This is a genomic window from Mycobacterium sp. ITM-2016-00316, assembly GCF_002968335.2.
In the GTDB taxonomy this organism is placed as follows: Bacteria; Actinomycetota; Actinomycetes; order Mycobacteriales; family Mycobacteriaceae; genus Mycobacterium.
In genome coordinates this window covers 5,469,983-5,581,116 of the sequence record NZ_CP134398.1, presented here as the reverse complement: position 1 = coordinate 5,581,116, position 111,134 = coordinate 5,469,983, and the positions used below count along the sequence as shown (strand labels likewise).

Sequence of the window (111,134 nt, the reverse complement as noted above, 5' to 3'; positions counted from 1 at the left end):
GCTTCCTTGGCGCCGGTGGCCTTCCAGTGCTCCAGCGTGGTGGTGGTGCGCACCTGGCCGGGGCGGATCACCAGCACCTTGACCCCGAACTCCCGCAGCGCCTCGCCGAGGCCGAGGTAGAAGCCGTCCAGGCCGGCCTTGGTCGAGCCGTACACGAAGTTGGAGCGGCGCACCCGCTCACCGGCCACCGAGGACATCGCGATGATCTGTCCGAAGCCCTGCGCCCGCAGCAACTCGGCGATCAGTACGCCGACCGATACCGCAGCGACGTAGTTGATCTGCGCGGTCAGTACCGCCTTGGCCTGGTTCTGCCACAGCTCCTCGGCGTCACCCAGAACCCCGAAGGCCACCACGGCGACGTCGACATCGCCGTTTGCCCAGGCCTTTTCGATGACGGCGGGATGGGATGCGGTGTCCAGGGCATCGAAGTCCAGGTACTCGACCGACTTGGCGCCGGCGGCCTGCAGCTGCGCGATCGCGGCGTCCTTCTTGGGGGCACCGGGCAGGTCGGCCAGGATGATCCGGGCTTTCGCATTGCGCAGGTACCGCTCGGCGATGGCCAAGGCGATCTCGGACGTTCCGCCCAGCAGCAGGATGGTCTGCGGGTTACCGGTGGCGTCGATCATGTGCAGGTATGGCCTTTCTGGAGCAATTCGAGGCTAGAGCAGTTCAAGACGACGGGCCATGTCCGAGGCGAAGACGCCTTGTGGATCCGCCTTGCGGCGCACAGCGATCCATTCGTCCACTCGGGGGTACATCTTGTGGAAGTTCTCCGCGCTGACCCGGGAATCCTTGGCGGTGTAGACACGTCCACCGAATTCCATGACGCGGCTGTCCAGTTCGTTGAGGAACTCGTTGACACCCGGCTTGTTCGGGAAGTCCATGGCCACGTTCCAGCCTGCCATCGGAAAGCTCAACGGTGCCTTGTTGCCCGGGCCGAACAGTTTGAACACATTCAGCGCCGAGTAATGGCCCTGAGTCTGGATCCACCGGATGATGGCCTTGAAGTCCTCCAGCGCGTTCGGCGGCACGAGGAACTGGTGCTGCGCGAAACCTGCTGGGCCGTAGGCTTTTTGCCAACCGGTGGTGATGTCGAGCATGTGGTAGAACTGGGTCAGATTGACGATCTTGTTCTGGTAGTTGCCGCTGACCCGGTAGAACGCCTCTCCGACCAGTCCCAGCGACAGCTTGTTCATCACACCGACGGGGAAAAGGTTGGGCACCGCAGGCAGTTTCGGTGCGGTGAACTGCAACGGGTTCGCGGCCAGCTTCGGCGGCAGCTGATCCAGCTTGGCCAGGCTGCCCCGGCTGACGGCCGCGCGGCCCAGCTTCGGCGGCGGGTTGATCAGGTCGAACCAGGCGCTGGAGTACGTGTAGTTGTCCTCGCTGCCATCCTGGTGCACCGCCACGGTTTCGTCGAGATCGGCGGTGGCGATACCGTCGGCGATGAAGTACGCGGTCTCGGTGCGGGTCATGGCGATCCGGGCGCGGATCACGATTCCGGTCAAGCCGTTTCCGCCGATCGTGGCCCAGAACAGCTGGTTGTCCGGGCCGTCCGGGGTGAGCGTGCGGACCTCGCCGTCGGCCATCAACAGGTCCAGCGACAGCACATGGTTGCCGAAGCTCCCGGCGCTGTGGTGGTTCTTGCCGTGGATGTCCGAGCCGATTGCGCCGCCGACGGTCACCTGCCGGGTGCCCGGGAGCACCGGGACCCAGAGACCGAACGGCAGCGCGGTCTTCATCAGCTGGTCGAGGCTGACCCCGGCGTCCACATCGGCGATCGCGGTCTCCGAGGACAGCGAGTGGATGCGGTTGAGCCGGGTCATGTCGACGACGATGCCGCCGCCGTTGCAGGCGTGGTCACCGTAGGACCGGCCCAGGCCGCGGGCCACGATGCCGCGCCGCAGGTAGGACGGACTGGCCGGTGAGGCATCGGCCACCTGCCGGACGGCGGCAGCGATCACCTCGACATCGGGGGTGGACAGCACCTGCGCCACGCTGGGCGCAGTCTGGCCGAACCCGGTGAGGGATCGGGGAGTCAGGGGAAGGTCGGTAGACATATCAGTGGCAGACGATACCGGTCGGGATACCGGAGCAGATTCACCTCAGCCGGAATATCACGGCCCTCTGCACCACGAAGTTGATCACCGTCGCGGTGCCCTGCGCGATGACGAATGCGGCCGGGACCTGCCACGACTGCCCGGCGAACTGCAGGTAGAACAGGTAATTGATGCCGACCTGAACGGCGTAGGTCAGCGCGTAGAGCGCCATCACCGCGAGGAACCGGGCCCGGCTGGGTGCGGCCTGGAAGGTCCAGCGCCGGTTGATCAGGTACGCGGTGGTGGTACCGGCGATGAAACTGAGCGTCTTGGCCACGTTGACGTGCAGACCGAGCTTCAGCAGCAGGATGTAGAGCCCGAAGTCGACGACCGCCGACAGACCACCGGTGACGATGAAACGGACCGCCTGGGTTTTGAGGCTCAGGGGAGCGTTATCCGGGGTGTCGGTCACGCGGGCAGCATACGGGGCGAGAATGGGCGGGTGACCGATCTGCTCGACGAGTGGCGTGCACTCCTCGCGCGCCACAGCGCGTCGCCGGATATCGCCGCCGTGGGCGCTGCGCTGCTGGCCCGCTGGTCCGAACCGCACCGCCGCTACCACGATGTGGCCCACCTGTTGGGTGTCCTGGCCGCCGTCGATGACCTGGCCGGATTCGCCGAGGATCCGGATGCGGTGCGGCTGGCGGCCTGGTATCACGACGCGGTCTATGCGGGCGCCCCCGATGACGAGGAGAACAGCGCGCGACTGGCCGAGACCGATCTGGGCAGCCTGGGGCTGCCTGCCGGACTGGTGGCCGAGGTGGCCCGGTTGGTGCGACTGACCGTCGAGCACGATCCGGGGCCCGCGGACCGCAACGGGCAGGTGCTCTCGGATGCGGACCTGGCGGTGCTGGCGCTGGCGCCCGAGGACTACCGCAGCAACACCGCCAAGGTGCGCGCCGAGTACAGCCACGTCTCCGATGACGACTTCCGGGCCGGGCGTGCCCGCGTCATCGAGGCGCTGCTGGCGGCTCCGGCGCTGTACCGCACAGCGGACGCGCGGCGGCTGTGGGAGGACGCGGCCCGGCGGAATCTGTCCTCGGAACTGCGCACCCTCAGCGACTGAGACCGTCCAGCACCCGGCACAACGCGTCGACCGCCGCGCCGAAGGCGTGGTCGGCCGGGGTGCCGAAGCTGACCACCACGCCGTCGGCGCCGGGGATATCGGGGCCGGCGTCGGGATGTCGCAGCAGCCGTAGCCCGGACAGGGCGATACCCGCTTCACCGGCGCGCCGCATCACCTCGGCCTCGGTGCCCTCGGGCAGCGTCAACTGCAGATGCAGACCCGCCGACAGTCCGCGGACGCCGACATCGTAGGGCTGCAGCGCTCGGGCAAGCAGATCGCGGCGGCGCCGATAGGTCGCGCGCATTCGGCGGATGTGCTTGTCGTAGGCGCCGTTTGCGATGAAGTCGGCCATGGTGAGCTGCGCCAGGGCGTTGACGTAGAACTGTTGGCCGCCCAGCGCCGCAACCACCTTGTCGACCAGTTCCGCGGGCAGCACCATCCAGCCCAGCCGCAGTACCGGGGACAGGCTCTTGCTGGCCGAACCCAGGTACACCACCCGATCCGGGTCGAGACCCTGCACGGAGCCGATGGGCTGGCGGTCGTAGCGGAACTCGCCGTCGTAATCGTCCTCGAGCAGGTACCCGTCGGTGCGATGTGCCCAGTCCAGCACTGCCTTTCGTCGGCCTGGGTGCAACGGGACGCCGTGCGGGAAATGATGCGCCGGGGTGAGCAGGGCGGCGGCGGCTTCGGTGCCCTCCAGGCCGGTGATCACCGCACCGTCGTCATCGACGTTGACGGGCAAGGTGCGCACGCCCTGGGCGGCCAGCGCCTCCCGGAACAGGTGCAGCCCGTAGGCCTCGACGGCGATGGGTTTGTCGGGGCCGCCCAGCACTCGGGCCAGGATCTCGACGGCGTGCCGGGTGCCCGCGCAGATGACGATGTCGTCCGGGCTGGTGCGTACACCGCGGACCCGTCCCAGGTACTCGGTGAGCGCAACCCGTAATTCGATGCGGCCCAACGGGTCACCCATTCGTAGTGCCTCGTTGGGTGCGGTGGTCAGCGCGCGTTTGGTCGACGCCAGCCAGGCGTTGCGGGGGAACTGGGAGACATCGGGGGAGCCCGGCATCAGATTGTGGGTCGGGATACCGGTGACACCGCGTGGCCGCGGTGGCAGTGGGTTGCCCCGCGAGTTGACCACCCAGGTACCCGCGCCCTGCCGCGACGCCAGCCAGCCCTCGGCGACCAGCTCGGCGTAGGCCTCGGCGACGGTGTTGCGGGCCAATCCGAGGTCGGTGGCCAGGCTGCGCGACGGCGGCAGCATCGCCGCGGGAGCCAGGCGGCCGGATCGGATGGTGGCCCGCAGGGCCTCGACCAGTGCGTCCCGTGCGCCGCGCGCACCGGGAACGATGGCCTGCCGCAGTTCCAGGTGCAGATCCCGGGCACCAGAATTGGCCCATGAAGTCACCGCAAAATTGAACCATGTAAGCGGGTCTTTGGCCGGATAGCGTTGGCGTCATGACACAGACATTGGAGAACCCCACCGCCCTGGACAGGCTCAACATCTACAAGGTGTCCCCGGAGCTCTACGACGCCATGATGAAGCTGTCCACCGCGTCGGCCAAGGATATCGACCCGGCCATCGGTGAGCTCATCAAGATCCGCGCCTCGCAGATCAACCACTGCGCGTTCTGCCTGGACATGCACGTCGCCGACGCGCGCAAGCAGGGCGAGACCGAGCAGCGGCTGGCGCTCATCGCGGCGTGGGAGGAGGCCGGCAACCTGTTCACCGAGCAGGAGCGGGCCGCCCTGGAACTCACCGAGGCCATCACCGAGCTGCACCACGGCCACGTCTCCGACGAGGTCTACGCCAAGGCCGCCGCGGTATTCAGTGAGAAAGAACTGGCGCAGGTGATCGCGATGGCCGTCACCATCAATGCATGGAACCGGTTCAACGTCGCCACCCGGATGCCGGCGCCCCGTCGCTAGTCGCCAAACTCCACCCACCGGATACCGACCCGCAGGCGCTGCGTGAACGCCTGCGGGTCGCTGTGCGGTGCCCGGAGCTGTTGTCCCCGGTCAGCACGGAACCCGAAGCGGTGGGCGATCGGTGGTTGACCCGTTGGCCGAGAATCGAGATGGTCGCGCAGGACCCGGTGGGGCTGCCATGGGCGCAGGCCGGCGCGTTGCTCGCCCGGCTGCATCGGGAACCGTTGGGTGACTTCGCAGTTCCACACGGTGCGCCCGCGCGGTTGGCTCGGGCGCTGGCCAGGCTGGACGCGGACCCGGTTGCCGATGTCATCCGCCGCGCGGCGGACCGCCTCGAGTTCCCCACCGGGCCGGTGCGCCTGGCCCACGGTGACTTTCATCTGGGGCAGCTCGGCCGCCACGGAGGGCGGTGGGTGCTCATCGATCTCGATGATCTGGGCGCCGGAGACGCGCGCTGGGATCTATCGCGGCCGGCGGGATTTTGGGCCGCGGGCATGGTGCCGGACGCCGACTGGCATGCCTTTCTGGACGGGTACCGCCGCGCCGGCGGACCGGCGCTGCCCGACGGCGATCCGTGGCCGGCGCTGGATCCCTTCGCCCGCGCCGCCGTGATCACCGCGGCGGCCAATCATCCCGATGATGAGCTGCTGGTTGCGGCCTGTGCGCGGATGAGCTGACCGGCACCGGAACAGAATTGTTCGATAGTTCGAACTTTCACTATGGGTAAGTGAAAACTATTGATACGTAACAGCTTTCACTGACGTGGGTTTGCGATACCGGCCGCGGTGTGTCAAGCTTGGAGCGCGAAGGGGAGTAGCCCCCAAATCGGTTGATCGACACACTGGCCCAGCGGTACCCGCGAAGCCCGGTCACCGAACCGGCATCTACGCCGGTGGGCGAGACCTTCGGCCGTAGTAGACCGTATTGGTTTCTGGCCGGAGGCATCTTTTTGATCCCCCTCGGAAGCCACTGATCGAGGGGTTGTCCGTGATCTCCGCGCTCCTGTTGAGCTTCGCAGTCATCTTCATCGCCGAGTTGGGTGACAAGACTCAGCTCGTGGCGATGACATTCGCGCTGCGCTACCGCTGGTGGGTCGTGCTTGGTGCGATCACCGCCGCGACGACGCTGGTGCACGTGCTCTCCGTTGCCATGGGTCACTACCTGGGTGCCGCCCTGCCCGGGCATCTGCTCGGCATCATCGCCGGCGCCATGTTCGTCTTCTTCGGACTGTGGACGCTGCGCGGGGACAGCCTCAGCGATGAGGAGAAGAGCCGGGTGCAGCGCGCGTCCGGTATCGCGTTCTTCGTGGTCACCTCGGCATTCTTCCTGGCCGAACTCGGTGACAAGACCATGCTCGCCACCATCACGCTGGCCGCCGACAACGACTGGCTGGGCGTCTGGATCGGATCGACGCTGGGCATGGTGGTCGCCGACGGCCTGGCGATCATCGTGGGCGCGGTGGCGGGTAAGCATCTTCCGGAGCGCGTCATCCAGCTCGGCGCGGCCGCGTTGTTCCTGTTGTTCGGCGTGTTCATGCTGCTGGAGAACGTGTTCGCGAGCATGCCGTTCTGGGCGGTCGCCATGGGCACCGCCGCCGTCCTGGCACTCTTCGCGCTGGGCCTGCGCGCCTTGCCGCAGCGGTACCGTCCCGCGGTGTTGAAGACGGCTCCGGCCGACGCCGAGCCGGCGGTCGCGCAGCCTTAGCTGGAGAAGAACAGCCGGCCGAAGCCCTGCTTGCGGTAGTGCTTGTTACCGCGATGGCCCCAGCCGGGTCCGAAGCCGGGGTCCGGGCCGTAACCCGATCCGTAGCCGTGTTGCGGCGGTGGCGGTGGAGCCGACTGTACGAACCGGTTCTCCATCTGGGTCAGCGACTCGAGCTCGCCGAAGTCCAGGAAGATCCCGCGGCAGGAGTCGCACTGCTCCAGATGGATGCCGTTGCGCTCATAGGTCTTCATCACCCCCGCACACTTCGGGCACAGCAGGGTGTTGCCCACACCGCCGGGAAAGGGGTTGGCGGGCTTCGGCGGCTCATATGGCGGAATGCTCATATGTGCACAACGCATGAACCGCCGCTGAAGTGCCGCGAGCTAGAAGGGCGGTGGGTTGGCCTCGATATCGGCGCGGTTCAGCGCCCGCTCATGCGCTATCCGGTAGGCGAGGTTCTGTGCGCGGGTGCGGGTGCGTTGGGGGGCGGCGAGTTCGCGATGCGGGCTCGGCGGCGGCATCGTGATCGGCCCCAGTTCAGCCGTGCGCACCGCGAACTGGGGGAAGAACAGGGCGCCGTCGGGTTTGGTGGTGTACACCCGGCCGTTGGGTGCGGTGATCGTGATGGTCCCGTCGGGATGCTGCTGATCGCGCCAACCCTGCGGGCCGCAGTGAAAAGTCTTGATCAAGTGATGGATCCGGCAATACAGCTTCGTGTTGGACGGATGGGTCGGCCCGTAGGGCCACGGCGTGGTGTGGTCGATATCGCAGCGCGCAACCGGGACGTTGCAGCCGGGCCAGCGACACGTCAGATCACGGCAGGCGATGAACTCGGCGAGCGTGCGTGATGGCTGGTAGCCGCGTTCGGTGCCCAGATCGGCCGCCGCCGGCACCGGCCGAACCTCGGCCCGCGGGGCCATCCTGCGGACCTGCTCGGCCGGAATCGGCCCATACCCGGGCAGCAGGGCCGGACGATCCGAGCGGCCCTCGACAGTGTCACGGTCACCATGCAGGTGAAGAACGATATGGCCGGTGGGTGCCTCGGTACAGGCGGCCGCGCAGGTGTCGTTGCCGCACTCACACGGCAACGCGGTCGCACCCAGGGCCGGTAGGTCGATGGCATCGGCACGGCGCTCATCGAAGGTGCGGGGGTCATCGGGGCAGGTGGTACGGGCCAGTTCATCGAGGCGCTGATCGAAGACCGCGCCCTTGGCGGCATCGACGCGGCCGTGGATCTCGACCATCCCGTCCCCGACGGGTTCGACCGTAATGGCGCGCGCACGCCGCGATGCGCGGGCGCGGCGCACGGCCTCGGGATCGATGTCGAGGACCATCCAGTCCACCAGTTCGGTGATGCGCTCATCCGAGCGCGCGTTCCATGCCGGTGCCGCCTGGGCCAGCTGCGTGTCGAGGACCGACAGGACGTCGGGATCGGTGATCAGGGCGGTGCGGTGCAGGATGACGCGCAGGACGCGAAGGTCCACGGTGCCGGTGGCCAAGATGTCGGCCAATCTTGGCAGCCGGGTGAGCAGGTCGCGGCCCTGGGTGATCAGGGTGCAGGCCCGGCCGCGGCTGATCCCGAGTTCGGCACCCAGTTCGGCGGCGGCCAGTTCCCAGTCATCGACGATGAGGTCCTCGAACGCGTGCCCCAGCTCGGCCATCCTGGCCAGCGCGAACCGGCCGGCCTCGATCACCTTGCAGGCCACGGCCATCCGCTCGGCGCGCAGCTGATCGCGCGCAGCATCGAGGTGAGCAGTAGCACCCCGATCTTCGAACATGTGTGCGATTCTACGTCGACCCACCGACACGTGAATCGAAGAACGTCTGCAGCGCTGCCGCCACCAGATCAGGCACGGTCGCGGTGGCGAAGTGGGACTGGTCGGGCCACGTCACTCGCTCGGCATGCGGCAACGCGGCGGCCAGCAGGTCCATGCCCTCAGGGAGTGGAGACCAGCTCTGTCCGCCCTGCATCAGCAGAACCGGCACACCGATGTCTGCCCACCGCGCGGTGTCGGTGCCATCGTCGGCCATCGCCTCCAGATCGGCGAGTGCGGCCATCGCCGCCACCGGATCGTCGGGAATCGGAGGCCCGTCCGCAAGCACCTCGGCCGGTATCCGGGCGGCCTCACGCAGGAACAGTTCTAGCGCGTCGGCGTATCGCACCGTGGTGAAAAGCCTTTGGTACTGCTCGATCACCGGCATCAGGTGTGCACCCGAGAGCAGTATCGGTGGCTCGAACAACGCCAGCGACGCGATCCGATCCGTGTTGGCCCGTGCGGCGTGCAGCGCCACCGTCGCGCCGTAGGATCCGCCCACCACATGGGCCGGGCCGACGGAGCCGAGCACCGTCTGCAGGTCGTCGGCCTCGACCGTGAAGCTGTTCGGCGCAGGGCCGACCCCGCTGGGTTGATGATTGCGCCGCGCGTAGCGCACCACCTGATAGCCCGTGAGCCGTGCGCCGATATCGGCCCACGACTCCAGGCCGCCGTTGGAACCGTGCACGAATACGACCGGAGGGCCCGAGCCCGTCACCTCGGCGACGAGTTCGGTGCCGTCCGGGGAAGTCAGTTCGATGCCCACGAGGGGCACGTTAAGCGATGGCGTCCCGGATCGATTGCCGGGCCACCGAAATGCGGGCCTCGACCGTGTCGCGCAGTTCGACGGCGGTGGCATTGAATTCGCTCCATTCGCGATCGATGGCGTCGCGGACGTCGCCACGGTGGCTGGCGGTGGTGGCCACCGCGAACGCCCCGTCCACGGCGCAGGACGCCAGTTCGCCCTGAGCGCGCACCAGCGCACCGGCCACTTCGGCCGCTCCGACGATCACGGCGTTCGGCAGTACCGCTTGGCGGCCGACGTACTCGCCGACGGCGGTGCGGATCCGGCTGCCCGCCGCGGCAACGGAATCCCCGACGGTGTCGCCGGTCTCACCGAAGGCGGCGGGCAGGGTGGCGCCACCGCGGACCGCGGCGATCACTCTGGCCGGGGACTCCACAACCGCGACGCCCGCATCGGTGGCGGCGCCCAAGAGCTCCTCGCTCAGGCCCTGGCCGGCGCCGAGTTGCCGTTCCAGTGCTTCGCGGATGGCGAGGGCGCGTCGGCGGATGTCGGCCTCCACCTCGGCGGCGTCGTCGACCACCGGGACGATCTCGGCATCGATGAAGCTGTCCGGGGCGGGGGCAGCGGTGTTCGCGGTGTTCTCAGGGGTGACGGTGTCGGTCATGAAAGGCCATTGAACGCGCTACATCCGACTCCCCGGTGGCATCCAGATGACCACCGGGTGACACCCGCGAATCCCTCAGACGGTATGCCGGCCCCGCGGGCTGGTATCGGCATAGGCCAGCGCCCAGTCCAGTGCATGGTCGGCGACCGCTTCCCACCCAGGGGCCGCGCAGGTCCAGTGGTCCCGGCCGGCGAACTCGTAATACTCGGTGACTGCAGGCGACTTGGCGTAATGCTTGGCATTGGACTTGTTGACCGAGGGCGGCATGATGTGGTCCTTTTCGCCGCCGATGAACAGCAGCGGTGCCCGGTCGGCCTGGTAATCGACCCAGGTCTCCTGGTGCCCGGGCTGGAAGTTCGCGATCAGCCCGTAGTGCCACACCCAACTGCCCGGCGCGGCAATGGCATAACGCTCCCAAGCCGCATCCGAGTCCTCCCGGGACAGCGTGTTGGTGAACGCGTAGTGGAACTCCTCCTGGGTGAATCCGACGGCCTTGTGAATGTTGGCCGGGTTCTTCAGCGCCGGGAACAACGACTTCACCTGGGAGAGCGGATTGACCCGGACCCCTTCCGTGGGTGCGGAGTCGACGACGACGGCAGCCGCGCCCAGCCCGCGGGCCAGCAACAGCTGGGTGAGGGTGCCGCCGAACGAATGCCCCATGATGATCGGCGGCACCTCGACGGATTCGATGACGCTCGCCAGGTGGTCGACGGTTTCGGGCACAGTCAGCTTGGCGATCACATCGGGGTTCTCGCGCAGTGCCTCGACCTCGATCTCGAAACCCGGGTACGCCGGTGTCAGCACCCGGTAACCCTTGGCTTCGTAGTGTGCTTTCCAGCCCTCCCAGCTTCGCGGTGTCATCCACAGTCCGTGGACGAGCACGATGGTGTCGCAGGGGGTGGCGTTCTCGCTCATGATGTTTCCCTTTCGGAGTTCAGCTGTCGATGAATTCGAGGAGATCGTGGTGTAGGCGGTCGCGGTCGGTATCGGGCAGGCCGTGCGGGCGGCCGTCGTACACCTTCAGTTCGGCGCCGTCGATCAGCCCGGCCGTGCGGCGCCCCCCGACATGCAGCGGCACGATCTGATCGTCACTGCCGTGGATGACGAGGGTCGGCACGTCTACCGCGGCCAGGTCGGCGCGGAAGTCGGTGGCGGAGAAGGCGGCGATGCATTCGTACGCACCGCGGTGCCCGCAGGACATGCTCTGCGCCCAGAACGCATCTCGAACACCCTGGGACACCGGGTGATCGCGGTTGTGCCCAAAGAACGGTCCGTCGGCCAGATCGCGGTAGAGCTGGGACCGGTCGCCTGCCTCGCCGGCCCGGATGTCGTCGAACACGGTGACCGGCAGTCCGTCGGGGTTGTCGGGTCCCTGCAGCATCAGCGGTGGGACCGCCCCGACCAGCACCAGTTTCGCCACCCGGGTTGTCCCGTGCCTGCCGATGTAGCGGACGACCTCCCCGCCCCCGGTGGAATGCCCGACCAGCGTCAGGTCCCGCAGGTCGAGCGCATCGATGAGGACAGCCAGATCGTCGGCGTAGGTGTCCATCTCGTTGCCGTGCCAGGTCTGTGTGGAGCGGCCGTGCCCACGTCGGTCATGGGCGATCGCCCGGTGGCCGTTGCCGGCCAGGAACAGCGCCGCGGCCTCCCAGGCGTCGGCGTTCAGCGGCCAGCCGTGGCTGAGCAGCACCGGGCTGCCCTCGACACCCCAATCCTTGTAGAAGATCTGGGCGCCGTCTTCGGTCGTGACGAACGGCATGGACTCACAGTGACGGGGGTGGCCCGCTGCCGGACCACGCGCCGCGCGTAGTCAGGACTGGCCGAAGTGCTCGCCGAGTTGGCGACGTGAGGAGATGGCGAGCTTTCCGAACACCTTCCGCAGGTGATAGTCGACGGTGTTGGCGCTGATGAACAGTGCGGTGCCGATCTCTGCGTTGGTCTTGCCCGTGGCCGCCATCTGGGCGACGGCCGCCTCCTGGGAGGACAGCTCGACACCGCCGACCACGTGGCGGGTGCGGACCTTGACCCCGGTCGCGGACAGCTCGGCGCGGGCCCGCTCACCGAACGAGGGGGCCTCGATGCGGTCGAAGATGTCGATGGCGTGTTGCAGTTGCTCGCGGGCGTCCCGGCGGCGCCTCAACCGGCGCAGCCATTCGCCGTAGAGCAGGTGTGCGCGGCCCAGGTCCGCGGGAACGTCTGCCGCGCAGAGTAATTCGATGGCCCGCAGGTAGTGCTCCTCGGCCTCGGTGTCCGCGGCGACCAGTGCCCGGCAGCGCTGATCGAGGCCACCCAACCAGGCGGTGCCACTCGCCGCCGCCATCGTCGTCAGCCGCGCGGTGGTCTCCACCGCTTCGGCCCGCCTGTCGCTGCGCACCGCGGCCTCGACGAAGTCGGGGAGTTGCAGATAGCTCGGCTGCAGAAACGGCGTCGCGAGCATGTCCCGCAGTTGTCCGTAGGCCTCGGCGTACCGCCCGTCGGCGATGTCCCGGGTCGCCAGCGCCGCCTTCGCGGCATGCTCGACGCCGCCGAATCCCATCGCACGGGTGGCCGCGGCGATCATCTCGGCATCGGCACGCGGCAGGCCGGTCCAGATGAGATGGGAGACGTTGATGACGTTCTCCGAGTCGTAGCCGATCGCACGACGGATCTCGCGGACCTGCTCGATGTGCGCACCGGATGCCGCCGGGTCACCTCGGCCGATCTCGAACAGGGTGCGGACCCACAGCACCGCGTCGAGGTCGCGGAGCGCACCGGATTCCGACGCGATGCGCGCGAGCCGGCTCAGGTACTCGACGCCCGCAGCACTGTCGAAAAGCGCGACGGCAAGCGCGATTCCGGAGAACCCGTACTGCGGTAGGTCGGTGTCGTCCAATGCGAAGAGTCCGTCGAGCGCTGCCCGCATCAGCGGGACGGCGTCCGGGTACGGGTCCAGGATGTGCGCGCTGAGCGCCGACAGCAGGGTGCGGGACAGTCCGTCGGCGGTCGCGGCGCCGTCGGCCAGGCGCTGACCGATCTCGACCAGCGTGGTTCCCTGCATCAGGAGTTCGGTCGCCAGCGACAAGTCGAACGCACGCAGCAGCGCGCGTTGTTCACGGTCCGGTGCCGACGTGTGGAACTCTTCGGCGGCGCGCAGCAGATCGCGGGGTGCGTGCACGGTGCCGACCGGGTCGGCGGTGAACATCGCCAGTGCACTGCGGAGCATGATGATGCGGCCGCGTTGCACGTCGTCCAGGTACATCTCGTCGAGGCGTTCCAGCAGCTGGCCCGACAGCTGCGCGGCACCGACGTCGGAGGCGATCTCGGCGGCCGACACCAGCCTGGCGTTGCGTAGCCTTCCGCGCGGTGTCAGGTCGGCCGCTCGGGCCAGCAGGTTGGCCTGCGATGCGAGTCCGCCGCGGCGGCGGGCGGTGTCGGCCACGGCCTCCAGGCGGTCGGCGACTGCGGTGTCCGTGGACAGGGTCGCCTCGGCCGCGTGCCACGCGGCGAGTTCGGTGAGCTGCAGTCGTTCGGCTTGACGTGCCAGCGCGCTCTCGACCCGTCGGCGTGGTTCCCCGGCCGCAGCACCGTGGACGGCGGACCGGACCAGCGGGTGCCGGAACACGATCGTGGTGTCGTTGCGCACCAGGCGTGCGCGTTCTGCCGCGGCGCCGCAGCCGTCGGGAAGTCCGAGGTCGGCCGCGGCCGCGGCGATCAACTCGGCGTGCCCGGTGGGCTCGGCGGCGGCCAGCAGCAGCCAGGTCTGCACGTCGGCGGGCATGTCGCGGACGCGCCGCAGGTAGTGCTCCTCCAGCTGCCTGCTGATCGGCACCGGAGCCGCCGACACGGAGAACTCACTGAGCCGTCGGGTACTCAACTCCCGCGCGAGATCGAGCAGCGCCAGCGGATTTCCGCCCGTCGCGTTGGCGATCTGTGCCGCCGCATGTGGGTCGACCACGTCGGGTGAAGTGGTGGTCAATAGCTGTACCGCTGAAGGCGCGTCCAGCCCCTCAAGCTGCAGCACGGGAATTCCGGCCAGCTGGGCGTCGGCATCGGAATTGTCTCGGGATGCGAACAGCAGCACCGTCGACTCCGCCTGCAGTCGCCGCGCGACGAATGCCAGCACATCGCGGGACTCCGAATCCAGCCACTGCGCATCGTCGATCACGCACACCAGCGGCCGCACCGAGGCCGCCGCGGCGAAGAGCCCGAGGATTCCCAGCCCGACCAGGTACCGGTCGGGTGCGGGACCGTCGGCGCCCCAGGCCACCGCCAGCGCCTGCTGCTGGCGTTCCGGCAGAGCGGACAGGTGCTCCAGCAGCGGCCGGCCGACCCGGTGCAGGGCCGCGTAGGGCATCGTCAGCTCCGCCTCGAAACCGTCACAGCGGATGACGTCGATATCGGTGAGCTGGGCGGTGACACTGTTCAGTAGTGCGGTCTTGCCGATCCCGGGGTCCCCGCGCAGCACGATGGACTCGCTGAGACCGTTACGGGCCCGGGTCAGTAGGGCGCGCAGTGCGCGCGACTCGTCGGTGCGGCCGACGAGATCAGCGTGGGACACACCTGTTGTGCTTACACCCAGTACGGCACGCGCGCTCGGTACTGACGCATCGCGAACGCGGCGGCGATCCAGCCGAGCGCCGTGCAGACCAGCACGACAATCCAGTGCCGCAGTTCCTGATCGGCGCCCAGCAGCGGCGCCCGGACGATGTCGACATAGTGCAGCAGCGGGTTGAACTCGATGATCTTCGCCCAGCCGCCGGCGCCCTGATCGCGCAGCGTCTGGTCGTTCCAGATGATCGGCGTCATGTAGAACAGCAGCTGCACCAGGCTGAACAGCAGCGGGCTGATATCCCGGTACCGGGTGGCCAGGATGCCGAAAACCAGGGCCACCCAGACACAGTTGAGCACGATCAGGAACAGCGCCGGGATGAACGCCAGGTCGGTCCACTTCCACGGTTGCGGGAAGATGATCGCGATCACCACGAAGATGATGATGTTGTGCGCGAACAGGATCACCTGCCGCCACACCAGCCGGTAGACGTGCACGCTCAACGGTGTCGGAAGTTGTTTGATCAGGCCCTCGTTGGCGACGAACACGTCGGCGCCCTCGATGATGGCGGCATTGATCAGGTTCCAGATGATCAGGCCCAGGGTGACGTAGGGCAGGTGCTCGGAAAGTTCGAGTTTGAACAGCTTGGAGTACAGACCGCCCAGCGCGACGGCCATGGTGCCGGTGGCGATGGTGATCCAGAACGGGCCGAGCACCGATCGGCGGTAGCGCTGCTTGATGTCCTGCCAGCCCAGGTGCAGCCACAGTTCGCGCTTGCCGAACCCGGACGCCATATCGCCCCAGGCGCGGGCGAACGTCTTGGAGTTGGCTGCTGCGTCGACGAAAGTCATGGGGTGCTGCTCCTCTGAAACCTTTCGAACTTCTCCTGCCTGCCCAACCGCCGCAGCCGCAACCACTCCCGCAGCCCGGCCGGATCGCGGCGTGTCACCAGGAAGAACCAGCCGAAGCGCACCCATTCCTGCGGGACCAGCCGCCGCAGACCGCGCTGCGCCTGCAGGTATCCGCGATTGCGATAGGTGAAGAAGCGCTTGGCAGCGTCATCGGGGTACTGGGTGTGCATGCGCCCGCCGAGGATCGGCTTGAACTCGTCGGCGCCGTGCGGGTGCAGGTAGGCCGCATCCAGGCAGGTGCCGAACGGCAGCCCGGACTGCACCAGGCGGCGGTGCACATCGGTCTCGTCACCACGGATGAACAGTCGCAGGTCCGGTACGCCGACGGATTCCAGCGCCGCCGCGGTGAACAGCGCACCGTTGAACAGCGACGCGATCCCGGGCAGCAGGTCGTCGGAGCCGTCGACCTTCAGTTCCGCGACGTGCCGCCGCCACGCGATGCCGCGCCGCAGCGGGAACGCCAGGCGCGTCGGGTCATCGAGATCGCACACCATCGGCGACACCTCGGCCAGCGAGTGCTTTGCCGCGCAAGCCAAGAGAGTCTGCAACACCGAAGAATCAGCGGGTCTGCCGTCATCGTCGGCCAGCCACACCCAGTCCGCGCCGAGGGCGAGAGCATGCAGCATGCCGAGCGCGAAACCTCCTGCGCCACCGAGGTTTCGGCGTGACCCGAGATAGGTCGACGGCACCGGTTGGGAGTCCACCAGCTCGCGCACCCGCGGATCGTCGTCGTTGTCGACCACGATGAGATGGTCGGGCGGGCGGGTCTGGCCGCTCACCGCCTGCAAGGAGACTGCGAGGGCCTCGACACGGCGGTGGGTCACGATGACCGCGATCACGGAATCAGGCGTCATCACGCGCATTCTCGGCCAGCACCTCGCGCACATGCCGGGCCGCGTCGGGACCCTCGTAGGCGCCGACGACCTCTTCGATTCCGCCGGTCATTTTGATGGTGCCGTGATCGACCCACATGGCGGTCTTGCACAGCTGGGCCAGGAACTCGTTGGAATGGCTGGCGAACACCAGGATTCCGGAGCGGGCGACCAGGCTCTGCAGCCGGGTGCGGGCCTTCTTCATGAACTCCGCGTCGACCGCACCGATCCCCTCGTCGAGCAGCAGGATCTCCGGGTCGATGCTGGTGACCACGCCCATGGCCAACCGCACCCGCATACCGGTGGAGTAGGTGCGTAGCGGCATGGACAGGTAGTCGCCCAGTTCGGTGAAGTCGGCGATCTCGTCGACCTTGGCCAGCATCTGCTTTCGGGTCTGCCCGAGGAACAGCCCGCGGATGATGATGTTCTCGAAACCGGAGATCTCCGGGTCCATGCCGACGCCGAGGTCGAACACCGGCGCCACCCGACCCCGTACCGTGGCCGATCCGCGGGTGGGTTCGTAGATGCCCGACAGCAACCGCAGCAGTGTCGACTTACCCGCACCGTTGTGCCCGACGAGCCCGACCCGGTCACCCATCTGCAGGGACATGGTGATGTCGCGCAGCGCCTCGATGACGACGACGTTGGATTCGTTGCGGCCGATGGTGCCGCCGGCCTTACCGAGGAACGCCTTTTTCAGCGACCGCGACTTGGCATCGAAGATCGGGAACTCCACCCAGGCGTTCTCGGTGGAGATGAACGGACTGTTCGACACGGGCGGCTACAGGTACTGCCCGGTGCCCGGATGTCCCGGACCGCGGTGGCCCGGTGCTGCTCCCGGCGGTAGCTGGCGCATCTGCTCCAACTGCGCGCGGGCGGCCATCTGCTGGGCGAACAGCGCGGTCTGGATGCCGTGGAACAGACCTTCGAGCCAGCCGACCAGCTGGGCCTGCGCGATGCGCAGCTCACCGTCGGTGGGCACGGCGTCGTCACTGAACGGCAGGGTCAGCCGCTCCAGCTCCTCGCGCAGTTCCGGGGCCAGACCGTCCTCGAGCTCGCGGATGCTGCTGCGGTGGATGGTGGCCAGCTTGCTGCGGCTCGCCTCGTCCAGCGGTGCCGCGCGCACCTCTTCCAGCAGCTGCTTGATCATCGTGCCGATCCGCATCACCTTGGCGGGCTGCTCGACCAGACCGGTCAGACCGCCTTCGTCGCCGGCACCGGTCTCGGCCGGATCACCGGTGAGAATCTCGACGTTGTCGTCATCGTCAGGGGGGATCGTCATTGCTTTCCTGTCGTCTTATCTGCGGGACGCACCGTTGTCGTGGATTCTCGTCCACGACCGTGAGCTGTCTAGCGACACTAGTCCGTCGTGCATGACGGACCGGCGGGGCTCATCCAACAGCAACAGGGCTATTAGCACCCCGCACGTCGAGCCCACTGCATTAGTATGGCTGCCGATGTGATCAAGGCCCCTACCGTGCGGTGCGGCCGGATCCTTTACCCAATGTGTGTTCGTCTGTGCGTTTCACGGACGTTCTAAGGTGGCTGACATGGCGTACGACGTTGCCCGGGTGCGGGGGCTGCACCCGTCGCTGGGCGACGGCTGGGTGCACCTCGACGCGCAGAACGGGATGCTGCTGCCGGACTCGGTGGCCACCACCGTGTCGACCGCGTTCCGAGGCTCCAAGCCGATCGCGACGGGCCCGCACCCGTCGGCCCGCCGCAGCGCCACGGTGCTGGCCGCGGCCCGGCAGGCGATCGCCGATTTCGTGGGCGCCGATCCCCAGGGCGTGGTGCTCGGCGCCGACCGGGCGGTGCTGCTGACCTCGCTGGCCGACGCCGCATCGGTGCGGGTGGGCCTGGGCTACGAGATCGTGCTGTCCCGGCTGGACGACGAGGCGAACATCGCGCCGTGGCTGCGGGCCGCGAACCGGTACGGCGCCAAGGTCAAATGGGCCGAGGTCGACATCGAGACCGGTGAACTGCCGCCCTGGCAGTGGGAGGGCTTGATCACCGCACCCACCCGCCTGGTGGCGATCACCTCGGCCTCGGCGACGCTGGGCACCGTCACCGATCTGACTCCGGTGACCAAACTCGTGCACGAGAACAGCGGCCTGGTGATCGTGGATCATTCCGCCGCGGCGCCCTACCGGATGATCGACATCGACGACATCGATGCCGATGTGGTGGCCCTGAATGCGGTGGCCTGGGGTGGCCCGCCGATCGGCGCGCTGGTGTTCCGCGACCCGGCGGTCATCGATCAGTTCAGTTCGGTCTCCCTGGATCCGTACGCGACCGGTCCGGCACGGTTGGAGACCGGTATCCACCAGTACGGTTTGCTGGGCGGCGTGGTGGCCAGCATCGAGTACCTCGCCAATCTGGACGAGTCGGCCTCCGGATCACGCCGCGAGCGGTTGTCGGTTTCCATGGAGTCTGCTGCGCTGTACCTGGATCGGCTGTTCAACTACCTGCTGTCCTCGCTGCGCTCGCTGCCGCTGGTGATGGTGCTGGGCAGCCCAGGCGAACGCATCCCGGTGCTGAGCCTGGCCGTCGACGGTGTGCCGGCCGAACGGGTGATCCAGCGACTGGCCGACAACGGGGTCCTGGTCGGTAGCAGCGAACATTCGCGTGTGCTGGATGCCCTGGGCGTCAACGACATCGGTGGTGCGGTGACGATCGGACTGTCGCACTACACCACCGCGGCAGAGGTCGATCAGTTGGTGCGGGTGCTGGCCTCGCTGGGCTGATCAGCCGACCCGCAGCAGCACCTTGCCGGTCACCTCACCGGCGTGCAACAGCCGGTGCGCTTCGGCCGCGTCCTGCACGGGCAGTTCCGCTCCGATGATCGGGCGCACCTTGCCCGCCGCGACCAGCGGCCACACGTTGGCGGTCACCTGTTCGACGATCGCGCCCTTGCCGTCCGGACCGTCGACCGGTCGTGACCGCAGCGCGGTGGCGATGACCCCGGCGCGCTTGCCGAGCAACGTGGCGATGTTCAGTTCCGCCTTGATCCCGCCCTGCATACCGATGATCACCAGGCGTCCGCCGTCGGCGAGTGCGTCGATGTTCCGACTCAGGTATTTGGCCCCCATGATGTCGAAGATGACATCGGCGCCGCCTGCCTCACGGATCCGTTCGGCGAAGTCCTCGTCGCGGTAGTTGATGAGGATCTGCGCACCGAGCTCGGCGCAGACAGCCAGCTTCTCGGCCGATCCCGCGGTCACGGCGACCCGGGTGCCGAGCTCGCGGGCCACTTGGATGGCGTGGGTGCCGATTCCGCTGGCGCCGCCGTGGACGAGAAGCAGACCGCCGGGCCGCAGCCGGGCGGTCATCATCATGTTGGACCAGACCGTGCATGCCACCTCGGGCAGCGCCGCCGCCGCCGCGAGTTCGACGCCGTCGGGCACCGGTAGCAACTGTGCGGCGGGCACCGCGACGTACTCGGCGTACCCGCCGCCCGCCAGCAAAGCGCACACCGTTTGGCCCACCGACCAGCCAGTGACACCGGGTCCGATCTCGGCGATGGTCCCCGAGACCTCGAGCCCGAGGATGTCGCTGGCACCCGGCGGAGGCGGATAGCTACCTCCGGCTTGGAGCAGATCGGCGCGATTCACGCCCGCCGCGGCGACCTTGATCACTACTTCACCCGCGTGAGCTGCGACGTCAGGAACTTCTTGCCATGTCATACGTTCGGTTGAAACCGCAACTATGGCCCACATTGGCCCTACGCTACTACTCGTTTCAGCCGTACGATTACGCGATGGAAGCGATCATCGGAGGGCGCACGGCAAGCACCATGCCGGGGCTGGATATCGCTGAGCAGAAATCGTGGCAAAACTTTCTGGACTCGGCGTTGCGCATCTATGCCACATTGAACAGGTCACTGGTGGATGCCCACGGGCTGGCGCTGAACGACGTACGGTTGCTCGACATCCTGGACAGCTCGGACAGCGGTTCGGCACGCATGGGCGACCTCGCCGAGGGGCTGATGTCACTACCCAGCCGGGTGACCCGGCAGATCCACCGGCTGGAGAAGCTGAACCTGGTGACCCGGGTCGCCAGCCCGGAGGACCGCCGCGGCGTGCTGGCCACCATCACCGATGACGGCCGCGCCCTGCTGGCCGAGGCGATGCAGACCTACAGTGCCGGCGTGCGCAACCACTACCTGGGCCGGCTGTCGCGCTCGCAGATCACCGCGACGGGCGAGAACTGCCGCCGGATCAGTGTTGGCCTACAGGCCGACGGGCGGCCCGCGAAACTCGGACGGGTATAGACCGCTTAGGCTTGTCCACGGTGGCGTGGCAGAGCGGCCTAATGCACTCGCCTTGAAAGCGAGAGTCGGCTAACACCGACCGGGGGTTCAAATCCCTCCGCCACCGCCAAGTTGCGTTTGCTCGAACTCGGCGAAAGCCGGGTGCGATCTCGGTCTGGCCGGATCTGAGTCTGCCCGCGGCGTTTCGCGTCGGTACTCCCTGTCCGCGACGCCACCGATCCTCCGGCCACGGCGCGGCCGACCGCAATCGGTGTCCCGGGGGTCCACCAGCAAACTCTGGCGTGGCCGCGCGTGATCTGTCGCCGAGCATGATTCGGTCCGGAATCCGTGAATGGGACCACACCGTGTGCGGCCGAAGTCGCATGGCGCGGAATCTCCTGCGCGCGTGGGGAATCCAGACCTCACCTGTGGCCTGCCGGTGTGGCTTCGCATTGTTGCGCTCGGCGGTGTGCTGCCGGCACGTGGGGGCGTTTGCTCGAAGGCATGGGGTTCGTAGAGACGCGCCGAGCGCGCGCTGCAGAGCAACCTTGGTTCACGACAAATCCGATTGGCAGTAGGACAATTCACGTCACGCAGCAAACGTCCATGTGGTTATATGGGCTTCTCATCCAACCGAAGGGGGAGCGGTGGACGCTCAAGGTTATGTGCGGGTACGGACGGCGCCGATGGTGGCGTTCACCGGTGCGGTGGTGATCGCGACTGCGACCGCAGTGAGCGCTCCACCGGTGCAACATGCAGCGGAGAACCTCGTGCCGGCTGTCGTGCACGAGGTGAAGTCACTGCCGGTGCAGTTGACGGCCTATAACCCGTTCGTTCCCTACGCGCAGCCAGTGGGCTTGATCGGGTACGCGTTGACTACGGCATTTGCGACCCAGACCGCGCTGTTGCTACCGGTCTTCGACGGGGCGACACAGACTCTCACCGAGGCAGGCCTTGACCCGCGGTGGGCCCAGCAGCCTCAGTTGATCGCCCGTAGCCTCGTGCTGCCGCTGGCCGTGGCTGCTCAGACCGCCCTTGTCGGTGGGCTGGAGGGAACCTATGTCTACGGCAAGTTCACCCCGGCGGAGGCACTGAGCTTCTTCGTCGATGCGGTGAAGACCGCCCTCGAGGGGTTCGTCGCCGCCGAGAAAGCACTGTTCGGCCAGTCGACGTTGGCCCCCGAGGTATCTGGAGCGACGGCCGCGACGCCGGAGGTGTCATCGACCGAACTCCCGGACGCGGCATCGACGGTGACGTTGTCGACCGGGCAGACGGACTCTGCGCCGGCAACAGGACTTACGCACGCGACCGCTGACACGGCAACGAACGACGACGATCAGGCCAAGGCCGGTGGGGCGGAGATCACCGGAGAGGCCGCTGTCCTCGACGCCCCGGAAATCACCGACGTCGTGACGTCCGTACCGAAGAAGCCCACCTTCAAGTTCCCCACCCTCAAGCTGCCGAAGCTGAAACTGCCGACGCTGAAGTTCCCGACGTCCAAGAAGACAACCCGACCGGCCACGACTACGTCGGGTGCCCCTGCGGCGAACGTGCAGGCGGACAACGACAGTGCCTCTTCGTCACCCAAGTCGGGAGAGTCGGATCCCTCCGATCGCAGCGGGGACTCGGACAGCACCGCCGGCTAGCTTTTGTTGCCGTCTCCGGTGGCGGCATCGGTGTCGGTCAGGCGGCTGTGGAGTTCGGCATTGATCGCCTGTGCTTCGGCGAGTTGGTCTTCGAGGATGATGATTCGGCACGCCGCCTCCAGGGCGGTCCCCTGGTCGACCAGCTCGCGGGCACGCGCAGCGATGCGAAGTTGGTAGCGGGAGTACCTTCGGTGCCCGCCCTCGGAGCGTTGCGGGGTCAGCAACTTCGCCTCGTCGAGGCTGCGCAGAAACCCCGGCGTGGTCCCCAACATCTGAGCGGCGCTACCCATGCTGTAGGCGGGGTAGTCCTCGTCATCGAACCTGTCGTCGGGGCTCGTGCCGGATGTGTTCTTCGGGGGTGCCACAGCGCCTTTCAAGGCCTTACCGGAGGAACTCGTCGAGGCTTGGAATTTACCGCAGGAAATAGAAGGGCCGGCAACCCGGCCATGAGACGCGCCGGGCCGCCGGCCCTGAGGAGATGGTTACCATCTTTCGACACTGCTTCGTAGCTGCGGTATCGGCCCCGTACTCGTGCGGGCGATCCGACGGTAGCTCCTCCTTTCTTGCCGCCGAGTGTATCGACCTGCTCGGCACTTCTCTCTGGGTACTGCAGCGACCCGGACCGATGTGGAGCATCCGGTCGATACTGCTGGGCCGCTTTCGATCTCCTGCTTCGCGGGTAGTTCGTCATCTCCCGCGCCCACATTCCCTCTTTGTACTCAACGAGAACGAATGTAGCGCACCCAAACGCAGATGTCTACCCCAGCCACGATAGATTTTGATTGACAACGAATGCAGGAAATCTTCTACGATGTCCGCATGGTCTCTCCTGATCCCGGAGCCGCCGGTGCGGATGCCCTACTGCGGCATATCGATTCCGAGGCCGTCGCGGTGAGTATCGAGGTCACGTTGTATTTGCCCTGGGGGGTGGCGACGGGAATCACGGTCCCCAGTGCCTACTTCGGCCACTACGTCGCGAAGTTCTTCAACATGAACGATGCCGACGATGTCGCGGCACGTGTCGCAACGCTCGGCGCGGAGGTTGACCGGGTGTTCCTGCATCTGCGCAAGGCCCGCTGCTATGTGGCGGGCACTGTGGTCGAGCATGACGCTCTGCGCATCCGCCTCAGGGATGTGTCGGCGTGGACGGTAACCGGCATCGGGGAATCCCCGGCCGGTGCGCAGCAGCCCTGACCTACCCGCGAAGTGCCGACTGACGAGAACGGCCCGACTCGGTCGTTCGTGTCGCGCTGGACGCTGTCCACAGGGGTGTGTTCCGGACCATATTGACGGAATCCAGCTTGCGTGCGAGGGTCCCAAGCAACGATCTTGATATGTGCTCGGCAACTTTCGCTGGGTTTCGATAGACACGAGGTTCCCATTTCGTGTCACTTCGGCAGGACGGTGGGGATGCGGTCAGCAATAGCAGACGGATCGCTGTTGATGATGGCAGCAACTTCGACAGCAGTGATGCTGGTCAGCGCCGCGCTTTCCGGCCAGCGGCGCACTGACCGGGGGTACGGTGTCGACGAATGGCCGCGCACCGACTTCACCTCGGCAGCCCGTAACGCCTGTGAGTGCAGGCTGGGCGATTGCACGGTGTGCCCGGCGCGATGGTCGCTGTGACCCGACGGCTGAGGTCGTGCTACTGAGCGTGCAGAGGTTCCGGCACTGAACCAACGCCCAGCCGTCAGCCCCGGTCAGACATGGCTGACCTGACGGCGAGGCGACGTTCGGGGCCCGCCTGCCGGGTTGAGGGGGATGCCTGGGGATCCGCCGCCGCCCTGCTGCGGGTAAACGGACTGGGTAGCGAAATGGGGCCGAGTCGCAATCTGTCGGTGCGACCGGTGGGTGTCTTCTCGGTCGGCGACGACTGCGACAGGGAGGCGTCCGTGTCCGAATCTCCACTGGTGTCGGCGGTCGGTGTTGTCGATGTCGGTGGCTGCGCGGGGTGTGCCGGCGGGACAGGCCGTTTGGCAACTCTCGGTTTCGTGGTGGCGGTGGCAGCCGTTGCAGGCTCCAAGGCGCTCAGCGCGATGGACCTGTCCGCCGTGGCGGATTCGTAGTCGGGCAGGACGCCGGTCCCGCCGTTCAGCAGATCCTTCTCGGCCGCAATCGTATTGGCGATCGCCATTCGCAGGCTTTTGGCCGACCAGAACACTGCCTGGGGCAGGGTGAACTTCCCGAGTTCGACGGTGCCCCCACCGATCAGACCTGTGAGCGCTGTCTGGATGGTGACGGCGATCGGCACCAGGAGGTAGCGGGACAGCAACTCGGGCTGGTTGGCCAGGCGTGCGTCGATGCCCTTGTCGGTCAGGTCCCGTGTCCAGCTTTGTGCGAGGCTGTCGAGAACGAGGCCGGGGATGGCTATCGGTAAGGTCACCCACCACCCGAGTGACCCCAGCGGCGTTGTCGGCGTCGTGAACGGGTAGTACGGGCTGTAGCCCACAGGTGGGCGAGTTGCCGCCGTTGTTGCATTGGCCGGCAAGGTTTTCAGTGCCGCACCGTGGGTCGCCACGCCATCACCGGCAACTTGCGCTACCGGCGGAGTCAGGGCCTGTTCGAGCGCCTGCTCCACGAAGCTGGCGAGGTGTACTTGGAGGGTCTGCGGGGCCCGTGAAGCCAGCGTGGCCGTATGTGTCGATTCGACGTGCGTTGGCATCGTGGGAGCGGTGACCGATGCGGCCAGGATCGCTGTCACGACAACTGATACCGGCCCCGCGACGCGGCGAGCATGTCCCACGATTTCCCCCAATGTGAAGCAGCCTGCGGCTTCGCAGCTGGAGCATAGCAAAGCTAACTTCCCGCGGGAGCGACTGGGCGGCAACCACTTTCTTGCGCCAGAACCGTAGCGAGACGATCGGTGGATAGGCTGTCCGGCATGTGCACGCGTGTGATCTGGCCGGAGGCCGGTGGGGCCGTCCTGGTGGGCCGAAACATGGACTTCCACAAGGATCTGATGACCAACCTGTGGAAACAGCCCCGCGGTGTCACCCGTGATGACGGCGTCACCGGGAAGCTGCGCTGGACCTCGAAGTACGGCAGCGTGATAGCCGCGGCGTTCGACATCATCTCCGTGGACGGACTCAACGAGGCCGGGCTGGCCGGTCATGTGCTGTGGCTCGCCGAGTCCACCTACGGCACACCGGACGCCGGCCGGACCCAGCTGAGCCAGGCGGTCTGGCTGCAGTACTTCCTGGACAACTTCGCCACGGTGGCAGATGCCGTGGCCTGGATCGCCCGGACCGATGTGCAGGTCGTTCAGATGGACGATCCCACCGGGGGCGGTCCGCCGGCCATCCACCTGGCACTCGACGATGCGTCCGGGGACTCGGCGATCATCGAGTACATCGACGGCAAGGCGAAGGTGTACCACGACCGCGCCTACCGGGTGATGACCAATTCTCCGACCTTCGACCAGCAGCTGGAACTGGTGAAATCGTTCACCGGGCTGGGTGGTTCGGACCCGTTGCCCGGTTCGACGCTGGCCGCCGACCGGTTCGCTCGAGCCAGCTACTACGCCGGGCGACTACCCGAGCCCGCAAGTCAGGTCGAGGCGATCGCCTCGATGTTCTCGGTCATCCGCAATGCGGCCCAGCCGTTCCGCATCCCCGACCCGGGCAAACCCGACGCATCGCAGACCATCTGGCAGGTGGTGCTGGATCTGACGAACAAGCGCTACGTCTACGAGTCGACCACCCGGCCGAACATCGTCTGGGTCGACCTGGCCGACCTCGACTTCGCCGAGGGAAGCCCGCAGCTCAAGCTCGACCTGCAGAGCCAGCTTGCTGTGCACGGCGGTATCGCGGGCAATGTGTCCGGCCAGTTCGAGGACACCGGCCCGATGACGTTCCTGTCGCTGCAACTGCTCACACAGCTGGAGGACGCGGCGAAGTCGACAGCATCGCCGCCGGAATAGGAGTGCGCCTATTCCCCGGTGAACTGCGCGGGCCGCTTCTGGAACATCGCGGTGACGGCCTCGCCCAGGTCCTTCGACGGCAGGAACGCCGAGTTCCACGCCGCCACATAGCGCAGGCTCTCCGACACCCGGCCGATGCGCTGTTGGTCCAGCACGTCCTTGACGCCGTGCACGGTCAGCGGCGGGTTGGCCGCGATCTCGGCGGCGGTGGCGTGCGCGGCGGCGAGGGAGGCCTCGGCGTCGGCGTGGACGTCGTTGACCAGACCGATCTTCTCGGCGCGCGCGGCATCGATGTCCTTGCCGGTGAGCGTGAGCTCGCGCAGATGCCCGTCAGACAGGATCAGCGGTAGCCGGGCCAGCGAGCCCACATCGGCGACGATGGCCAGCTTCACCTCCCGCACCGAGAATTTGGCGTCCGCGCTGGCGTATCGGATGTCCACCGCGCTGATCAGGTCGACGCCGCCGCCGATGCACCAGCCGTGCACCGAGGCGATGGTCGGCGTGCGGCAGTCGGCTACGGCGCTGATGGCGCCCTGCATCTTGATGAGCTTCTGGTGGAAGCCGAGGCGGTCCTTGGCGCCGGCGTCCAGGCCGGGCAAGGTGGCGCCCATGGCGGCCAGATCCAGGCCGTAACTGAAGTTCTTGCCCGAACCGGTCAGCACGATGGCCCGCACCTCGGGATCGGCGTCCAGCGTGCCGAACACCTCGGGCAGCTCGGCCCAGAACGCGGGCCCCATCGCGTTGCCCTTGCCGGGGCCGATCAGGGTCACCCGGGCGATATGGTCGGCGATCTCCACCGTGACGGATTCATATGCCATGGCGTGAAGGCTAACCGGCTACGGAACGGGCCCTCCGAGCAGCACCTCGCTGACGGTGCTGTCGGTCATGAACTGGCACACCGCCTCGGCCAGCGATCGGGCGATGTCCACATTCTCCGGTCCCAGGATCGAATCCTCGCCCTCCAGGATGGCGTTGACGACAGCCTTCCTGTTGGCGGCATCGAGTTCGTTGAACTCCGAGCACTTCATCGTCAGTGCATCCGGCGGCGCCGGGACATCGGGAACGTCGGACTCCTGACCCGGCATGGGGAAGTTGGGGATGGTGATATCCGGGAGCCCGGGGATCTGTGGCAATCCCGGGATGCCGCGGTCACGCGTGGTGGTCGGCTCCGAGCTCAGCGGCGGACCCGGTTCGGTGGTCATGGCGACGGTGCCGTCGGTGCTGCGTCCGCATCCGGTCAGCAGGCCGAGGGCGATCAGGCCCGCGCCGGCGGCCACCACAGTGCGCATCATGGCTGTTCTCCTCTGATCCACTGTTGGGCGAACGCCAGAAACGCATCGTTCTCGTGCGGCGCGGCGACCGTGACACGGACGCCGTCCTGTCCGTAGGGGCGCACCAGCAGCCGGTTGTCGGCCGCGGCGTTGGTGAATGCGTCGCATTGCCCCGGCAGCGGCAGCCAGACGAAGTTGGCCTGCGAGGCGGGCAGGTCGTATCCCGCGGCGGTCAACGCCGCGCTCACCCGGGTGCGTTCGGCGACGACGGCGTCGGTGCGGGCCAGCAGTTCGTCGGCGGCGTCGATGGAAGCGATGGCCGCGGCCTGCGAGATGGTCGTCGCGGTGAACGGCACGTACACCTTGCCCAGCGCGGTGACGATGTCCGGATCGGCCACCGCGTAGCCGATGCGCAGCCCGGCCAGCCCGTAGGCCTTCGAGAAGGTGCGCAGCACAACGACGTTCGGGTATCGGCGGACCAGGCCGAGGCTGTCCGGCAACAGCCCGTCGCGGATGTACTCCACATAGGCCTCGTCGATGACGATCAGGACATCGGAGGGGACCGCCGCGACGAACGCCTCCAGTGCTGCCGGCTCGACGACGGTGGAGGTCGGGTTGTTCGGGTTGCAGACGAAGATCAGCCGGGTGCGGCCGGTGACGGCGGCCAGCATGGCGTCCAGATCGTGGGTGTGGTCCTTGAGCGGCACCGCGACCGGGGTGGCCCCGGCGGTGCGCACCTGCAGCGGGTAGATCTCGAAACTGCGCCAGCCGAACACCACCTCGTCGCCGACGGTGGAGGTGATCTGGATGAGCTGCTGGCACAGGCTCACCGAACCGGAGCCCACCGAGATGTTCTCCGGCGCGAACTCGACGTGCTTGGCGAGGCGCTCGCGCAGATCCAGGTAGCCGTTGTCGGGGTACCGGTTGATGCCGGCAGCAGCGGCGGTGATGGCCTCCATCACGCCGGGCAGCGGACCGTCCACGGTCTCGTTGCTGGCGATCTTGATGGCGCCGGGCACGGTGCGGCCCGGCGTGTAGGCCGGCAGATCGGCCAGCTCGGGTCGCAGACGGGCAGTCACCCAGCCATTCTAGGGGTGCGTGGAAGGCGCGCTTTGCCTTCCGCCGTCCGGCCTGTGTAATCTGTGCGCTCGGCGGTTCCGGGGGTCCGGTACCCTCAGATCGTTCAGGAGGCGTGCCAGAGCGGCCGAATGGGACTCACTGCTAATGAGTTGTCCGCCTTAAAGCGGACCGGAGGTTCAAATCCTCTCGCCTCCGCTGCATAACTGAATAGTTCGACCGGCAAGACCAGGCAAGACCAGCACGACGCTCCACCAGCACGACCAAGCGCCCGTAGCTCAACGGATAGAGCATCTGACTACGGATCAGAAGGTTAGGGGTTCGAATCCCTTCGGGCGCACACAAGCACCATCACGACTCCCGCGGCATCAGCACGACGCCCGGGAGTCGCTGCTTTTTTCGCAACATCATTCCCGGGCGCTGGCGTACTCGTCCAACACCTCGCGCACGTCCGGGCCGTGGGTGTGACGCTGGCCAAATCCGCCCGCGAAGCACAGGCAGCACGCCGATGACCCGGGTGGGGAGCCCCTTGGGCCTCAGACTTCTGCCATATGGCGCTGCGGATTTAGGTACGCACGGGTTCCGGGACTTTCGCGGTGCACACACATTGCCCGGATCGCGCAGCCTGGCTATGGTCCTCATCACCAAGCGCCGTCCGCATCAGCACCATCGGCGCACAAAGAGTCTCAATCGGCAGGTGTTTGAAAAGCCGCCCGGAGTAACTGAATCGTCTTGTACGGTGGCTCGCTCCGTTCCATTTGCCGCATCGCCACCAAGGCCATCGCGACATTCATCAAGCCGACGGCCAGTTCCACGGCGTTGTCCTGCCCAGAACCGGGCCCATCCAGAACAGCAGTCTCTAACTGCTCTCGGGTGCCTGGGCCGAACCCGCCGGGTTCGATCATGTAGCTGTTCAGGATGTCCAGGGCAGTTTGGAAGGCTGTGTACTGCTCAGGTAAGAGAGGCCAATAGGCCGACAGGTCCTCGGTATCGTCGCTCACGTCCGGAGTCTGCCATGGGAGCCGTGGCGCGGGGAGGTACATCTCACCGTGGGTTTGCCCCTGCTTTTTCGGTCGGGCCGGATGCTCTTTGTCCTGGGCCTGTCCAGTGAGGATTTCCACCATTTGGATGGCCCGGCGGACCCGGCGATCGGACGCTTTTGCTGGCAGATTGGCCAGGGAATGCATACGTGCAGGTAGCGGCGCGCCTCGCCAAGCCCGTCGGTGGGTTCAGTTATGTTGCGAACGGGTACCGTCAGTATGTTGGAAGTTGTAAGACAGAGGAGCCGAGTGCCTATTATGGCTGCCATGCCCACGACCGACACCACATCGACTGATCTCCTCCCGCCGTCGGAGCGGGTGCGGTTTGGTTTGCGGTTGGAAGATTCCGATTTTGATCCGCTCGGTCGTGACTTGGACCGCATTCGCGAGGCGGAGCGTTCCGCCGAACTCTCGGCCTCGTCCCTGCGTATCTTCTAGTCAAGATCGCCGCCGGGTCACTTGGGTGTCCGCGTTCAACGACTGGGCCGAGAACCCGCCTGCCTTCGTCACGACCTACGACGTCAAACAGGATCCTGCCGGTTGGCAGAATTTCTTCTCGCGGTACACGGCGGGTCGCGGCAACCCTGCGCTGTTGCAGGTGATCAAAGTTGTGGCGTCGTACAACGTTGAGAGCATCTTGGTCGAAACGCGATATATCGACGCGGATTGGCGAAGCGAGCACTCGCGGTTCTACTCGACGACGTATTCGCGGTATCCGTCGATTGCTCACCGCGCACACTTCTTCACCGCGCCGCTGCCAGCCGACCTTGGCGATCTCTCGGCTATCACCGACCACTACAAGGGGTATACGGTCCTGCGTCCGTTGCCGTCGCAGCCGGTCGGGCGGACAATGATCGAACCACCAGCGGAGCTCGTTGATGGAACTCGCTGTGAGGCAATCGAAAACGTCGACGTTTTGGGTTGGCCCATGACAGTGCGAGGGATGCCGTTCATCAGCCAGGATGCGCAGTACTTGAGGTGCGCGCACTCGGATGTGTGGATGGTGCTGCGACACGCGTACTTGCGCCACCAGCTAGGAAGAAAACTTCCAGCCGAGATTCACGAAGCGACACGCGGTGGCAACGTGGTTGCGCGTCAGGTTCCATCCGAGGGATTGACCCACCAACAGATGATGGCGGGAATGGCGACTCTTGGATTGTCACCTGCCACATTGGCTCTCCCTCAAACTTCGAGCGAGAATCAGGCTGCTGGGTTTCTCGGGCTGTATCCGATTCTCTGCAGGTGCGTGAACAGCAATATCAGTCCGATCGTCTTCTCTGACAATCATGTTTGGCTCGTGGTGGGCTATACGCGGCAGCCGTCCGGCGCTCACCCGAATCTAACGTTGTATCGACATGACGACGCTGCAGGGCCGTATATGAGGGTGAACGATCCATGGAATGAGCCGTCGATATCGCACCAGCCTTGGAGACAGGTGATAATCCCTCTGCCCCCGAAGATCTACATGACTGGCGAGCGGGCAGAAGTGATGGGCCGCTGGTGGTTCGAGCAGTGGTTACAGTCGGCGTCCTCTACTAATCTCCTGCGTCAGGTCCAGGACAGAGGCGATCTGACCTTTCGGACCTACAACGCTGACTCCAGCGACTTCAAGTTTGGCCTCGGAGGCAGAGCCGGCCTCGATCCCGAGGTCGCGCGAAGGTATCGGATGGCACCGTGGCCACGTAACCTGTGGGTTGTCGAGGCGGTAGATCGCACTCTTCGCGGCCAGTCGGGCGGCAGCGTCCTCGGCGAGGTGATCGTCGATCCGACGGCGAATCACTATCCATCGAAGCATGAGCCAGGAATTTTGGCGGCGCATGCACCGGGCTTCTGGTGGATGACCGTGCCAGACGAGGCCACCGATGTGCAGGGCATCTGCACCGAGACATTCTATGAATCCGGGCGGGTTGATCTCAGCAAGTAGGTGAGCCGTCAAGTTGCGATGGTTCTCGCAGAGCCGCTGTTTTCCTAGTACAAACGGGTCCAAATCCCCACGGATTCCCACGCACGGAGACGGACTGATGATGCTCAGTCATGTTGCAGTGCAGTAGGTTAACGGACCTTCACGGATTCCATTTGGCTATATGGACACGCTAGAAGGTTAGGGGTTCGAATCCCCTTCGGGCGCACTCAGGCAGGATGGGTCCATGACCCCGCAGGTGATCCAGCGCTGGATCGACTACATCGACAACCACGACCCGGCCGTCCTCGACGAGCTGCTCGCCGAGGACGCGGTGTTCTATTCACCGGCGGTGTTCACCCCGCAGCGGGGCAAGGCCACCACGGCCAGGTATTTGAACGCCGCCGCGAAACTCTTCGGCGGCACCGACTTCCACTACGTCGAGCAGTGGTACGGCGAGAACTCGGCGATCCTGGAGTTCCAGGCCACCCTCGACGGTGTGGTGGTCGACGGTATCGACATGATCCACTGGGGCGAGGACGGCAAGATCATCTCGTTCAAGGTGATGATCAGGCCGTTCAAGGGCCTGCAGGCGGTCATACCGCGGATGGCGGAGCTGCTCGGCGGGCCGTGACGTCCAGCTGGGCCTGCAGGGCGGTGGTGAACACCGGCTCGGCAAAGTAGTTGCCCTGAGCCACGGTGCAGCCGTACCCGCGCAGCAGTTCGGCGGTCTCGGCATCTTCGACACCTTCGGCGACGCTGGTGATGCCCAGCGTGTGGGTCAGCTTGATCACCGAATGCACGATCGCGGCCGCCCTCGGGTTCGCCAACATGGGCGCCACGAAGTTGCTGTCCAGTTTCAGCTCGTCGATCGGCAGATCCCGCAGATAGCTCATGGTCGCGTACCCGCTGCCGAAATCGTCGATGGAGACCCGGAACCCGGCCCTGCGGAGCCGCTCGATGACATCACGGGCCTGGAGCGCGTTGGCCAGCAGGTAGTGCTCGGTGATCTCGATGGTCACCGCCTCCGGGGGCAGGCCGTGACCGGCCAGCACCGCGCCGATCCGCTCGGGCAGCGTCGCATCGTTGAACGACGGCGCGAACAGGTTGATGGCGACCGGCACCTCGCGGACCCCGGGCCGGTACCAGGCGGCGGCATCGCGGGCCGCCTGTTCCAGCACCAGATCCGTCACGGCGCCCATCAGGCCGTTGCGCCGGATGAGCGGCAGGAACTGATGGGGTGTGAGCACACCGAGGTCGGGATGCGGCCACCGCACCAGCGCCTCGACACCAACGATGTCGCCGGTCGCCAGCGAGATCTGCGGCTGATAGGCCAGCCGGAGATCGCCGCCGTCGACCACCCGGCGCAACTCTCCGAGCAGCCGGATCTCCGAGACCGGCGGAAGACGGATCTGCCCGCTGTCCCCCCACGCCGGCGCGGTGTCCACATCGCCGATCTGCATGCCGGGGACGAACACCTGGATCCCGCCGACGCCGGAACGCTTCGCCACATACATCGCCACGTCGGCCCGCTTGAGCAGTTCCTCGGTGTTGATCGGCGGCTCCGAGTGCCCCGGCGCGGCGACCAAGCCGATGCTGGGGTGGATGTAGACGTCCTCACCGTCGAGCTGGAACGCGTCATCGAAGGCGTGCATGACCCGACCCGCGATCTGCTCGGGGGTTTCCGGACCGGCCTCGAGGATGATCGCGAACTCGTCGCCACCGAGCCGGGCAACGGTGTGGCCCGGAGGAACGCTGCGTACCAGCCGGCCCGCGATCTCGCGCAGCAACTCATCCCCGCAGTGGTGCCCGAGATTGTCGTTGACCAGCTTGAAGTCGTCGAGGTCCAGCGACAGCACAGCCACCTGTCGCCCGTCGCGATGCTGCAGCGCGATGGCGTGATCGAGGCGATCGGTGAACAACAGCCGGTTGGCGAGCCCGGTGAGCGGGTCGCGGAACGCGTGCTCGGCGACTTCCCCGAGCAGTTGTCGATTCTCCAGCAAGACGGTGAGCTGACGGATCAGTGCGGCGATCACCAGGATCGCCACCCCGACCAGCACCGGGCGGGCATTCGTGTCGGGCCACAGGGACGCCACCGCGGCGACGACGGCGAACGGCATCGTCGCGTACGGCAACCACATGATGGTTGTCGGCATCACGCGGCTACCCGAAGTGGCCGAGCCCCGTTTCACGTCGGCCGACATCTTCGCCGCGGCCGCGATCATCAGCAGCCCGGTGACCTTGCTGATGATCGGGAAGCCACCGATCGAGTGGTTGCCCTCCAGTTGCAGGTACAGCGCCGCGACGTCTCCCATCGCGATGGCGATGATGCCCGCGGTGAAGACGCCGAGAATATAGCGACGACCCGCCGGCACGGTGGTCAGCACCAGCACCGACAGGGTGACCATGGTCAGCGCGGCGATCGGGTAGATCGCGGTCAACGCGGCGTCGATGGTGTCGAAACGATGGTCGTGGAACACGCGGTGCAACACCGCCACCCAGACCAACAGGAACAGCGCGGAGGCGATCACCGTGCCATCGAGCAGCTGCCGGAAGACGGAAAGCCTGCTGTTCGCGGCGCGCAACATCCAGACGATGCCGACCGCCGAGGGGAGCGCCAGAAAGCCGATATCGGCCACGGATGGGAACGACGGGTCGATCTGGAGGACCGTCGTGGAATAGAGCCACACCAGGCTGCCGGCGACCCAGCCCAGGCAGCCGAAGGCAATGGCGATCCATCCGATCCGGATCCTGCCCCGGCCGGCGTGGGCGGCCATGGCGGCGCATGCACAGGTCAGTCCACTGAACGCAACGAAGCCGACCGAGCTGACCACGGTCGTCACCTGCGTACCGCCCCAACCGGCAAGCAACCAGCAAACAAACACCAGGTAAACCGCCAAGCCGGCGGCGTAGCTGGGGTTCGACCTGATCATGCGCATTACATGCAGCTTAGAGTGGTCTTCGGGTGCCGAGGATACTAATTGGCCCAGCCGGTCCAGCAACATCATGAGGCTGCGATAGCCTGCCAAGGATGCGTCTTTTGCTGATATCCGACACCCACGTCCCCAACCGGGCACGGGATATACCGGCGGTGGTGTGGGACGCAATCGATGAGGCCGACGCGGTGCTGCATGCGGGTGACTGGATGGCGCCGGATCTGTTGGACCGGCTGCAGGACCGTGCCCGGTTGCTGGTGGCGTGCTGGGGAAACAATGACGGTGACGAGTTGCGGGCGCGGCTGCCCGAGCGGGCCGACGTCACGCTCGGCGGGTTGCGGTTCACCGTCACGCACGAGGCGGGTGTATCGACCGGGCGTGACGAACGGATGGCCCGGCTCTACCCGGACACCGATGTGCTGGTCTTCGGGCACAGCCACATCCCCTGGGACGCGACGGCCTCCACCGGTCTGCGACTGCTCAATCCGGGCTCACCGACCGACCGCCGGCGCCAGCCTTTCTGCACCTATATGACCGCCTCGGTCGACGACGGCGTGCTCACCGACGTCACCCTGCATCGGGTCTAGCGGCACAGATCAGTTCGATGTGCTCTTCGGCCCAGTCACTCAGTGGTGCAAGGGCTTTCAGCAGCGCCTCGCCGGCCGGGGTCATCGAGTACTCCACCCGTGGCGGCACCTCGTGGTAGCTCTCGCGGTGCACCACACCGTGACGCTGTAATTCCTTCAGATGCTGGGTCAGCATCTTCTGTGAGACGCCGGGCAGGCTGCGGTGCAGCGCGTTGAAGCGTTTGGCGCCATCCTGCAGCTCCCACAAGATGAGGGGCTTCCACTTTCCGTCCACCACCGCGAAGCCCGCATCCAAGCCGCAGGTGAACTGGCCCAACTGTCCCATCGACATTCCTTTCCCGCACGTCGCAGCCATTACTTACCAAAAGGTGCGTACCCCACTATTTAGTGGGTACTTGTCGAAAACTCTGTGTCGCACCCACGATGGTGCCATGACGCTGCAACTGCCACCGATCACTTTCATCGGCCTCGGCGAGATGGGTGCGGCGCTGGCCCGCGCCGCCATCGCCGCCGGGCACTCCACCACGGTGTGGAATCGCACCGCTGCGAAGACCGACGGCCTCGGCGCCCGGGTGGCGCGCACCGTCGAGGAGGCGGTGAAATCAGCACCGCTGGTGGTGGTCTGCCTGTTCGACCACCGATCGGTGCACGAGGTCCTCGACCCGGTCGCCGGCCGGCTGGCCGGCGCACAGATCCTGAATCTCACCACCACCTCTCCGGAGAGCGCCCGCGAACTGGCGCGCTGGGCGGACGGGCTGGGCGCCCGGTATCTCGACGGCGGCATCATGGCCACACCGGAGATGATCGCCCGTCCCGGGTCCAGGATCTTCTACAGCGGAAGCCGAGACATTCTCGACGAGCACCGCGCCATCCTCGAACTGTGGGGAACGGCAGAGTATTTCGGTGACGACGCATGGATGGCCTCGCTACATGATCTGGCGTTGCTGTCGGCGATGTACGTGATGTTCGCCGGGTTCTTCCACGGTGCGGCGATGCTGAGCAGGGCTGGGGTGACCGCAGGAGACTTTGCCGCGATGGCGGTGCCCTGGCTGCAGGTGACCGCCGAATCGCTACCGGAGTTCGCCGCCGTCATCGACGGCAACGACTACTCGGTGCCCGGCCAGCAGAGCCTGTTGTTCTCCGACATCACCGACATCATCGAGGCCAGCCGCGATCAGGGGGTCAGCACCGAGGTGGTCGACGTCGTGCAGCGGCTCATTCACCGGCAGATCGACGCGGGCCACGGCACCGAGGGTTTCGCCCGCATCATCGAGGGCATCAGGAGTGCCGCGTGAACGTGACGATTCTGGGCCTCGGGCCGATGGGGCAGGCCCTCGCCGCAGCCCTGCTGGACGCGAAACACCGCACCACGGTGTGGAATCGGACCGCCGCCAAGGCCGGGCCGCTGCTCGCCCGTGGCGCGCTAGCCGCCGCGGACCCGGGCGCCGCCTTGTCCGCGGCGGACCTCGCCCTGATCAACGTCGTGGACCACGCGGCTGTCGACGCGATCCTGACAGCAGCGGGCACCGCCGTCGAGGGCACGGTGATCGTGGGACTGAGTTCAGACACCCCTGAACGGGCGCGCCGGACGGCCGGCCTGGTGGCCGACCTCGGCGGGCACTATCTCGACGGGGCCATCATGACGCCCACGACGACCATCGGGACGCCCGATGCGTCCCTTCTTTTCGCCGGACCACGGGAGCACTACGACGCGGGTGTCGAGGTGTTCAGCGCACTGGGAACGCCGACCTGGCTGGGCGCCGGATACGACCGCGCCGCGGCCTACGATATGGCGCTGCTCGATCTGTTCTGGACGTCGGTCAGCGGATTCCTGCACGCCACCGGCATCGCCAAGGCCCACGGCATCGGTGCCACCGAGTTGTTGCCGCACGCCACCGGCATCGTCGACATCCTCACCCCGATCTTCACCGAGATCACCGAGCGGGTCGAAACCGGAGAGCACGGGCAGGCCGACGCACCGGTGTCCTCGGTGGCGGCTTCGCTGCGTCATCTGATCGCCACCTCACGCGACGTGGGCGCGGATGCCGGTGCACTGGAGGCGTTTGCGCGCATCGTCGAGAGGGCGGTGGCCGACGGGCACGGTGCGCACGAGATCAGCGCCCTGGCTCCGTGATACCGGCGCGCCGGACAGCTCTGCATGGCAGGGTCGTATCCATGGAGCAGAAGCCGCCCACCGCCACCATCGCCGCTGCCAACCTCGCCCAGCGCGACGGCCTGCCGTTCGAGGACACCCGGGATTTCGAGGACGCAGACCGCGGCTTCCTCGGAGCACTGGAGCCGTGCGTGGTGACCGCCGCGGACGGAAGGGTGGTGTGGGACAACGACTCCTATGGGTTCCTGGCCGATGACGCGCCGGACAGCGTGCACCCGAGCCTGTGGCGGCAGTCCCAGCTGTGCGCCAAGCAGGGGCTCTACGAGGTGGTCCCCGGCATTTACCAGGTCCGCGGCCTGGACCTGTCCAATATCAGCTTCATCGAGGGCGACACCGGCATCATCGTCATCGACCCACTGGTGTCCACCGAGACCGCCGCGGCGGCGCTGGCCCTGTACCGGACGCACCGCGGAGACCGCCCCGTCGTCGCGGTGATCTACACCCACAGCCATGTCGACCACTTCGGCGGTGTGCTCGGCGTGACGTCCCAGGCTGATGTCGATGCCGGCAAGGTCGCGGTCATCGCGCCGGAGGGATTCACCGAGCACGCCGTGCAGGAGAACGTCTACGCCGGCACCGCCATGGCCCGCCGTGCCTCCTACATGTACGGCGCGGTGCTGGCCCGCGGCCCGCAAGGACAGGTCGGCTGTGGCCTGGGGCAGACGCCGTCCCTGGGTGAGGTGGCGCTGATCGTGCCCACCGTGGACATCGAGCATACCGGCCAGACCTACACCGTGGACGGCGTCGAGATCGAGTTCCAGATGGCGCCTGGCACCGAGGCCCCCGCCGAGATGCACTTCTATTTCCCGAAGTTCCGGGCGCTCTGCATGGCCGAGAACGCCACCCACAATCTGCACAACCTGCTGACGCTGCGCGGTGCGCTGGTGCGTGACCCACACGGCTGGGCCGGCTATCTCACCGAGGCGATCGACGCCTTCTCCGATCGCACCGATGTGGTGTTCGCCTCGCACCACTGGCCCACCTGGGGGCGGGACAACATCGTCGAATATCTGTCGGTGCAGCGGGATCTGTACGCCTATCTGCACGACCAGACGCTGCGCCAGCTCAACCAGGGGTTCACCGGCATCGAGATCGCCGAGACCTTCCAGATGCCGCCCGCACTCAAGAAGGCCTGGCACACACACGGCTACTACGGGTCGGTCAGCCACAACGTCAAGGCCGTCTACCAGCGCTACATGGGCTGGTTCGACGGCAACCCCGGCCGCCTCTGGCAGCACCCGCCGCAAGCGCTGGGCCCGCGCTATGTGGAGGCGATCGGCGGTATCGATCGGGTGGTCGAGCTCGCCAGGTCCGCCTTCGATGACGGTGACTACCGTTGGGCGGCAACGCTGCTCGACCATGCGATCTTCACCGACGAGAACCATCCGGGTGCCCGCGAATTGTACGGCGACACGCTCGAGCAGCTGGCCTACGGCGCGGAGAACGCGGTGTGGCGCAACTTCTTCCTGTCCGGGGCCACCGAACTGCGGGACGGAAATTTCGGCACTCCCACGCAGACGGCCTCCCCGTCGCTGATGAGTCAGCTGACTCCGGAGCAGATATTCGACATGCTGGCGATCAACATCAACGGGCCGCGTTCGTGGGATCTGGACCTCACGATCGACGTGACGTTCGTCGACCTCGCGACCGCTTACCGGCTGACGTTGCGCAACGGCGTGCTGGTGCATCGCAAGGCTTCAGCCGATCCCTCGACGGCGACGGCGACCGTCACGTTCGCGACCAAGTTGCGACTGCTGGCCTTCGCCGCCGGTGACCGCGACTCGCCCGGGGTGGAGTTCACCGGTGACACCGAGGCGCTGCCCACGCTGCTCGCCGTGCTGGACCGACCGGACCCCGGCTTCAACATCGTCACCCCCTAGTGGGGCGTGCGGAGCGAACTAGGGCATGCCGCCGTCGACGCGCAGGGTCGACCCGCTGGTGTAGCTCGATGCGTCGGAGGCCAGAAACAGTGCGGCTCCGATGATCTCGGGCGGGTTGCCGAGCCGCTTCAGCGCAAAGTGCTGCGCACCGGCCCGGGTCGCTTCGGTATCCCACGCGTCGCTGATGTCGGTCAGGAACGGGCCCGGCATCAGCGTGTTCACCCGTACCGTCGGGCCGAAGGCCAAGGCGAACCCCTCGGTCAGCGCATTGAGCCCGGCCTTGGAGGCGGCGTAGGGCAGAAAGGCGGGATCGGGCCTGCGCGAGCCGCTGGTGCTGACGTTGATGATCGATCCGCCGCCGGCGGCGACCATGCGCTCCCCGACCAGCGCCGAAAGCCGGAACGGGCCCTTGAAGTTCAGGTTCATCACGGAGTCGAAGAGCTTCTCGGACACCGAGGTCAGCGAATCGTAGAGCGGCGACATGCCCGCGTTGTTGATCAGCACGTCGACCTTGCCGAACCGCTCGTAGGACGCCTCGACCAACCCGTCGAGCTGATCCCAGCGCCCGACGTGCACCGCGTAGGGGAATGCGGCCCGGCCGGTCGCGGCGGTGATCTCCTCGGCGGTGGTGACACACGACTCGTACTTGCGGCTGGCGATGATCACGTCGGCGCCGCACCCGGCCATCGCGAAGGCCATCTCGCGGCCCAGTCCGCGACTGCCACCGGTGATCAGCACCACCCGGTCGGTCAGGTCGAACAGGGTGTCGGCATAGCCCATCATCGGCTCCTGGCGGTATCGCGGATGACTTTGTGCACGAATCCCAGCTTGTCCACCACCGGCTGCGGAATGTCGAAGGGATACAACGGGTTCTTGCCCATGGCCGTGTTCACCCGGTTGAAGAACAATGACATCCACTTCCAGTCGAACAACATCCGTTCGATGGGCTCGTCGTCGTAGGACTCCAGCGCCACGATGTCGCGTGGCGCGTTGAACCGCACCCGGTCGGCGTGCAACACCATGCCCGCTTCCCTGGCGGTGTCCATGGTGTCGGCGATGTGCAGGTAGTGCGCGAAACACTCCGCGAAGTCCTCCCACGGATGCATGGTGGCGTACTCGGAGATGTAGGTCGCCTCCCAGCCCCGCGGGGCACCGAGGTTGTAGTGCCGGTCGATCGTCTCGCGGTAGCCGGCCCGCTCGTCACCGAACAGCCGGCGGCACTCGTCGAGATAGATGTCTGCGCCGCAGCCGTTTTCGACGAGCACGTTCTGGTAGTAGTGGCCCACCTCGTGGCGGAAATGGCCGAGCATGGTGCGGTACGGCTCACCGAGGCGCACCCGCAGCGACTCCCGGTAGTCGTCCAGGGATTCGACCAGGTCGATGGTGATCACCCCGTTGGCGTGACCGATGATCACCTTCTCGCCGGTGCTGTGGCTGGACAGCAGATCGAAGGCCAGGCCGCCGTCACGCAGCCAGTACGGCTCGATCGGCAAGCCGATGTCCGCGAGCTGGAACACCAGCCGGCGCAGGGCGAGCGTGGTCGGTATCAGCTTCTCCCGCGCCAGGGTGTCGTCGGCGTCGGGTTCGTGGCGGATCAGCGAACCGGCCAGGCACCGGCCGCGCGGGCCCGCCTCCTGCTCCTCGCGGGCCAGCCAGTTGCAGCTCAGCGTCTGGTACTGAGTGCACCGGATCCACCTGATGCCCTCGTACATCGCCCCGCCGTCAGCCAGGGCCAGCATGGTGCGCGACGGCAGATGCAGGCCCACCGCGGTCCCGCACCGGGCACAGTGATCGGCCTCGAACGCCATGAAGCTGTCGCACACCGGGCAGGCGAAAGCACGCACGAGACCTATGGTGTCACGGTGCAACTTCTTCTGGTCCGACATGCGCTGCCGTTGCGGAGTGAGCCCGGCGAGGGGTCCGATCCGCACCTGTCCGAGGAGGGGCTGGCGCAGGCCGCCCGGCTGCCCGAAGCGTTGTCCCGTTTCCCCATCACCCGGCTGGTGAGCAGCCCGCAGCGCCGGGCGCAGCAGACCGCGCAGCCCGTCGCCGACGCGCTAGGGATGCCCGTCGACGTCGACGAACGGCTCGCCGAGTACGACTACGGTCTGTCGCACTACACACCGATCGAGGAGATCTCCAAGGAAGACCTGCAGCGCCTCATCGATGGGCATCTGCCCGGCGACGTGGATCCCGTCGCCTTCCAGGCCAGGATCTGGGCGGGCATCGACGACATCGTGGCGACGGCCGGCCACGATGACACCGTGGCGGTGTTCAGCCACGGCGGTGTGATCAACGCGGTGGTGCATCGGGTGATGCAGACGGCGCGGCTGCTGTGCGTCCAGGTCGACTACGTGGGCGTCACCCGGGTGTTGTCCTCTCGTGGCGGCCGGCTGTCGGTGGCCTCGGTCAATGGCACCGAACACGTATGGGACCTGCTGCCGCGGAACCAGCAATGGTAGAAAAGCTCGGTGAACTCTCTGGCCGGACTTGATCTCGACGCCCTGGACGCCCACCTGCGTGCCGAAGGTATCGCCCGCACCGGCGAGTTACGCAGCGAGCTGATCTCCGGTGGCCGTTCCAATCTGACCTTCCGGGTGTTCGACGATGCGTCGAAGTGGGTGCTGCGCCGCCCGCCGCTGCACGGTCTGACCCCGTCGGCGCACGATATGGCCCGCGAGTACAAGGTGGTCGCCGCGCTCGCCGACACCCCGGTGCCGGTGGCCCGTGCGGTGACCATGCGCGACGATGACTCCGTGCTCGGCGCGCCGTTCCAGATGGTGGAGAACGTCGAGGGCAACGTGGTGCGCAGTGCCGACGAACTTGCTTCCCTCGGTGACGCCGCCGTCATCGAGGGCTGCGTCGATGCGCTGATCACGGTGCTCGCCGATCTGCACGCCGTCGATCCGGCGGCCGTCGGGCTCGGCGACTTCGGCAAGGCCGAAGGCTACCTGGAACGCCAGGTGCGCCGCTGGGGTTCGCAATGGGATCACGTGCGGCTGCCCGACGATACCCGGGACACCGATGTGAAGAAGCTGCATTCCATTCTGGCGGAACGGATCCCGGCCAGTCCGCGCGCCTCTATCGTGCACGGCGACTACCGCATCGACAACACCATCCTGGACGCACAGGATCCGACGGTGGTGCGCGCGGTACTGGATTGGGAGTTGTCCACCCTCGGTGACCCGCTGTCGGATGCGGCGTTGATGTGCGTCTACCGCAACCCCAACTTCGACGATGTGCTCGGCATGCGGGCGGCCTGGACCTCGGAGCTGTTGCCGCCCGCCGATGACCTGGCCCAGCGCTATGCGGTCGCCAGTGGCCAGGAACTGCAGAACTGGGATTTCTACATGGCCCTGGCCTATTTCAAGCTGGCCATCATCGCCGCGGGGATCGATTTCCGCGGACGCGAGGGCGGCGACGCACCCGCTGCGGTCGGCGCAGCCGTGGCCCCGCTGATCGCCGAGGGGCTCAAGCTCGTCTAGAAGGTCCGGCGGGCCGCCTTCAGGTTCTTCCGGGCTGCCAGACGCAGCTGCACGATGCGGGCCGCGCCGACCATCACCGCGAGCAGTCCGCCGCCCACCGCGGCCAGCAGCAGGGCCACACCCAACGGCAGCGTCCAGTTCCAGCCCAGGAAGTGGAAGGTGCCCGGGTCGGTGTTCTGCGCGATGAAGATCAGCAAGACGATCAGGATCAAAAATCCGGCGATCAGTGAGGTCCAGAGCGCTGCCGCCCTGGTGAATTTGACCGCATCCTCCGGCGGGGGCGGCGGCGGTTCCGCTGCGCCCAAAGGTTCGTAAGGCTGCTCCGGCTCAGCGTGTGCCGCGTGCGGGTCGGTCGTCATGGCATTCATCTTGCCCGTTCACGCACGATTTCAAACCATCTCACGGTGAGTTAAAGCCCGGCATGTCCCGGCCAGGCCCGTTACTGTCGAGAAAATTGCCACGCATCGACGCACCAACGGCCGAGGGGACGGTATGCGCCGCATCCGGAAGTTCATCGTCTTGTGTACCGCTGCGCTCACCCTGTCGGTTGCCGGTTGTGGCAGTTCGAACCCGCTGGGTGGAGGTGAGATCTCCGGCGACCTGAAGGCGATCACCGTCGGCTCCGCGGACTTCACCGAATCGAAGATCATCGCCGAGATCTACGCCCAGGCCTTGGAAGCCAACGACTTCACCATCAAGCGGCAGTTCGGCATCGGCAGCCGGGAGACCTACATCCCTGCCGTACAGGATCATTCCATCGACCTGATCCCCGAATACACCGGCAACCTGCTGCAGTACTTCGATCCAGAGGCAACTGCCACCACATCCGACGCCGTACTGCTGGCACTGCTGAAGGCGCTGCCCGGCGACCTGTCGATCCTGTATCCGTCACCGGCCGAGGACAAGGACACCCTCGCGGTGTCGGAGAACATCGCGCAGGAGTGGAATCTGACCTCCATCGCCGATCTGGCCAAGCGCTCACCTGAGGTGAAAGTCGGTGGGCCATCGGAGTTTCAGACCCGTGTCACCGGGCTGGTGGGCCTCAAGCAGAAGTACGGACTCGATATCGCGCCCGCCAACTTCGTGGCGATCAGCGATGGCGGCGGGCCCGCGACCGTGCAGGCCCTGACCGGCGGCACCGTCACCGCCGCCAACATCTTCAGCACATCGCCGGCCATCGAGAAGAACAACCTGGTGGTGCTCGAAGATCCCGAGAGCGTGTTCCTGGCGGCGAATGTGGTGCCACTGGTCGCCTCGCAGAAGATGTCGAACGATCTCAAATCCGTGCTCGACGCCGTCAGCGCCAAGCTGACCACCGAAGCGCTGATCGAGTTGAACACGTCGGTCGAGGGCAACGAGGGTGTCGACCCTGACGAAGCGGCCGCAAAATGGATCAGGGACAACGGTTTCGACCAACCACTGCCGGGTAAGTGAGTACGCGATGATCACGTTCACCAACGTCACCAAGAGGTACCCCGACGGCACTGTCGCGGTCGACGACCTCACCCTCGATGTCCCCGAGGGCACGCTAGCGGCGTTCGTCGGCCCGTCGGGCTGTGGCAAGACGACCTCGATGCGGATGATCAACCGGATGATCGAGCCAACCTCGGGCACTCTGACGGTCAACGGCGAGGATGTGACCAAGGTCGACCCGGTCAAGTTGCGCCTCGGCATCGGGTACGTGATCCAGAGCGCCGGGCTCATGCCGCATCAGCGGGTCGTCGACAATGTCGCCACGGTGCCGGTGCTCAAGGGCGAGTCGCGCCGCAGCGCCCGCAAGGCCGCGCTGGAGGTTCTGGAGCGCGTCGGCCTGGATCCGAAACTGGCGCAACGCTATCCATCCCAGCTCTCGGGCGGTCAGCAGCAGCGCGTCGGGGTTGCCAGGGCGCTGGCCGCCGATCCCCCCATCCTGCTGATGGACGAACCGTTCAGTGCCGTGGACCCGGTGGTTCGCGAGGAGTTGCAGGCCGAGATCCTGCGGCTGCAAAGCGAATTGCGCAAGACCATCGTGTTCGTCACCCACGATATCGACGAGGCGATCAAGCTCGGCGACAAGGTCGCGGTGTTCGGCAGGGGCGGGGTGCTGCAGCAGTACGCCGAACCGTCGTTCGTGCTGTCCAACCCGGCCAACGAGCTGGTATCCGGTTTCGTCGGTGCCGACCGCGGCTACCGCGGTCTGCAGTTCTTCCAGGCGACCGGACTGCCGCTGCACGATATCCGCCAGGTCGCCGAGGACGATATCGACCAGCTTCAGCTCGCCCCCGGTGAATGGGCGCTGGTGCTGCGCACCGACGGGAAGCCGTTCGCCTGGATCAACGCCGAGGGCGTAGACGTACACCGCAACGGAAGTGCGTTGTACGACAGCACCATCGGCGGTGGGTCATTCTTCCGCCCCGACGGTTCCCTGCGACTGGCCCTGGACGCGGCCCTGTCCTCGCCGTCCGGACTCGGGGTGGCCGTCGACGAGGACGGCCGCCTGCTGGGCGGTGTGCAGGCCGATGATGTGCTGGCCGCGCTGAAGCAGCAGCGCCGGGTCCCGAAGGTCGGGTAGGCGGCCGCGTGAACTATCTGCTGACCCACCTCGACGATGCCTGGACGCTGACGCTGATCCATCTGCGGCTGTCGCTTGTGCCGGTCGTGCTGGGGTTGCTCATCGCGGTCCCGATCGGCGCGCTCATCCAGCGCACCACGCAGGCCCGCAGGATCGTCACCATCATCGCCAGCATCATCTTCACCATCCCGTCGCTCGCGCTGTTCGTGGTGCTGCCGCTCATCATCCCGACCCGCATCCTCGACGAGGCGAACGTCATCATTGCGCTGACGCTCTACACCACCGCGCTGCTGGTGCGGGCCGTCCCCGAAGCTCTGGATGCGGTACCGCCCGAGGTGCTCGATTCGGCCACCGCCGTCGGCTACCGGCCGCTCACCCGGGTGCTCAAAGTCGAACTGCCGCTGGCCATCCCGGTTCTCATCGCCAGCCTGCGCGTGGTTGCAGTGACCAATATCTCGATGGTGTCGGTGGGTTCGGTGATCGGCATCGGCGGCCTGGGCACCTGGTTCACCGAGGGCTACCAGGCCAACAAGAGCGGCCAGATCATCGCGGGCATCATCGCCATCTTCGTGCTGGCAGTGGTGATCGACACGCTGATCCTGTTGGCCGGTAAGGCCATCACACCGTGGACCCGAACCAAGGCGGGTGCGCGATGAACTTCCTGCAGGAGGCGCTGTCCTACATCTTCACCTCGGCGAACTGGTCGGGCCCCGCGGGCATCGGTATCCGCATCGTCGAACACCTGCAATACACCGCGATCGCGGTGGTGTTCTCCGTGCTGGTCGCCATCCCGATCGGGCTGATCATCGGGCACACCGGCCGCGGCACCTTCCTGGTGGTCACCGGTGTCAACGCGCTGCGGGCGCTGCCGACGCTGGGTGTGCTGCTGCTCGGTGTGCTGTTGTGGGGGCTGGGCCTCATCCCGCCGACGGTGGCGCTCATGCTGCTGGGGATCCCGCCGCTGCTGGCCGGCACCTACTCGGGCATCGCCAACGTGGACCGCGCCGTCGTTGACGCGGCCAGGGCCATGGGTATGACGGAACGGCAGGTGCTGCTGCGCGTCGAGGTGCCCAACGCGCTGCCCCTGATCCTCGGCGGTCTGCGCACCGCGACCCTGCAGATCGTCGCCACCGCCACCGTCGCGGCCTACGCCAGCCTCGGTGGGCTGGGTCGCTACCTGATCGACGGCATCAAGGTTCGTGAGTTCTATCTCGCACTGGTCGGCGCGCTTTTGGTGACGTTGCTCGCACTTATCCTCGACGGGGTGCTGGCGCTGGCGGTGTGGCTGTCCCAGCCGGGTAGTGACCGATTCGGAAAACGGGCCGCCGGGTTACCCCAGCCACTCCTGGATGACGAAGTAGCACTCGAATCATCCAACGCGGGTACGAAGCGTGGGGACGTTCGCATACGGTATGAGGGTGACTGAACCAGCCCCACAATCAGGCACGGGCGCCACGGATGAAACTGCAGGCACCTGGCCGGCGATCCTGACTTGGCGTGCGCACGATGTGCCGCGGATGGAGTCGGTGCGTGTGCAGCTGTCCGGCAACCGCATCAAGGCGTACGGCCGCATCGTCTCGGCCGCCACCTCCTCGGACCCCGCGTTCAGCGCCTCCTATGACCTGGTCACCGACGAGACCGGTGCCACCAAGCGGTTGTCGCTGACCATGACGCTGGCCGAACGGGAACGCCAGCTGTCCATCGCCCGCGACGAGGAGGGCATGTGGCTGGTGCGCGACCACCAGAACCAGACCAGCCGCGCCGCCTATGAAGGCGCCATGGATGTCGACGTCGTGTTCAGCCCGTTCTTCAACGCGCTGCCCATCCGCCGCACCGGACTGCACCAGCGGGCGGAGTCGCTGGAGGTTCCCGTCGTGTACGTGCGCCTGCCCGAACTGACGGTGGAGCTGGAGACGATCAGCTACAGCAGCGCCGGCGGGGCGGAGATCGGACTGAAATCGCCGATCGCCGACACCACCATCACCGTCGACGACGACGGTTTCATTCTCGACTACCCCGGACTGGCAACGCGGATCTGATCACCCCGCCGGCGCGACCGGCGGCGGCGAGTTCCTCCCGCCAGCCCGGTGCGCCGACGGTGACCGCCAGGATGTCGGGCCTGCTGAAGCTGTCGTAGCGGACTCGTGCCGCGTGGCCGGCTTCGACCAGATCGGCCACCGAGGCGTGCGCGGCCAGGTGCTCGCGGGCCCGGGTGAGCAGTTCGATGCTGCGGTCCAGGCCGGTGAGCAGCTGCTCGGAGTTCGCCTCGCACATGGCACGCACCAGGTCCGGGGCGGTGGCAGCGACCCGGGTGCCGTCCCGGAACGATCCGGCGGCCAGCGCGAAGGCCAGGGGGACATCGCTCGCGGTGGCGGCCAGCGTCTCGGCCAGCAGGTGGGGCAGATGCGATATCGCCGCGGCCGCGGCATCGTGCTCATCGGAACGGGCCGGCACCACGAACGCCCGGCAGTCCAGCGCCAGCTGCGCCACCATCGCCCAGACTTCGGCGTCGACCCCGTCGTCGACGGCGACCACCCACGGGGTGCCGGCGAACAGGTCCTTGTCGCCCGCGGACCAGCCGGAGTGCGCGGTTCCGGTCATCGGATGACCGCCGACGAACCGTGCCCGCAGCCCCGCAGACTCGACCTGCGCCAGCACCGCACCCTTGACGCTGATGACATCGGTCAGCGCGCAGTCCGGCGCGATCGCACGAACGTGCTCGAGCATGACGCCGAGTGCCGGCATCGGGACGGCCAGCACGATCAGCGCCCCGGTGTCCGCGGCACGCGCCAGCGCATCGTCGAGGGCTGTGGTGGCGTCGAATCCGTCGAGCCGGGCGCCTTGGACACCGTCCAGCGAGCGGTTGTAGCCGAACACCTCACGGCCGACCGCGGCCGCCGCCCGCATGAGCGAGCCGCCGATCAATCCCAGTCCCAGCACGCACACCGGAGTCTCGGTCACGGTTCTAGGTTGGCACACGGTCCGGGCGCCGGGTTGCCGGCCGGTGAATAGGTGGTCAAAGGTCCCGCGCGGGGACTAGCGTTAGCACCCATGGGAGCACAGCGTGCGCCGGCGCAGGAGGCTGCCAACATGCCGGGCGGATTCGGGGTCGCGGTCGTCCGGGAGGACGGCAAATGGCGGTGCGCTCCGTTGCGCAAGGGTGCGCTCAACAGCCTGACCGCGGCCGAGACCGAACTGCGGGAGCTGCGTAGCGCCGGCGCCGTTTTCGGGTTGCTCGACGTCGACGAGGAGTTCTTCGTCATCGTCCGGCCGGCCCCGGCGGGCACGCGGTTGCTGCTCTCGGATGCCACCGCCGCGCTGGACTACGACATCGCCGCCGAGGTGCTCGACAAACTGGACTCCGATATCGACGACGAGGACCTCGAGGACGCGGACCCGTTCGAGGAGGGCGACCTCGGGTTGCTCGCCGATGTCGGACTGCCCGCGGGTGTGCTCGGTGTGATTATCTCCGATGACGATATGGAGATCGACGAGCAGATCACCGCGATCGCCGAGCGGATGGGCTTCGAGAACGAACTGTCCGCGGTGCTCGACAAACTGGGTCGGTGAAACCGGATCAGGAGCTGATCCGGCTCGCCCTCGAGGTGGCCCGCGCCGCGCCCGTCGACGATGTGCCGATCGGGGCGGTGGTCTTCGGGCCCGACGGCACCGAACTTGCCCGCGCCGCCAACGCCCGAGAGGCACTGGGCGACCCGACCGCACATGCCGAGATCCTGGCGATGCGGGCCGCCGCCGCACGACTCGGTGACGGATGGCGGCTGGAGGGTTGCACGCTGGCCGTCACGGTCGAGCCGTGCACCATGTGCGCGGGGGCGCTGGTGATGGCCCGGGTCGGGTTGCTGGTGTTCGGGGCCTGGGAGCCCAAGACCGGGGCCGTCGGCTCGCTGTGGGACGTGGTGCGCGATCGCCGGCTCGTGCACCGGCCGCAGGTGCGCGGCGGGGTGCTCGCGCAGGAGTGTGCGGCCCCGCTGGAGGAGTTCTTCGCCCGGCAACGCTGAGTGCTGCGCCGTTTTCTACACCAGGGTCGTCAGCGCCCGCCGATCGCGACCGTGACGTAGAAATCGGCGCGATTATGGCCAACCGGCTGTCCCCGGTAAGCTGCCACGCGGTGGCGTGTCCGAGCGGCCTAAGGAGCACGCCTCGAAAGCGTGTGACGGGTAACCCCCGTCCGAGGGTTCAAATCCCTCCGCCACCGCCATAGCCCCTCACCTGCTCGCCCAGGTGGGGGGCTATTTTAATGTTTGCTGGCTGGCGTCGTGCCCACCGTGTGCCCACGTTTTGCCCACAGTCCCGACTGAATACGACTTATGCAGGGTGCCGCAACTGCATCCAGATCGGTATCGAAGAGGAGTCGATGGTCGACGCTGATCAACGATGCGCTGCGAACCCAGCACCAGCGATCAGCGATGAGTGGCCACCTAAGGTTCACCACTGAGCTGCCTCGTTGGCGGCAACAGTAGTTCCACGCCCGCTCCCGCCATCGATGCGCTGTCATTGCCGCACCACGTCGAGCACTGGTCTCCAGAGGGGAAAGCAGTCAAGCGGTGGCGTGTCCTGGTTCACGAAGGGCCGAACGACTGGATGCGATGCCAACGGCGCTGCGGGCGCTTGAGAGCGAATTAGGCGGTACCTCGATCCCGCAGAATGGTGCACGAAAGATCTAGTAGGCGTTTCGTCTCTGGTGAGGGGTTCGAAAGCCATCCACTTCCTTCCGTCATATTGGAATTATTTTTCATTATCAGTGGACGACGGGTTCGAACTTTCGGGCCGGTGGTTTCATTTGCCATGATCAAAGCTAGTCGTCCGGGTGCGAATTCCTTTGTCTCGATTGACTTTTCGCATCCGGAGCTTCATTCGCTGTGTACATGCGGGTCGCTATCCGCCGGATGTAGCACGGTGCGTAGTCGACAGTTTGGCAGTCCTTCCGGGTATTCATCGCCTCGTGCTCGTGGCGGTCCTCAATCAGATGGCCTGGGCCGGTGTCTACGGGGTCAGCGCCAGGCCAAGCGATCGGCGTACTGCAGCACTGTCGCCGTCGATTCGGGTGATGTTGGCGAGATCGCCACGCTTCCACATGGCGAGATAGAGCGTCTGGGCGTCGGCGGTGACCGACGCGACCGGGTCGCCGTCGCCGAGCGTCCACTGATCCCCGGTGTCTGCGGCGAGGATCCGGATCGTTTCGGAGACCGGTGTGGTGCGCTGCATGCGCAACTGGCGCGGGTAGAACATGGACACCACTTCGTCGACACCGTCTGCTGCGAAGGCCGCGTCGAAGGTGGGCGTGGTGCCGAAGGCGGCTTCCACGTCGACGCGGTGGATCGCATGTTCATGGGCCTGCCTGCGGATCCACCAGCCCGCCTGTCGCGGTTTGGGGCCAAAGGTCCAGCACGCCTCGTCGGCGGTGATTGCGGCCATGGCGGTGAGGAAGTCGGGGATGCCGTCAATGAAATCGGCGACCGGGGACGGGCCCGCGTCCGGAGTCGGTTGCGGCTCACGGTCGCGCAGGATCGATCGCACCCACGTCTGCACCACCCACAGGTGACTCAGAAGTTCGGTGACCGTCCACCCTGGGCAGCTCGGCACCTGGCGGTCCAGATCTGGACCGCCGGCCAGTGCGATGGCCTGGATGGCGATCACGTCGCCTTGCAGCTGACCTAGTAGCGCATCGTTTTCCACGCGGGCCAGATTACGGCGCACCGCTGAACCAGAGTTACTAGTTGAAAACGTTGTGATCGTGGCTCTCCGTTGGCGAGTACTTTGTTGGCAGCGCAGGCGGTTCTCAGGCCCGCGAGGATCGGATCGGCGACGAGGTCTCCGCATAGGCGACGAGTTCACTGCATGCGTTGTTCGAGCAACTGGCAACCGGGTCCACTGAGCTCGTCGACCGCTGCGCCGCGTCCGGATGCCGCGAGGAGTAGTGCTACCGCCGGACCTTCGACTCGATCACCTTGTCCGACTGCGATGTCAGCGTCAGTCGCGCACAGCTGTAGCCCATGGATCAGGGTCTTTGCCCCGAAGCGATGATCGCGGGATAGGTAACTCAGCGCGTGCGCGATGTGGGTGGTGTCGTAGGCGTGCGCGATCTGCAGTGGCCGTCGAATGTCCTCGCCGTGAACGACAATCTCGATCACCCGCGTGATCGTGGGTTGCGGCGGTGATGCTGTCGCATAGATTGCGGACCTCAGCGCGTTGACGGCGTGTAGCGCTGGGCGCTGGCGGCCTGCGTCGATTTGCTTCTCGGCGATGCGGTTCGGGCGAAATCCGGCAACCACTAGCTCGCCGGCGAACTTCGCGAGTGACAAGGTCGCGGCTCCCGCTAGATGAATGACGACGTCGCGAATATCCCACCCCGCACACAGTGAGGGCGTGGCCCAATCTATGTGCTTGTGATCGGTGAGGTCGTCGACTAGGGCGGCGCGTCCGGCGTGCACGTTCGCCCAAAGCTCAGACTGCATAGGGACAGTCTGGTGTTACTACGCGCGCACTGCCAGCGGGATCCGTCGGTCGGCGTTGCCACGTTTCTACAAGCGAAAGCAATCGCATCGTGTTTGGCTTGATGGGACGACAGCTCCTGTGATGCGCAACCATAGCCTGATGCGTAGGGTTCGGAATGTGGGCGAGCTGACCTGTCGACCGCCGACCGAACACGACTATCTCGATGTCGTTGATGCGCTCGACAAGTGGTGGGAAGATTCGCAACCCGCTGCTCGGAGCCAACGTGCAGCGCTTGTGCCGCGTCTGTTCTTTCAACATTTCACCGATACCAGCTTTGTCATCGTCGATGAGGACCGGCTCGTCGGTTTTCTCATTGGCTTCCTATCCCAGTCGCAAGCGGACGAGGCTTACATCCACTTCGTGGGCATCGACCCCGGCTATCGCGGTCGTGGGCTCGGTGCTGACCTGTACGAGCGATTCTTCGCTATCGCCCGCTGGCATCGCCGTCGCACCGTCCGGGCTATCACCTCTGCTTCCAATACCGGATCGCAGGCTTTTCATCAGCGCATGGGATTCAGCGTCAGCGATCCCATCACGAACTACGACGGACGGGGCAGTACGCATGTGACGTTCGCTCGAGAACTTTGAGAGCAAGTGCCAGTGCCGTGCGAAATTCACGACTATCCCGCGGTCGGCAGCGCGATCAAAGCAGTGATCTAAACGGTATCCCCTCCGTCCCACAGGGTTGGCATACGAAAGATCAAGCGGGCGGTGTGGATTTCGTGTACGTGGTCGGGGACTCTGCGGGTCAGGAGGGCCGATGTTGTTTCGCAGTCGCATGTGGCGATCGATTGTCGCCCTGTTCGCGTTGGCTGCGGCACTGAAACACGGAAGGGGCTATCGCGCATGACTGCAATCCGTTCTTCGGTGAAGCTCGGCAGTACGCACACCAAGTAGATGCAGATCAGACCCCTGGTAGCCGAGTGCTCGGTAGTTGCGCCACATTGCCGCGAGGTTCTGTCCCGCGCGCTTGTGCTCCTAGTGCATGTGAAGTGAGTGCAAGCGCGCGGGACAGGAATTACGTCGATACATCGATAGCTTGTTGCGACCGGTGGTAGTCATGGTTGGGTCCAACAGGCTGGCAAGCAGCGCGGGAGTGCGACGTGAGTAGCGACGATCTAACGAGCATGCAGACTTGGCGCGGCACCTTTTGGCTTCCGGACAAGTCGGACGAGTCTCACGAAGGATTCTTGACCTACGAGCCTGAGTATGGCGTGACCCTTAAGTTCGTGTCGGGCTTTGACGATCGAACTAGGACCGCGATTTCACCGACTGGGTACTCCGTGACTAGGGGATCCGGTCGTTTTCCACTAATACATGGTTCTGTCGAGGGCTCCACCCCCGTTACCTTGGTCGACTGTCGGGCCGTACGCCGCCGTTCGGGATGGGCCACGGAAAGTATTCGAAACCAAGATATCTCGGCGGCGCTGGTGCTAATTGGTGTGCTACTCAATCGCGCGGATGATCCTGAGTTCTGCGGCCTTTCGATCGAGTTGGAAAACCTGACGGAATGGGATCGCCACGATGAGATGACAATCTTCGTTGATCCCTCGGAGGATTCGCCACGCCGGGAGAACTGGCGGGTTCACGTCAACCCAATGCAGCCGCTCAGCGCATCGGTCGGGGACTTAACGATCAAGCTTGTGCGGCAGTATCGGCAGCCGAGGTTCGATGTGCGCCGAGACCGGTTGGAGACCACAGCGACGGCGTTCACATATCTGAAAATCAGCGCGTCGAGACCAAAGTCAATGGATGAATGGTTCGAGGTCGCAAAGGCGTTTCAGGACCTGGTTACCCTCGCTATGGACGCTCCGTGCGCGCTGCTGAGCGAGTCGCTGATTCCGTCCAAAGCGTTGTTGGACAGAGAGTCTGCACGGGCGCGGGAGGCCATCGACGTCTTCGGAGAGCATATTCTCCAGGGTGAACGAGACTTGGACGGGGTGGCGAACCGTGACGCGCTCTTCACGCTCGGGTCTGAGGGGGTTGACTTCGCTGGGATTGTCTCCGAATGGCTGCGTATCCACGCTGATTTTCGAACGACCTGCGACATGATCTTCGGTATGAAGTACGTCAGGGGCGGCTATCTGCAGACAGAGTTGATCACGGCTGTTGCCGCCGCCGAGTCGTTACATTCAGCCTTGAAGCTCCCTCCGCCGGTACCGGACAAAGAATTCGATGAACGGCGAAAACGTTTGATGGAATGCATTCCAAAGGATCAACGCGAGTGGCTGCACCGGAAACTCGGCGCGAACGAGCACACACTTCGGCAGCGGCTCATCGACCTCGCGAAGATCCCGTATCCCGACATCATTGCCGAGATTCTGCCCAATCCCGAGGCGTGGGCGAAAGCGGCCAAGGATGAGCGGAATGCGGTGGCGCATGGTGGCCAGAGAATGACCCGCGACGTTCCGCTGCTCAACGCTATCGTTACCACGACAACTGCCGTGGTATTCCTAAATCTGCTGCAGCAGTTACAGATTCCGGCTAAACGGGTCAAGATTGCTCTCGAACAGAATCGGACATTGAAGTCGGCGAAGTACCTCGCACGAGAGCATTGGCCTGCGCCGAAATCGACCTGAGTGGACCTTCAGCGACTGAGGCCGCAGGAGACACCTTCGTCTGTCCAGCCGTAAAGCGATGCACAATCACTGCACGACGGCTCCGCGCCCGTCATGCGACATTCGGATCCACGGCTTGCTCAGCCGGTTCCCGTTGACGGAATCGACTCGGCGCGATCCCGGACCAGCGTTTGAAAGCAACGCTGAATGCGCTCTCAGACCGGTAGCCGAGCGACGTTGCGAGTTCGTGGATCGATGCCGATCCGTCGGCCAGTGCTCGTTCGGCTTGGCGCATTCGCCATCTGAACAGGTAGGTGACAGGGGGAACGCCGGCGATCTTGGTGAACCGGTCGGCAAAGCTGCTTCGCGACATTGCGCACGCCGCGGCGAGTTCTGAGATATGCCAATCTCTGCCTACATCGGCATGCATGAGTTGCAACGCCGGGCTCAACCGGTCGTCGGCGGCGGCACGGATCCATCCCGAGGGCAGCTCATCCGCTGCCGCCGCCCAAGCCCGGAGAACCTGCACGAATAGCAGCTGCGTCAGCTGAGCTGAGGCAGCGGTGCGCCCAGCACGTGTGTGGTTGAACTCCTCGAAAAGCTCCTCGAGGAGCCAGCGCGCGGTCGTGGCCTCTCGCGCTTCGCCACGTAGGTGCAGGACGGGCGGGATGGCGTCTCGAAGGAAGTCATCGCCGGCCTCGAACAGCTCGACGTGCGCGGCAATGCATATGTGGTCATCGTCTCGATCGATCGGACGGGCCGGATCGGTCTCTCGGAGATGCATCGGTGGTTCGTCGAGATCGCTTCCCAGGTCGAAAGGCGTGCGTCCGTCGACCACCAGTACCTCGCCTGCGGCCACCTGTAGGCCCGCGGGCTCGGTGGCGAGTCGAAACCAAAAGGACCCCCTGACGACTCCCATGATCTTGATCTGGCCCGGGGCCGGGGACCGGGCTGCCCACGCCCCTGATCCGGAGATTCCGCCCGAGAGCACGCATCGCGCGCGCGAAATCTGGAGAAGATCGGAGATGAGGTCCATGCACACCAAGTTAGGACTCTGGCGAATGGATTGCGGGGTCTTGATGATTCACAATCCCGAGATCTGCCGTCAGGCTGGACACGACCGAATACCCGTCGGCCCGAGCTGAGGCGAGAAAGGCCCAAGTGAACCTCGCGGTCATCCTTCCAGCGCATCGAGATCGGAGTTCCTCATGGCCTTTACCGTCCTCCTGCATGCCAAAGCCAAGTCTGGCCGCAGTGACGATGTTGTCGACTTCTACCGCGAGACCCTCGCCGCCACCCGCTCACGGCCCGGCTGCATTGGGGTACGGGTCGTCCGCAGCGCCGACGACGACACTGAATTCGCGCTGATCGAGCAATGGGACGACAAGGCAGACCAGGAGGCTTACGCCGCATGGCGAGCCGAGGCCGGTGCCGATGTCATGGTGCGATTCGGCGAGCTTCTCGCCGGACCGCTCAGGATCGAGTTCTACGAGGAGATCAACGCCTGAGGCGTTTTGTCTCAAGCGAGGGGTTCGAAGCCCTCACTTCCGCCATGGCTCCCCACCGGTACACATCGGTGGGTAGCTTTTTGCTGCGCCGTCAGCTCTCGAGCGCGTCTTCCAGGCGCTGCACCTTCGCGCTGAGCTGGCCGGTGTGCCCGGGGCGGATATCGGCCTTCAGCACCAGGCCGACCCGCGGTGAGACGGCCGCGACGGCGTCCACGGCCTGCTTGACGACGGCCATCACCTCGTCCCATTCACCCTCGATGTTGGTGAACATCGCGTTCGTCTCGTTGGGCAGCCCGGATGCGCGCACGATGCGGACGGCCTCCGCGACCGCGCGGTGCACACCGCCGTCGACATCGGCAGCGGACGGGGTCAAGCTGAAGGCGACGAGCATGGTGTCCAGCCTGGCACAGCGGCCCGGGCAGTGTTTGGGCCCGGCGCTGCCGGGTATTACAAGAGTCGCCCGCTGACTCTCCCAGAACCGGCGATTGCGTTGTGGGGGATCACCACGAGGCAGGGTCCTACCCGGCACATCGCCGGAGCCAAGTGCCCAGGTGTTAGCACCGGTCCAGCATGTGGCCGCTGTGACGACGCAACCAACATCTGACGGTCGGCATCTCGCTGGCTTCACAAGATCGCGATGGCCAACGGCCACAACAAGTAAGGAACGCAGATGAGCGAACACAACAAGGCTGACCAGGCCCGCAAAGGGCTGATCGATTCGGTGAAGGGCAAGGCGAAAGAGGTCTTCGGAGCCGTCACCGGCAACGACTCACTCACTGCTGAAGGGCAACTCGAGCAGACGCAGGCCGCGGAGCGCAAAGAGGCCAACAGCGTCGAGGCCGTTGCCGACGCCGAGGCCGAACAGGCGCGGCGGCAGGCCGCGGAGGTTCAGACGGCCGGGGCTTCCGAGCGTGCCGGTGTGGCCAAGGAAGCCGCCGCGGTCGAGAACGCCGTGCACATCCGGCAGGAGGCAGAAAAGCATGCGGCCGAGAACGCGGAAGGCCAGAAGCTGGCGGCGAAGAACCGCAGTGCCTCGGCGACGGCGCTGAGCCAGGTGCGCCAGGCGAAAACCGAAGCGCGCGAGCAGATCGAAGGCGCGGCCGACGAGGTTGTCGAGGCGATTGATGATCACCGCTCAGAGGCCCAGAAGGCCGACGACACCCGCGAGGCAGCAGAGCGCGCTCGTCAGCGCGCCGAGGCCCTCACCTCAGAAGACCTGTCCTGAACACCGTCACCACCCAGGAGATGACCATGCAGATCACCGCAATACCCTTCGCGCTCTGGCGCGCGCAGTATCAGATCGTCCGCTACCCGTTGCAGTTGATCCAGGATCGAATGGCCGACCGGCTGGACCCCGAGGCTCCGGCGCGGCTGTTCTACGAGCGCACCCTCGGCCAGTTGGATTCCACCGTCGGTCGCGTGCTGCGTGACCCGGATCTGGAAGCCCGCGGGACCGCCTTGACCGAGCGCGGCGACGCACTGGTCAGGGCCTCACGGCTCGACGCGAAGGCGGCCCAGATCGAGGAGCAGGCCGACACCACCCTGCACGCCAGGCGGGAACAGGCGATGGAGGACCAGAAGCAGGCGCGTGCGGACCGGGAGCAGAAGGTCAACGACGCTCAGCGCAACGCCGACGAGCGCAAACAGTCCGCCGCCGAGGAAGCCCGGGCCCATACCGCGGCGGCCAAGAAACAGGCCGACGATGCCGCGGCCCGTAAGTCCGAGGCGGTCCGAACCGCTGAACAACAGGAGCGGAACCGCATCAAAGCGGCCGAGAAGAAGGCCATGGAGACTCCGAAGGCCGCGATGGCCGACGCGACGTCCAAGCGCACCGAGGCCACCGACAAGCGTAGGCAGGCCGACCGCGTCGAACAACTCGCCTCCGCCGAGAAGGCGAAGCGGCAGTCGAGCTGATCCTCAGACCGCGACGGTGACGAACCTGCCTGCCGGCACCGCGGACCCGATCACCGTGCCCTGGGCCGTTCCCTTGGGTGTGCTGATCGGCAACGTCGACCCGGGCACGAGTTCGTCGCCGTTGTCGGTGTCACCGGCGAACCAGTCGTTGAACCAGTCGGCGGACAACTCACCGACGGCCGGCGGGTTCTGCGGCTGCGGGAAACCCGCCAACAACTGGGCGCCGAACTGGATGAGTGCGTTGCCGCCCTGCATCGAGTCCATGTGCACGCCACCGGCGAGCACCACACCGTTGAACCGGCCGGGGCGCGCCGCGTTCAGGTCCGCTTTGAGGGTGCTGATGAAGTTGAAGGCGTTGCGGGGCGCGCCGATCTCGCGGACCGGGATATAGCGGCCGGTCTCGTCCTCATAGGCCTGCAACTTGCGCAGCGCGACCGGCATCGTGTTGCCGCTGGGCACACCGTCCAGGGTGATCACCCCGACCAGATCGTCGGCGGCGCCGTTGTCGACGAGGTACCCGGCGACCGCGGCAACCAGGCCACCGCCGGCCGAATGACCCGCCAGGCCGAACTTCTCGGGCAGCTTCGCGTCCGCCGGGTCCAGCCCGTACCGGGTGGCGAATCCCGCGGCGAGCGCGCTGTCGGTCAGCGCCGTCCGGTCACCGACGAACAGGTCTGCGATGGCCGCGGCCATCCCGTCACCGTTGATCCAGTTGTCGTCACCGGCAAAGGGATTCGACGAGATCGTCGGGGTGACCACAATGGCTCCGGTCGACGCGGCGAGGTTGGCCGCGGTGAAGCTGTACATCGGGCCGAGTGCGAAGAAACCGTGCTGCAACACGATCAGCTTCTCCGGCACCACATCGCCCTCGGGGTAGTACCAATTCGCCTTCACCCGCTGTCCGGTGGACAGCAGGATCGTTGAGTTGCGCACCGTCACGGTGCTGTTCGGGGGCAGCACCGGGGGGCCGGTGATCAGTGCCTCCAGCGCCTGCAGCGAGTTGAACACCAAGGAGCCGATGCCGCTGGTGATCCGGTCCGTCACGCCCTGCAGCCAGCGGATCAGATTCGGGGGTGACGCAGCCGCGGCCTGCACGGGTGCGGCGGCTTCCGGTGCGGCCAGCGCCAGTGACGCACTCGGCTGCGCGGCGATCTTCGCGACGGCGGCCGCGCCGCCGGCACTGATATCGGTGACCGCGGGCGTCGAGACGGTGGGCGTCGACAGGGTCGGCGTGGCCACCACGGTCTCGGCGGGGACCGTCATCGTCCGCTCGGGTGCACTCGCGGTCATCGGCGCCGAGCGCGGCCGGAGAGCCGTCATCGCGTCGGTGCGCGCAGTCAGGTTCTTCTTTTTCTTCGGTGTGTCGCTGAGGGCGTCTTCGCCGGGTATCTCGGGCGCCTCGACCTCGGCCTCGACGTCTGGCGAGGTGTCGGGTGTGGCCTCATCCGAGGGGCTCTCAGGCTGGTTGCCACCCGCCGCGGGGGACGAGTCGGACGCCGACTCCGATCCGGATCCGGTCGTCGAGTCGTCGGCGAGCGCCACGCCCGCGCCGGCGAGAACCGCCGCCGAGACACCGGCCGACAACAGCCCGGCACTCACCCATATCGGCAGCCGTTCCATAAAATCCCCTGACGCTGAAAAAGAAGCAAACACCATCCTGCCTGATTATTGACACGGGCGAAAGCTACGCGGGTGGTTTCATCAGACCGCCATACTCAGATACTGACGAAGGGAAATACTTATGAAGGCTGTCAGTTGTCTGTCCGGCGAACTGTCCGTGGTCGAGATCCCCACCCCGCAGCCGGCCCGCGGGCAGTTGCTGCTCGACGTGCGGCGATGCGGTATTTGCGGGTCCGACCTGCACGCCAAGGACCACGCCGACGAGCTGACCGAGGTGATGGACGCGGTCGGATACCCCGATTTCATGCGCGGGGATACCCCGGTGGTGATGGGCCACGAATTCTGCGGCGAAGTCGCCGAGCGCGGACCCGGTGTCGCCAAAGAATTCAAGGTCGGGACCACGGTGGTGTCCTTTCCGCTACTGCGGGCAAACGGTGGCGTGCATCTGACGGGGCTGTCACCCTTGGCGCCGGGCGGCTATGCCGAGCAGGTACTCGGCGAGGCCGCCATGAGTTTCGTGGTGCCCAACGGTCTGGACGTCGACACCGCCGCGCTGACCGAACCGATGGCCGTGGCGCTGCACGCGGTCCGGCGCAGCGATATCGGGCGCCGGGACACCGCCGTCGTGATCGGCTGCGGACCGGTCGGGCTGGCCGTCATCTGTCACCTCAAGGCCATGGGCGTGGCCACCGTCATCGCCAGCGACTACTCGCCGACCCGCCGCGCCCTTGCCGCGCGCTGTGGCGCCCACGTGGTGGTCGATCCGGCGCGCGACTCGCCGTATGACCGGGCCGCCGAAAAGAAGGGTGTCATCACCGCGGCCCCCGATCTCTACGAACTCGGTATGAGCTCGATGGAGAAGTTGCGCAGGGTTCCGGGCTGGGCCCATCTCTACCGGCTCGCGGACAAGCTGGGTGCGGCCGGACCGAAAAGCCCGGTCATCTTCGAATGCGTCGGGGTGCCCGGCATGATCGACGGCGCCATCGCCGCCGCACCCGTGGCCAGCAAGGTCATCGTGGTCGGGGTCTGCATGGGTGATGACCGGCTGCGGCCGGCGATGGCCAACGGTAAGGAGATCGATCTGCGGTTCGTCTTCGGCTATACACCCTTGGAATTCCGGGACGCGCTGTACCTGCTGGCCGATGGCAAGGTCGATGCGTCGGCTCTGGTCACCGGCAGGGTCGGCCTGGGCGGGGTGGCGGCGGCGTTCCAGGCGCTCGGGGACCCGGAATCACAGGCCAAGATTTTGATCGATCCGCGTAGCCCGGCCGTCGAACCGCGTTCGTCTGTCGCTTGAAAACCGTTCACCGGCAGTTCTTTTCGTCGGTGACATTGGTCAAACACGGGGCGCGTCAACTGCGTTGGCGCGTGACGTGTGCGACAGTTGAGAAACTATGGGTAACAACGTGACATGGCGTGACCCGCTGTCGTTGTCGTTCGAGGTGCACCGCCGGGTGTTGCTGGCGCGGCTACGCCGCCGTCAGCGGCGTCAGGCCGCCTCCGCGCCGGCGTCGCGGGTGTCCTGACCGGACTTCTGCGAGCGGGCCGGTGACTGTGCGGTCTTCGGACCGGTCCGGTTCCCGCCGAACGTGCTCCGCGGTCCGTCGCGCAGGGTGACGACGGGTCTGCCGGGGGTCTTCCTTGCCGACGGCGGCGCCTCCAACTCGTCGTCGTCGGAGGTCGCTTCAGCCTCGGGAGGCGCCTCGCTCTGCACCGCGGACTCGGGCTGCGAGGCCGGTTGCACGGCCGCCGCGGCGGCCGGTGGCGCTACCGCGGGAGCGGCCGGGTTGCGCGTGATGCCCAGCAGATTCTCCAGGCCTTCGCGCACCGCACCGGGGACCGCGTTCAGCGCCTCGACGATCTTGTGCGGCGGGGTGAACAACGAAAAAGGCTTGCGCACTTCGGGGTTCAGGTTCAGTCGATCGGTGTAGCCCATGTCGACGATGATCCGCAGCAACGGCTCGATCGCACCCAGCAGTCGTTCTGCGGCCGCCGACACCCCCAGGTGATAGGCCATGTCACGCAGCGGAGCGAGCAGCGGCAACCGGGACGCCGGCACCAGGATGTAGGTGTCGGTCCCGCCGGCGGAATTGGTCACCACCTTGACGTGATTGGCCTCCGCGGTCGGGTCCACCGCGTCGTACCAGTTGTCGACGTGGGCGTATTCGTGGCCGAGCACGGCGTTCAGGATCGCCACCGGATTGAAGTACGCGGGAAAGTCGCCCCACAGGTCGTACTCGTTGACCACGTAGGTGGTGTCGTACTGCGTCGCCTGCCCCGGCCCCATCGGCGAGACCACATCCGGGATCGCGATGCCGGGGAACCGCGCGAAGATGCCCCCGTTCGGGACGAACGGGGTGGCGATCTGCAGGAAGCTGAGGTCCAGCGGTGACGGCGGCGCATCGGACTCCGCGACGTCCCGTTTGAGCTGCTCGGCCAGCAGGGCGCCCAGCGAGTAGCCCGCGACGAGCACCTTCCCGGAGGTCGTGACCAGCTGCTGGTGCAGCACCGGCATGCCGATGCGCACGCTGCGATCGAGGTTGAGCGACGCCGGATACTCGGTGCCGATGTAGGTGTCTCCGGGCTGCACGATGGTGTTGCTCAGCTTGGCGGGCAGGCGCTCGGACACCGGGTCGCTGCTGCCGCCGATGCCGATGACGGTGTTGACCAGCCCCACCAACGGACCGAAGCCGTTGGCCCCGATCGCCTGGCCGCAGACGAGCGCGATCGATACCACGACGGCGAACAGGCCCGTCGTGAGCGTTCTGAGCCGTGATCCGGCCATGTATGCCCCCTCGACGAAAAGGACCGTACCCCGGTATTGCAGCGAGCAGAGGAGATTTGCCGCGTTCGCACCGGCGGGGGATTAGAGTCAGCCCGCATGAAGGTTTTACGGGGAATTGTCGCGGCGGCCGCGGTCTCGGCGGGCCTCGGCGGACTTGCCACCACGGCGGCCCCCGCGGCCGGCGCCGATGTGGTGGCCTATCTGGTCAACGTGCACGTGCGGCCCGGGTACAACTTCCCCAACGGGGACGTGGCGATCGCGTACGGCCAGACCGTCTGTGACCGGGTGGCCGCCAAGATGCCCTATGCCCAGTTGGTCGACCAGCTCAAGGTCGATTTCCACACCAGCGACTACTACCAGGCCGGATACCTGATCAATCAGGCGGTCAATGAGCTGTGCCCGGCGCAGATCTGGCAGCTGCGCGAATCGGCCGCCGGCTACACCGCCTGAGACGAGAACGGCGGCACCCCCGGACAAGGATGCCGCCGTCGCTCGTCTGACCCCGGTCAGGGGCAGGTGACCTCGATCTCGAAGGGCTTGTTCACCGGTGTCATCGGGTTGGCCATGTCGATGCCCGTGGCGGTCCCGGTGATCTTGTAGGTGTTGCCGTCCTTCTCGGCCTTCGCCTCGCCACCCGCACCGGCGGCGTAGCCGAGGGTCACTCCGTTGACGTTGCCCAGACCCACCGAGGTGACGGTGGGGGCGTCGCCCTCGCTGACGACGGCGGCGATGCCTGTAGTGGCCTCACCGATGGCGATGTTGACGTTGCCGCCCATGGCCGCGCACACGATGCTGCCGTTGACGGACTGCTCTGCGCCGTCGATGACGACCCTGGTGGTACCCGACCCGGTGGCGGCGGTGGGCGATTCGGTTGCGGATGCTGCCGTCTCCTCCGACGTGACGGCTGCACTCGTCTCCGAAGAGGCACTGCTGGATGAGGATTTGTCGTCCGAGGAACAGCCGGACAAGCCGGCGATGAGGAGCGCCGCACTACTCACGGCAACTACGAAGCCACGCTTCACCACTGATCTCCTTAGGTTGTGCGATCAATCAAGATCGCCGGATGAACCTCAGCAGTATGTGCGCCGCCGGACCCGTAGTCATCGAATTGCGCGAAAATGTCGTCTGGCCATGACCGATCAGCACGACACCCGCAGGATGAACGTGCCGTCGGCGGTGAAACTGGCCGCGTCGGTGCGAAAGCCCGTCGCCGTTCCGGAGATGACGAAGGTCGGGCCCGTCATGGTGACCTCGGCGGGCGGTTCGCCCAGACCCGCGTTGTAGCTGCCGGTGAAACCGGCGAGGTCACGAATGCCGACGGACTCGGCGGTGAGCTCGTCGCCGCCGGAGACCAGCGCTGTCGTGCCCGAGGTCCGGTTGCCGGTGGTGATGGCGGTCTGGAAGCCCATCGACGAACACTGCACCTCGTGGGTGGTGCCGCCATCGCGGCCGTCGACGGTGATCTGTGCGGTGCCTGCGGCGAGCACGCCCTCGGGCAGTGGGGCGGCCTTTGGTTCCGACGAACACGCCGCGCACGTTGCCACGGTCCCCGCGATCAGGGCCAACGCTCCGATTCTCATGCAACGAATGTACGGCCGGAGCGGGGCGGGCCACTGTGTCTTTGTTGAATGTCGTCTTGGTTGAATGTCCCGGTGAGTGAGCCGTTCTTCGAGGTACAGGCCGAACTGCCCGGGCGGTCCGGGCGGGTCGGCACCATCCACACGCCCCACGGTGATATCCAGACCCCGGCGTTCATCGCGGTCGGCACCGCGGCCACCGTCAAGGCGGTGCTGCCGGAAACCATGAAAGACCTTGGTGCACAGGCGGTTCTGTCCAATGCCTACCATCTCTATCTGCAGCCGGGGCCCGATGTGGTGGACGAGGCCGGGGGACTGGGCGCTTTCATGAACTGGCCGGGGCCGACGTTCACCGACAGTGGCGGCTTCCAGGTGATGTCACTGGGTGTCGGGTTCAAGAAGGTGCTGTCGATGGACACCACCCGGGTGCAGGCCGACGATGTCATCGCCGAAGGCAAGGAACGCCTCGCCCATGTCGACGAGGACGGGGTGACGTTCCGCTCGCACCGTGACGGATCCTCGCACCGGTTCACCCCCGAGGTGTCCATCGGGATCCAGCATCAGCTGGGGGCGGACATCATCTTCGCCTTCGACGAGCTGACCACGCTGGTCAATACCCGCAGTTATCAGGAACAGTCGGTGCGCCGCACCCATGACTGGGCGGTGCGCTGTGTGGCCGAGCATCGCCGGCTCACCGAGGTGCGCCATGACAAGCCGTATCAGGCGCTGTTCGGGGTGGTGCAGGGTGCGCAGTACGAGGATCTGCGCCGCCAGGCCGCCAGCGGTCTGGCCGATATCGGTTTCGACGGGTTTGGCATCGGTGGCGCACTGGAGAAGCAGAATCTGGCCACCATCGTCGGCTGGGTGACCGATGAGCTGCCCGACGACAAGCCGCGACATTTGCTCGGCATCAGCGAACCCGACGACCTGTTTGCCGCGGTCGCCGCCGGCGCGGACACCTTCGACTGTGTGTCCCCGTCCCGGGTGGCGCGCAATGCGGCCGTCTACTCGGCGACGGGCCGGTTCAACATCACCGGGGCGCGCTACAAGCGCGACTTCACGCCCATCGATGCCGAATGTGACTGTTACACCTGCGCGAACTACACCAAGGCCTACATCCATCACCTTTTCAAGGCCAAGGAGATGCTGTCCTCGACGTTGTGCACGATCCACAACGAGCGGTTCACGGTCCGGCTGGTCGACCGGATCCGGCAGTCGATCCTCGACGGCCGGTTCGACGAGCTGCAGGCCGACGTCCTGGGCCGGTATTACGGCAGCCCGCGGGCCTCTTAGACGTTTGTAGAATAAGGAGATGACAAGTACTGCGGATCCGCAGATGCTGCTGCTCCAGATGCTCGACCCCGTCAACCGGGCCAACCCCTACCCACTGTTCGCGCAGATCCGTGAGCTCGGACCGCTGCTCATGCCGGAATCGAACATGACGGTGTTCTCGTCCTTCGCCGACTGCGATGAGGTGCTGCGGCATCCGGACTCGTGCAGCGACAGCATGAAATCCTCTGTCGTGCAACGACAACTGGCGTCCGGCGCGGTGCCGCCTCGTGGAAACACACCCGGATTCCTCTTCCTGGACCCGCCGGATCACACTCGGCTGCGCAAGCTCGCCCAGCAGGCGTTCGCGCCGAGGGTGGTGCGGGCGCTGGAGCCCGAGATTGCCGCCACGGTCGACGGACTACTTGACGCGATGGCCGACGCCGGCTCGGCCGATCTCATCTCCGGGCTGGCCTACCCGCTGCCGGTGGCCGTGATCTGTCGACTGCTCGGTGTGCCGGTCGAGGACGAATCGCGGTTCAGCAGTGCCGCTGCCCTGGTGGCACAGGCGCTGGACCCGATCATGTCGATCACCGGCGCCCCCGACCCGGAGGCCGATGCCCGCCTCGACGCCGGCGCATGGTTGCGCGAGTACCTGGGTGAGCTGGTCGAGCAGCGGCGTGCGGACCCCCGGGAGGACCTGATCTCGGCGCTGATCGCCGCTGAGGAGGGCGGCGATCAGCTGACCGCGGACGAGATTGTCGCGACCTGCAATCTGCTGCTCATCGCGGGACACGAGACGACGGTCAACCTGATCGCCAATGCGGCGCAGGAGATGTTGCGGACGCCGGAGCACTGGTCGGCGCTGGCCGCCGATGCCGAACTGGCGGGTGCGATCGTCGAGGAGACGTTGCGGTTCGATCCGCCGGTCCAGCTGGTCATGCGGATCGCCGGAGCGGACATGCGCATCGGGGACGTCGATATCGCGGCGGGCGACACCATGCTGTTGCTACTCGCCGCCGCGCAACGCGATCCCGATATGTACGACGAACCCGACCGGTTCCGGCCCGGCCGGGAATCGTTGCGCCACCTGTCCTTCGGGCTAGGCCCGCATTTCTGCCTGGGTGCACCGCTGGCGCGGCTGGAGGGCCGGGTGGCGCTGTCGAAGTTGACCGCGCGATTCCCGCGGGCGCGACTGTCCGCCGAGCCGGTGTACAAGCCGAATGTCACCCTGCGGGGGCTGGCTACGCTTTCGGTTGCCTTGCAATAGCCCTTGCATGGTGCGGGTCGGTGGTGAAGATCTGGTCGTCGGCCCTCACCCGTTTGCGTAACGCGTAGAACGACTTCCGGGAGATGGCGTGCTCGACGCAAGAAAGTTGAGACGGCCCCGCGGGGAGCGCCATCAGGCCACTCCAAGATCGCCAGGCGGATGCTGGGATCGATGGTTCATTGACAGCCGTCACCGGAACCCTGAAGCAGAAGTGTCACCACCAAGAGCCTTCGAACTGTCACCGATGTCCTCAGAATTTCCCTTGCGCGGGGCCTTGATTCGGCGTAGCATCGAACACGAGTTCGAAAGCGACGTTGCTCCCATCACCACTCGGTGAGCACAGACCGCGACTCCGGTCGCCGCGAGGTTCGATGGCCCCTTTCGGGCTGTGCGGACCGTTGTGACTGATCGTGCCCGTTGGGCACCTTCTGTGAAAGTCGGTATCCCTATGGACGCCACTGATCTCGACACGTTCATTGATGCGCTGATCGATGACCTCACCCCGGTACCTGCACCCGAGGACGACGCCGATCGCACGCTGTTTCATCTACTCGACAGTCCGCGCCGGGTGATCGATGAGCAGCCGTTGTTGGCGGTGCTGGCGGCCGCGGTGACCTTGCGCAATCTGTTCGATCATGTGATCGCCCAGGCGGTTGCGGCCACGGAGCGGGCCGGGATCCCGGCGCGCAAACACCTGCGCACGGGGGCCGATCTGCTGACCAGTCTGGGTGTGGCGCCGGGTGCGGCGTACCGGGCCGCGCGGGTGGGCCGGGCGGCACACACCCTGCCCGCGTTGACGCAGTTGCAGCGCCTCGGTGGGGTCGGTATCGAGTTCGCCGACGCCATCGGCAAAGGAGTCGCCCACATCCACAATCGGGTGGCGTTGTCCGAGGAAGACCGGGCGGGCGTGGTGACGACGCTGATGATCGAGACCACCCCGTCCGGGGTGGCCAAGAAGGCCCGAGCGATCGCCATCGACAGAGCGGCGGCCCAGCCTGTCGACGACGGGGCGGTGCCGGTCGCCGAAAACGCCGACCTCAACGACATGACCGTGGTGCAGACCGAGGACGGGCGGGTCGCGGCCAGCTTGGATCTCGACGCACTCACCGCAGAGGAACTGCTCACCGCGCTGGACCCGTTGTGCCGGCCCATCCCGCTGCCCGACGGGTCCCCGGACCCACGCCCGACCGGGCGCCGCCGCGCCGACGCCTTCGGACAGATCATGCGCACCTACCTGTCGAGCTCGCAGCGCCCGATGAGCGGGGGCGTGCTCCCGCACGTCACCCTCACCCGCCCCGCCGCAGCACCGGGCGTGGACATTCTCGGATTCGGCGGGCCCGTCAGCACCCGCACCGCCGACCTCATCACCTGCGACAGCACCCTGACCTCGGTGACCATCGACAACGCCGGCGCACCACTGGACGTCGGGCGCGCCGAGCGACTGTTCACACCCGCCATCCGCAAAGGTTTGGCCGTCCGCGACCGTGGATGCGCCCACCCGGGCTGCGGACGGCCGGTGTCCTGGTGCGACGCCCACCACATCCAACCCTGGAGCAGCGGCGGGCGCACCAGCATCGACAACGGGGTGCTGCTGTGCCGACTGCACCACACCGCGATCCACCACGGGGGCTGGCAGGTCTACCTCGGCGCCGACCGCCACCCCTGGTTCATCCCACCGCATGACCCGGCCGGCCCCGAACCGGCGCACCTGAGATCCCACGCCCGACGCACCATGACCGATCTGCCTACCGCCGCATAACTCTTGCGCACCTTGACAACTGAACAGTGAACCGCGCGGACGGCCGATCCGCGGAGGGACGCCAACCCCAACTGCGGCCAGCGACTCGCGGCACTCAGGTGAGCGCCGCGATGACTTCGGCGGCGGCCCGTTCACCGGACTCGACGGCACCCTCCATATAGGCACTCCACTGTGTTGCGGTGTCGGTGGACGCCCAGTGGATCGGGCCGATCGGTTCGGCCAGCGCGGGTCCGTAGGTGGTCCACACCAGCGGACCGCAGTTGGCGTTGTAACAGCCGCGGGTCCACTGTCGGTTGCCCCATTCCCCGTCGATGTAGTGCAGCGGTTTTGCCGCCCGATCCCCGAAATGCCGCACCAGTTCGGCCATCAGCGCCTCGCGGCGTTCGGCTTCTGACCAGTGCGCGTGCGTGCGGGCCTGCTCGCCCTCAAGGAAGAGCAGGATCACACCGTGGCCGTCACCCTGGATGCAGGTGTCATTCGACATCCGGGCGGGCCCGATATCGGAGATCAGCTGCCCGTTGAGTCCTTCTGTCCGCCAGAAGGGTTCGTCATACACGAAGAACGCCTTCATGGCGGCTGAATTCGGCATTCGCTGAGTCAGTTGATCGCGATACCCGGACAGTGGCGGGTCGTACATGATGCGGCCGGCCAGCATCGGTGAGAGCGCGACGATCACGCGGCGCCCGCGCGCGGTGCGCCCGCCGCGGCAGTGCACCGCGACGGAATCGGTGCCGTGCTCGATCAGCTGCACAGGGGCGTCGAACACCAGGTGGTCGGTGACCAGCGCTGCCAGCCGCTGGGGTATCTGGGCGGTCCCGCCCACGAACCGGGTGGTCTGCGCGCCACCCTCGGACTCGGCGAACAGCTCGGCGGTCACCCCGCAGGTCTGGATGGTGAACAGCAGATGCAGGAAGGAGACTTCGACCGTCGGCACGGCGAGGATCCCGACGGTGCATATCTCCAGCAGTGTGCGCGCGACCGGTGACAGACCCTGTGTGTCGTACCAAGCGCCCGCGGTGATGGCGTCCCACTCGGCGGCGTGCGGTGCGGTCCATGGAGTCGCCGGTGATACCTCGGCGGACAGCTCGTCCAGACGCCGCAGCACCGTCTCCAGCTCTGCCAGTTCATCGCCGAATCGGTCGTGAAAATCGTTGCCGCGCAGAACTCCCGTGCCGGCAAGCTCGTAGGACGTCTCACCCTCGTCGTACTGCTGATATGTCTCGACACCGAGTTCTGCGGCCAACGCGAACATGCGGTGATGGGTATCGCCGATCCACTGCGCGCCCAATTCCATCGGCAGACCGGCCAGATCCTCGGTGAGGATGCGTCCGCCGACGCGGGTGTCCGCCTCCAGGATCAGCGGTGTGAGCCCCGCCGCCAGCACCGTGCGGGCCGCGATCAGACCGGACAGCCCGGCACCGATAATCAGGACGTCCGCTTCATCGCTTGCCATGAACGACACCCTCTCACGATGATCGCGTAGCGTCGGGCAGATGCCGACCGAGCTCACCGCCGAGCGGGCCGCCGCGCGGCTGCAGGCGACCGACACCTTGGGAATTCCGTTGGGGCCCGGCCAGCCGCCGGCTTTCCTGCGGGCGCTGGGCGAGCGCGACGACTGGACCGATCTGCGGGTCTACGGCGCACTGCTGGCGGTGCTCACCGAATTGTTCACCCGCAAGGGAGTGCACTACCTGTCCGGGTTCTACGGCCCGCTGGACCGGGCGCTCCGCGACGGCGGCGCCGACGTCGAGTTCGCGCCCGCGGACTTCCGGCGCTTCGGTCCGCTGCTGCAGCGGCAGTCACCGCGGGTGATGACGACGGTCACCGCGGCGCCGGACGCCGACGGCTGGTGTTCGCTGTCCCTGCATGCCGGCGGTACCGTCGACGAATTGCGGCGTGCCGGCGCAGATCCCGACCGGTTGCTCATTGTGGAGGCCTCCGATGCGTTCCCGCGGACCTACGGGATGGGCGATCACCGGCACGCCCTGCACGTCGACGAGATCGACATCCTGGCGCGATCCTCGGAGGCGCCGCTCGCGCTGCCTGGAGGTGACACACCGCCCAGTGACGTCGACCGGGCCATCGCGAAGAACGCCGTGGCCTACATGCCGTCGGGGGTGACCCTGCAGACCGGGATCGGCTCGATCCCCAACCAGATCGCCACCCTGCTCGCCGAGGGCGACGGCAGCGACTTCGGTTTGCACAGCGAGATGTTCACCGATGGCTGCATGCGTCTGCACCGGGCGGGCAAGATCGCCAACGCTCACAAGGGCCAGTTCGACGGTGTCAGCGTGACGACCTTCGCGTTCGGGTCGGCCGAACTCTACGACTGGCTCGATGGCAACCGGGAGGTGGCCTTCCTGCCGGTGGAGGTGGTCAACGCACCGGAAGTGATCGCCGACAACCATCGCATGGTCACCATCAACGGTGCGCTGGGCATCGACATCCACGGGCAGGTGGTCGCCGACACCATCGACGGCGGGCAGTTCAGCGGGATCGGCGGGGCCGAGGATTTTGTGGCCGGCGCCGGCCTCGAGTTGTCCGACCGCTCACTCATCTGCCTGCCGTCGACGTACATGAAAGACGGTGAACTGCGCTCGCGCGTCGTGCCGTGGTTCGGGCCCGGAGCGGTGATCACCACACCGCGCCATCACGTCGACGTGATCGTCACCGAACACGGCACCGCCGAATTGGAGGGCCTGACGGTCCGCGAGCGGGGCGAGGCGCTGGCGGCCATCGCGGATCCGCAGTTCCGGGACGGTCTGCTGGCGGCCGCTGCGCGGGCGGCGCAGGGCCGGTCACCGGTCCCGGATCGCACCATCCTCTTGTAACTTACAAAATGTAAGTTAAAGTCGCCGGATGGGAGACGACGCGCGGCGCTTCGTGGTCATCGGCGGCGGGCTGGCCGGGCTGGCCTCGGCGGTCTGGCTGGCCGAGGCCGGGTGCGCGGTGACCCTGCTGGAACGGCGCGGCAGCCTCGGCGGCCGCACGCACGCCATGCGTGCCGAGACCGGCAGCAATGGCCCGGACGATGTGCCCGACAACGGCCAGCACGTCATCGCCAGCGGGTATCAACACCTCTACCGGTATCTCACCAGCGTCGGCACCCGCCAACACATCGCGTTCCCGAAATCCTCCACACTGCGCTGGCCCGACGGGCGCAAGGTCACCATGCAGACCACCGGGGTGGGCGCGATCCGCACCCTGTTCGGGGTGCACCCGGACGCGAGCTGGGCGGACCGGTTGCGTGCCGCGCGCGCCACCCTGCTGCTGGGCTGGCAGGCGCTGCGGCAGCCCGCCGATCTTGCCGATATCTCCACCGAGCAGTGGTTCGACCGCGTCGGGATGCCCGCCCCGGCGCGAGAAGCGTTGTGGGACTGGCTGGCGCTGGGAATCGCCGCCGAGCCGGTCGCGCAGGAGTCGGCGAAGGTCTTCGCGAATGTGCTCGGCACCGGTATCCGTTTGGGGATCAAACACCGCACCCCCGTCACCATCGGGTACCCGACTGTCGACCTGGACACCCTCTACATCGAGGGCGCCCTGAGGGTGTTCGAGGAGCGCGGTGTCGATGTGCGCTACCGGGCGGTGGCCCGAAAGATCAACATCACCGACGGCGCGGTGACCGGCGTGCTGCTGGCCGACGGGACCGAGATCCCCGCGGATGCGGTGGTCTGCGCGGTGCCCAACTCCAATATCGCCGGCCTGCTTGACGACCTGCCTGAGCACCCGGAAATCTACGCCGCGGCAGACAAATTGGGCTACACCCCCATCGTCAGCACCAACCTGTACCTTGACCGGCCGCTGGGTACCGAGTCCGCCTTCGAGGGGTTGATCGGCGGCACCGGTGTCATCGACGAGGTCTTCGACCGGCAGATCATGCATGGCCGCAGCACCGAACGCTCGTGGTTGTACTGCCTGACCACCAGCGGCGCCTACGAGCAGATACACAAGAGCAACGAGGAGATCGTCGACGAGCAGCTGGCATTGCTGCGGCGTTACTACCCGGCCGCGACGGAGGCGAAAGTGCTGGAGGCCCAGGTGGTCAAGATGCCGCGGGCCACCTTCTCCCAGGTGGTCGGCACCGATTCGCTGCGCCCACCGCAACGCACTTCGGTGCCCTCGCTGGTGTTGGCCGGGGACTGGACCGCCACGGACTGGTCGGCCACCATGGAGAGCGCCGTGCAGAGTGCCGCCAAGGCCGTCGACCTGCTGCTCGCATGACCCGCCGCCGGCTCACCGGTGCCGAACGTCGGACCCAGCTTCTCGATGTGGCGCGCGACATCGTGGCCGCCGACGGCTTCCCCGCGCTGACCATCGAGCGCGTCGCGGGCCAATCGGGGGTGACCAGAACCGTTGTCTATCAACAGTTCATCGACCTAGCCGGTCTGACGACAGCCCTGCTGGACCGTGAGTCCGCGGTGGCGTTCTCGGGGATCGGCAGCGTGCAGGGCGCGCGCGACATCGACGAGCTGGGCCGCGGCATCCTGGCCTATCTGCACGCCGCCCCGACAAGTTGGCGGATCATACTTCGGCCTCCCGACGGAGCCCCGCCGGAGGCGCGGGTGCGGCTCGAACTGGGTCGCGCCTACGCGAGGTCGGTGGCGGCTCGGCACCTGCGGGTCGACCCGGACAGCGCGACAGTACGAATCCTGTTGGCCGCCATCGAGGAATTGGCCCGGCTGCATCTCGACGATCCAGCCGCGCATCCCGATGCGGAGATGTTGTCCTACCTCGGGTCGCTGGTGGGCTGGGCGGCGGGCGTCACAGCGGGTTGAGGATCCGGTCCAGAAACTGCCGCGTGCGCTCCTGCCGGGGGTTCCCGATGACCTCTTCGGGTGTGCCCTGTTCCAGGATGACGCCGTTGTCGGTGAACAACACCTGATTGGAAACCTGTCGGGCGAACTGGATTTCGTGCGTGACGATCACCAGGGTCCACCCCTGCACGGCGAGATCCTTGATCACCGAGAGCACCTCGCCCACGAGCTCCGGGTCCAGGGCCGACGTCGGTTCGTCGAAGAGCACCAGCTTGGGCTTGAGCGCCAGTGCCCGCGCGATACCGACGCGCTGCTGCTGGCCGCCGGACAGCTGGAACGGGTACTGGTCCTGCTTCTCGGCGAGCCCCACCTGGTCGAGCAACGCGACGGCCTCGGCGACCACTTCGTCCTTGGGGCGCTTCTGCACGATCACCGGGCCCTCGATGATGTTCTCCAGCACCGTCTTGTGTGGGAACAGGTTGTGGCCCTGGAACACGAAGCCGCTGCGCGACTGGAATCGGCGTATCTCGGGTTTCGGGGTCGGGGTGGCGAAGTCGATCTCGACATCGTCGACCCGGATCACCCCGGCGTCGGCTCGGTCCAGCGCGTTCAGGGTGCGCAGCAGGGTGGTCTTTCCCGACCCGGACGGCCCGATGATCGCCGTCGCGGTGCCGGTGGCCACCGTGAAGGACACGTCGCGCAGCACCTTGTTGTCGCCGAACGCCTTCTCGATGCCCCGAGCCTCGACACGGTATTCGGTCATCTCGCCACGTACCTTTCCAGTCGGTGTTCCACCCTGGCCTGCCCGAAGGACAGCGCCAGGCAGATCACCCAGTAGTAGATCGCCGCCGTGCCGTAGAGCGCGAAGAACTCGAACGTGGGCGCCGCGACGATCTGAGCCTGTCGCAGCAACTCGGTCACCAAAATCGTCGACGCCAGGGATGTGTCCTTGACCAGCGAGATCAACGTGTTGGACAGCGGCGGGACGGCGACCCGGGCGGCCTGGGGCAGGATGATGCGCCGCAGCGCGCCGGCGTAGTGGTAGCCGATGGTCTCGGCTGCCTCCCACTGCCCCTTCGGCACGCTCAAGATCGCGGAACGGATGATCTCGGCCGCGTAGCCGCCGACGTTGAGGCTGAAGGCGATCACCGCCGCGGGGAACGGGTCGATCCGCACCCCGAACTCCGGCAGCGCGTAGAACACGATGAACAGCTGCACCAGCAGCGGTGTGCCGCGGATGATCGAGATGTAGAACCGCGCCACATTGCTCACCACCACGTTCGACGACAACCGGGCCAGGGCCACCGCCAGCGCGATCACCAGGCCGATGATGAAGCTGATGAGCGTCAGCGGAATCGTCATGGTGAGCGCGGCCTTGGCGAGCGGCCAGAGGTTGTCGAGCACCAGCTGGAACGCCGAGCGCACCTCCGGACTCGCGCCGGGGGTCTGGGCTGTGGCCGTGGCGCCGCCGGTCGCGTCGGCCTTCAGGTACTTCTCCGAGATCGCGGTCAGTCTGCCGTCGGCGCGCAATTGGTCGAGGGCGCCGTTGAGTTCGGGCAGCAGACCGCTGTCCTTACGGGCGGCGAAGCCCTGATCGCTGGTCTCACCGGTCTGCGCGGCGATCTTGACCGAGGTGTCACCGGTCTCGGCGAGGTAGGCGTACACCGCGACGCTGTCGTTCACAGTGGCGTCGATGCGGCCCTGGTTGAGCAGGGTGATCGCCTGCGCGAAGCCCTCCACACCTTCGACCGTGGCGCCGGCGTCGCGGGCGACCTGCGCCCAGTTGCTGGTGATCGACTGGGCGGTGGTCTTGCCCGACAGATCCTCGAGCGAGCTGATCGAGTCGTCGTCGGCTCTCGTGACGATGACGCCTTCGCCGACCGTATAGGGCTGGGACAGGTCGTATTTGGCCTGGCGTTCGGGGTTGATGGTGACTTGGTTGGCGACGATGTCGAACCGGTTGGCTTCCAGTGCCGCGAAGATGGAATCCCATGGCGTTTCCACGAATTCGACGGTCACACCCAGTTGGTCGCCGACCGCCCTGGCGACGTCGATGTCATAGCCGACCAGTTCGCCGGTGGCGGGGTCGTGGTAGCTGAACGGCGCGTAGGTGCCCTCGGTGCCGACCCGCAGCACGCCCGCCGACTGGATCGGGTCCGTGCCGGTGCCCTCGGGTGAGCCGCAGCCGACGGCGCCGAGGATCACCGCGGCGGTGAGCAGTGTGGCGAGCAGTACCCGCTGGAGGTTTCCGAGCACGGGCGGACCGTAGCAATGCTTGTCCGCTGTGCACAGGGTTTCGCTCACACGGGGCGGTATACCCAGGGCTGCCGCGGAACAGACATGGGATCGAATTCGCCGAGCATGCCGTCGAGCGTGGTGGCCGAATAGCCCAGGGAGTCCGCGATCAGAGCCAGCGCGGGCGCCACACCGATCTCGGCGAGTGTCACCGCGCCGTCACGCTTGGCCAACCGCTTGCCCTCGGCGTTGAGCACCAGCGGTACGTGGGCGTAGGTGACCGGGGGGTAGCCCAGCAGCGCCGCGAGATAGGCCTGCCGCGGCGAGGACGACAGCAGATCGTCACCGCGCACCACCTGGTCGATATCCTGGGCGGCGTCATCGACCACCACCGCCAGGTTGTAGGCGGTCACCCCGTCGCCGCGTCGCAGCACGAAATCATCGACCACACCGGTGAATTCACCGTGCAGGACATCGGTGACGGTGTAGGAGAAGGTGTCGCTGCGCAACCGTAAAGCTGGGGGCCGGTGTGAATCGGCCGGCGGTTCGCGATCCCGGCAGGTTCCCGGATAGGCGCCCTCCGGTGCGTGCGGAGCCCGCGGAGCACCGAGTATATCCTTTCTGCTGCAGTAGCATTCGTACACCAGGCCGCGCCGGGACAGCTCTTCTATCACGGTGTCGTAGCGGCCGGCGTGGGCGGTCTGATACTCGGGCGGATCATCGGGGATCACCCCGATCGCGGTCAGGTCGGCCAGCTGCCGGGCCGCCACATCGCTGAACGTGCGGTCGTCGAGATCCTCGACCCGGATCAGGAACCGGCGCCCCGTGGACCTGGCGAACAACCAGGCCAATACCGCCGTGCGCAGATTGCCGATGTGCAGATCGGCCGACGGGCTGGGGGCGAACCGGCCGGAACGTCCCCCGTCGCTTCGGCCTGGCATAGCTCGTCAGGCTACCTCCGCCAGCCGATCGCGGGCCTCCGCCGCACACTGTGCCCACCGCGGGCCGGGAACCTGCACGCCGGACTCCGAGGGGAAGGCGCTGGAGATCACCAGATCGGGATGCAACCTGCCCAGCACCTGCAGGCTGTCCTGCAACTGGGCGGCGTCGCTGATACCGGGCAGATGGCCGGCCGCCCAGTCACCGTCTTCGCCGAGGAAGATGGTGTCGCCGGTGAACAGGTAGCTCTGGCCGTTGGCGCCGGGCACCAGATAGCTGGTGCTGCCGGGGGAGTGGCCCGGGGTGGGGATCACCTCGATGCCGTTGGCGTCGACATGCCTGCTGCCGATCGGGACGTCGATGTGGGCGTGCCTGCCGATATCGACCAGTTCGGCCGCCGGCGCGTGCAGGCGGGCGCCGAAGTGTGCGGCGATGCGGCCCAGCATCGGACCCGCTTCGTCGCGGTGGGACAGGTATTGATGGGCGACTCCGCCGAGCCGTTGCAGCTCGGCGAAGTCGGCCTCGGTCTGGGTGCTGTAGAACAGCACGTTGCCACCCGGGCCGCCCGTCCACAGGTAGGCGTGGGTGGTCAGACCGGGAAACGGGCTGTCCTGCCGGGTCTCCCACAGGTCGGAGCGGATCTGCTGCATGGGTGCCTCCTCGTCGGTGTGCACCCAGCTTTCAACCTCAACCATGGTTGAGGTCAAGCGATGTATCCGCCCCGTGCGGACGGTGTCAGTTACAGCCGCCCGCGCTGACCCATCGCCCGTTGTAACCGATGCAGCCGCTGACGTTCGAACCCGGCGGCGGCGGAGGCGGTGGCGGGTCTTCGGGCAGCGGGGCGTAGTACGCCGGCGGTGGCACGTAGGGGGCCACCGCGTCGGCGATGTTGACGCATCCACCCACGGAGATCCGGCGCCCGGCGCTGGCACACACGTCCGCAAGTGCAGTACCGGCGGGCGCGGCCAACACGATCACGCCGGGCAGCGTCAGGAACGCGAACGCGACCGCCATGACGCGGGCCCGGATCGACCTACTCGTGCTGTTCACGACTGCTGTCCTCCAGGGGGATTGGGTGCGTTGTAGCCGCAGCGGTTGCGGAAATCGACCAACGGCTGGCGGATGCCCCTCAGCTCTGCGTGCTCCTGAGGATGGGCGTCGAAGTAGACCTTGGTGGATTCCGGAACCTCGTCCTGCGGGAGTCCGTGCAGATCGGTGAAGTATGCGTTCAGCTCTGGATGAGTGAACAGGTACGCCGACGTCGCGGCGGCAACTCCGGAGGCGATGCCGGCCAGATCGGCGGCAGAACAGTTCGGCGGCCGCGGCGGCTCGGTGGGTGGCTCGGCCTGGGCCGTGGCACCCCCCAGCAGAGCGCCGGCGGCAAGCGCGAGCGCTCCGGCACCCCTGAGTCGGTTCAGTGTCAGCCTCATCGGTGGATCCCTTTCATCAGCCCGCTTCGCCGGTCATGGGCGGGCGGTACCTCATGATTGTCGACCCGGGTGGCGCGGGGTGCTGGTCGATTGGGCATCTTTGACCCGGCACGGCCGCTCAATCGTTCTGCGGGCCGAGGCCGCCGATGATGTCGCCGAGCCGGAACGTCACCGGCCGTTCGAGTTGGGCGTATGTGCACGAGCGCGGATCGCGATCGGGGCGCCACCGGTTGAACTGGGCGGTGTGCCTGAAGCGCGTCCCCTCCATGTGGTCATAGCGGACCTCGACCACGCGCTCCGGGCGCAACGGCACGAAGGACAGGCTCTTGTCGGGGTTCCATCGCGAATTGGTGGTGCGGCGCATCGATGGATCGGCCACCACATGCGCCGCCCAGTTCCATGGATGGTCGTCGAAAGTCGTTAGCAGTTGCTGTAATTCGGTGAAGAGTTCGCGGCGACGAGCCATCGTGAACGCGCCGATGACGCCGACCGAGGCCAGCGACCCGTCGTCGGCGTAGAGCCCGAGCATGAGCGATCCGACTGCATCGTCGCCGGACTTGTGCAGCCGGTAGCCGGCCACCACGCAGTCGGCGGTGCGCGCATGCTTGATCTTGAACATTGCCCGCTTGTCCGGCTGGTAGGTGCCATCGAGCGGTTTGGCGATCACCCCGTCCAGCCCGGCACCCTCGAATTCGGAGAACCATCGCTGCGCGGTGCCGGGATCCGTGGTCGCCGGGGTGACGTGGAAGGCGGGGCCGCATCCGTGCAGCGCCTCGACGAGTGCCGCCCGGCGCTCCAGGAACGGTCGCGAGGTGTAGTCGATGTCGCCGAGCGCGAGCAGATCGAAGGCGATGAAGGCGGCCGGTGTCTCGGCCGCCAGTTTCGCCGCCCGCGATGCCGCCGGATGCAGACGCAGTTGCAGCGCCTCGAAATCGAGCCCGCTGCCGGTCGCGATCACGATCTCGCCATCGATGACGCAGCGGGCGGGGAGTTCTGCGCGGGCCGCGTCCACCAGCTCGGGGAAGTACCGGGTCAGCGGCCGGACGTTGCGGCTGCCCAGCTCGACCTCGTCGCCGTCGCGGAAAAGGATCGAGCGAAAGCCATCCCATTTCGGTTCGTAGGACGCGCCCGGCGGGATCTCCTGGACCGACTTCGACAGCATCGGTGACACCGGGGGCACGACGGGCAGGTCCACCGCTCCATTCTTGCCGCTCGTCGGCGACGGGCGGTTCCGAAGCGGTCCGATGGTGCTTCGGCGACGCGCAGGCCCAGTCCCGAATCGATCAGGACGAGACTGGCCGCATGGTGCGGCAGTTGAGATGATGAACCTTCACGTCGGCATGTTCACGGCGCGGCGCATGAGTGCGTCGAACGTTCGGTCGGGCAGGAGGCGGCTCAACGCAATCAAGGGCCGGGCCCCCGCCCCGACGACATAGCGGGTCTTGGGACGTCGGGCCGTGCATGCCCGGGTGATTGCCTTGGCAATGACGGTGGGTGGCGAGGTCAAGCTCGCGCCGGGTTGCGAGCTGGCTCGAAGTCGGTCCGCGACGGCGGTGGCTTGACGTTCGTAGGGTCCCGAACCCGACGTGGTGATGAGCTTGTCTGCGGCGATGGCGCCCCAGTCGGTTCGGATGGAGCCCGGTTCGACGAGGACGACGTGGATGCCCAACGGTTCCGCCTCGAGCCGCAAGGCGTCGCTGAGTCCTTCGACGGCGTACTTGCTGGCGTGGTACCAGCAGCCCAGTGGCGTCGCGAGGCGGCCACCCATGGAGCTGACATTGACGATGGTGCCGCTGCCCTGGGCGCGCATGTGCGGCAACACAAGCTGGGTGAGGCGAGCCAGGCCGAACACATTGACATCGAACTGGGCCTGCGCTTCGGACAGCGGGGTGTCCTCGAGGGCTCCATACGAGCCGTATCCGGCGTTGTTGATCAGTACGTCGATCCGACCCTCGACATCGATGATCTGCGCAACGGCCGCAGTGACGGAGGCGTCATCGGTGATGTCAAGGGAAATTGTCTTGATGCCGGAGGCATTCAGCGCCGCCATATGTGCGGTGCGTCGGGCGGCGGCATAGACAGTGAAGCCGACCTTGTTCAAGGCGGTGGCCGTTTCTGCGCCGATTCCCGAGGAACCCCCCGTTACAAGCGCCACTTTCGCTGACATATCTCGATCTCCTCATAAAGAACCGACGGTCTGTTGTATGTAACTTAAGAGACCGCTGGTTCTTTGTCAACGGGGCGGCTAGGCTGCCGTCACGTGCAGACGTTTCAACGAGCGCGAAGTGCCGAGCAGCGCGAGGCCAGACGCGAAGCGATCCTGGGCACGGCGCACCAGATGCTCACCGAGATGCCGGTGAGTCAGGTGACCATGAACGGTCTGGCACGCAGGGTGGGGCTCGCCAAATCCAACGTCATGCGCTACTTCGAGTCGCGTGAAGCAGTCCTTCTCGACCTGTTGTCCCGGATGTCGGCCGAGTGGCTGGCCGATGCGACATCGCAAGTAGTACAATGTCTTTCGCGCGAAGAAAGTGCCTCGGCGAGAGCTCACGCGCTCGCGCGGATCTTCGCCGCCTTGTTCTCCGAGCACCGGGTCCTGTGCGACTTGCTCAGCGCCGAGACATCCGTGCTCGAACACAACGTGTCTGAAGAGGTGGCTCTGCGATACAAGCGCGGCGCGCTTGCGGCCCTCGACGGACTGGCTGCACTGATCGTCGACGTCATCCCTGAACTCGATGCCGAGTCCGGGCACGATGCAGCGTTCACCACCATCGTCCTGGTCGGGGCAATGTGGACACACAGCCATCCCTCGCCGGCGATGGCGGCGGTCTATCGCGACGAACCAGCCCTTGCCACTGTCGAGGGATTCACCGAATCCCTTCGCCACATGATTTTCACTTACCTCACCGGGCTGCTCGCCAATGCGCCTGACGACCTCGGGCCGGTCGCGACCACACCTGCGTGATCAGCTTCGATGGACGCCGGCGGCAGGACGGGCAGTCTCATCGTGGTCCAAGATAGACCCATGGATGCAGAGCATTTCTGGCCCACTGCCGAGCGCCACCTGGTGCGGTACGGCGCCTCATTCGTGCCGCGGATCATCGTGCGCGCCAAGGGAAGTCATGTGTACGACGACACAGGTGCGGCGTTGCTCGACTTCACCTCGGGCCAGATGAGCTCGGTGCTCGGGCACTCGCACCCCGATGTGGTGGCCACCGTCAACGCATCGATGGCCACCCTGGATCACCTCTACAGCGGCATGCTGAGCGTGCCCGTGGTGGAGTTCGCGCGAGCCCTGGCCGCCACCCTGCCCGCGTCGCTGCAGAAGGTGCTGCTGCTCACCACCGGCGCCGAGTCCAACGAAGCGGCCATCAAGATGGCCAAGCTGTACACCGGCCGCTACGAAGTGGTGTCCTTCGACCGGTCCTGGCACGGCATGACCTCGGGCGCGGCGTCGGCGACCTTCAGCGCCGGCCGGCGCGGGTACGGCCCGCCGCTGCCCGGCAATCTGACGCTGCCCACCCCCAACGCGTACCGGTCGCCGTTCCGGCACGCGGACGGAAGTTATGACTGGGCAACCGAACTCGACTACGGGTTCGCGATGGTCGACGCCCAGTCGTCGGGAAGCCTGGCGGCCTGCCTGGTCGAGCCGATCCTGTCCTCGGGCGGGATCATCGAGCCACCACCGGGTTACCTGCGCAGGCTCGCCGAACTGTGCGCTGAGCGCGGCATGCTGTTGATCTTCGATGAGGCGCAGACCGGTGTCGGTCGCACCGGGACGATGTACGCCTTCGAGCGCGACGGCGTCGTGCCGGATCTGTTGACGCTGTCCAAGACCCTGGGGGCGGGTCTGCCCGTCGCGGCCGTGGCCACCACCGCGGAGATCGAACAGGTCTGCCATGACAGGGGTTTCCTGTTCTTCACCACCCATGTCTCCGATCCGCTGGCCGCGGCGGTGGCACTGACGGTACTCACGGTGGTCGAGCGTGACGGGCTTGTCGAGCGGGCGAAACGCCTGGGCAGGTCGCTGGCCGGCGGGCTGACCCAGCTACAGGATCGCTACGAGCAGGTGGGCGACATCCGTGGCCGCGGGCTGCTGCAGGGGCTCGAACTGGTCGCCGACAAGGCCACCAAGGAACCGGCCGACGCGTTGGGGGCCGAGGTCACCGCGGCGTGCCTGAAGCGCGGGCTGCACATGAACATCGTGCAGTTGCCGGGTATGGGTGGCATCTTCCGGATCGCCCCGCCGCTGACCATCGCCGAGTCAGAACTTCAGGAAGGCCTCGACATTCTGGACGACGCGCTGGGCAGCGTGCTCGGTTAACGGTTGAGTTCCTCGCCGATCACGGCGACGAAGTTGTCGACATCCTCCGGGGTGGTGTCCCACGCCGTCATCCACCGCACCTCACCGCGGGCCCGGTCCCAGTCGTAGAAACGTACGCGTTCGCGGATCCGGTCCGCCACGTCATTGGGCAGCGTCGCGAAGATCGCGTTGGCGGGGCTGGGCCGGCTGAACCCCAGGCCGGCCAGCGACCCGTCGGCCAGCCCGGCATCCAGCGCGGCACGTAGGCGCTGCGTCATCGCGTTGGCGTGCCGTGCGCTGCGCAGTCCCAGATCATCGGCGAACAGGCTGAGCAGCTGTGCCGAGGCGAAGCGCATCTTGCTGGCCAACTGCATCGTCAGCTTGCGCAGATAGACGAGCCCGTCGGCGCTGGCCGAGCCCCCGGTCGCTGCGCTCCTGCCCGCCGAATCCGGGTCCAGCACCACGACGGCCTCCGCGCCGAGCAGACCGTTCTTGGTGCCGCCGAGACTGAGCACGTCGACCCCGGCATCGGTGGTGAAGGCGCGGAACGGCAGGTCCAGTGCCGCGGCCGCATTCCACAGCCGTGCCCCGTCCAGGTGCAGTGCCATGCCATGGGAATGGGCGAGATCAGCGATCGCTCGAATTTCAGCGGGGGTGTACAGCGTGCCGAGCTCGGTGGTCTGGGTGATGCTGACGGCCAGCGGCTGGGCCCGGTGCTCATCACCCCAGCCGTACGCCTCGCGGGCCACCAACTCCGGTGTCAGCTTTCCGTCCGGGGTGGGCACGGTCAGCAACTTGAGGCCCGTCATCCGTTCCGGGGCGCCGGCCTCATCGGTGTTGATGTGCGCGGTCGACGCCGCGATGACCGCACCCCAGCGCGGCAGCAGGCTGGTCAGCCCGACGACGTTGGCGCCGGTGCCGTTGAAGACCGGGAACGTCTCGGCGTTCGACCCGAACTGCTCCCGGATGACCTCGCACAGGCGCGCGGTGTACGCGTCCTCGCCGTAGGCGATCTCATGACCACCGTTGGCGGCCGCTATCGCGGCGAGCGCCTCCGGGTGCACACCCGCGTAGTTGTCGCTCGCGAAGCCGCGGCGGTCGGGATCGTGGAGTGTGGGAACGGGCATGGGTCCGATCGTGCCAGCCCGGCGACGGATCAGCCGGCCGGTGGGATCGCGGCCACCAGGTGGGCTGCGAGCTCGGCGGGGTGCGACAGCATTGCCATATGCCCACCGGACATGACGTCGGGTTCGACGGCCAGGCGCTGCGCCACGACCCTGCGCATGAACGACTCGGGGAAGAATCGGTCGTCGCGGAGCAGCACGAACCGCGTCGGCAGCTCCGGCAGGGCGTCGCCCGGCCACGGGGCGACCATCGGAGTGTCCGACTGATCCCGCTCCACGACACCGGCGACCACCGAGGGGTCGACGCCGTTGTAGAACAAGGCGTTCACATCGTCGACGTCGTAGCCACCTGCCGCGGCCGCCTCGCGTTGAGCCTCGTCGCATCCGGTGGCCGCCCACCACTCGCCGGGACGCTCACCGGGGCGGGGGACCATCCCGGACAGGTAGACCAGGGCAGCGGCATCAACCTGTGGGCAGGCGAGTGGGCCGGTGAATCCGCCCAGCGAGTGTGCGACGACGACGGGCCGGGTGCCGTCGTCGGGGTTCTGTGCGACGACCGCGTCGACATAGGCGCGCAGATCGGCGGAGTTGTCTGCGCAGGGAAGGTCGATCGGGACCCCGCGATGCCCAAGTCCGGCCAACTCGGTCTCGACGAACTGCCAGTACGACGGATCGGACCCCCCGCCGGGTATCAGCAAGAAGTTGGTCACGCAGATGACGGTGCCATATCTGTCCGCCGACCGGACGCCGCGATGACATTGTGGGGGTACCCGGGTCTACGTGACTATGGAACCCATGGGACTACCCGTGCAGCCCCCGCTGGAGCCGATGCTGGCCAAGGCGCAGACCAAGGTGCCGGCCGATCACGGTGTCTGGTCCTTCGAGCCGAAATGGGACGGGTTCCGGGCGCTGGTCTTCCGTGACGACGACGATGTCGTGCTGCTGTCCCGCAGCGGCAAGGACCTGGGCCGGTACTTTCCGGAGGTCATCGACGCGGTCCGCGACGAACTGGCCCCGCGCTGCGTGCTGGACGGTGAGATCGTGGTGCCGCGGGAGATCGGTGGCCGGACCCGGTTGGACTGGGAATCGCTGAGCCAGCGCATCCACCCCGCGGAAAGCCGCATCACCAAGCTCGCCACGGAGACCCCGGCGCACTTCATCGGGTTCGACGCGCTCGCCACCGGCGATCGGTCGCTGCTCAAAGAACCCTTCCGCGTTCGCCGGGATAGCCTGCTCGACTCCGTGCACGAAAAGCAGTGGTGCCACGTCACCCGCACCACCGAGGATCCTGCGCTGGGGGCGCAGTGGCTGGAGGAGTTCGAGGGCGCCGGCCTCGACGGGGTGATCGCCAAGCGTCTCGACGGGCCGTATCTGCCGGGTAAGCGGGAGATGGTGAAGGTCAAGCACCACCGCGATGCGGACTGCGTGGCCATCGGGTACCGCATCCACAAGAGCGGCGAGGGTATCGGGTCGATCCTGCTCGGCCTGTACCGCGAGGACGGTGAACTGCAGATGGTTGGCGGCGCAGCATCCTTCACCGCGAAGGCACGGCTGTCACTGCTGGCCGACCTGGAACCGTTGCGTGAGGGCGATCAGGTCAACGACGGCGAACCGAGCCGGTGGAACTCTGCTGCCGACAAACGCTGGATTCCGGTGCGCCCGGATCGGGTATGCGAGGTCGCCTATGACCAGATGGAAGGCAACAGCCAACATGGCAGGCGGTTCCGGCATGCGGTGAAGTTCCTGCGCTGGCGGCCCGACCGCGAACCACGCAGTTGCACGTTCGCCCAACTGGACGTGCCGCTGAACTACGACCTGTCCGACGTCTTGGAGAAGAACTGATGGCAAGCAAGGCCGAAGAGGTCGACGTCGACGGTGTGGCCGTGCGGTTGACCAACCGCGACAAGCCGTACTTCCCGGCACTCGGCGCCAAGGGCACCAAGGGTGCGTTGTTCGACTACTACCTCTCGGTCGCTGGTCCGATGGTGAACCTGTTGCGGGACAGGCCGGTTCATCTGCAGCGTTTCCCCGACGGCATCGAGGGTGAGGAGATCTATCAGAAGCGGGTGCCTCAGAAGCATCCCGACTATCTGCAGACCTGCACCGTCACCTTCCCCTCGGGCCGCACCGCCGACGCGCTGAAGATCACCCATCCGTCGGCCATTGCGTGGGCCGCCCAGATGGGTTCGGTGACGCTGCACCCGTGGCAGGTGCGCTGCCCGGACACCGAGCATCCCGACGAGTTGCGTATCGATCTGGACCCGCAGCCGGGTACCGGGTTCGCGCAGGCGCGCGAGGTCGCCGTGGACGTGCTCAAACCGCTGCTCGACGAGCTCGGCCTGGTGGGCTATCCGAAAACCTCGGGCGGACGCGGCGTCCACGTCTTCCTGCGGATCGCCACCGACTGGGACTTCATCGCGGTGCGCCGCGCCGGTATCGCGCTGGCCCGCGAGATCGAACGGCGCGCGCCGGCGGCCGTGACGACGTCCTGGTGGAAGGAGGAGCGGGGGGCGCGGTTGTTCATCGACTACAACCAGAACGCGCGGGACCGCACGTTCGCGTCGGCGTACTCGGCCCGCAAGACGCCGATAGCGACGGTGTCGACGCCCTTGACGTGGGACGAACTGCGTGGCGCCGACCCCGATGACTACACGATCGCCACGGTGCCGGGCTTCGTTGCCGGCCGGCCCGATCCGTGGGCCGGCATCGATGAGACCGCGCAGTCTATCGAGTTGCTACTGGACATGGTGCGGGCGGATGAGGAGCGCGGGCTGGGCGATCTGGCGTACCCGCCCAGCTATCCGAAGATGCCGGGCGAGCCGCCGCGTGTGCAGCCGAGCAAGAAGGTCGCCGAGCACTGGGATGTCGAGGGTAACCGGATCGCCGAGTGATGCGGTTCAGCGCAGCGGTACGACGCCCGCGCCGACGAGTTCGGGACCGTCGACCTTCAGATGCGAGGCGGCGTTCGAGCACGCCACCAGCGAGCTGAACTCGACGGCTCCCAGCAGCAGCATCGGCCACAGGGCGCCGGCCACGGCGCTGAGGATCAGGATGTGGGGAGCCGGGTTGCGGGGATCGTTGAGACGGCGGCTCGCCACGTAGACGACGGCGGCGCTCGCCACCCAACCGATCAGGTACGCGATGACTGCTGTCTGGACCACGGTGTCTCCCCACTTCATCGGCAGCGGGGCGTGTGATGCACAAGCCTGGGCGCGATGTTCAGCTAAATGTAACCTCCACCTGATCTTGGCGGAAGCCCCCACACGCCCCCGAGTTTGCCGACATTTGCCTGGTCAAAGACCTAATCGCGTCTCCAGCAACCTCACAGTCGGTTGCCAGCCCAACCCGGGAGTTAGCCAGCGCTCAGTCGCTGAAGACGGTCCGTCCGGGGGTGCCGGCAACGGTTCTGCGCGGGTTTCGGGGTTGTGGGGGTCCGGTGCGGGCCGGTGCTGCGGGCCGGTACATCGGTCCGTCGGAACCGGTCCGGTCCGGTGCCGTGAGGGCCCGCACGTCCGGTCTCTTCTGCCGTGCATCCTGGACTCGAAAAGTGTTGTCTCACCGAAGATCCGGTCTCACAGCGAATGGCTGCACCGGGGCATGTCCCGCGCGGACCGCGGGGAGCGGGTGCGGCGGGATGCCGCACCCGAGGTGCGCCCGGAAACGGTCCGCCGGTGAGCGGCCCCGGGCGGCCCCGTGACCGCCTCCGCCGGGACCGGCGGGAGCCGCCACCTCGCCGGACGGTGTCCGTCACCTCATCTGCACCGCGATGTAAGGCCGGTCACAAGGGTCGCCGACACCGGATCGAGCAACGCGGTGTGCAGCAACGGTGACCATGAGGGGGAATCAGCGAATTTCCGTGGCGCCGCGCGTGGCCGCCCCCGAGCGGGGCTTTCCGGTGTTGAGCGATCGCTCAGCAAAGCCTAGGGGCCGGGTGTGAGTGCAGCTTTGCCGGTGCGTTGCTGGCCCGCGCGATCGATCCACGTCAAGCCGATGACATCGCCCGGGTAGTGCCGGTCCAATACCCGGGTGAGATCGGCGGCAGACTCGATCGGGGTCTCGTCGATGGTCAGGATCACATCACCATTGGCGAGTCCGGCCATCTCGGCCGGGCCGCCGGGCAGCACCTCGCGCACGAGCACACCGGGGAAGGCCTCGTGCTGTTCGGCGCTGCTGACCCCGACTCCCAGCAGCGTCGGGGGGCCGATGTGCACGGTGTCCGAGGGTATGCGCGACCGGATCTGATTGGCGATCGCCATCGCGTCGTTGATCGGGATGGCAAAACCCTCACCACCGGGGTCGGTCCGGAAGTTCACGGTCGCCGCGGTCGTCACGCCGATGACCTGCCCGGCGCCGTTGACCACGGGGCCGCCGGAGTCACCGGCCCGCACGGGTGCGGCGATCTCGAACAGTCCGGTCATCTGCGACTTGGCGCCGGTGAGCTCGTCCTCGGCGCTGATCGTGCGGCCCAATGCGGTCACCGTGCCGGATTCGCGGGTCAGCGGACTGTTGCTGCCCCGAGCGTTGCCGATGGCGATGACGGGCTCGCCGATCACGATTCCGTTGGAATCACCCAGTGCAGCGGGCGGCAACCCGCCGGCTCCACGCAGCTGCAACACCGAGATGTCGCGGCCGCGGTCGTAGCCGACGATATCGGCGCCGAAGGAGCGCCCGCCCACCACGGCGGTGATCACATCGGCGCCCTGGACGACGTGGTAGTTGGTCAGCACCTGACCGCCGCCGTCGATCACGAAACCGGTGCCGGTACCCATCACGCGCTGGTAGTCGACGACGGTGTCCAGACGGACCACAGACGGCTCGACCTGATCAGCAGCCCAGGACAGCGCATCCGGCTCGGCGAGCGCGGTGGCAGGGGAGACCAGCAGGACGGCAGCAGTGGCGGAGACCAGGGCGGTGAGCCACCGCCGCGAGTGGACCTTGCGCATTCGCCGCCTTCCGAGCGCCAGAGGTTTCCCCTCAATAGTGACTGTGAGTGGGCGAACTGTCGACGTAATTGACGCCGGGAACGTCAATCCTCGGTGGCGACGCCACCCCGGGTGCGGCCTCGGCGGGACTTCCCCGACGGCCGGCGATTGCGCAATTTGCCCTCTTCAGAGGCGGTTTCCTCGACCGTTTCGGCATCCTCGGTCGACTCGGGCTCGTCCGCGGTGTCGGCGGACTCCGCAGAATCGGATTCGTCGGAATCGGGATCTTCGGTGGCTTCGGAGGTGTCCTCGGCAGGCTCGGCGACGGTCTCGTCGGCGGTCGTCGAGGCGTCCGCGCCGCGTCCACGCCGGCTCTGCTTCTCGGCCTTCACCTTGAGCGGCTTCGGCGGCGGCGGCGGCAACTCGGCCACGAAGGCCAGATAGAAGGCGAAGGCGGCGAGCAGGGCGATCGCGGCAGCGGCGCCGTAGATGCCGAACAGCCACTGGCCGGCGGTGTCCAGATCCAGCCAGATCTCGCTGATGGCGGCACCCGTGATCAGCACCCCGGCCGCGATATGTCCGACGATCGACCAGACCCGCAGCGACAGGGCCAGGGCCGGCGTGCCGAGCTCGGGTTTGCGGGTACGTGCCAGGGTCAGCACCACCGGCAGCGCCGTCAGGGCTACCAGCACGCCGCATACGATGCGCAGCGCGGTGCCCAGGGCGCCCGGCCACTGTCCGGTCAGCTCGAACCAGCGTGGAAGCACAAAGAGGAAGAACAGAACCCCGGCGAGTACCAGCGATGACGCGTGCCACAGCGATGCGATACCGCGCCGCATACTCCTCCTAGAACGAGTTTGTGGTCCCGGGGCGCGACCAGATCGATCTTCGGTCGCGCCCCGGACCAACTGCGGAGGATAGGGGATTTGAACCCCTGAGGGCTATTAACCCAACCCGCGTTCCAGGCGAGCGCCATAGGCCACTAGGCGAATCCTCCGTCGGCCATGGTAGCCGACGGCAGGGAGACGCCCGACCACCCTCCGCAATGAGGCGGGGTACTACACTCGGCACTCGGACCCCGCGCGGCGTCCATCCTGTGAACTCCCCCAGGGCCGGAAGGCAGCAAGGGTCAATGGGCTCTGGCGGGTGCGCGGGGTCCCCTTACGTTGTGGAAGCAACCCGCTTTTCTGGTTTTCTGTACAACCCGTGTTCGCGGCTTCGCGTGAAAGGTCCGCCGTGTCGTTTGAGTCCTCGTCGTTCGAGTCACTGAGCCGCGACGAGCTGACGGCCCAGCACGAGTTGCTGCAGCGCAGCTACGCCGAGCTGCAGGCCAAAGGTCTCACTCTCGACCTGACCCGCGGCAAGCCCTCGGCGGCGCAGTTGGACCTGTCCAACGGTTTGCTCGACCTACCGGGCAGCGATGCCTACCGGGACGCCGACGGTACCGACACCCGCAATTACGGTGGCCTGCACGGTCTGCCCGAACTACGCGCGATCTTCGGTGAGCTGCTGGACATCCCGGTGCAGAATCTGATCGCCGGTAACAACGCCAGCCTGGAGTTCATGCACGACGCGGTGGTGTTCTCTCTGCTGCACGGCGGCGTCGATTCTCCGCGGCCCTGGTCGCAGGAGCCGGGCGTGAAATTCCTCTGCCCGTCGCCGGGGTATGACCGGCACTTCGCCATCACCGAGAGTTTCGGCATCGAGATGATGCCGGTGCCGCTGCGCGAGGACGGCCCCGATGTGGACCTCATCGAGGAACTGGTCGCCGCCGATCCGGCGGTCCGGGGCATGTGGTGCGTGCCGGTGTACTCGAATCCGACCGGCACGACCTATTCGCCGGAGACGGTTACCCGGCTGCTGCAGATGCGCACCGCGGCGTCGGACTTCCGGTTGTTCTGGGACAACGCCTACGCGGTGCACACCATCACATCCGACTTCGTCGATCCGATCGACGTGCTCGCCATCGCCGCGGACGCGGGCCACCCCAACCGGCCGCTGGTGTTCGCGTCGACCTCGAAGATGACCTTCGCCGGTGCCGGCGTGAGTTTCTTCGGGGCCTCGGCGGACAACATCGCCTGGTACCTCAAGCACGCCGGCAAGAAGTCGATCGGCCCGGACAAGGTCAACCAGCTGCGGCATCTGCGTTTCTTCGGTGACGCCGATGGCGTCCGGCGGCACATGCAGCGCCACCGGGACCTGCTGGCGCCCAAGTTCGCGCTGGTCGCCGAGATCCTGGCCGACCGCCTGGACGCCGCCAAGATCGCGTCATGGACCGATCCCAACGGCGGATACTTCGTCAGCCTGGACGTCTGGCCCGGTACGGCGCGGCGCACCATCGCGCTGGCCAAGGACGCCGGTATCGCCGTCACCGCCGCCGGTGCGGCCTTCCCGTACGGAAAAGACCCGGAGGACAAGAACATCCGGATTGCACCGAGCTTCCCGCCGGAGTCCGACCTGCGTGCCGCCATCGATGGTCTTTCGACGTGTGCCCTGCTGGCGGCCACCGAGTCGCTGCTGGCTCGTGATTAGTCGCCCCCGCTCGGTACCCTGCTGACCGTGGCGCTCTACCGGAAGTACCGACCCGCAAGCTTCGCCGAGGTCGTCGGCCAGGAGCATGTCACCGCACCGTTGTCGACGGCGCTGTCCGCCGGCCGCATCAACCACGCGTATCTGTTCTCCGGCCCGCGTGGCTGCGGCAAGACCTCCTCGGCCCGCATCCTGGCCCGGTCGCTGAACTGCGAGCAGGGGCCCACCCCGACGCCGTGCGGGGTGTGCGACTCCTGTGTGGCGCTGGCACCCAACGGCCCGGGCAACGTGGACGTGTCCGAACTGGACGCGGCCAGCCACGGCGGCGTGGACGACACCCGTGAACTGCGCGACCGAGCGTTCTACGCGCCGGCCCAGTCGCGGTACCGCATCTTCATCATCGACGAAGCGCACATGGTCACCAATGCGGGTTTCAACGCGCTGCTCAAGATCGTCGAGGAGCCGCCGGACCACCTGATCTTCGTGTTCGCCACCACCGAACCGGAAAAGGTGCTGCCCACCATCCGGTCCCGCACCCATCACTACCCGTTCCGGTTGTTGGCGCCCAAGACGATGCGCACCCTGCTGGAACGCATCTGCCGCGACGAGGGCGTGACGGTGGAGGACGCCGTCTACCCGCTGGTGATCCGGGCGGGCGGCGGATCGCCGCGCGACAGTCTCTCGGTGCTCGATCAGCTGGTCGCCGGGGCCGACAACAATCACGTCGTCTATCAGCGGGCGCTGTCGCTGTTGGGCGCCACCGATGTCGCGCTGATCGACGACGCCGTCGACGCGCTGGCCGCCGGCGATGCCGCCGCACTGTTCGGGGCGGTGGAATCGGTGATCGACGCCGGCCACGACCCGCGCCGATTCGCTGTGGATCTGCTGGAACGTTTCCGCGATCTCATTGTGCTGCAAGCCGTTCCGGATGCCGCCGACCGCGGGGTGGTCGATGCCCCGGACGGGGTGCTGGACCGGATGCGCGAACAGGCCGCCAAGGTGGGCTCGGCCACGCTGGCGCGTTACGCCGAGGTGGTACATGCCGGGCTCGGCGAGATGCGTGGCGCCACCGCGCCGCGGCTGTTGCTCGAAGTGGTCTGCGCCAGGCTGCTGTTGCCGTCGGCCCACGACACGGAATCGGCTCTGCTGCAACGCATCGAGCGGATCGAGACCCGGCTGGACATGGCCATACCGGCTGACGGTTCGGCCCCGGCACCTGCCGCGGCTGCGATGTCGGCCAAGCAGTTCGTCCGCGCCAGCCGGGCCCAGGCCGCGGCCGAGGCGGCTCCCGAGCCGAAGCCCGAACCCACGCCCGCGCCGATTCCCCAGCCCAGGCCGCTGCCCACACCCGAACCCGCCCCGGCCCCCGCGCCGGTGACGCCGCCGGTGCCCACACCGGCTCCAGCGCCGGTGCCCCCGCCCCGACCCGCTCCGGTCCCCGAACCACAACCAGAACCGGAACCGGCCCCCGCGCCGGTGCCCCCGCCCGCCGCCGTCGGTCAACCGGATGCCGCGGCGGTCCGCTCGATGTGGGATACCGTGCGGGAAAAGGTGAATGCCCGCAGCAAGCCGGTCAACGCCATGCTGGCCGATGCGATCGTGCGTGCGGTGGACGGTGACACGCTGGTGCTCAGCCATCGGGCTCCGCCGCTGGCCAAACGGCTCAGTGAGCCACGCAACGTCGACGTCATCCGCGAGGCACTCAAGGACGCGCTCGGGGTGAACTGGCAGATCCGCTGCGTGCCGGACTCGGGCGAACCCGCGCCGTCCGATACCGCTCCGGCTCCGCGCCCGGATCAGCGGGCCGAAGAGGAACGCATGCTGGCCGAGGCCAACAGCGACACCTCGGAGGTGGTGCGCCGCGACCCGGAGGAAGTGGCGATCGAACTGCTGCAGAACGAACTGGGCGCCAAGCGCATCGAACGTAGTTAGGGCGCCCACCAGGGCCGCATCGGCAGATCGCCATCGCGGCCACGGTCATCCAGCTTGACTGCCAGAACCTGGTGTAGCTGAACCACATTCGACTCGAAACCGAGCCGGGACCCGGCCATGTACAGACCCCACACCCTGGCGGTGGGCAGGCCGACCTCGGCTACCGCCTCATCCCAGTGCTCGACCAGGTTGCGGCCCCAGTCCCGCAATGTGAGTGCGTAGTGCTTGCGCAGATTCTCCTCGTGCAGCACTTCCAGCCCGACGTCCTGCGCCTCGGCGATGATGCGTCCGGATCCCGTCAGCTCGCCGTCGGGGAAGACGTAGCGATCGATGAAGAAGCTGGCCGAGGCGCCGGCACGGTTGTTGGGGCGGGTGATGCTGTGGTTGAGCAGCAGGGCACCCGGACGCATCCTCGCCTGCAGGAAGGCGAAATAGGCGGGGTAGTTCGCCACACCGATGTGCTCGGTCAGCCCGATCGAGGACACCGCGTCGAATCCGGATTCGGTGATATCGCGATAGTCGCCGTGGCGCACCTCGGCCAGACCGGACAACCCCTCATCGGCGATGGCGCGCTGCGCCCACGCCGCCTGTTCGGCCGACAGGGTCACGCCCAGCACCCGGACGCCTCTGCGGGCCGCGTAGCGAACCATGCTGCCCCAGCCGCAGCCCACGTCGAGCAGTCGGTCCCCGGGTTGCAAGCGCAGCTTCTCGAAGACCAGCCGGTACTTGTTGTCCTGGGCATCTTCCAGCGAGGCATGCTCATCCGGGTAGCACGCGCAGGTGTAGGTCATCGATGGGCCGAGTACGCGTTCGTAGAAGATATTCGACACATCGTAGTGATGGTGTATCGCCTCGGCGTCGCGTTTCTTACTGTGCCGCAGCCCTTCTGCGACGCGTCGCCAGCGCGGAAGCGCCTCCTGAGGGGGCGGTGCGATGGGGAACAGATGCTCCAGGCCTATCGAACCGATGACATTGGCCAGCACGCGGGCGGGCGGGCGCTTGATCGCCATCTTGTCCGCGAGTGCCCGCAACAGGTCGTAGGGATCGCCGGGATGCACCCCCAGCGGCTCGATATCGCCGGCGACGTAGGCACGGGCCAGGCCCAGTTCGCCCGGTGCGGTGGCCAGGTATGTGGTGCCGCGCGGAGACGTCAGCGAAAGGCCGACGGTGGCATCCGCCGGTCCCGATGTGCTGCCGTCGTACGCGGTGAACTTCAGGGGGAGCTTGCCGGCGGTGAAGACTTCGAGCACCTCGGCGAGACTGAGCCGACCCTGATCGGCGTGATCTTTGAACGTCGTCATCGGTTGTGCACCGCCTTCGCGTACAGGTCGAGTAACCGTGAGTCGGGGTCGTAGGTTTTCTTCACGGATCGGTAGGTCTCGCCGCCGTAGAGGGCGTCGAACTCGTCGGCGCCGTAGAAGGATTCCGAGTACAGCGACTTGTGGCCGTTCAGTTCGGCGACCTTGCGTTCGATGAGTCGGTTGGTGTGTCCCGGTGCGGGACCGGCCGGTACCGAGGACCAGAAGCCGATGTTGACGTAGGTGTGACCGGGTCGCAGCGGATACAGCGGCCACTGTGCACCGTGGTCGCGCAACCGCAGCGGGCACAGCCAGATCGGTTCGATGGGAACGTTGTCCAGGAACCAGTTCAGGAAGGTGGTGCAGTTCTCCAGTGGCACCTCGACGTCCTGGACCACCCGCTCCCTGGGGGGACGGCCGTTACGCTTCTCGATTCGGTCGGCGATCCCGAACCGCTGGTCGTAACCGATGAGCTTCCAGTAGAAACTGCTGCGACGGTAGCGGCGCGGCCACAGCCGGCGCAGCACCGGATGCTGGGCGCCGAAAGCCCTTGAACACCAGAACCAATCGGTGTCCCAGCGCCACAGGTAGTCGGCGATGGTGAGGCGGTCGTGGCGCTCGCCCTCGGCGTGCTGAATGGAGCGGTAATAGATGTCGCGGCCGGTGTAGTCGCTGACCGGGCCCGCGGTGTCGGTCTGAATGCCCAGGCACAGGTAGCTCTCGTCGGCGCTGAACACCACGCCGTCGAGGTAGTGCACGGGCACACCCTGGTAGCCGCGGGTCTCGATGATGCGGTCCATCTCGGCGACCATCTCGTCGAGCGAATGGAACCGCAGATGGCGCAGCGCGACGAAGGGCTGGACGGATTCCAATTCGATCCGTAGCCGCACCGAATAGCCGAGGGTGCCATAGGAGTTCGGAAACGCATGAAAGAGGTCCGGATGGGTGTCCCGGTCGGCGGTCACCAGCTCACCTGCGCCGGTGAGGACGTCGAGTTCGAGCACCGACTCGTGGGGCAGGCCGTTGCGGAAGGACGCTGATTCGATACCGAGACCGGTGACGGCACCGCCGAGCGTGATCGTCTTGAGCTGGGGAACCACCAGTGGGGACAGGCCGTGGGGCAGGGTGGCGGCCACCAGATCCTCGTAGGTGCACATACCCGAGACGTCGGCGGTGCGGGCTGCGGGGTCCACGGCGATGACGCCGGTGAGCCCGGAGGTGTCCAGACCTTCGGCAGCGATCTTCTCCCGCGCCCGGAACAGGTTCGACGTGGGTTTGCGCAGTCGCACAGTCGCTGTCGGGGGGATGGCCCGGTAACTGGCCAGTAGTCGCTGCACGCCCGCCCCGTGTACAGCTTGTGCGTCAGTTGCCACAACAGACACACATATACGCTAGTCCTCGGTCGCCGAAGCCGCGACCGCACCGATACGTGATGACAGGAGTTTTGCACTCATGGGACAGGTCAGCGCTTCCAGCACTGTGTTGATAGATGCCGCACCGGAAGCTGTGCTTGCCGCGGTCTCCGATTACCAGACGGTGCGGCCCAAGATCCTCTCGTCGCATTACAGCAACTACTCCGTGCTGCAGGGCGGGCAGGGCGCAGGCACCGTCGTCACCTGGAAGCTGCAGGCCACCGAGTCCCGCTCCCGCGATGTGAAGGCCAGCGTCGACGTCGCCGGCAAGACCGTCATCGAGAAGGACGCCAACTCCACCCTGGTGACCAACTGGACGGTGGCGCCCGCAGGCACCGGTTCGACCGTCACCGTCAAGACGTCGTGGAACGGCGCGGGCGGTATCAAGGGCTTCTTCGAGAAGACCTTCGCCCCGCTGGGCCTGCGCAAGATTCAGGACGAGGTGCTGGGCAACCTGAAGAAGGAACTCGAAACGGCTTCCTAGGTGTTGGCCAGCCAGGTCGCGACGCCCCGGGCCACCGCCTCGGCCAGCTTCTGGCGTCCGGCCTCGGACTCCATCAACGCGGAGTCGGCCGGGTTCTTCATATTGCCCAGCTCCACCAGCACCGACGGGAACTGCGCATGGTTGAGCCCGGCGATGTCCGAGCGCGGGTTGAGGCCCCCTGAGCCGATGTAGTTGGCCGGCGGGATCCCCGAGCCGCGTAGTTGATCTCGCATGATCTGGGCGAACTGCACCGAGGGGCCGGCCTGCACGGTGTTCAGCGGCGGGTCCGAGTAGAGCACGTGGAATCCGCGACCGGTGGCTGGGCCGCCGTCGGCGTGAATGCTGACGATGGCGTTGGGCCGCAGGGCGTTGGCCATGGCGGCACGCTCGTCGACGCACGGTCCGAGTGCGTCGTCATTGCCGCGTGACAGCGCGGTGCGCACACCGTTGGCATCCAGGATGGCGCGGACACGAAGCGTGACGTCCCAGTTGAAGGTGTGCTCGGGGTAGCCGGAGTTCGTGGCGGTGCCACTGGCCTGGCAGTCCTTGGTGCCGCCCCGCCCGGTGGGAACCTGACGGCTGATGGACGCGTCGTTGGCGCCGTTGTGGCCCGGATCGAGGAACACGATCTTGCCGGCGATGGTGTTGGGTGCGGCGCCGGCCAGCGGGGCGGCCGAGCCGGACAAACTGGCGGCGACGAGCATCGTCGCCGCTGTGATGGCGCCGACACGCAAGCTGGAGGGGACGTGCACGCCGCCACGGTAGTCGCCGTGACGGCTAGTGTTGAAGAGCAAATCGTCTCGGACTCGTGAGTGAAATGAAGTCGAGACCAGGTCGAAATCAAGAGGGGACAGTCATGCAACCCGATGGTGGTCAGCCCGATATGTCCGCGTTGCTCGCGCAGGCACAGCAGGTGCAGCAGCAGCTGATGGAGGCGCAGGAGGCGCTGGCAAACGCCGAGGTGCACGGCCAGGGCGGCGGTGGCCTGGTGCAGGTCACCATGAAGGGCAGCGGTGAGGTCATCGCGGTGGCCATCGACCCGAAGGTGATCGACCCGTCCGATCCCGAGACGCTGCAGGATCTCATCGTCGGTGCGCTCGCCGATGCCGCCAAGCAGGTCACCATCCTCGCCCAGACGCGGCTCGGGCCGCTGGCCGGTGGCCTGGGTGGTTTCGGACTGCCGGGTACCTGAGTTGTTCGAGGGGCCGGTACAGGATCTGATCGACGAGCTCGGCAAGCTGCCGGGTATCGGGCCCAAGAGTGCCCAGCGCATCGCGTTCCATCTGTTGTCGGTGGAGCCGCCGGATATCGACCGGCTGACCGCGGTGCTCGGCCGAATCCGCGACGGTGTCACGTTCTGTGCGGTGTGCGGCAATGTCTCCGATGAGGAACGCTGCCGGATCTGCAAAGATGCCCGCCGCGACGCCTCCCTGGTGTGCGTCGTCGAGGAACCCAAGGACATCCAGGCGGTCGAGCGCACCCGTGAGTTCCGGGGGCGCTACCACGTGCTGGGCGGGGCGCTGGATCCGTTGTCCGGGGTGGGGCCCGACCAGCTGCGCATCCGCGAACTGCTCAACCGGATCGGGGAACGGGTCGACGGTGTCGACGTAGCCGAGGTGATCATTGCTACCGACCCCAACACCGAGGGCGAGGCGACCGCGACGTACCTCATGCGGATGCTGCGTGATATCCCCGGATTGACCGTAAGCCGGATTGCATCCGGTCTGCCCATGGGCGGTGACCTGGAGTTTGCCGACGAATTGACGCTAGGACGTGCGCTCGCCGGCCGTCGCGCTATGGTCTAGATGACATAGACGTCAATTTGTCTACTGCCTGCCGAGCGGCTGGTGGTTTGCTGAACTTGCGTGTCGGTGCACGAGTTCGTGAAGGGCGGTGAAGGTGACTCGCGTCTTCCTTTCGACCTGGGGGCAGAGTGACAACATCGGCGATTCGATCCTGCGGCGTGGTCAACTACGCACGTTCCAGAACATCGACGGCGCCCAACTGCATGTCCATGTGGGCCGCAAGGATTTCGATCCCAACGCCGAGGACTATGTGACGGCGATCGGGCTCGACGGCACCGAGAAGCAGTACGACACGGCGGCCGGGTGGCTGTTCCGGGCCCTCGGTAGTTCGGCCGCGGCGCGCACCATCCTGGTCATGCCGACCGGGGAGATCCTCATGCCTGAGCGCTTCCGCCGCTACTGGGGATGGTGGACCCTCGTCGGGGCGCTCGGAGCCAAGAGTCGCGGCGGCGCCATGGTGCAGGTCGGCGCCGGGGTGCGGATGGCGACGGTCGGCAAGAACGCCGAGGACGGCACCCGTGTCGTTCGGGAACAGATCGAGGTTCCGCCGCTGGAGCGGATCGCCCGCCGCAATATGCCGGTGGTGGCATGGCGAGATGCCAACACCCGCAACTCATTCCAGGTCGGTGATGTCGCCCCGGACTGGGCGTTCGGCGAGGGTCCCGATCCGGCCGACGGTCTGGGGCCGGCGCCCTCGGCGCGCAAGGTGCTGGCGGTGACCATGCGTTCGGACCGGGACGTGTTGACCGAGGACAAGGTTGCGCTGATCCGGGAGATCGCGCACATGTACGGGTTGCGGATCCAGGTGTACAGCCAGGTGCGCCGGGACCGTGCCACGATGGAGAAACTGGCCGAGATCCTGCATCCCGGCACGCCGGCGATCGTGATGCGCGATGAGACCCACGGTGAATGGGAAGCGCTCATGCGCAACCTGTATCGGGATTCTGCGATCGTCGTCAGCGACCGGCTGCACGCCCTGATCATCGCCGCTACCGAGGGCGCCATACCGCTGGCGGTGTCGAACTGGACGACCGAGAAGGCCGTCCGGATGCTCAAACCCGGCGGGTTCGACCTGCCGTCGCAGGATCCGGGTGCCATCAAGAGCTATCTCGCGGAGATGTTCGCCGACCCAGCGGCCGTGAGTCGTCGCATCAGCGGTGCCCGCGCCGAACTCGACGGTGTGCGCGCCCGGTTGCGGGCGCTGGTCGCCGGTTAGACCCGGCGCGGCGCCGCCAGTCGCTCGGTGCGCAGCAGATCCACTTCGGCAAGTTGCAGCCCAGGTAGCTCGCCCACGACCTGGGTGAGCAGGTGATCGGCCAGCTCCGGATTGCGTGCCAGGCACGGTCCGTGCAGGTAGGTGGCCACCACACTGCCCTGCACCGCGCCGTCGTAGCCGTCACCGGCGCGGTTGCCCGCCCCCTTGGTGACCGCGCTCAGTGGCTCGGCGTCGCGCCCGAGAATCGTTCCGCCCCGATGGTTTTCGAAACCCGTCAGGGGTTGGGTGAGACCGCTCAGCAACGGTGTCGCCGACACCTCCCCGATGGTGCGAGCATCCTGCGGCGCAGTGGTGACATCGAGCAGACCGACGCCGTCGACCCGTTCACCGGCCGAGGTCTCATACCAGTGCCCGAGCACCTGGATGGCCGCGCAGATCGCGAGCACCGGGGCCCCGCGCACCGCGGCGCGTTGCAGACCCGGGTAGCGGATCAGATGCTTGGTCGCCAGCCGCTGGGCGTAGTCCTCGGCGCCGCCCAACGTGTAGATGTCCAGCGAGTCCGGTACCGGGTCGGCCAGGGTGATCTCGATGATCTCGGCGTCGATCCCGCGCAGTCGCAGTCGTTGTCGCAGCACCACCGCGTTGCCGCTGTCACCGTAGGTGCCCATCACATCGGGCAGCACCAGCCCGATCCGGACGGTCACGAGACCCGCCTGTTCAGGTGCAGGAAGGCCGTGTAGTTGGCGATCACCTCGACATGACCGGGCGGACAGGACGCGATCGCGGCGACGGTGTCATGTACCAGGGTGTGCTCCACACCGGCATAGCCGAGGCGCACCGCCAGGTCGGTACCGCGTTCACCGGCCGCGACCACCTGGGTGCGCTCGAAATGCTCGAACCGGACATCCCAGAGCCAGGACAGATCTTCCCCGTCGGGGACCTGTCCGTTGACCGAGATCACCACTCCCGCAGCGTCTTTGTCGATCATCGACAGGGCCTCCTGCCAGCCCGCTGGATTCTTGGCCAGTAGCAGGCGTGCCGTGTGGGCGCCGACCTTGACGGTCCGGTACCGGCCGGCGACTTCGTCCACCGTCGATACCGCGGCCACCGCCTTGGCCGGGTCGGCACCCAGCGCCACCGCCGCGGCAACGGCCTGGATGGCGTTCCCGCGGTTGACCGCACCCGGCAGAGCGAGCGTCATCGGCAAGGTGAGGCCCTCGGGGCCGTGGATATCGGTGTCGTCATAAGTCCACTGCGGCGTGGGTCTCTTGAAATCGGTACCGGTGGAGTGCCAGTGGTTGCCGTCGCGGACGATGATCTCCCCGGAGCGTGGACAGCTCACCGAATCCCCGGCCCAGCTGCCACCGGCCGCGACCCACACCACGTTCGGGCAGTCGTACGCCGCCGAGGTCATCAGGACGTCATCGCAGTTGGCGATCACCACGGCGTCCGGGTGGCGGGCCAACCCGGCGCGCAGCGTGCGTTCGATGTGATTGATTTCACCGACGCGATCGAGCTGATCGCGGGACAGATTGAGCAGCACGATCACCGCCGGTGACACCGCGTCACTGACGTGTGGCACGTGCATCTCGTCGACTTCCAGTGCGGCCAGTTCGGCCCTGCGGGCCCCGGCCAGCGCGGCGACCAGCCCGGCGTCCATGTTGGCGCCCTCGGCGTTGGTCGCCACCGGGCCCAGCGTGGACAGCGCCGCGGCGGTCATCCTGGTCGTGGTCGATTTACCGTTTGTACCGGTCACGACCACCGCGCGGCGGTTCTTGCCGAGTTGTGCCAGGACCGACTTGTCGATCGACATCGCCACCAGGCCGCCGATCATCGCCCCGGCGCCGCGGCCGGTCACCCGGGAGGCCCAGCGTGCGGCGGACCCGGCGCCCAGCGCCAGCCGTGCTCTAGGGGTGACCATCCTGCGAATTTTAGGTGCCCGACACGCGCTGCTGCGATCCGGTGTTGTCGGACCACCGTGCCATCCTCGGAATATGAGCCAGTGCTGGGGCCGACCGGCGGCCGAAGCGGGGGCCGGGTGGGCCGTCGTGGACGTGGAGACCACCGGGTTCCGGCCGGGCCAGGCTCGCGTCGTCAGCGTCGCCGCCCTGGCCGTCGGCGACGATGGCAGCATCGAGCACAGTGTCTCCTCCCTGCTGAACCCCGGCGTGGACCCCGGCCCCACCCACGTGCACGGACTGACCGCCGAGATGCTGGCGGGCCAACCCACGTTCGGCGATATCGCACCTCAGCTCATCGAGGTGCTGCACGGCCGGACGCTGGTCGCGCACAACGTCGCGTTCGACTATGCATTCCTGGCGGCCGAGGCCGAACTCGTCGGCGCCCAATTGCCGGTCGATACCGTCATGTGCACGGTCGAGCTGGCGCGCCGGCTGAATCTGGGTACCGAGAACCTGCGCCTGGAGACGTTGGCCCGACACTGGGGCGCCACCCAGTTGCGCCCGCACGATGCGCTCGATGACGCGCTGGTGCTCGCGCAGATCCTCAAGCCCGCGCTGGTGCAGGCCCGTGAGCGCAGATCATGGCTGCCGATCCGCTCCGTGAGCCGCCGGATCTGGCCCAACGGCCAGATCACCCACGAGGAGCTGCGGCCGCTGAAGGTGCTGGCGGCACGGATGCCGTGCGATCACCTGAATCCGGGGCTCTATGTCGCCGGGCGGCCGCTGGTGCAAGGTATGCGGATCGCGCTGTCGGCCGAGATGACGCATACCCACGAAGAGGTCATCGAGCGGATCATCGACGCCGGCCTCTCCTATGCGGAGAACGTCGACCGGCAGACCTCCCTGGTGGTGTGCAATGACGCCGCACCCGCACAGGGTAAGGGCTACCAGGCGGTCGAGCAGGGCATCCCGCTGATGGGAGACGCCGAGTTCATGACACTCATCGGGCAAGCCGTCGGCGGCACCGATGTCGAGGAGTTCACCGACACGACCGCGGACGGCGACCAGTACGCGCTGTTCTGAACGATGATCACCGGGTGAACCGCAGCATCCCGGCGATCCTGCTCGCGGCCGCCCTCGCGCTGGCACCGTCGGCGACCGCGGACACCGAGGGCACCACCTGGTTCCTCGGCGGCGGACGCACCGCCGGTTCGCCGTCGGAGCTGAGCATCGAGCAGGCCCGCGAGCGCCTCGGCGACCAGGGGCCCGACGCACGCATCGACGCGGTGATCCAGTACAGCCGCGACGGCGTGCACACCGGCGGCCCCTTCGGTGCGGCGGTACGTGAGGGCACGGCCAATGCCGTGGCCGTGGTCGAGCCCGGCGACACCGTGATCGGCTACAGCCAGGGCGCCGTGATCGCCCAACAGCTCAAGAAGATCCTGGCCGGCGCCCCCACCGTCACCGCCGCGGACTACGCCTTCATCACCTTCGGCGACCCGACGAACAGCAAGGGCGGCGAGATGCCGTTCATGCGTCGGCACCGGATCAACCTGGGCGACCTCCTCCCGCCGTTGACCGCCGATGACGAGACGGCGTTCACCACCACCACGGTGGCCCAGGAGTACGACCGCATCGCCGACTTCCCGGACCACCCGTGGAACCTGGTGGCCGTGTACAACTCGCTGCTGTCGGCCAAGGACCATCTGGGCTACCGGATGGCCTGGTCGGACACCACCCAGACGCAGCGCACCGCGGGGGTGCACCTCGATGAGACCCAGGACCGCGACCGTGTGATCACCACGGAGCGCAACAGTAAGGGCGGCAGCAACATTCACGTGCTGGTGAAGTCCGAAACGTTGCCGCTGACGCGCCCGCTGCGCACTGGAGTCTTTTGGCTCGACCGCGTGGTGGACGCGATCGACATCCCGCTGCGATGGATCATCGACCTCGGCTACCGCGGAGTGCGGGCTTAGCGCGTCGGTCAGGCGAACAGTGGCGGATTCAGCCGCGCGAACCCCGCTTGTCGTACGTAGGGGAAATGTGGATAAGACGGCTCGGGTGTGCTGACGGCATCCAGACGCGCGATCTGCTCGCCGGTCAGGGTCCAACCGACCGCACCGAGATTGTCGAGCAGCTGCGCGGGGGTGCGGGCGCCGACGATGACCGACGCGACCGTGGGACGGCGAAGAACCCAGTTGAGCGCGACCTGCGGGATGGAACGTCCCGTCTCGTCGGCGATGGCGGAGAGTTCGTCGACGACATCGAAGAGCACGTCATCGTCCACAGGTGGCCCGGCATCGGCCGTCCTGTGCAGGCGGCTGACGGGCGGGAGACCCGTTCCGCGTCGTATCCGTCCCGTCAGTCGTCCCCAGCCCAGTGGGCTCCAGACCAGCGCGCCCACCCCCTGGTCGAGGCCCAGTGGCATCAGGTCCCATTCGTAGTCCCGGCCGATCAGCGAGTAGTAGACCTGGTGGGCGACATATCGCACGCGGTGCGACGCGTCCGCCGCGGCAAGGGATTTCATGAGCTGCCAGCCGGCAAAATTCGAAACGCCCGTGTAGCGGATCTTCCCCTGTGTCACCAGGACATCGAGCGTGTCCACCACTTCCTCGACCGGTGTCGCAGCGTCGTAGGCATGGAGCTGGAACACGTCGATGTGATCGGTGCGCAAGCGGCGAAGTGCGCCTTCGACGGCGGTGATCAGGCGTCGCCGTGACGTGCCCGCGTCGTCGGGTCCGGAGCCGACGGGTAGTGCGGCCTTGGTCGAGATCAGTACGGAATCGCGGCGGCCTTGCAGGGCCGCGCCGAGGACGGATTCCGATGCGCCGTCGGAGTAGACATCGGCGGTGTCGAACAGGGTGATCCCCGCCTCCAGGCAGATGTCCACCATGGTGCGGGCCTCATCGATTCCGGTGTCTGCCCAGGCTCCGAAGAACTCTCCGCTTGCGCCGAATGTCGCTGCACCGAAGGCCAATTCGGAAACGATCAGGCCGGATCGGCCTAGATGACGGTACTCCACCAGCACTCCTTAAAGAGATTATCTTCCCGTTAAGTCAGAGTAGCACCGGTCGCGCGTTAAGGACACGTCAGTCCCGTTAAGGTGGGATCATGGCGACCAGACCCGGAGGCAGGACGGCCGCGGTGCGATCCGCGGTGCTCACCGCGACTGCCGACCTGCTCATCGAGAACGGTCTGGTGGGGCTGGAGCTGACGGCGGTCGCCGACCGGGCCGGTGTCGGCAAATCGACGGTCTACCGACGCTGGGGAACCGTGTCTGCCCTCGTCGACGACCTGCTGGCCGATATGGCAGAGACGTCGCGGCCGCGTCCCAGCACCGGCAGCCTCCGGGATGACCTGGTGAGCGTGGCCAGACTGATCCAGCGGACGCTGGCCGATCGACGCCAGGGCAGCCTTTTCAAGGCAATTCTCGCCGCCGGCACCTGCGATGTGCGCACCGCCGAGGCGCTCGCCGGCTTCTACCAGGTACGCATCGGCGAGATGGCGCCGATCATCCTGGACGCGATCGAGCGCGGTGAGGCCCCGCGGGGAACCGATCCCGCCGCAGTGATCCGGTACGTGTCTGCCCCGCTGTACTACAGCCTGCTCACCGATACCGAACCACTGCGCCGGGCAGACGCGGACAGGGCGGCTGCTGCTGCGCTCGCGGCCGTGACCGCCGGCGTCTTCGCCTGAGTTACCGCGCCGCCCGGTTCACTGCGGACACCACGGCGCGCAGCGATGCCGTGGTGATGGATGTGGCGATGCCGACGCCCCACACCGTCTTGCCGCCGATGGACGCTTCGACGTAGGCCGCGGCCTGGGCCTCTTCGCCCGCGGACAGCGCATGCTCGGAGTAGTCCAGCACGTTCACCTGGAAGCCGACCGCACCGATGGCATCCACGAACGCGGCCAGCGGACCGTTACCGGCGCCGACGATCTCACGTTCCTCGCCGTCGATCTTGACGATCGCGGTGATGGTGTCTGTCCCGCCGTCGACCTCGGAGGCGTCGACCTTCTGCCGCATGCGCTCCAGTGGCCGGATCGGGGACAGGTATTCCTCGGAGAAGACCTCCCAGATTTCCTTGGGTGAGACTTCGCCGCCCTCACCATCGGTGATCTGCTGGATGGCCTGGCTGAACTCGATCTGCAGCCGGCGCGGCAGCGCCAGACCGTGATCGGCCTTCATGATGTAGGCGACGCCGCCCTTGCCGGACTGCGAGTTCACCCGGATGACGGCCTCGTACGTGCGCCCGACGTCCTTGGGGTCGATCGGCAGGTACGGAACCTGCCACAGGATGTCGTCGACATCGGAATCAGCTTCGTCGGCAGCGACTTTCATCGCGTCCAGGCCCTTGTTGATGGCGTCCTGGTGGCTGCCGGAGAACGCGGTGTACACCAGATCGCCACCGTAGGGGTGGCGTTCGTGCACGGGCAGCTGGTTGCAGTACTCCACGGTGCGGCGGATCTCGTCGATATTGGAGAAGTCGATCTGCGGGTCGACGCCGCGGCTGAACAGGTTCAGGCCCAACGTCACCAGGCACACGTTGCCGGTGCGCTCGCCGTTGCCGAACAGGCAGCCCTCGATGCGGTCCGCCCCGGCCTGGTAGCCCAGTTCGGCTGCGGCGACGGCGGTTCCGCGGTCATTGTGCGGGTGCAGGCTCAAGATGATGCTGTCCCGCGGTGCCAGATGCCGGTTCATCCACTCGATGGAATCGGCGTACACGTTCGGGGTGGCCATCTCGACGGTGGCGGGCAGGTTGACGATCAGCGGCACCTCGGGCGTCGGCTGCACGATCTCGGCGACGGCGTTGCAGACATCCACCGCGTACTCCAGTTCGGTGCCCGTGTAGGACTCCGGGCTGTACTCGTAGCGCCACCGGGTGTCCGGGTACTTCTTGGCCTCTTCGACGCACATCCGCGCACCGTCGGTAGCGATCTTCTTCACGGCGGCGCGATCGGCGCGGAAGACCACCCGGCGCTGCAGGATCGACGTCGAGTTGTAGAAGTGCACGATCGCCTGCGGCGCACCGGCGCACGCCTCGAAGGTCTTGGCGATCAGCTCGGGACGGCACTGGGTCAGCACCTGGATGGTGACATCGTCGGGGATGGCGCCCTGCTCGATGATCTCGCGGACGAAGTCGAAGTCGGTTTGGCTGGCCGACGGGAAGCCGACCTCGATCTCCTTGTAGCCCATCCGGACCAGCAGGTCGAACATGCGGCGCTTGCGCGCCGGGCTCATCGGGTCGATCAGGGCCTGGTTGCCGTCACGCAGGTCCACCGCACACCACTGCGGGGCGGTGTCGATGACCTTGTCGGGCCAGGTGCGGTCCGGCACGGTGACCGGTTCGACCTCTTCGGCGAAAGTGCGGTAGCGGTTCACCGGCATGGCGGATGCGCGCTGGGTGTTCCAGGAGGGCTGGCCGGGATTGCGGGGGCCGGCCGGGGTGGTGATCGCGCGGACGGACGAGAAGGCGTCAGATGAGATGTCAGGGGTGGTCATGATGTTGGCTCCGGGGTCTTGTGTGGATTTCAGACCGGCGCATCGCGAAAACCCGCGACGGGAGGCCAGTCTGGATCAGACCCCGTCGCGGCGTCCGAGAAGGAGCACCCGCTGCACGTGGGCAACTGTACTCCGGGAGGGGCGCGGGCCAAAACGGCAGTCGCAGAATTGGTGCACGACGCGGTCCCGAACCCGGTTTAGGGTGCTAGTGAGCTACGAATTCGGGGGTCGGATGGGCGAGTCGGTCGAGGTTGTCACCTCGGAGCTGCACCTGGCAGCGGACCGTTTACGGGGCGCGGGACAGCGCCTGCAGGATGGGCTGTCCGCGGTGGACCTGGAGACCAGCAACCTGCTCGCGTCCGGCTGGAAGGGCGAGGCGGCCACCGCCTTCGACAAGTACTGGGAACAGTGGCACAACGGGGCGGGCCAGGTGGTGCGGGCCCTGCAGACCATGTCGGAGGCCCTCGACACGGCCGCCACGAACTATCGGGCGGCCGATGAGCAGGCCGGCGGCGCGCTCGGTTCGACCATGCAGGCCGGTGGGGGCTCGGGGGCGGCGACTGGCGGCGGCGGCGGTGCCCCGACCGCTGGTGGTGCCCCGACCGGGGCGGGTGCTGCCGGCGCGGACGACACCGGCGGCTCGACCGGCTCACCGTCCGGTCTGGCGGAGCAGATGAACCTCGGCGAGACGATGGCTCCAATGTCACAGGCAGCGGGTATCCCCACGCAGGTCGCGGGGCAGGTGGCGGGTGGATTGATGCAGGCCGGGACGATGGCGGCCGGCGCAGCGCAGCAGGCCGTGCAGGTGGCGACGCAGGTGGCACAGGAGGCGCACGCTGCCGCCGCGGAGTCCGAAACTGTCGAGGCGGGGTCTGAAAAGCCGGAGTCCGAGACCGCGGCGGGCGGCGAGGCGCAGGCGGGTCCGGCGCCGGTCGAGGCACCCCGTGCGGGGGCCGATACATCCGGGCCGGAGGAAACGCCGGGTCGGAGCCTCTGATGTCGAAATTGGTGGTGGACTTTCCGCAGCTGCAGGGTGCCATCGATCACATGGAGCAGTTCGGGCGCGAGGTCGCCGAGGTGCTGGAGGAGATCGACCAGGCGATGGCCGCACTGCGGGCCAACTGGGAAGGGCAGGCCTCAGACACCCAGGCGCAATCGCAGCAGCTGTGGGAAGACGGCGCCGAGCAGATGAAATCGTCGCTGGAGGCGCTGCGCACGGTCGCCGAGAACGCGCACAAGAACTACACCGACGCCGTGGACAAGAACGGGAAGATGTGGGCGGGCTGATCGCGTGCGGATTGAGGTAGAACCGCAGGCGCTCATCGATGCGGGTAAACAGGTCGGCGCTCTCGGCGTCCAGCTGGGTGCGCTGTCCGACGCGATGGGTCAGGTGCTTGCCAGCGGTATCGCGTCCGGCGCAGATCCGGCGGGGCTGAACTTCGGGATCTCCTACGGACGCCAGGCCGATCAGTTCGGCCAGTACCTGGCCCAGGCTGCCAACGCGTTCAAGAACGTCGGCCTCATGTTGGAGGCCACCGGCTACAACTATCAGCATGCCGACCAAGCGTCGGCGGCGGGCGGGTCGGGACCTTCCGGCAGCGTGAGCGGAGAACCGGCCGAGACGACGGCCGGCGACGCCCCCTACGGGCCCAACGGCAGCATCGTGACCCCGCCGACGAAATACCACCTGATCACCCCGTTCATCCGGCTGATCCCCGCCTTCGGCATGGCGGCCGGCGTCGCGATGACCTGGCCCAGCGGCAACTCCGGCATGATGAATGTGACTGCCGCGCAATGGCGCAACATCGGGCAAGGGCTGAAGGTCTTCGAGTCGGCACTCAGCGGGGCGAAAGCGGCAGTCGGCGCCCAGGACATCCCCGAAGGCGCCACCATCACCACCGCGCTGTCGGATCTGGGCAGCGGCACCACCACGCTGGCCGGCGTCGCCGATGGATTGGCCACGTCCATCAGCGATTTCGCGGCCGGGGTACTTGAGACCCAAGACGCGATTCGGGATCTGCTGGACCGGATCTCGCTCGACGGACTGTGGGACACCGTCACGGGCTTCCTCAGCGGCGACGGCGACAGGGTCCTGCGGGAGATCGCCGACGATGTCAGCACGGTGCTGGAGAACTTCCAGAATCAGGTCAAGGGTGTCCTCGGGCTCCTCGAAGAACTCGCGACCCTACTGGGTGAGGCCGCCGACGCCTTCCAGAAGTGGATAAGGCCGGTCCTGGTAGAGACCTTCGGGGAAGACGCGGGCAATGTACTGGCCGACGGTATCAAGCTGTTCACCGACATCCAGGTGGGCGGGGCAACCGGTCTGATCGCCCTGGTGTCCGGCACGGTGGCGCTGGCCGATCCCGATACCTGGAAGGGCATCGCGGATACGGCGCTGATGGTCGCCAAGGACCCGTCGCTGATCGACGATGTGCTCAAGCAGATCGGCAGCGAGTTCATCGCGTTGGACCAGTGGCAGGGCGACAATCCCGGGCGTGGCTTCGGCGAGGCCGCGGTCAACGTGGCCTCGTTGTTCGTCCCGGGCGGGGCGTTCGCGAAGGGCGGTGCGGTGGCCAAGGGGCTGGCCGCCACCCGCAATCTTCTTCAAAGGGGCGAACTCGGGTCGCTGGGCAGACTGCCGGGACTGGGCGGCGGCAGAACCCCGGATGCCCCCGAACTCCCGGATATGCCTGGCGCGCCCAATGTTCCGGAGTTCACCCCACCACCGGGCATTCCCGGATCGGTGCTGGGACCGAGTGGTCCGTCGAGCTCCACCCCGACTGTCCCGACATCGCCGGGGTCGGGCTCCGGCGGCGGCTCCGCGCCAACCGAGCCGTCGCCCAACGGGTCTGGGCCCAGCCAGTCCGGTGGGGGAGCGGGCCCCGGCAGCTCGTCGTCGAACGGTCCCGCTCCGACCGGAGGCTCACCGAGCCCGGGTGGTGGCGATGGGACGTCATCCAATGGACCTGTCCCGACGGGTGGTTCGCCCAGCCCCGACGGCGGCGACGGGCCGAGCAAGCCGTCAGGTGGCGCGCCGGTATCCCCGTCGATGAGCCCGCCTAATGATTCTCCCGGTTCGAGTGGACCGAGTCCTGCCGGTGGTGGGGATGGTCCGCGTAGCGGGTCTTCGGGCGGTGGTGGCTCGACCCCTGGTGGTGGGTCGTCGGGGAGCGGTGACGTGCCAAGCGAATCGTCGCCGAATGGCTCGGGCTCGGATCCGAACGGAGATCAGTCTGGTGCCACCGACACCGACAACGGGGCCGGCACCGGCGACAACGGAACGGTGCAGAGCGGGCCGGACGGTCACCACACGGTCAACGGACATCCGCCGCCTCCGCCGGGACATTCGGCACCGGAGGCGATCGAGGCGGCGCAACGTTTCAACGACGCGTTCGTAAATGGTCAACCGACCGCCGACCTCGCACGCGCGGTGTCGGATTGGGCTACCCACCGCGTTGAGGGGGCAGACCGAGTGGTTCTCGGGCGTTGGGATGGACAGGACGGCGGTTACATCGGAGAAGCTCGCCACAATGGTGGAGGCATCTATTTCGACACGGGTGACGAGGCCTGGAACGCTGTTGAAGCGGGTCTCGGTAAAGAAGATGCCAAGAGCCTGGGTTGGCAGGTCAACGAACAGTTCTTGCGGACCCAGCTGGAGAATGGCGTCGGTAGGATCGACTACCTTCTGGACCACGACCTGTATGACTCTCTTGAAGATATGGCAGTCGAGCGCGCCGGAAGCTTCTCGCAAATGGAGGTGGAGTTCCTGAGTAAACATGCCCCGGCCTATGGCTATGAGCGAGTTGGCGATTCGTGGGTGAAAGTGAAGGACGAATAGTGACCACGACTTTTGTCGCCAAAGTGGAGTCTGTTGTCGGGCCGACTTTGTCCAGTCACGGGTTTGTGCTCGACGACAGTTACACCGGATCTGATGAAGGTGGTCGTGAGCTGTCGATTGCCTACTATCGGAACGCTGAGTGCAAACTGCAGATTTATGATTGGGCACGCGAAGGCGAGACGAATTGCATGATCGGACTCCTCGACGCGCCCAACGAGTTCGGGTTGTTGAGCAAGTCCAAGCGATGGCAATTTCTGACGCGATTCGTACGGCGTCCAGACCTGCCCCTCGCCGAACTCGCGGAGCAGGCCAGGCTGGAGCTCGAAAGCTTCGCGGATCCGCTCGAATGGGTCAACGATCGTATCGAGAGATTCTACGAAGTGGCCCTTGCCGGAATGAAGGCGAAGTACGGAAACGCGAGTGACGGATCTGCGTGACCTACACCTGCGAGTCCGGGAACGCGATCACCGACAGGAACCGGATGGGCAGCTCCACCAGGTCCACCGGGCCGTGCGCACCCTCGCCGTCGATCTGCAGTGAATCCCCGGCATGCAGCCGGTACACCGACCGGCTGTGGCTGTAGTCCATCACCCCTTCGAGCATGTAGATGAACTCGGTGCCGGGATGCTGGAACAGCGGGTAGGTCTGGCTCTTCTCGGTCAGCGTGACGTGCAGGCACTCGAGACGCTTGTGCTCGCCGCGCAGTGAGCTCAGCAGTTGGTATTCGTGACCCTGCTTGGTGCCGTTGCGCACGATTTCCGCACCGGTGCCGGCCTTGACGAAGGCGGCCGGGCGCTCGACATCGGCACCGCGGAACAAGCTGGTCACCGGCACGTCGAGGCCGCGGGCCAGCAGCGCCAGGGTGGACAGGCTGCACGAGGTCTGCGCGTTCTCGATCTTGGACATCATCGCCTTGGAGATGCCGACCCGGGCCGCCATCTCGGCGACGGTGAGCCCGTGCTGCTGGCGCAGTTGGCGCACGTTGCGGCCGATCGCGGCCTCGAATTCCAGTTCCTCGACCGGCTCGTGCGGGTCCCGCTCGCGAGCCGTTCCGGACTGGTTGCGCAGCAGCGGAACGTCACTCACGGCCGGCCCCCCTGTCGTCTAACGCATCTCCCCGGCACCCACGTACGGATACGGGCTTTTGAGCAGTGTGCCACCGGCGAACCGGGAGAGCGCAAAGTCGGTCTCCGGAATGCGCGCGTCGGCACTGCGGCCGTCGGTCACCAGGTCGGCGACCAGCCGTCCGACCGCGGGGGCGATCTTGAAGCCGTGCCCGCTGAACCCGGCCGCCACGACCAATCCGTCCAGCCCGCCCGCGGAGATCACCGGGTTCCAGTCCGGGGTGACGTCGTAGCAGCCCGCGTAACTGCCGGTGATCCTCGCGTCGGTCAGCCCCGGGAACCGCGTACCGACCTTGTCCACCGTCATCTCCACGAACGCGTCGGTGGCCCGGTTCAGGTAGTCGTCGGGGTCGGCCTCTTCGCAGTGCGCGAGGTCGCTGTTGCCGAACAGGATCTCCCCGCCCAGTTCCGGGCGCACATATTGCAGCGAGACCAGATCGGAGAACACCGGCACCGGCCCGAGATCCATTCCGGGGGAGATCGTGACGATCTGCTCGCGCACCACGCGGATCGGCACGTCGACGCCGTAGCGGGCCAGGAACGCACGTGTCCACGCGCCGGTG

The 111,134-nt window shown here is 66.7% G+C and carries 115 protein-coding genes, 5 tRNA genes and 1 other RNA gene (2 of these 121 running past the window's edge); 60 read left to right on the top strand and 61 right to left on the bottom strand.

Translation table 11 applies throughout. The features are described 5' to 3' along the window. The 3 genes in view from C6A86_RS27100 to C6A86_RS27090 are tightly spaced (at most 40 nt apart) and all read right to left on the bottom strand, a layout consistent with a single transcriptional unit that may run on beyond the window. On the bottom strand, positions 1–626 hold the 5' portion of the coding sequence (locus C6A86_RS27100) for a decaprenylphospho-beta-D-erythro-pentofuranosid-2-ulose 2-reductase (protein ID WP_105365829.1). Its footprint begins 154 nt before the window's first position; 626 of the gene's 780 nt are visible here — the first part of the coding sequence; the start codon lies at positions 624–626; the stop codon falls past the left edge of the window. Positions 627–659: 33 nt separating this feature from the next. Then, the gene (locus C6A86_RS27095; RefSeq protein ID WP_105365828.1) at positions 660–2,060 is read right to left on the bottom strand and encodes an FAD-binding oxidoreductase; all 1,401 of its coding nucleotides are present in this window, start codon (positions 2,058–2,060) and stop codon (positions 660–662) included. 40 nt (positions 2,061–2,100) lie between these two features. After that, positions 2,101–2,511 carry a GtrA family protein gene (locus C6A86_RS27090; protein ID WP_105365827.1) on the bottom strand — a complete coding sequence of 137 codons (411 nt, stop codon included), beginning with the start codon at positions 2,509–2,511 and terminating at the stop codon, positions 2,101–2,103. A 30-nt stretch (positions 2,512–2,541) separates the two neighbouring features. Between C6A86_RS27090 and C6A86_RS27085 the strand changes: the two genes are divergently transcribed. Beyond that, positions 2,542–3,165, top strand: coding sequence for an HD domain-containing protein (locus C6A86_RS27085; RefSeq protein ID WP_105365826.1), 624 nt, complete (start codon positions 2,542–2,544; stop codon positions 3,163–3,165). Here C6A86_RS27085 and C6A86_RS27080 read toward each other — a convergent pair. After that, entirely contained in the window at positions 3,155–4,570 is a 1,416-nt protein-coding gene (locus C6A86_RS27080) for a PLP-dependent aminotransferase family protein (protein ID WP_105365825.1), read from the bottom strand. The two genes, C6A86_RS27085 and C6A86_RS27080, sit on opposite strands and share 11 nt — an antisense overlap. A 50-nt stretch (positions 4,571–4,620) precedes the next feature. Between C6A86_RS27080 and C6A86_RS27075 the strand changes: the two genes are divergently transcribed. The 3 genes from C6A86_RS27075 (at position 4,621) to C6A86_RS27065 (ending at position 6,795) form a co-directional block, all read left to right on the top strand. Then, on the top strand, positions 4,621–5,091 hold the full coding sequence (locus C6A86_RS27075) for a carboxymuconolactone decarboxylase family protein (protein ID WP_105365824.1): 471 nt from the start codon (positions 4,621–4,623) through the stop codon (positions 5,089–5,091). Next, on the top strand, positions 5,043–5,768 hold the full coding sequence (locus C6A86_RS27070) for a phosphotransferase family protein (RefSeq protein ID WP_105365823.1): 726 nt from the start codon (positions 5,043–5,045) through the stop codon (positions 5,766–5,768). The genes C6A86_RS27075 and C6A86_RS27070 overlap by 49 nt, the downstream gene beginning before the upstream one ends. 310 nt (positions 5,769–6,078) lie before the next feature. Beyond that, positions 6,079–6,795, top strand: a complete 717-nt coding sequence (locus C6A86_RS27065; RefSeq protein ID WP_105365822.1) for a TMEM165/GDT1 family protein — start codon at positions 6,079–6,081, stop codon at positions 6,793–6,795. Here the strand turns inward: C6A86_RS27065 and C6A86_RS27060 are convergent. The 11 genes from C6A86_RS27060 to C6A86_RS27010 form a co-directional block, all read right to left on the bottom strand. Beyond that, positions 6,792–7,139: a zf-TFIIB domain-containing protein gene (locus C6A86_RS27060; protein WP_199196403.1), complete on the bottom strand. Its 348-nt coding sequence runs from the start codon at positions 7,137–7,139 to the stop codon at positions 6,792–6,794. The two genes, C6A86_RS27065 and C6A86_RS27060, sit on opposite strands and share 4 nt — an antisense overlap. A gap of 39 nt (positions 7,140–7,178) precedes the next feature. After that, positions 7,179–8,573, bottom strand: a complete 1,395-nt coding sequence (locus tag C6A86_RS27055; protein WP_311100940.1) for a DUF222 domain-containing protein — start codon at positions 8,571–8,573, stop codon at positions 7,179–7,181. 10 nt (positions 8,574–8,583) lie between these two features. Beyond that, positions 8,584–9,375: an alpha/beta fold hydrolase gene (locus tag C6A86_RS27050; protein WP_233213048.1), complete on the bottom strand. Its 792-nt coding sequence runs from the start codon at positions 9,373–9,375 to the stop codon at positions 8,584–8,586. A 10-nt stretch (positions 9,376–9,385) separates the two neighbouring features. Beyond that, the gene (locus C6A86_RS27045) at positions 9,386–10,018 is read right to left on the bottom strand and encodes a hypothetical protein (RefSeq protein WP_105363904.1); all 633 of its coding nucleotides are present in this window, start codon (positions 10,016–10,018) and stop codon (positions 9,386–9,388) included. 75 nt (positions 10,019–10,093) lie between these two features. Next, complete coding sequence (locus C6A86_RS27040) at positions 10,094–10,933, bottom strand: alpha/beta hydrolase (RefSeq protein WP_105363903.1); 840 nt, start codon at positions 10,931–10,933, stop codon at positions 10,094–10,096. Between the two features lie 19 nt (positions 10,934–10,952). Beyond that, positions 10,953–11,777 carry an alpha/beta fold hydrolase gene (locus C6A86_RS27035; RefSeq protein WP_105363902.1) on the bottom strand — a complete coding sequence of 275 codons (825 nt, stop codon included), beginning with the start codon at positions 11,775–11,777 and terminating at the stop codon, positions 10,953–10,955. 51 nt (positions 11,778–11,828) lie between these two features. Next, entirely contained in the window at positions 11,829–14,555 is a 2,727-nt protein-coding gene (locus C6A86_RS27030) for a LuxR family transcriptional regulator (RefSeq protein ID WP_105363901.1), read from the bottom strand. An 11-nt stretch (positions 14,556–14,566) separates the two neighbouring features. After that, on the bottom strand, positions 14,567–15,397 hold the full coding sequence (locus C6A86_RS27025) for an ABC transporter permease (RefSeq protein WP_105363900.1): 831 nt from the start codon (positions 15,395–15,397) through the stop codon (positions 14,567–14,569). Further along, the gene (locus C6A86_RS27020; RefSeq protein WP_105363899.1) at positions 15,394–16,311 is read right to left on the bottom strand and encodes a glycosyltransferase; all 918 of its coding nucleotides are present in this window, start codon (positions 16,309–16,311) and stop codon (positions 15,394–15,396) included. The genes C6A86_RS27025 and C6A86_RS27020 overlap by 4 nt, the downstream gene beginning before the upstream one ends. Continuing rightward, on the bottom strand, positions 16,301–17,104 hold the full coding sequence (locus C6A86_RS27015) for an ABC transporter ATP-binding protein (RefSeq protein ID WP_105363898.1): 804 nt from the start codon (positions 17,102–17,104) through the stop codon (positions 16,301–16,303). The genes C6A86_RS27020 and C6A86_RS27015 overlap by 11 nt, the downstream gene beginning before the upstream one ends. A gap of 6 nt (positions 17,105–17,110) precedes the next feature. After that, complete coding sequence (locus tag C6A86_RS27010) at positions 17,111–17,611, bottom strand: bacterial proteasome activator family protein (protein WP_105363897.1); 501 nt, start codon at positions 17,609–17,611, stop codon at positions 17,111–17,113. A gap of 268 nt (positions 17,612–17,879) precedes the next feature. On the opposite strand from C6A86_RS27010, the gene C6A86_RS27005 reads away from it, so the two are divergent. Next, on the top strand, positions 17,880–19,076 hold the full coding sequence (locus tag C6A86_RS27005) for a cysteine desulfurase-like protein (RefSeq protein ID WP_105363896.1): 1,197 nt from the start codon (positions 17,880–17,882) through the stop codon (positions 19,074–19,076). On the opposite strand, the gene C6A86_RS27000 is transcribed toward C6A86_RS27005, so the two are convergent. After that, complete coding sequence (locus C6A86_RS27000; RefSeq protein ID WP_105363895.1) at positions 19,077–20,048, bottom strand: NAD(P)H-quinone oxidoreductase; 972 nt, start codon at positions 20,046–20,048, stop codon at positions 19,077–19,079. A gap of 41 nt (positions 20,049–20,089) precedes the next feature. Between C6A86_RS27000 and C6A86_RS26995 the strand changes: the two genes are divergently transcribed. The 3 genes from C6A86_RS26995 to C6A86_RS26985 all read left to right on the top strand — a co-directional run bounded on the left by C6A86_RS26995 (position 20,090) and on the right by C6A86_RS26985 (position 22,227). After that, the gene (locus C6A86_RS26995) at positions 20,090–20,602 is read left to right on the top strand and encodes a MarR family winged helix-turn-helix transcriptional regulator (protein ID WP_105363908.1); all 513 of its coding nucleotides are present in this window, start codon (positions 20,090–20,092) and stop codon (positions 20,600–20,602) included. 19 nt (positions 20,603–20,621) lie between these two features. After that, a tRNA-Ser gene (locus C6A86_RS26990) sits at positions 20,622–20,711 on the top strand. A gap of 517 nt (positions 20,712–21,228) precedes the next feature. Continuing rightward, the gene (locus C6A86_RS26985) at positions 21,229–22,227 is read left to right on the top strand and encodes a hypothetical protein (protein ID WP_142407006.1); all 999 of its coding nucleotides are present in this window, start codon (positions 21,229–21,231) and stop codon (positions 22,225–22,227) included. On the opposite strand, the gene C6A86_RS26980 is transcribed toward C6A86_RS26985, so the two are convergent. Beyond that, on the bottom strand, positions 22,224–22,517 hold the full coding sequence (locus tag C6A86_RS26980) for a MerR family transcriptional regulator (protein WP_105363907.1): 294 nt from the start codon (positions 22,515–22,517) through the stop codon (positions 22,224–22,226). The genes C6A86_RS26985 and C6A86_RS26980 overlap by 4 nt on opposite strands. Positions 22,518–23,046: 529 nt before the next feature. On the opposite strand from C6A86_RS26980, the gene C6A86_RS26975 reads away from it, so the two are divergent. Continuing rightward, positions 23,047–23,421 carry a hypothetical protein gene (locus tag C6A86_RS26975; protein WP_142407005.1) on the top strand — a complete coding sequence of 125 codons (375 nt, stop codon included), beginning with the start codon at positions 23,047–23,049 and terminating at the stop codon, positions 23,419–23,421. A 194-nt stretch (positions 23,422–23,615) separates the two neighbouring features. Here C6A86_RS26975 and C6A86_RS26970 read toward each other — a convergent pair whose 3' ends face one another. Next, complete coding sequence (locus tag C6A86_RS26970) at positions 23,616–23,780, bottom strand: hypothetical protein (protein WP_158263276.1); 165 nt, start codon at positions 23,778–23,780, stop codon at positions 23,616–23,618. A gap of 137 nt (positions 23,781–23,917) precedes the next feature. Continuing rightward, positions 23,918–24,928, bottom strand: coding sequence for a hypothetical protein (locus tag C6A86_RS26965; RefSeq protein ID WP_311100939.1), 1,011 nt, complete (start codon positions 24,926–24,928; stop codon positions 23,918–23,920). A gap of 180 nt (positions 24,929–25,108) precedes the next feature. Here C6A86_RS26965 and C6A86_RS26960 point away from each other — a divergent pair, with 180 nt between their 5' ends. Beyond that, a complete protein-coding gene (locus C6A86_RS26960) occupies positions 25,109–26,146 on the top strand; it encodes a linear amide C-N hydrolase (RefSeq protein WP_105363891.1) in 1,038 nt (345 codons plus the stop codon). Between the two features lie 8 nt (positions 26,147–26,154). Here C6A86_RS26960 and C6A86_RS26955 read toward each other — a convergent pair whose 3' ends face one another. Genes C6A86_RS26955 through C6A86_RS26945 form a run of 3 tightly spaced genes read right to left on the bottom strand, consistent with a single transcriptional unit; the run spans position 26,155 to position 28,496 of the window. Next, the gene (locus tag C6A86_RS26955) at positions 26,155–26,964 is read right to left on the bottom strand and encodes a crotonase/enoyl-CoA hydratase family protein (RefSeq protein WP_105363890.1); all 810 of its coding nucleotides are present in this window, start codon (positions 26,962–26,964) and stop codon (positions 26,155–26,157) included. A gap of 18 nt (positions 26,965–26,982) precedes the next feature. After that, entirely contained in the window at positions 26,983–27,438 is a 456-nt protein-coding gene (locus C6A86_RS26950) for a hypothetical protein (protein WP_308205520.1), read from the bottom strand. Continuing rightward, positions 27,435–28,496: a pyridoxal phosphate-dependent aminotransferase gene (locus tag C6A86_RS26945; RefSeq protein WP_105363889.1), complete on the bottom strand. Its 1,062-nt coding sequence runs from the start codon at positions 28,494–28,496 to the stop codon at positions 27,435–27,437. The genes C6A86_RS26950 and C6A86_RS26945 overlap by 4 nt, the downstream gene beginning before the upstream one ends. Positions 28,497–28,603: 107 nt before the next feature. Here C6A86_RS26945 and C6A86_RS26940 point away from each other — a divergent pair. Further along, a tRNA-Ser gene (locus tag C6A86_RS26940) sits at positions 28,604–28,692 on the top strand. A gap of 69 nt (positions 28,693–28,761) precedes the next feature. Beyond that, positions 28,762–28,834: transfer RNA gene (locus tag C6A86_RS26935), tRNA-Arg, on the top strand. A gap of 346 nt (positions 28,835–29,180) precedes the next feature. On the opposite strand, the gene C6A86_RS26930 is transcribed toward C6A86_RS26935, so the two are convergent. Continuing rightward, positions 29,181–29,495 carry a hypothetical protein gene (locus C6A86_RS26930; protein ID WP_233213047.1) on the bottom strand — a complete coding sequence of 105 codons (315 nt, stop codon included), beginning with the start codon at positions 29,493–29,495 and terminating at the stop codon, positions 29,181–29,183. Between the two features lie 306 nt (positions 29,496–29,801). Between C6A86_RS26930 and C6A86_RS26925 the strand changes: the two genes are divergently transcribed. The 3 genes from C6A86_RS26925 (at position 29,802) to C6A86_RS26915 (ending at position 32,068) form a co-directional block, all read left to right on the top strand. Continuing rightward, entirely contained in the window at positions 29,802–29,972 is a 171-nt protein-coding gene (locus tag C6A86_RS26925; RefSeq protein WP_158263275.1) for a hypothetical protein, read from the top strand. Positions 29,973–29,997: 25 nt separating this feature from the next. Next, complete coding sequence (locus C6A86_RS26920; RefSeq protein ID WP_105363886.1) at positions 29,998–31,458, top strand: hypothetical protein; 1,461 nt, start codon at positions 29,998–30,000, stop codon at positions 31,456–31,458. Between the two features lie 223 nt (positions 31,459–31,681). Beyond that, entirely contained in the window at positions 31,682–32,068 is a 387-nt protein-coding gene (locus C6A86_RS26915; protein WP_105363885.1) for a nuclear transport factor 2 family protein, read from the top strand. Here the strand turns inward: C6A86_RS26915 and C6A86_RS26910 are convergent. Beyond that, entirely contained in the window at positions 32,031–34,277 is a 2,247-nt protein-coding gene (locus C6A86_RS26910) for a bifunctional diguanylate cyclase/phosphodiesterase (RefSeq protein ID WP_158263274.1), read from the bottom strand. The two genes, C6A86_RS26915 and C6A86_RS26910, sit on opposite strands and share 38 nt — an antisense overlap. Before the next feature lie 188 nt (positions 34,278–34,465). Here C6A86_RS26910 and C6A86_RS26905 point away from each other — a divergent pair, with 188 nt between their 5' ends. Continuing rightward, positions 34,466–34,957: a metallophosphoesterase gene (locus C6A86_RS26905; RefSeq protein WP_311100938.1), complete on the top strand. Its 492-nt coding sequence runs from the start codon at positions 34,466–34,468 to the stop codon at positions 34,955–34,957. On the opposite strand, the gene C6A86_RS26900 is transcribed toward C6A86_RS26905, so the two are convergent. Further along, complete coding sequence (locus C6A86_RS26900; RefSeq protein ID WP_199196031.1) at positions 34,938–35,282, bottom strand: helix-turn-helix domain-containing protein; 345 nt, start codon at positions 35,280–35,282, stop codon at positions 34,938–34,940. The two genes, C6A86_RS26905 and C6A86_RS26900, sit on opposite strands and share 20 nt — an antisense overlap. A gap of 106 nt (positions 35,283–35,388) precedes the next feature. Between C6A86_RS26900 and C6A86_RS26895 the strand changes: the two genes are divergently transcribed. The 3 genes from C6A86_RS26895 to C6A86_RS26885 are packed head-to-tail and all read left to right on the top strand — an operon-like array spanning position 35,389 to position 39,010. Further along, complete coding sequence (locus C6A86_RS26895; RefSeq protein WP_105361469.1) at positions 35,389–36,252, top strand: NAD(P)-dependent oxidoreductase; 864 nt, start codon at positions 35,389–35,391, stop codon at positions 36,250–36,252. Continuing rightward, entirely contained in the window at positions 36,249–37,091 is an 843-nt protein-coding gene (locus C6A86_RS26890) for an NAD(P)-binding domain-containing protein (RefSeq protein ID WP_396834348.1), read from the top strand. The genes C6A86_RS26895 and C6A86_RS26890 overlap by 4 nt, the downstream gene beginning before the upstream one ends. Positions 37,092–37,132: 41 nt before the next feature. Further along, complete coding sequence (locus C6A86_RS26885) at positions 37,133–39,010, top strand: alkyl sulfatase dimerization domain-containing protein (protein ID WP_311100937.1); 1,878 nt, start codon at positions 37,133–37,135, stop codon at positions 39,008–39,010. An 18-nt stretch (positions 39,011–39,028) separates the two neighbouring features. On the opposite strand, the gene C6A86_RS26880 is transcribed toward C6A86_RS26885, so the two are convergent. Continuing rightward, entirely contained in the window at positions 39,029–39,790 is a 762-nt protein-coding gene (locus C6A86_RS26880; RefSeq protein WP_105362520.1) for an SDR family NAD(P)-dependent oxidoreductase, read from the bottom strand. After that, positions 39,790–40,854, bottom strand: coding sequence for a putative zinc-binding metallopeptidase (locus C6A86_RS26875; RefSeq protein ID WP_105362532.1), 1,065 nt, complete (start codon positions 40,852–40,854; stop codon positions 39,790–39,792). The genes C6A86_RS26880 and C6A86_RS26875 overlap by 1 nt, the downstream gene beginning before the upstream one ends. 18 nt (positions 40,855–40,872) lie before the next feature. Here C6A86_RS26875 and C6A86_RS26870 point away from each other — a divergent pair, with 18 nt between their 5' ends. Further along, on the top strand, positions 40,873–41,472 hold the full coding sequence (locus C6A86_RS26870; protein ID WP_105362521.1) for a histidine phosphatase family protein: 600 nt from the start codon (positions 40,873–40,875) through the stop codon (positions 41,470–41,472). Positions 41,473–41,481: 9 nt separating this feature from the next. Further along, positions 41,482–42,495 (top strand): phosphotransferase family protein, encoded by a 1,014-nt coding sequence (locus C6A86_RS26865; RefSeq protein ID WP_105362522.1) that lies wholly within the window; start codon positions 41,482–41,484, stop codon positions 42,493–42,495. On the opposite strand, the gene C6A86_RS26860 is transcribed toward C6A86_RS26865, so the two are convergent. Continuing rightward, positions 42,492–42,854 (bottom strand): lipopolysaccharide assembly LapA domain-containing protein, encoded by a 363-nt coding sequence (locus C6A86_RS26860; RefSeq protein ID WP_105362533.1) that lies wholly within the window; start codon positions 42,852–42,854, stop codon positions 42,492–42,494. The genes C6A86_RS26865 and C6A86_RS26860 overlap by 4 nt on opposite strands. 133 nt (positions 42,855–42,987) lie before the next feature. On the opposite strand from C6A86_RS26860, the gene C6A86_RS26855 reads away from it, so the two are divergent. From C6A86_RS26855 to C6A86_RS26835, 5 genes are read left to right on the top strand one after another with little or no spacing between them, the layout of a single operon-like run. Continuing rightward, positions 42,988–43,929, top strand: coding sequence for an ABC transporter substrate-binding protein (locus tag C6A86_RS26855; protein WP_105362523.1), 942 nt, complete (start codon positions 42,988–42,990; stop codon positions 43,927–43,929). 7 nt (positions 43,930–43,936) lie between these two features. Beyond that, positions 43,937–45,046, top strand: a complete 1,110-nt coding sequence (locus tag C6A86_RS26850) for an ABC transporter ATP-binding protein (RefSeq protein ID WP_105362524.1) — start codon at positions 43,937–43,939, stop codon at positions 45,044–45,046. A gap of 8 nt (positions 45,047–45,054) precedes the next feature. After that, positions 45,055–45,702, top strand: a complete 648-nt coding sequence (locus C6A86_RS26845; protein WP_105362525.1) for an ABC transporter permease — start codon at positions 45,055–45,057, stop codon at positions 45,700–45,702. After that, positions 45,699–46,472 (top strand): ABC transporter permease, encoded by a 774-nt coding sequence (locus tag C6A86_RS26840; protein ID WP_105362526.1) that lies wholly within the window; start codon positions 45,699–45,701, stop codon positions 46,470–46,472. Before C6A86_RS26845 ends, C6A86_RS26840 begins: the two co-directional genes overlap by 4 nt. Then, positions 46,459–47,085 (top strand): putative glycolipid-binding domain-containing protein, encoded by a 627-nt coding sequence (locus C6A86_RS26835; RefSeq protein ID WP_105362527.1) that lies wholly within the window; start codon positions 46,459–46,461, stop codon positions 47,083–47,085. Before C6A86_RS26840 ends, C6A86_RS26835 begins: the two co-directional genes overlap by 14 nt. Here the strand turns inward: C6A86_RS26835 and C6A86_RS26830 are convergent. Further along, positions 47,048–47,992: a prephenate dehydrogenase gene (locus C6A86_RS26830; RefSeq protein ID WP_233212935.1), complete on the bottom strand. Its 945-nt coding sequence runs from the start codon at positions 47,990–47,992 to the stop codon at positions 47,048–47,050. The two genes, C6A86_RS26835 and C6A86_RS26830, sit on opposite strands and share 38 nt — an antisense overlap. Before the next feature lie 105 nt (positions 47,993–48,097). Between C6A86_RS26830 and C6A86_RS26825 the strand changes: the two genes are divergently transcribed. From C6A86_RS26825 to C6A86_RS26815, 3 genes are all read left to right on the top strand, one after another. Further along, the gene (locus tag C6A86_RS26825; protein ID WP_105362529.1) at positions 48,098–48,616 is read left to right on the top strand and encodes a tRNA adenosine deaminase-associated protein; all 519 of its coding nucleotides are present in this window, start codon (positions 48,098–48,100) and stop codon (positions 48,614–48,616) included. Beyond that, positions 48,613–49,065 (top strand): nucleoside deaminase, encoded by a 453-nt coding sequence (locus C6A86_RS26820; RefSeq protein ID WP_105362530.1) that lies wholly within the window; start codon positions 48,613–48,615, stop codon positions 49,063–49,065. The genes C6A86_RS26825 and C6A86_RS26820 overlap by 4 nt, the downstream gene beginning before the upstream one ends. 109 nt (positions 49,066–49,174) lie before the next feature. Then, positions 49,175–49,265: transfer RNA gene (locus C6A86_RS26815), tRNA-Ser, on the top strand. Positions 49,266–50,050: 785 nt separating this feature from the next. On the opposite strand, the gene C6A86_RS26810 is transcribed toward C6A86_RS26815, so the two are convergent. Together C6A86_RS26810 and C6A86_RS26805 are read right to left on the bottom strand one after the other, a co-directional pair. Continuing rightward, a complete protein-coding gene (locus tag C6A86_RS26810; protein ID WP_105362534.1) occupies positions 50,051–50,743 on the bottom strand; it encodes a maleylpyruvate isomerase family mycothiol-dependent enzyme in 693 nt (230 codons plus the stop codon). Positions 50,744–50,898: 155 nt separating this feature from the next. After that, positions 50,899–51,522 (bottom strand): maleylpyruvate isomerase family mycothiol-dependent enzyme, encoded by a 624-nt coding sequence (locus tag C6A86_RS26805; protein WP_105362531.1) that lies wholly within the window; start codon positions 51,520–51,522, stop codon positions 50,899–50,901. 157 nt (positions 51,523–51,679) lie between these two features. Between C6A86_RS26805 and C6A86_RS26800 the strand changes: the two genes are divergently transcribed. Then, positions 51,680–52,150 (top strand): GNAT family N-acetyltransferase, encoded by a 471-nt coding sequence (locus C6A86_RS26800; RefSeq protein WP_233212934.1) that lies wholly within the window; start codon positions 51,680–51,682, stop codon positions 52,148–52,150. Between the two features lie 515 nt (positions 52,151–52,665). After that, complete coding sequence (locus C6A86_RS26795) at positions 52,666–54,141, top strand: HEPN domain-containing protein (RefSeq protein ID WP_142406827.1); 1,476 nt, start codon at positions 52,666–52,668, stop codon at positions 54,139–54,141. Positions 54,142–54,232: 91 nt separating this feature from the next. Here C6A86_RS26795 and C6A86_RS26790 read toward each other — a convergent pair whose 3' ends face one another. Beyond that, a complete protein-coding gene (locus C6A86_RS26790; RefSeq protein ID WP_311100936.1) occupies positions 54,233–55,156 on the bottom strand; it encodes an AraC family transcriptional regulator in 924 nt (307 codons plus the stop codon). Between the two features lie 172 nt (positions 55,157–55,328). Here C6A86_RS26790 and C6A86_RS26785 point away from each other — a divergent pair, with 172 nt between their 5' ends. Continuing rightward, entirely contained in the window at positions 55,329–55,628 is a 300-nt protein-coding gene (locus C6A86_RS26785) for a putative quinol monooxygenase (RefSeq protein WP_105361415.1), read from the top strand. A gap of 91 nt (positions 55,629–55,719) precedes the next feature. Here the strand turns inward: C6A86_RS26785 and C6A86_RS26780 are convergent, their stop codons facing one another. Next, positions 55,720–56,019 carry a thiamine-binding protein gene (locus C6A86_RS26780; RefSeq protein WP_105361416.1) on the bottom strand — a complete coding sequence of 100 codons (300 nt, stop codon included), beginning with the start codon at positions 56,017–56,019 and terminating at the stop codon, positions 55,720–55,722. 279 nt (positions 56,020–56,298) lie between these two features. Here C6A86_RS26780 and C6A86_RS26775 point away from each other — a divergent pair, with 279 nt between their 5' ends. Further along, complete coding sequence (locus tag C6A86_RS26775) at positions 56,299–56,853, top strand: CsbD family protein (RefSeq protein ID WP_311100935.1); 555 nt, start codon at positions 56,299–56,301, stop codon at positions 56,851–56,853. A 26-nt stretch (positions 56,854–56,879) separates the two neighbouring features. Continuing rightward, positions 56,880–57,542, top strand: a complete 663-nt coding sequence (locus C6A86_RS26770) for an IF2 family translation initiation factor (RefSeq protein ID WP_142406903.1) — start codon at positions 56,880–56,882, stop codon at positions 57,540–57,542. A gap of 3 nt (positions 57,543–57,545) precedes the next feature. Here the strand turns inward: C6A86_RS26770 and C6A86_RS26765 are convergent, their stop codons facing one another. Next, entirely contained in the window at positions 57,546–59,162 is a 1,617-nt protein-coding gene (locus C6A86_RS26765; protein ID WP_105362137.1) for an alpha/beta hydrolase, read from the bottom strand. Between the two features lie 121 nt (positions 59,163–59,283). Between C6A86_RS26765 and C6A86_RS26760 the strand changes: the two genes are divergently transcribed. Beyond that, the gene (locus tag C6A86_RS26760; RefSeq protein WP_105362138.1) at positions 59,284–60,459 is read left to right on the top strand and encodes a zinc-binding dehydrogenase; all 1,176 of its coding nucleotides are present in this window, start codon (positions 59,284–59,286) and stop codon (positions 60,457–60,459) included. A gap of 192 nt (positions 60,460–60,651) precedes the next feature. Here C6A86_RS26760 and C6A86_RS26755 read toward each other — a convergent pair whose 3' ends face one another. Beyond that, positions 60,652–61,947 carry a PE-PPE domain-containing protein gene (locus tag C6A86_RS26755; RefSeq protein ID WP_105362139.1) on the bottom strand — a complete coding sequence of 432 codons (1,296 nt, stop codon included), beginning with the start codon at positions 61,945–61,947 and terminating at the stop codon, positions 60,652–60,654. 96 nt (positions 61,948–62,043) lie between these two features. Between C6A86_RS26755 and C6A86_RS26750 the strand changes: the two genes are divergently transcribed. After that, a complete protein-coding gene (locus tag C6A86_RS26750) occupies positions 62,044–62,397 on the top strand; it encodes a DUF732 domain-containing protein (RefSeq protein WP_105362140.1) in 354 nt (117 codons plus the stop codon). Positions 62,398–62,453: 56 nt separating this feature from the next. Here the strand turns inward: C6A86_RS26750 and C6A86_RS26745 are convergent, their stop codons facing one another. Both C6A86_RS26745 and C6A86_RS26740 read right to left on the bottom strand, forming a co-directional pair. Continuing rightward, positions 62,454–62,969, bottom strand: a complete 516-nt coding sequence (locus C6A86_RS26745; RefSeq protein ID WP_105362145.1) for a lipoprotein LpqH — start codon at positions 62,967–62,969, stop codon at positions 62,454–62,456. A 117-nt stretch (positions 62,970–63,086) separates the two neighbouring features. Beyond that, positions 63,087–63,527 (bottom strand): lipoprotein LpqH, encoded by a 441-nt coding sequence (locus C6A86_RS26740; protein WP_105362141.1) that lies wholly within the window; start codon positions 63,525–63,527, stop codon positions 63,087–63,089. 72 nt (positions 63,528–63,599) lie between these two features. Between C6A86_RS26740 and tgt the strand changes: the two genes are divergently transcribed. From tgt to C6A86_RS26725, 3 genes are all read left to right on the top strand, one after another. Next, positions 63,600–64,817 (top strand): tRNA guanosine(34) transglycosylase Tgt, encoded by a 1,218-nt coding sequence (gene tgt, locus C6A86_RS26735; protein WP_233212902.1) that lies wholly within the window; start codon positions 63,600–63,602, stop codon positions 64,815–64,817. 19 nt (positions 64,818–64,836) lie between these two features. After that, entirely contained in the window at positions 64,837–66,063 is a 1,227-nt protein-coding gene (locus tag C6A86_RS26730; RefSeq protein WP_105362143.1) for a cytochrome P450, read from the top strand. A 448-nt stretch (positions 66,064–66,511) separates the two neighbouring features. Further along, a complete protein-coding gene (locus C6A86_RS26725) occupies positions 66,512–67,822 on the top strand; it encodes an HNH endonuclease signature motif containing protein (protein WP_105362144.1) in 1,311 nt (436 codons plus the stop codon). Positions 67,823–67,916: 94 nt separating this feature from the next. Here C6A86_RS26725 and C6A86_RS26720 read toward each other — a convergent pair whose 3' ends face one another. Then, on the bottom strand, positions 67,917–69,275 hold the full coding sequence (locus C6A86_RS26720; protein ID WP_311100934.1) for an FAD-dependent oxidoreductase: 1,359 nt from the start codon (positions 69,273–69,275) through the stop codon (positions 67,917–67,919). Positions 69,276–69,315: 40 nt separating this feature from the next. Here C6A86_RS26720 and C6A86_RS26715 point away from each other — a divergent pair, with 40 nt between their 5' ends. Genes C6A86_RS26715 through C6A86_RS26705 form a run of 3 tightly spaced genes read left to right on the top strand, consistent with a single transcriptional unit; the run spans position 69,316 to position 72,597 of the window. Further along, positions 69,316–70,653 (top strand): acetyl-CoA hydrolase/transferase family protein, encoded by a 1,338-nt coding sequence (locus C6A86_RS26715; RefSeq protein ID WP_105363488.1) that lies wholly within the window; start codon positions 69,316–69,318, stop codon positions 70,651–70,653. Positions 70,654–70,681: 28 nt separating this feature from the next. Continuing rightward, the gene (gene hpnE, locus C6A86_RS26710; RefSeq protein ID WP_105363487.1) at positions 70,682–72,043 is read left to right on the top strand and encodes a hydroxysqualene dehydroxylase HpnE; all 1,362 of its coding nucleotides are present in this window, start codon (positions 70,682–70,684) and stop codon (positions 72,041–72,043) included. Further along, positions 72,040–72,597, top strand: coding sequence for a TetR/AcrR family transcriptional regulator (locus C6A86_RS26705; RefSeq protein WP_105363486.1), 558 nt, complete (start codon positions 72,040–72,042; stop codon positions 72,595–72,597). Before hpnE ends, C6A86_RS26705 begins: the two co-directional genes overlap by 4 nt. Here C6A86_RS26705 and C6A86_RS26700 read toward each other — a convergent pair. The 8 genes from C6A86_RS26700 to C6A86_RS26665 all read right to left on the bottom strand — a co-directional run bounded on the left by C6A86_RS26700 (position 72,584) and on the right by C6A86_RS26665 (position 79,347). After that, a complete protein-coding gene (locus tag C6A86_RS26700; protein ID WP_105363485.1) occupies positions 72,584–73,339 on the bottom strand; it encodes an amino acid ABC transporter ATP-binding protein in 756 nt (251 codons plus the stop codon). The genes C6A86_RS26705 and C6A86_RS26700 overlap by 14 nt on opposite strands. Next, positions 73,336–74,832: an ABC transporter permease subunit gene (locus C6A86_RS26695; protein WP_105363492.1), complete on the bottom strand. Its 1,497-nt coding sequence runs from the start codon at positions 74,830–74,832 to the stop codon at positions 73,336–73,338. The genes C6A86_RS26700 and C6A86_RS26695 overlap by 4 nt, the downstream gene beginning before the upstream one ends. Before the next feature lie 44 nt (positions 74,833–74,876). Continuing rightward, a complete protein-coding gene (gene gluQRS, locus C6A86_RS26690; RefSeq protein WP_105363484.1) occupies positions 74,877–75,752 on the bottom strand; it encodes a tRNA glutamyl-Q(34) synthetase GluQRS in 876 nt (291 codons plus the stop codon). Between the two features lie 6 nt (positions 75,753–75,758). Next, positions 75,759–76,400 carry an MBL fold metallo-hydrolase gene (locus C6A86_RS26685; protein WP_105363491.1) on the bottom strand — a complete coding sequence of 214 codons (642 nt, stop codon included), beginning with the start codon at positions 76,398–76,400 and terminating at the stop codon, positions 75,759–75,761. 85 nt (positions 76,401–76,485) lie between these two features. Further along, positions 76,486–76,764, bottom strand: a complete 279-nt coding sequence (locus tag C6A86_RS26680) for a hypothetical protein (protein WP_105363483.1) — start codon at positions 76,762–76,764, stop codon at positions 76,486–76,488. Positions 76,765–76,796: 32 nt separating this feature from the next. Beyond that, positions 76,797–77,180, bottom strand: a complete 384-nt coding sequence (locus C6A86_RS26675; protein WP_105363482.1) for a heme-binding protein — start codon at positions 77,178–77,180, stop codon at positions 76,797–76,799. A 118-nt stretch (positions 77,181–77,298) separates the two neighbouring features. Then, positions 77,299–78,375 (bottom strand): ATP-dependent DNA ligase, encoded by a 1,077-nt coding sequence (locus C6A86_RS26670; RefSeq protein WP_105363481.1) that lies wholly within the window; start codon positions 78,373–78,375, stop codon positions 77,299–77,301. A 135-nt stretch (positions 78,376–78,510) separates the two neighbouring features. Next, positions 78,511–79,347, bottom strand: coding sequence for an oxidoreductase (locus C6A86_RS26665; protein WP_105363480.1), 837 nt, complete (start codon positions 79,345–79,347; stop codon positions 78,511–78,513). A gap of 93 nt (positions 79,348–79,440) precedes the next feature. On the opposite strand from C6A86_RS26665, the gene C6A86_RS26660 reads away from it, so the two are divergent. Beyond that, positions 79,441–80,145 (top strand): TetR/AcrR family transcriptional regulator, encoded by a 705-nt coding sequence (locus tag C6A86_RS26660; protein WP_105363479.1) that lies wholly within the window; start codon positions 79,441–79,443, stop codon positions 80,143–80,145. 60 nt (positions 80,146–80,205) lie between these two features. Further along, positions 80,206–81,504 carry an aspartate aminotransferase family protein gene (locus C6A86_RS26655; protein ID WP_105363478.1) on the top strand — a complete coding sequence of 433 codons (1,299 nt, stop codon included), beginning with the start codon at positions 80,206–80,208 and terminating at the stop codon, positions 81,502–81,504. Here the strand turns inward: C6A86_RS26655 and C6A86_RS26650 are convergent. Together C6A86_RS26650 and C6A86_RS26645 are read right to left on the bottom strand one after the other, a co-directional pair. Further along, positions 81,501–82,610 (bottom strand): low specificity L-threonine aldolase, encoded by a 1,110-nt coding sequence (locus tag C6A86_RS26650; protein ID WP_105363477.1) that lies wholly within the window; start codon positions 82,608–82,610, stop codon positions 81,501–81,503. The genes C6A86_RS26655 and C6A86_RS26650 overlap by 4 nt on opposite strands. A gap of 29 nt (positions 82,611–82,639) precedes the next feature. Beyond that, on the bottom strand, positions 82,640–83,317 hold the full coding sequence (locus C6A86_RS26645; protein WP_105363476.1) for an alpha/beta hydrolase: 678 nt from the start codon (positions 83,315–83,317) through the stop codon (positions 82,640–82,642). Positions 83,318–83,393: 76 nt separating this feature from the next. Here C6A86_RS26645 and C6A86_RS26640 point away from each other — a divergent pair, with 76 nt between their 5' ends. After that, positions 83,394–84,449, top strand: a complete 1,056-nt coding sequence (locus C6A86_RS26640) for an ATP-dependent DNA ligase (protein ID WP_199196202.1) — start codon at positions 83,394–83,396, stop codon at positions 84,447–84,449. After that, positions 84,449–85,498, top strand: coding sequence for a non-homologous end-joining DNA ligase (gene ligD / locus C6A86_RS26635; protein WP_105363475.1), 1,050 nt, complete (start codon positions 84,449–84,451; stop codon positions 85,496–85,498). The genes C6A86_RS26640 and ligD overlap by 1 nt, the downstream gene beginning before the upstream one ends. A gap of 6 nt (positions 85,499–85,504) precedes the next feature. Here the strand turns inward: ligD and C6A86_RS26630 are convergent, their stop codons facing one another. The 4 genes from C6A86_RS26630 to C6A86_RS26615 all read right to left on the bottom strand — a co-directional run bounded on the left by C6A86_RS26630 (position 85,505) and on the right by C6A86_RS26615 (position 88,526). Then, positions 85,505–85,768: a hypothetical protein gene (locus C6A86_RS26630; protein WP_142406986.1), complete on the bottom strand. Its 264-nt coding sequence runs from the start codon at positions 85,766–85,768 to the stop codon at positions 85,505–85,507. A gap of 759 nt (positions 85,769–86,527) precedes the next feature. Continuing rightward, positions 86,528–87,550 (bottom strand): S1C family serine protease, encoded by a 1,023-nt coding sequence (locus C6A86_RS26625; protein ID WP_105363473.1) that lies wholly within the window; start codon positions 87,548–87,550, stop codon positions 86,528–86,530. A gap of 83 nt (positions 87,551–87,633) precedes the next feature. Then, positions 87,634–88,368 carry a hypothetical protein gene (locus tag C6A86_RS26620; RefSeq protein ID WP_105363472.1) on the bottom strand — a complete coding sequence of 245 codons (735 nt, stop codon included), beginning with the start codon at positions 88,366–88,368 and terminating at the stop codon, positions 87,634–87,636. Positions 88,369–88,440: 72 nt separating this feature from the next. Continuing rightward, a tRNA-Ser gene (locus C6A86_RS26615) sits at positions 88,441–88,526 on the bottom strand. Between the two features lie 73 nt (positions 88,527–88,599). On the opposite strand from C6A86_RS26615, the gene ffs reads away from it, so the two are divergent. The 3 genes from ffs to C6A86_RS26600 all read left to right on the top strand — a co-directional run bounded on the left by ffs (position 88,600) and on the right by C6A86_RS26600 (position 91,990). Next, positions 88,600–88,694, top strand: an RNA gene (gene ffs, locus C6A86_RS26610) — signal recognition particle sRNA small type. A gap of 71 nt (positions 88,695–88,765) precedes the next feature. Beyond that, positions 88,766–90,061 (top strand): aminotransferase class I/II-fold pyridoxal phosphate-dependent enzyme, encoded by a 1,296-nt coding sequence (locus C6A86_RS26605; protein WP_105363489.1) that lies wholly within the window; start codon positions 88,766–88,768, stop codon positions 90,059–90,061. Between the two features lie 27 nt (positions 90,062–90,088). After that, the gene (locus C6A86_RS26600) at positions 90,089–91,990 is read left to right on the top strand and encodes a DNA polymerase III subunits gamma/tau (protein WP_311100933.1); all 1,902 of its coding nucleotides are present in this window, start codon (positions 90,089–90,091) and stop codon (positions 91,988–91,990) included. Here C6A86_RS26600 and C6A86_RS26595 read toward each other — a convergent pair. Together C6A86_RS26595 and C6A86_RS26590 are read right to left on the bottom strand one after the other, a co-directional pair. Beyond that, positions 91,987–93,291: a class I SAM-dependent methyltransferase gene (locus C6A86_RS26595; protein ID WP_105361472.1), complete on the bottom strand. Its 1,305-nt coding sequence runs from the start codon at positions 93,289–93,291 to the stop codon at positions 91,987–91,989. The genes C6A86_RS26600 and C6A86_RS26595 overlap by 4 nt on opposite strands. After that, positions 93,288–94,670, bottom strand: coding sequence for an FAD-binding oxidoreductase (locus C6A86_RS26590; protein WP_105361473.1), 1,383 nt, complete (start codon positions 94,668–94,670; stop codon positions 93,288–93,290). Before C6A86_RS26590 ends, C6A86_RS26595 begins: the two co-directional genes overlap by 4 nt. A 70-nt stretch (positions 94,671–94,740) precedes the next feature. Between C6A86_RS26590 and C6A86_RS26585 the strand changes: the two genes are divergently transcribed. Beyond that, positions 94,741–95,184, top strand: coding sequence for an SRPBCC family protein (locus C6A86_RS26585; protein ID WP_302031622.1), 444 nt, complete (start codon positions 94,741–94,743; stop codon positions 95,182–95,184). Here the strand turns inward: C6A86_RS26585 and C6A86_RS26580 are convergent. Then, complete coding sequence (locus C6A86_RS26580; protein ID WP_105364115.1) at positions 95,181–95,888, bottom strand: Rv3717 family N-acetylmuramoyl-L-alanine amidase; 708 nt, start codon at positions 95,886–95,888, stop codon at positions 95,181–95,183. The genes C6A86_RS26585 and C6A86_RS26580 overlap by 4 nt on opposite strands. Before the next feature lie 152 nt (positions 95,889–96,040). Between C6A86_RS26580 and C6A86_RS26575 the strand changes: the two genes are divergently transcribed. The 3 genes from C6A86_RS26575 (at position 96,041) to C6A86_RS26565 (ending at position 98,205) form a co-directional block, all read left to right on the top strand. Next, positions 96,041–96,376, top strand: a complete 336-nt coding sequence (locus tag C6A86_RS26575; protein WP_105364114.1) for a YbaB/EbfC family nucleoid-associated protein — start codon at positions 96,041–96,043, stop codon at positions 96,374–96,376. A gap of 1 nt (position 96,377) precedes the next feature. Next, positions 96,378–96,989, top strand: a complete 612-nt coding sequence (recR, locus tag C6A86_RS26570; RefSeq protein ID WP_057171049.1) for a recombination mediator RecR — start codon at positions 96,378–96,380, stop codon at positions 96,987–96,989. 94 nt (positions 96,990–97,083) lie between these two features. Beyond that, on the top strand, positions 97,084–98,205 hold the full coding sequence (locus C6A86_RS26565; protein WP_142407013.1) for a polysaccharide pyruvyl transferase family protein: 1,122 nt from the start codon (positions 97,084–97,086) through the stop codon (positions 98,203–98,205). Here C6A86_RS26565 and C6A86_RS26560 read toward each other — a convergent pair. Continuing rightward, positions 98,202–98,873 (bottom strand): glutamine amidotransferase, encoded by a 672-nt coding sequence (locus C6A86_RS26560; RefSeq protein WP_233213062.1) that lies wholly within the window; start codon positions 98,871–98,873, stop codon positions 98,202–98,204. The genes C6A86_RS26565 and C6A86_RS26560 overlap by 4 nt on opposite strands. 32 nt (positions 98,874–98,905) lie before the next feature. Then, positions 98,906–100,126 (bottom strand): Mur ligase family protein, encoded by a 1,221-nt coding sequence (locus C6A86_RS26555; RefSeq protein WP_105364111.1) that lies wholly within the window; start codon positions 100,124–100,126, stop codon positions 98,906–98,908. A 73-nt stretch (positions 100,127–100,199) separates the two neighbouring features. On the opposite strand from C6A86_RS26555, the gene C6A86_RS26550 reads away from it, so the two are divergent. Together C6A86_RS26550 and C6A86_RS26545 are read left to right on the top strand one after the other, a co-directional pair. Continuing rightward, complete coding sequence (locus C6A86_RS26550) at positions 100,200–101,189, top strand: DEDDh family exonuclease (RefSeq protein ID WP_105364110.1); 990 nt, start codon at positions 100,200–100,202, stop codon at positions 101,187–101,189. Between the two features lie 14 nt (positions 101,190–101,203). Further along, positions 101,204–102,082: a PE-PPE domain-containing protein gene (locus tag C6A86_RS26545; RefSeq protein ID WP_158263280.1), complete on the top strand. Its 879-nt coding sequence runs from the start codon at positions 101,204–101,206 to the stop codon at positions 102,080–102,082. Positions 102,083–102,090: 8 nt separating this feature from the next. Here C6A86_RS26545 and C6A86_RS26540 read toward each other — a convergent pair whose 3' ends face one another. Beyond that, entirely contained in the window at positions 102,091–103,128 is a 1,038-nt protein-coding gene (locus C6A86_RS26540; RefSeq protein ID WP_105364117.1) for an aldo/keto reductase, read from the bottom strand. Between the two features lie 89 nt (positions 103,129–103,217). On the opposite strand from C6A86_RS26540, the gene C6A86_RS26535 reads away from it, so the two are divergent. Continuing rightward, the gene (locus C6A86_RS26535) at positions 103,218–103,802 is read left to right on the top strand and encodes a TetR/AcrR family transcriptional regulator (protein WP_199196253.1); all 585 of its coding nucleotides are present in this window, start codon (positions 103,218–103,220) and stop codon (positions 103,800–103,802) included. A 1-nt stretch (position 103,803) separates the two neighbouring features. Here the strand turns inward: C6A86_RS26535 and leuA are convergent, their stop codons facing one another. Continuing rightward, positions 103,804–105,609 carry a 2-isopropylmalate synthase gene (gene leuA / locus C6A86_RS26530; RefSeq protein ID WP_105364107.1) on the bottom strand — a complete coding sequence of 602 codons (1,806 nt, stop codon included), beginning with the start codon at positions 105,607–105,609 and terminating at the stop codon, positions 103,804–103,806. A 208-nt stretch (positions 105,610–105,817) separates the two neighbouring features. Here leuA and C6A86_RS26525 point away from each other — a divergent pair, with 208 nt between their 5' ends. From C6A86_RS26525 to C6A86_RS26510, 4 genes are read left to right on the top strand one after another with little or no spacing between them, the layout of a single operon-like run. Continuing rightward, entirely contained in the window at positions 105,818–106,606 is a 789-nt protein-coding gene (locus C6A86_RS26525) for a WXG100 family type VII secretion target (protein ID WP_158263279.1), read from the top strand. After that, a complete protein-coding gene (locus C6A86_RS26520; RefSeq protein WP_105364105.1) occupies positions 106,606–106,896 on the top strand; it encodes a WXG100 family type VII secretion target in 291 nt (96 codons plus the stop codon). Before C6A86_RS26525 ends, C6A86_RS26520 begins: the two co-directional genes overlap by 1 nt. Positions 106,897–106,900: 4 nt before the next feature. Further along, entirely contained in the window at positions 106,901–109,447 is a 2,547-nt protein-coding gene (locus C6A86_RS26515) for a PE domain-containing protein (protein WP_142407011.1), read from the top strand. Beyond that, a complete protein-coding gene (locus tag C6A86_RS26510) occupies positions 109,447–109,884 on the top strand; it encodes a hypothetical protein (protein ID WP_142407010.1) in 438 nt (145 codons plus the stop codon). The genes C6A86_RS26515 and C6A86_RS26510 overlap by 1 nt, the downstream gene beginning before the upstream one ends. A 1-nt stretch (position 109,885) precedes the next feature. Here C6A86_RS26510 and C6A86_RS26505 read toward each other — a convergent pair whose 3' ends face one another. Next, on the bottom strand, positions 109,886–110,533 hold the full coding sequence (locus tag C6A86_RS26505) for an XRE family transcriptional regulator (protein WP_067992014.1): 648 nt from the start codon (positions 110,531–110,533) through the stop codon (positions 109,886–109,888). 18 nt (positions 110,534–110,551) lie between these two features. Then, positions 110,552–111,134, bottom strand: the final stretch of a protein-coding gene (locus tag C6A86_RS26500; protein WP_105364103.1) for an FAD-binding oxidoreductase. It continues 614 nt past the right edge of the window; only the last 583 of its 1,197 coding nucleotides appear in the window; its start codon lies off the right edge, out of view — the gene reads right to left on this strand; its stop codon occupies positions 110,552–110,554.

Excerpts from the sequence above, each read along its gene's own strand:
- C6A86_RS26750 (WP_105362140.1), top strand. The coding sequence starts at position 62,044 with ATGAAGGTTTTACGGGGAATTGTCGCGGCGGCCGCGGTCTCGGCGGGC.
- C6A86_RS26780 (WP_105361416.1), bottom strand. The coding sequence starts at position 56,019 with ATGCTCGTCGCCTTCAGCTTGACCCCGTCCGCTGCCGATGTCGACGGC.
- C6A86_RS26665 (WP_105363480.1), bottom strand. The coding sequence starts at position 79,347 with ATGTCAGCGAAAGTGGCGCTTGTAACGGGGGGTTCCTCGGGAATCGGC.
- C6A86_RS26720 (WP_311100934.1), bottom strand. The coding sequence starts at position 69,275 with ATGGCAAGCGATGAAGCGGACGTCCTGATTATCGGTGCCGGGCTGTCC.
- C6A86_RS26655 (WP_105363478.1), top strand. The coding sequence starts at position 80,206 with ATGGATGCAGAGCATTTCTGGCCCACTGCCGAGCGCCACCTGGTGCGG.
- C6A86_RS26860 (WP_105362533.1), bottom strand. The coding sequence starts at position 42,854 with ATGACGACCGACCCGCACGCGGCACACGCTGAGCCGGAGCAGCCTTAC.
- C6A86_RS26700 (WP_105363485.1), bottom strand. The coding sequence starts at position 73,339 with ATGACCGAATACCGTGTCGAGGCTCGGGGCATCGAGAAGGCGTTCGGC.
- C6A86_RS27060 (WP_199196403.1), bottom strand. The coding sequence starts at position 7,139 with ATGAGCATTCCGCCATATGAGCCGCCGAAGCCCGCCAACCCCTTTCCC.
- C6A86_RS26595 (WP_105361472.1), bottom strand. The coding sequence starts at position 93,291 with ATGACGACGTTCAAAGATCACGCCGATCAGGGTCGGCTCAGTCTCGCC.
- C6A86_RS26925 (WP_158263275.1), top strand. The coding sequence starts at position 29,802 with ATGCCCACGACCGACACCACATCGACTGATCTCCTCCCGCCGTCGGAG.
- C6A86_RS26880 (WP_105362520.1), bottom strand. The coding sequence starts at position 39,790 with ATGGGCTATGCCGACACCCTGTTCGACCTGACCGACCGGGTGGTGCTG.
- C6A86_RS26915 (WP_105363885.1), top strand. The coding sequence starts at position 31,682 with ATGACCCCGCAGGTGATCCAGCGCTGGATCGACTACATCGACAACCAC.
- C6A86_RS26825 (WP_105362529.1), top strand. The coding sequence starts at position 48,098 with ATGGGAGCACAGCGTGCGCCGGCGCAGGAGGCTGCCAACATGCCGGGC.
- C6A86_RS27010 (WP_105363897.1), bottom strand. The coding sequence starts at position 17,611 with ATGACGATCCCCCCTGACGATGACGACAACGTCGAGATTCTCACCGGT.
- C6A86_RS26730 (WP_105362143.1), top strand. The coding sequence starts at position 64,837 with ATGACAAGTACTGCGGATCCGCAGATGCTGCTGCTCCAGATGCTCGAC.
- C6A86_RS26585 (WP_302031622.1), top strand. The coding sequence starts at position 94,741 with ATGGGACAGGTCAGCGCTTCCAGCACTGTGTTGATAGATGCCGCACCG.
- C6A86_RS26535 (WP_199196253.1), top strand. The coding sequence starts at position 103,218 with ATGGCGACCAGACCCGGAGGCAGGACGGCCGCGGTGCGATCCGCGGTG.
- C6A86_RS26895 (WP_105361469.1), top strand. The coding sequence starts at position 35,389 with ATGACGCTGCAACTGCCACCGATCACTTTCATCGGCCTCGGCGAGATG.
- C6A86_RS27025 (WP_105363900.1), bottom strand. The coding sequence starts at position 15,397 with ATGACTTTCGTCGACGCAGCAGCCAACTCCAAGACGTTCGCCCGCGCC.
- C6A86_RS27005 (WP_105363896.1), top strand. The coding sequence starts at position 17,880 with ATGGCGTACGACGTTGCCCGGGTGCGGGGGCTGCACCCGTCGCTGGGC.
- C6A86_RS26715 (WP_105363488.1), top strand. The coding sequence starts at position 69,316 with ATGCCGACCGAGCTCACCGCCGAGCGGGCCGCCGCGCGGCTGCAGGCG.
- C6A86_RS27070 (WP_105365823.1), top strand. The coding sequence starts at position 5,043 with ATGGAACCGGTTCAACGTCGCCACCCGGATGCCGGCGCCCCGTCGCTA.
- C6A86_RS26620 (WP_105363472.1), bottom strand. The coding sequence starts at position 88,368 with ATGCGGCGCGGTATCGCATCGCTGTGGCACGCGTCATCGCTGGTACTC.
- C6A86_RS27020 (WP_105363899.1), bottom strand. The coding sequence starts at position 16,311 with ATGACGCCTGATTCCGTGATCGCGGTCATCGTGACCCACCGCCGTGTC.
- leuA (WP_105364107.1), bottom strand. The coding sequence starts at position 105,609 with ATGACCACCCCTGACATCTCATCTGACGCCTTCTCGTCCGTCCGCGCG.
- C6A86_RS26955 (WP_105363890.1), bottom strand. The coding sequence starts at position 26,964 with ATGGCATATGAATCCGTCACGGTGGAGATCGCCGACCATATCGCCCGG.
- C6A86_RS26760 (WP_105362138.1), top strand. The coding sequence starts at position 59,284 with ATGAAGGCTGTCAGTTGTCTGTCCGGCGAACTGTCCGTGGTCGAGATC.
- C6A86_RS27000 (WP_105363895.1), bottom strand. The coding sequence starts at position 20,048 with ATGTGGGCCATAGTTGCGGTTTCAACCGAACGTATGACATGGCAAGAA.
- C6A86_RS26575 (WP_105364114.1), top strand. The coding sequence starts at position 96,041 with ATGCAACCCGATGGTGGTCAGCCCGATATGTCCGCGTTGCTCGCGCAG.
- C6A86_RS26850 (WP_105362524.1), top strand. The coding sequence starts at position 43,937 with ATGATCACGTTCACCAACGTCACCAAGAGGTACCCCGACGGCACTGTC.
- C6A86_RS26640 (WP_199196202.1), top strand. The coding sequence starts at position 83,394 with ATGGAACCCATGGGACTACCCGTGCAGCCCCCGCTGGAGCCGATGCTG.
- C6A86_RS26900 (WP_199196031.1), bottom strand. The coding sequence starts at position 35,282 with ATGGGACAGTTGGGCCAGTTCACCTGCGGCTTGGATGCGGGCTTCGCG.
- C6A86_RS27045 (WP_105363904.1), bottom strand. The coding sequence starts at position 10,018 with ATGACCGACACCGTCACCCCTGAGAACACCGCGAACACCGCTGCCCCC.
- gluQRS (WP_105363484.1), bottom strand. The coding sequence starts at position 75,752 with ATGCCAGGCCGAAGCGACGGGGGACGTTCCGGCCGGTTCGCCCCCAGC.
- C6A86_RS26555 (WP_105364111.1), bottom strand. The coding sequence starts at position 100,126 with ATGGTCACCCCTAGAGCACGGCTGGCGCTGGGCGCCGGGTCCGCCGCA.
- C6A86_RS26680 (WP_105363483.1), bottom strand. The coding sequence starts at position 76,764 with ATGGCGGTCGCGTTCGCGTTCCTGACGCTGCCCGGCGTGATCGTGTTG.
- C6A86_RS27075 (WP_105365824.1), top strand. The coding sequence starts at position 4,621 with ATGACACAGACATTGGAGAACCCCACCGCCCTGGACAGGCTCAACATC.
- C6A86_RS27095 (WP_105365828.1), bottom strand. The coding sequence starts at position 2,060 with ATGTCTACCGACCTTCCCCTGACTCCCCGATCCCTCACCGGGTTCGGC.
- C6A86_RS26675 (WP_105363482.1), bottom strand. The coding sequence starts at position 77,180 with ATGAGGCTGACACTGAACCGACTCAGGGGTGCCGGAGCGCTCGCGCTT.
- C6A86_RS26785 (WP_105361415.1), top strand. The coding sequence starts at position 55,329 with ATGGCCTTTACCGTCCTCCTGCATGCCAAAGCCAAGTCTGGCCGCAGT.
- C6A86_RS27055 (WP_311100940.1), bottom strand. The coding sequence starts at position 8,573 with ATGTTCGAAGATCGGGGTGCTACTGCTCACCTCGATGCTGCGCGCGAT.
- C6A86_RS26905 (WP_311100938.1), top strand. The coding sequence starts at position 34,466 with ATGCGTCTTTTGCTGATATCCGACACCCACGTCCCCAACCGGGCACGG.
- C6A86_RS26960 (WP_105363891.1), top strand. The coding sequence starts at position 25,109 with ATGTGCACGCGTGTGATCTGGCCGGAGGCCGGTGGGGCCGTCCTGGTG.
- C6A86_RS26755 (WP_105362139.1), bottom strand. The coding sequence starts at position 61,947 with ATGGCCGGATCACGGCTCAGAACGCTCACGACGGGCCTGTTCGCCGTC.
- C6A86_RS26840 (WP_105362526.1), top strand. The coding sequence starts at position 45,699 with ATGAACTTCCTGCAGGAGGCGCTGTCCTACATCTTCACCTCGGCGAAC.
- C6A86_RS26520 (WP_105364105.1), top strand. The coding sequence starts at position 106,606 with ATGTCGAAATTGGTGGTGGACTTTCCGCAGCTGCAGGGTGCCATCGAT.
- C6A86_RS26790 (WP_311100936.1), bottom strand. The coding sequence starts at position 55,156 with ATGGACCTCATCTCCGATCTTCTCCAGATTTCGCGCGCGCGATGCGTG.
- C6A86_RS26980 (WP_105363907.1), bottom strand. The coding sequence starts at position 22,517 with ATGGGTAGCGCCGCTCAGATGTTGGGGACCACGCCGGGGTTTCTGCGC.
- C6A86_RS27035 (WP_105363902.1), bottom strand. The coding sequence starts at position 11,777 with ATGCCGTTCGTCACGACCGAAGACGGCGCCCAGATCTTCTACAAGGAT.
- C6A86_RS26765 (WP_105362137.1), bottom strand. The coding sequence starts at position 59,162 with ATGGAACGGCTGCCGATATGGGTGAGTGCCGGGCTGTTGTCGGCCGGT.
- C6A86_RS26580 (WP_105364115.1), bottom strand. The coding sequence starts at position 95,888 with ATGCTCGTCGCCGCCAGTTTGTCCGGCTCGGCCGCCCCGCTGGCCGGC.
- C6A86_RS26685 (WP_105363491.1), bottom strand. The coding sequence starts at position 76,400 with ATGCAGCAGATCCGCTCCGACCTGTGGGAGACCCGGCAGGACAGCCCG.
- C6A86_RS26975 (WP_142407005.1), top strand. The coding sequence starts at position 23,047 with ATGGTCTCTCCTGATCCCGGAGCCGCCGGTGCGGATGCCCTACTGCGG.
- C6A86_RS26775 (WP_311100935.1), top strand. The coding sequence starts at position 56,299 with ATGAGCGAACACAACAAGGCTGACCAGGCCCGCAAAGGGCTGATCGAT.
- C6A86_RS26625 (WP_105363473.1), bottom strand. The coding sequence starts at position 87,550 with ATGCGCAAGGTCCACTCGCGGCGGTGGCTCACCGCCCTGGTCTCCGCC.
- C6A86_RS26770 (WP_142406903.1), top strand. The coding sequence starts at position 56,880 with ATGCAGATCACCGCAATACCCTTCGCGCTCTGGCGCGCGCAGTATCAG.
- C6A86_RS26550 (WP_105364110.1), top strand. The coding sequence starts at position 100,200 with ATGAGCCAGTGCTGGGGCCGACCGGCGGCCGAAGCGGGGGCCGGGTGG.
- C6A86_RS26650 (WP_105363477.1), bottom strand. The coding sequence starts at position 82,610 with ATGCCCGTTCCCACACTCCACGATCCCGACCGCCGCGGCTTCGCGAGC.
- C6A86_RS26705 (WP_105363486.1), top strand. The coding sequence starts at position 72,040 with ATGACCCGCCGCCGGCTCACCGGTGCCGAACGTCGGACCCAGCTTCTC.
- C6A86_RS26950 (WP_308205520.1), bottom strand. The coding sequence starts at position 27,438 with ATGATGCGCACTGTGGTGGCCGCCGGCGCGGGCCTGATCGCCCTCGGC.
- C6A86_RS26995 (WP_105363908.1), top strand. The coding sequence starts at position 20,090 with ATGGAAGCGATCATCGGAGGGCGCACGGCAAGCACCATGCCGGGGCTG.
- C6A86_RS27040 (WP_105363903.1), bottom strand. The coding sequence starts at position 10,933 with ATGAGCGAGAACGCCACCCCCTGCGACACCATCGTGCTCGTCCACGGA.
- C6A86_RS26835 (WP_105362527.1), top strand. The coding sequence starts at position 46,459 with ATGAGGGTGACTGAACCAGCCCCACAATCAGGCACGGGCGCCACGGAT.
- C6A86_RS26805 (WP_105362531.1), bottom strand. The coding sequence starts at position 51,522 with ATGCAGTCTGAGCTTTGGGCGAACGTGCACGCCGGACGCGCCGCCCTA.
- C6A86_RS26855 (WP_105362523.1), top strand. The coding sequence starts at position 42,988 with ATGCGCCGCATCCGGAAGTTCATCGTCTTGTGTACCGCTGCGCTCACC.
- hpnE (WP_105363487.1), top strand. The coding sequence starts at position 70,682 with ATGGGAGACGACGCGCGGCGCTTCGTGGTCATCGGCGGCGGGCTGGCC.
- C6A86_RS26725 (WP_105362144.1), top strand. The coding sequence starts at position 66,512 with ATGGACGCCACTGATCTCGACACGTTCATTGATGCGCTGATCGATGAC.
- C6A86_RS26885 (WP_311100937.1), top strand. The coding sequence starts at position 37,133 with ATGGAGCAGAAGCCGCCCACCGCCACCATCGCCGCTGCCAACCTCGCC.
- C6A86_RS26740 (WP_105362141.1), bottom strand. The coding sequence starts at position 63,527 with ATGAGAATCGGAGCGTTGGCCCTGATCGCGGGGACCGTGGCAACGTGC.
- ligD (WP_105363475.1), top strand. The coding sequence starts at position 84,449 with ATGGCAAGCAAGGCCGAAGAGGTCGACGTCGACGGTGTGGCCGTGCGG.
- C6A86_RS26560 (WP_233213062.1), bottom strand. The coding sequence starts at position 98,873 with ATGGGCACCTACGGTGACAGCGGCAACGCGGTGGTGCTGCGACAACGA.